This window comes from Vibrio sp. A11 (assembly GCF_013048705.1).
In the GTDB taxonomy this organism is placed as follows: Bacteria; Pseudomonadota; Gammaproteobacteria; order Enterobacterales; family Vibrionaceae; genus Vibrio; species Vibrio metschnikovii.
Window position 1 is genome coordinate 1 of record NZ_VHSI01000006.1, and the last position, 115,343, is coordinate 115,343.

A 115,343-nucleotide genomic window follows, 5' to 3' on the forward strand; every position below is an offset into this window, starting at 1 on the left:
TGCATGCGCTTTACGCCCAGTAATTCCGATTAACGCTCGCACCCTCCGTATTACCGCGGCTGCTGGCACGGAGTTAGCCGGTGCTTCTTCTGTCGCTAACGTCAAAGAATACCGCTATTAACGATACCCCCTTCCTCACGACTGAAAGTACTTTACAACCCGAAGGCCTTCTTCATACACGCGGCATGGCTGCATCAGGCTTGCGCCCATTGTGCAATATTCCCCACTGCTGCCTCCCGTAGGAGTCTGGACCGTGTCTCAGTTCCAGTGTGGCTGATCATCCTCTCAGACCAGCTAGGGATCGTCGCCTTGGTGAGCCATTACCTCACCAACTAGCTAATCCCACCTGGGCATATCCTGACGCGAGAGGCCCGAAGGTCCCCCTCTTTGGCCCGTAGGCATCATGCGGTATTAGCCATCGTTTCCAATGGTTATCCCCCACATCAGGGCAATTTCCCAGGCATTACTCACCCGTCCGCCGCTCGTCAGCAAAGAAAGCAAGCTTTCTTCCTGTTACCGCTCGACTTGCATGTGTTAGGCCTGCCGCCAGCGTTCAATCTGAGCCATGATCAAACTCTTCAATTTAAGTTCTTTTTGGCTCAATGAATACTGACTCTAAATTACCTAGCTCCTATAAATAGAAGCGTAATTCAAAGCTATTATCGTTCCAACAGAACGATAATGAATTGACTGTGCCGATAGTGCTAAAAGCCCTATCAATTTGGTCACTCAGTTCATTGAAACCGAAGTGCTTATTGCTAAGCATTTTGATTATCATCAACGAGTGCCCACACAGATTGATTGGTTTAAATTGTTAAAGAGCTGGCTTGCGAATCTCTCGTTGAGCTTCGAAGCGGAGGTGAATTCTAACGAGTTAATTTGAAGAGTCAAACACTTTTTCAAATTTTCTTTTTTAGAAGCTTTCCCTCAACTAACACTGCCTGAAGCCTTGCGGCGTCTGCCGTGTCAGTGAGGGCGCATTATAGGGATAAAATTCAGGTTGGCAATAGTAAAAACAAGAAAAAAGCACACAAGTGAATCAAGCGCTCAATAAACCATCAAAAAACTGAATTCACCCGATTTATTGACTGATTTCGACCTTGGACAATAAACAAAGAAGGCTATGCCACGGGCATAGCCTTCATAAAAAAGAGTTACTGATGAGCGACGATATCCCCCTCTTTAACATCAAGATAGATTGGTGTACCAGGAATAAATTGCCCTGATAATATCGATTTTGCTAATGGATTCTCTATTGTTTGCTGAATAGCACGTTTTAACGGTCTTGCACCATATACTGGATCAAATCCAATGTGGGCAACAAGATCTAACGCGTCATCGCTAACAATTAATCCATAATCTTTATCCGCTAAACGTTGACGTAAACGCTCTAACTGAATAAAGGCAATAGATTTAATCTGCTCTTGAGCTAATGGGTGGAACACCACACTTTCATCAATCCGGTTTAAAAACTCGGGACGAAAATGTTTGCTCACGACCTCCATAACTTGCTCTTTCATAGTCTGATAATCCAAATGAGCAAAGTTTTCTTGGATGCGTGATGACCCCAAATTCGAGGTCATGATCACTACCGTATTACGAAAATCAACGGTTCGACCTTGACCATCGGTTAATCGACCATCATCGAGCACTTGTAATAAAATATTGAACACATCAGGATGCGCTTTCTCAACCTCGTCCAACAACAATACGGAATAGGGTTTACGCCGTACCGCTTCAGTCAAGTATCCGCCCTCTTCATAACCCACATAACCAGGAGGCGCACCAACAAGACGAGCTACTGAATGTTTTTCCATAAATTCAGACATGTCGATACGCACCATGGCATCTTCACTATCGAACATGAAATTAGCCAGCGTTTTACAAAGCTCAGTTTTCCCTACACCCGTTGGACCTAAGAATAAAAAAGAACCTATTGGGCGATTAGGATCCGATAATCCAGCTCGACTACGACGAATAGCATCAGCAACCACCTCAACCGCCTCCGACTGCCCGATGACACGTTGATGTAAAAACGTTTCCATCTGCAACAGCTTCTCTTTTTCGGCTTCCAGCATTTTCGCAACAGGAATCCCCGTCTGTTTTGACAATACTTCAGCAATTTCTTCATCGGTAACTTTATTGCGTAACAAGGTCATCTCTTGCATTTCAGCTTGAGTCGCTAAATCTAGCTGTTTTTCTAGTTCAGGAATCCGTCCATATTGCAACTCAGACATGCGGTTTAAATCACCAGCTCGTCTTGCCACTTCTAAATCTAAACGCGCTTGTTCTAATGCTGATTTAATGTGTTGCGTTCCCGATAACGCTGCTTTTTCTGTGTTCCAAATTTCTTCTAATTCTGAATACTCGCGCTCTTTTTCTTTTAACTCATCATTAATAATGCCCAGACGTTTTTCGCTCGCATCATCGTGTTCATTACTTAATGCTTGCTGTTCAATCTTCAATTGGATAATTTTTCGTTCCAATTTATCAAGCACTTCCGGTTTTGAATCCATTTGGATACGAATACTCGAAGCGGCTTCATCGATTAAATCGATCGCTTTATCTGGCAATTGACGATCGGAGATATAACGATGCGATAATGTTGCCGCAGCAACAATCGCAGGATCGGTAATCTCAACATGATGATGCAATTCATAGCGCTCTTTTAACCCTCGTAGGATCGCCACCGTATCTTCAACGCTCGGTTCATCCACTAAAACTTTTTGGAAGCGACGCTCCAATGCAGGATCTTTTTCGATATACTGGCGATATTCATCGAGTGTTGTCGCGCCAACGCAATGCAATTCTCCACGCGCCAAGGCCGGTTTGAGCATATTCCCGGCATCCATCGACCCTTCACCTTTACCGGCGCCGACCATGGTATGTAATTCATCAATAAATAAGATGACATTACCTTCTTCTTTTGCCAGCTCGTTCAGCACCGATTTTAAACGCTCTTCAAATTCACCGCGATATTTAGCTCCTGCGACTAAAGCGCCCATATCGAGAGAAAGTACCCGTCGGCCGCGTAGCCCTTCTGGCACTTCATTATTAATAATTCGCTGTGCTAAACCTTCGACAATGGCGGTTTTACCCACACCAGGTTCACCGATGATCACTGGGTTATTTTTCGTACGCCGTTGCAATACTTGAATGGTACGGCGAATTTCATCGTCACGGCCTATCACAGGGTCTAATTTGCCTTGCTCAGCTCGTTCAGTCAGATCAATCGTGAATTTTTCTAAAGCTTGACGCAGTTCTTCGGCATTAGGATCATTAACTTTTTGCCCACCACGGATGGTTTCAATCGCTGCAGAGAGCTTTTTCTCACTCAATCCAACCTCTTTTAATAATTGACCAAGAGGTCCTTTATCTTCGATTGCCGCTAGCAAAAATATTTCAGAGGAGATGTACGCATCTTGGCGTTTTTGTGCCACTTTATCACAGAGATTAAATAACGTACCCAACGCACCAGATAGCTGAACATCACCACCAATCCCACTCACTTTAGGGAGCCTGTCGAGCATCTCGCCTAGTTTTGAGCGTAGCTGTGCCACGTCAATATTCAACATGGTTAACAACGGACGAATAGGACTACCATTTTGATCGAGCAGTGCCACCATTAAATGAACTGGCTCGATATACTGATGATCACGACCTAGAGCCAAAGACTGCGCATCAGAAATGGCTATTTGAAATTTACTGGTAAATCTATCAAGACGCATAACCACCTTCCTAATCTCATTCAAGAGAAACTAATCACATAGAGAACATGGTTACGCAAAGAAGATATTTCAAGTCAAAGGGGATAACTTTATGAGCAGAAAATGCGCTATATAAGGCTATAGAACAAAGGACAAACTTAAAGTGGACTAACCAGCGATAGCTTATTAGGTAACAGAAAAGAAGGTTAGCCATACAGAGTCAGATTTTAATCACGAAACCGTGCTATTTTGTCTGACTATTCTATCCAGATGAAGCAAGCCTGTCGGCCAGTTACGCCATCGCGTCGGTACGAATAAAATTGCTGATCATGTTGATAAGTACATAAATCACTTTTAACCACCTGATCAATACCAATTTTTGCTAAACGTAATTGTGCAAGTTGAGCGATATCGGCCAACCATTTGCCGCAATTGGATGTTGCTGAAAAAGCCCTTTGCGCATGACTATCATAATCGCAAAAAACCTGCCTGACTTCATCACCAACCTCAAAGGCTTGAGGACCAATCGCAGGACCAAGCCAGATTAAAACATCATCAGAAAACTTGTCTAAAGCCTGCTCAACAATCCCTCCGGCTAATCCTCGCCAACCCGCATGAACCGCGGCAACTCGAGTACCTTGCATATTGGTAATCAATATTGGTAAACAATCAGCTGTCATGGCTGAACAGACGACACGCGGAGTTGATGTAACAATACCATCAGCATCCAGCACTTTATAACTAGGCTGGCTGACTTCAATCACTCGAGTGGAATGTGTTTGATTAAGCCAGATAGGCGGGGATGGCATCCGACAGTATTGTTGCAACCAGTCGCGATTTTTTGCCACTATCGACGGATCATCCCCAACATGCATGCCAACATTCAAACCATCGTAAGGCGGAAGAGAAAATCCACCATGACGGGTTGAACAAAACGCTTTCACATTGTTAGGCGCTGGCCAGTTAGGAATGATCACCGACATGGTTTAATACTCTTGCGAATAGTTCAGTTTAGCATCTTCACGTAACGCTTCTGTCATAATAACCATATCATCGGGCACTGGAGCATGAAACTCAAGCTCCTCGCCAGTGATCGGGTGTTCAAACTTTAACATTACGGCATGCAGTGCTTGTCTATCAAAAGCTCTAATCATTTCCGTGAGCTCAGGGGTTGCTCCTTTAGGAATACGCGCCCGACCACCATAAGCACTGTCACCTAACAACGGATGTTGCAGATAAGCCATGTGTACTCGAATTTGGTGAGTTCGCCCGGTTTCTAAACGCAAGCGAATCCGGGTATGTTCACGAAAATGTTCTGCGACACGATAATGCGTAACCGCAGGTTTACCCATTTGATTCACCGCCATTAAAGTACGCTTTGTTGAGTGACGACCGATTGGTTTATCAATCATGCCACCCGCGGTCATTTTACCGATCGCAATCGCTTCATATTCACGGGTAATATTGCGTTTTTGCAAATCTCTTACCAAACGTGTTTGTGCTGGGACTGTCTTCGCGACCACCATTAAACCCGTCGTATCTTTATCAAGACGGTGCACAATCCCTGCACGTGGAACTTCTGCAATTGGTGGATAATGAAAGAGTAAAGCATTTAATACGGTACGATCTGGCGTTCCCGCCCCAGGATGAACGACAAAATCTCTGGGTTTATTGATCACCAGAATATCGTCATCTTCATAAACGATATTAAGTGGAATATCTTGCGCTTCCCAGCGTTGTTCATCTTCTAGCTCGGCCAGAACGGTAATGCTCTCTCCTCCCATCACTTTGGTACGAGGCTTAGTGACCACCGTTCCATTGACTGTAATTTTGCCATCTAACAACCACTCTTTAAGACGAGAGCGGGAAAAATCGACAAATAATTCTGCTACCGCTTGGTCTAAACGCTGACCAAGCTGGCTTTCTTTTACTGTTTGAGTTAATTCAATCTGCTGAGCCATATCGAACTTTTTTAAAAACCGTGAGACTAATAGCCACGAGTGTGGAAAAATATGTTTTCATTGTATCTGTTACTGATCGGAAAGTAACGAAACGATTTACGGAGCAAGCTCGCTCCAAGTTTAGAAGCTTTATTGCAAGGAACCTAACCCTGACATGAAATACCAAACTTTATCAGGCTTACTCGCATTATCTTTATTAGTTGGCTGTTCAAGTAAAGAAGAGATTGTCCCTGACGTTCCACCCGCAGAGTTGTACAGTGATGCTCAAACTTCATTGCAAAGCGGTAATTGGTTAACCGCCATCGATAAGTTAGAAGCACTAGACTCTCGCTACCCCTTCGGAGCGTATTCAGAGCAGGTTCAGTTGGACTTGATCTACGCTTACTATAAAAATGATGATCTCGCTTTAGGGCTTGCGACCATTGAACGTTTTATTCGACTCAATCCCACTCATGAAAAAATGGATTGGGTTCTGTACATGCGCGGCTTAACTCATATGGCCCAAGATCGAAACTTTATGCACGATCTATTCAATATTGACCGTAGTGATCGCGACCCAGAACCAGTAAAAGCTGCTTTCGCAGATTTTAAACGTCTACTTGAACGTTACCCAAACAGTTTATACGCTAATGATGCACAACAGCGCATGATTGCTTTGAAAAATCGTTTAGCTGAATATGACTTAGCGACGGCTGATTTTTATTTACGCCGTGAGGCTTGGATCGCCGCGATTAATCGAACTCAAGAGCTACAGAAAACCTATCCGGGTACTGAAGCCGCACGCAAATCCTTATCTATTCAGCTAAAAGCTTATCAGCAACTAGGCTTGACTGATGCGGCCGAGCGAACCAAACAGCTAATGCAACTGAACGCTCGTCCTTAAGCTTACATTCAGCATCATGATTCCCCCTCGTTTCTATAACTAAACGACTGAGTTATGGGTAAGCGAAAAATCAATGCCCCCACTTGCATTAATCAATAATGCAAGTGGGGGAAATCGTTGACTCAAGTGGATAAGCAGAAAAGGGTGAAATCGTAATAAAGCGAAGCATTAAGGAAGGTATATGACATTTTTTTAGGCCGTAACAAAGCACTAAAATAGGCGTAATATTTAGTGATTCCACTCATCAATCTAGCGCTTTCTTTGATAATAACAAGTCTTTTTATCCACTATTCCTACCACTCTTTGCGAAAGATCACGTTTGCTTTCAAGCGTATCAACACCCAACAAAAAAGAGATCTTGATCACATTATTTTATCCAGAAACCTGTAATCTGAAGTTAACCCATAAGGGATGCAACAGAGGAAAAACACTATGCAAATGAACATCACTGGCAAAAACATTGAAATCACCTCTGCAATCCGTAGCTACATTGAGAGTAAGTTTAAAAAGCTCGAAAAATGGCAAGTCGATATCACCGGTTGCCAAGCAAGCTTTAGTGAACAACCCAATAAGCAGAAAAAATTTGAAGCGACGGTCACTATCCCGAAAGGTCAACTAGTCGCTTCTGCAATTCACGAGGATCTCTATGCCGCGATTAATGAAGTTGAACAAAAATTAGAGCGACAGCTCAATAAATTGCGCCATAAACCCGATGCTCGTCGTACCGAGAAACCTGAAATTGTAGAAGTCGAAGAATAATCTTCCCCTGTTATCCATTTAGCGCCTTAGGGCGCTATTTTTTTGCTTGACGCTGTTTACTGGCTTGCTTATTGTGTCCATTCAATCGCTAAGGTAGCAATAACCGATGTTAACCTCTCATTTTCTGTTTGTTTTTAACTTCTTTTTTCTCCAATAATCTTGGAGGCTTGCTCGTTTAAAGAAAATAAGTCAAAAACGAACAGACAGAAAGCCTCCCATCGGGAGGCTTTTTTATAAGGATTTAGTTATGACCAGCCCAAAACTGTCACTAGAAGAGATTCGTGACCGATTAAACACCATTGATAATCAATTACTTAGACTACTTTCCGAACGTCGCCAACTGAGTATCGAGGTCGCCAAGAGTAAAGTACAAACCTCAAAGCCCGTACGCGATCCCGTTCGCGAGCAGCAACTATTGGTCAAGTTAATTCAAGTCGGTAAACAGGATTATCAATTAGACGCCCAATACATTACCAAACTGTTTCATACGATTATTGAAGACTCCGTATTACTGCAGCAAGCTTATTTACAAAACCTAGCCAATCCACAAAACCGCAAGCCATTGGCTAGAGTTGCTTTTCTCGGTGCGAAAGGCTCTTACTCACATCTTGCGACCCGAGAATATTTCAGCCGTAAAAATACTGAGCTTATCGAACTCAATTGCGAACAATTTAGAGACATTACCAAAACCGTTGAATCTGGCCATGCAGATTATGGTGTTTTACCAATTGAAAACACCAGTTCAGGCTCGATTAATGAAGTGTATGACTTACTTCAACATACCACCCTATATATCGTCGGCGAGATCACTCAACCGATAGAACACTGCTTAGTTGCCACACAAGATATCCGCTTAGAAGCGTTGAAAATTCTCTATTCACACCCACAGCCACACCAACAATGCAGTGAGTTTTTAAGTCGCTTGCAAGGGGTCAAACTGGAAACCTGTGCTAGCACTGCCGATGCGATGAAAAAAGTACAACAACTGCAACGTGATGATGTTGCAGCAATCGGCAATGCAGCAAGTGGCAAATTGTATGGCTTACAATCGATTCAAACCAATATCGCTAACCAAACAGAAAACCATACTCGGTTTATTGTTGTGGCCCGTAAACCAATTGAAGTCTCAACTCAAATTCCAGCAAAAACTACCCTGATCATGTCAACGGCACAAGAAGCTGGCTCATTAGTCGCCACCCTATTAGTGCTCCAACGTTATGGTATTAATATGACCAAACTGGAATCCAGACCTATCATGGGTAATCCGTGGGAAGAAATGTTCTATGTCGACTTGCAAGCTCATCTGGATTCAGAAGAGATGCAAAAAGCACTTAGTGAACTAACTAAACTAACCAAACATTTAAAGGTACTTGGCTGTTATCCTATTGAGAATATTAAACCCACTCAGGTTAAGTTAATCCCAGCGTAAAAAACTGCTGATGGTGCAATCTCTAACAATGTTGAGTGATTGCTAAGTAGGAAGCTCGTCAGTCACCATTAATATAGATAACCATAGTGATTGAAACGAACGTAGCTATACCCAAACGACTTGGAGTTGCAGGTAGGCGGCAAGTAAGTAAATCCCGATGAGCATAGGCAAACTATGTGATTGGGGAGCCAACACCGCTGCTGCTTCAAGTCGGAAGGGGATAACACCGCAACAATTCAACTAGCAACAACATATTGACTAGGAAATAAAGAGAATCTCAACATGTCATCAAATCAAGCCATTATCCATATCATCGTCGCTTCACTGAATCCTGCCAAAATTAACGCCGTTAAAAGCGCTTTTGAGCAATTATTTCCTAATCATACATTGCAATTACAGGGCGTGACGGTTGATAGCGGTGTTGCTGCTCAACCAATGAGCGATGAAGAGACCAAACAAGGCGCACTTAATCGAGTGCACCATGCAGAGCAAGCTTATCCAGGAGCCGATTTTTATGTGGGATTAGAAGCAGGCATTGAGCAGGGGATGACATTTGCCTGGATGATCGTCAAATCAGGCGAACAATATGGCGAGTCTCGTTCTGCCAGCCTCATGCTACCTCCCGCCATTAACCAACGTTTACACGCCAACAATGAACTTGGTGAGATTATGGATGAAGTATTTGGTACCGATAACATCAAACAAAAAGGAGGAGCGATCAGTTTACTTACTCAACATCATTTAACTCGTAGCTCAGTTTACCATCAGGCTCTTATTTTAGCCTTAGTACCATTTTTGCATCCCGAGCTATTTATGCCTTTAGATTTAGATAAAGCACCGAAAAAATAGTCACCACTTACACGACTCAAGCAAACAGGTGCGAATTTAACCTATCGAAATAAAACGCTTTTTCCTTTTAACTTACCGCAATATCATTCATATCACAGCAAATCATACAATAAGCTATTTGAGTAGCAACGATGCCAAAGCTTCACGCTCAGTTAATGAGCGTGATTTTAACTCATTAGAGCCACGAGTAATGGTTGCGACCCCCACTCCCAGTAATTGACTCATTTGCCGTTGAGATAACTCCCCTTTCAATAACTCACAGAGAATATTGATTCGTGCAACTAAAGCCTCTCGTTCATCAGGCGTCATTAACATGGTCAGTAGCATCTCATGTTGATCGAGTGATGCAGCTTGTTGCACCAAGGTTAATAATTCGCTCCAGTCACTGTAATCCGGTTGTGTTGACATGGTTGTACTCGTTAAGTGATACATGCTCCGTATTGTAGAACAGACTGCGAGGGAATCAATACATAGTCTGCAACTCATTGTCGGTTAAAAATGGGCCATTTACTCCCATCACATCGCGATAGTAAGTTTCAAACATCAACACGTTTTGGATATAGCCTCTGGTTTCGCGAAACGGAATCGCCTCAATAAACGCATAAGCATCTAACTGCCCTTGAGTCTGTTCTCGCCAGCGATCGACTCGGCTGGGGCCAGCATTGTAAGCAGCAAAAGCCAAAATACGATTGTTATTGTATCTCGCCAATAAATCATTCAGATAATGACTGCCAATTTCGATATTTTTACCGACTTGGAAAAGCTCATCTTCATGTTGATAACTTAAGCGATATTTTTGCGCGGTATAACGAGCCGTTGTCGGCATGACCTGCATAATGCCCCGAGCACCAACAGGAGAACGCGCTTCAATATCCATCGCACTTTCTTGCCTCGCCAACGACATCAAGGTAATCGGATCAATACCATGTTTCTCTCCATAAAAATTGAACCACCATTGATGGGCGAGAGGAAAACGTAACTGAGTGTTATCCCATAAATTGGCCGATATCGTCGCGCGGACCGTTAAATGATACCAATGTTGTGTGGCAGCATAGACCGCGAGCATCTCTTTGCTGGGTTGTTCCACTCGCTGCAATAGCCAATTCCATTCGCTCTTCGCTGCGGCGATTTTATCGCGCTCAATCAACTCACCGATGCGAATGAGCTCTGTTTGATAAGGTTTAATCAACTCGCGATTTAAAGAGAGCGTCGAACTTGGGTATTGAATAGATTGTTGTAATGCTTCTGCTGCAGCAACACTATAAAAATTACGTAACCCGAGTAAGCTACGCATTCTTTTCAGTCCCTGTTCCGCTTGTCCTGCTTGTAATTCACTGCGTGCTAACCAATATTGCCAACGCGTTGAAGTTTTATCTTCTGCGGGTAATTGCTCTATCCACTTAGCTATTCCCTGCCAATCCATACTGCGCAACGCTAAACGTATTCGAGTTTCAATTAAGTGGGTATTATCACTGCCCATAATCATACTATCGCGCCATTGTTGAAGCTCAGGTGGTTCGACACTCATCATACGTAAAGCGATATATTGCCCAGTCCGAGCACGCAACGAATCCGACCAATCTAGCTGTTTATCAACTAATATCCATAACCGTTGGGCTTGAATCGCATCGGCTCTCGCTGCTTTTTCTAACGCCAGCTCCACCTGACGATACAACAGGGTTTTATCGCGATACTGGGTAATAAAACTCACTACCGTTTCAGGTTTGTCGTACAAGCCGATCATTGCCAACGCTTCTGCATGTGTCGGTTTGCCATCCAGCTTACTGGCTAAATGACGCATTAATGACCGATTTCGCCCTTCAAAAGCCAATAGCATACGTTGTAAAACTAGACTATCCGTCAAGCCACCTTGCTGCTCCCACACCGTGAAGAGCGGATCGCAAGCCGAAGAAACACTTGCGCCACTTTGCCACAGCGCTTTAGCGCCAACGAAGGCTTCGTTGTAACGCCCAGTTTTTAACTTGGCATGATAATAGTGACAGCGATACGTTTCTCCATTGGGTTCATTCGGTGAAAACTTCAACATCTCCGCCCACTTTCCCTGACTCGCTAAAGCATCAAAATAAGGTGCACTGATCCGATTTGAAAAAGGAAATGTTTTATGACTATCGATAAAATTACGCACCACAATCGGAGATTTATCACCTAAATCAATCAAAAAGCTCCGATAGTCGAGATATGGTGTTAATGGATAATCGGCTATCTGTTTGCGCGCTTTTTTGAAACGTGTGACATCTTTATTATCTAACCATTGGTGTGCTTGTTCATACAATTCACGTTGCGCTTCTAAGTCTAAGGTTTTGCTAACCCCTAAGTGACTAAAACTCATTGCACCGATCAAAACGCAGCCGAGCAGCATTGATGAACTGTGCTTATGCCGTTTCAATAAAACCCGATACCCCATTGCGATGATCCCTTCTATTTCCCTTTCCCAATTCACATTATTACGCAGATTCTTCAGCGAAATGTAAAGGTGTAAGATGTAAACTTGAAGTCAATAGTAATAAAAACCTTAATCCACTTGTTGCATTTAAATTTCTTACACATTGTGTGGTTCATTTCCCCAGTCAGAAACCGTCAACCAAGCAAAATAACTGTCTGACGAGTAACAAAAGGATTAGCTTTGATATAGAATAATGGCTTTGTTCTGTTTGAAAGATTAGGAATGATCGGCAATGGCTGAATACGTCTATACCATGTCGCGGGTGAGCAAAGTTGTGCCTCCTAAGCGTCAAATCCTCAAAGATATTTCGTTAAGCTTTTTCCCTGGTGCTAAAATCGGCGTGCTTGGCCTCAATGGCTCAGGTAAATCGACACTCCTACGCATTATGGCAGGGATTGATCAAGATTTTGATGGCGAAGCTCGTCCGCAACCCGGCTTAAATGTGGGATACCTTCCCCAAGAGCCTGTCTTGGACGAAAATAAGACGGTGCGTGAAGTGGTTGAAGAAGCGGTTGCTGATGTGGCCCATGCACTCAAGCGACTCGATGAAGTCTACGCCGCTTATGCTGAACCGGACGCAGACTTCGACGCCCTAGCCAAAGAGCAAGGCGAGTTAGAATCGCTGATCCAAGCCAAAGATGGTCATAATTTAGAAGCCGCTCTCGAGCGTGCCGCCGACGCTTTACGTCTGCCTGAATGGGATGCCAAAATCGCCACTCTATCAGGTGGTGAACGCCGCCGAGTAGCGATTTGTCGTTTACTGCTTGAAAAGCCCGATATGCTACTGCTCGATGAGCCCACCAACCACTTAGATGCTGAATCTGTGGCTTGGCTTGAGCACTTCTTGGTTGATTATAGCGGTACTGTGGTGGCGATTACCCACGACCGTTACTTCCTCGATAATGCTGCAGGTTGGATTTTAGAACTGGACCGTGGTGAAGGTATTCCATGGCAAGGTAACTACACGTCTTGGCTAGAACAAAAAGATGAACGTTTGAAACAAGAAAAAGCCGGGGAAAGTGCCCGTCAAAAAACCATCGAAAAAGAGCTAGAATGGGTTCGTCAAAATCCAAAAGGTCGTCAAGCTAAATCTAAAGCGCGGATGGCTCGCTTTGAAGAGATGACCACCGGCCAATACCAAAAACGTAACGAAACCAATGAATTGTTCATCCCACCTGGTGAGCGTCTTGGTGATAAAGTGCTGGAAGTCAACAACCTAACCAAATCGTTTGGTGATCGCGTACTGATTGATAATCTGTCATTCAGCATGCCGAAAGGCGCGATCGTTGGTATTGTCGGTGCTAACGGCGCCGGTAAATCAACCTTATTTAAAATGCTTAGTGGCGCTGAGCAGCCCGATTCAGGAACCATTGAGTTAGGTGAAACGGTTAAATTAGCTTCGGTCGATCAGTTCCGTGACAGCATGGATGACAAGAAAACGGTCTTCCAAGAGATCTCTGAAGGCGCGGATATCATTAAGATCAATAACTTTGAAATTCCAGCGCGAGCGTACTGCTCTCGCTTCAACTTTAAAGGTAATGATCAGCAAAAAATCATTGGTGAGCTATCTGGGGGGGAGCGTAACCGCGTCCATCTAGCCAAGCTGCTTAAAGCGGGAGGCAACGTCCTACTGCTCGATGAACCAACCAACGACTTAGATGTTGAAACCCTACGCGCACTCGAAGAAGCCTTATTGGAATTCCCAGGCTGTGCGATGGTGATTTCGCACGACCGTTGGTTCCTTGACCGTATTGCCACTCATATCCTTGATTATCGGGATGAGGGACAAGTGAACTTCTATGAAGGTAACTATACCGAATATATGGAATGGCTAAAGCGCACGCTTGGCGCTCAAGCGGCTGAGCCACATCGTATTAAGTACAAACGGATCAGCAAATAATCCGTTGCCCAGATTAAAGCTACCTTCGGGTAGCTTTTTTTGCTCTGCGCAAAACCTTATTTCGTGCGCCAAATTCGAGTTAAGGCACCTGCACTCTGCTATGCTTAATGCGTACTCATTACGCAATTGTAGGACTTATGATCGAACGTCGACAGTTTTCACGCATCCTTTACCAAGCGCCAGCAATGTTACAGCAAGGTGATATACAGCTCACGACTTGTATCCACGATCTCTCTTTACGAGGTTTACTCTTGTGGGCCGTCGATGAACCCAATTTAGATAGCGATCAGTTAGTAGACGTGGCGTTTACCCTGCCGGAAAGCGAGATCACGATTCGTTTAAGCGGACAATTGGTGCGGCAAAATGAGCGTATTCTGCATATCAAGATAGTTCATATTGATTTAGAGAGTATCGCCCATTTAAAACGCCTAGTAGAACTCAATATCGGTGATGACGAGCTTTTACACCGCGATTTAGAACATTTAGTGACTGAGGCTCCATAACGTTTATCAACGTTGCCAAGCATCGCTGGCGTGTTTAAGTAAGTGCTGACTCTCTTGCATAAACTGCTGAGAATAGTCGCCAAACCAATCGCTCACTTGGTTAAATTGGCTAACAAAACCTAGTTTATCCCCTTGTTTAAGCAAGCCGACCGCTTGTTCCAAACTATCCTGAAAACGGCCAATCATCTCAATATTCTCTTGCGAAGATAAAATAATATCCGCGTATAAATTTGGGTCTTGCCCAAACAAACGCCCGACCATCGCCAATTCGAGACGGTAAATCGGTGAGCTTAATTTAAGCAACTGTTCAATATTAGGATTAACTTTACTTAAATGCAGACCGTAAACAAATGAAGTGAAGTGACGTAATGCTTGAATTAAGGTCATACCTTGATCGTGCTCTTGGGCATCAATGGCACATAAACTCGCTCCCCAAATCGCAAATTGGTCCAGCAGCCATTGATACTGCTCCACTCCTCGGCCATCACAATACACGATGACTTGCTTTGCTAAGCTTGGGACATCAGGTCCGAACATCGGGTGTAAACCAACCACAGGGCCAGAATGAACCTTCAACATGGCCGCCAACGGCTTCGATTTAATTGACGTTAAATCACATAAAATACAATCGGAAGGGAGTTGATTGAGTTTCTCAATCACACCGACAGTCAAATCTATCGGTACTGTCACCACCACTAAACCTGCATCATGTAAGAGTTCATCGGCGCGATGCCAATCTTGGCTACCCAGTACTTTGACCTGATAACCGGATAAATCAAACATGCGAGCAAACAGGCGACCGAGTTGACCATGACCACCGATGATCACCACTGAGCGTAATTCAGGCTTTAAACATTTAAAACCTGAGTCTTTCTCACTGGCGTAAGACTCACGCATGGTTCGGCGTAAAATATCTTCGATTAATTGTGGTGGCACACCTTGTGCTTCAGCTTCAGTACGGCGCGACGCCAGCATACTCGCTTCTCGTTCTGGAACATAAATCGGCAATCCGTAACGGCTTTTGACCTCTCCGACTTGCTCAACTAATGCTAAACGGCGAGCCAGTAAATCAATCATCTGTTTATCCAATGCGTCGATTTGTTCCCGTAATGCATTCAACTCTTCAGCCATCGTTGTTCCTTTATCTACGATTTACAGCGGTCTGCTAAAAAAGGCACCAGCGCCTGGTGAGCATGACGCAATAATTGTTCTGTCGTTTGCCAATCAATACATGCATCCGTGATTGAAACGCCGTATTGCATTTGCGATTTAGGTAGCTCCGCTGATTGATTTCCTTCGTTTAAGTGACTTTCAATCATCACACCGATGATCGAGCGGTTTCCTTCGCGAATTTGATGAATCACATCTTCGGCCACCAATGGCTGGCGACGATAATCTTTACGTGAGTTGGCATGACTGCAATCGACCATCAATGCCGCGTCCAATCCAAAACCGGTTAATTGTTGTTCACACTCAGCGACCGAAACGGAATCGTAATTGGTTTGTTTGCCGCCACGTAAAATCACATGGCCATTCATATTACCTTGTGTAGTTAAAAGAGCCACTTGCCCTTCACGATTAATGCCCATAAAACGGTGGCTTGATGACGCGGCTTGCATCGCGTTAATCGCCGTCGATAAGCTACCATCGGTACCATTTTTAAAGCCAATCGGCATAGAAAGACCACTGGCCATCTCACGGTGAGTTTGTGATTCCGTCGTTCGAGCGCCAATCGCTGCCCAGCTGAAAGTATCGGCTAAATATTGCGGACTGATCGGATCAAGCGCCTCTGTCGCAAGTGGCATGCCCATCTCCGCTAAATCTACCAATAATTGACGGCCAACATGTAAGCCATGCTCAATATCAAACGATCCATCAAGATGCGGGTCATTAATCAGACCTTTCCAGCCAACCGTGGTACGTGGTTTCTCAAAGTAAACTCGCATCACAATATACAGTTGATCGCTCAGTTCAGCCGCCAATGCCTGCAGTCGTTTAGCATACTCTTTTGCGGCTTGAATATCATGAATAGAACAAGGGCCACAAACCACCAATAAACGGTGATCACGTTTATGGATAATATCCGCGATGGTTTGCCGAGATTGTCGAATCGACAGTCTGGCTTTTTCACTTAATGGCAGTTTAGCTTTTAATGCATCAGGGGTAATCAATACCTGTTCATCAACGATATTAATGTCACTTAAATCACTTTTCTTCATTGCTACACCTGTAATCTTTAATTTACACCAAAATGTATTTGGCGACCAAAACTCAACTAAACACAAAATAACAGGCTAAAAAAACATTGCAAGTGTAAATTTAAAAAAACAATTTGTGTAAACTAAAGATTACATGCCAGGTGCAACATAGCATTGAAAAAGTAATTCATTCAACCAATGTATTTTATTGCCTTCAAGTTACTTAAAATAGCGGCTTTGACTCTTTATGACTAGGCGCAAACATCGATGGAACTGATCCTCTCCCTACTACAGCAAATGTGTGTCTACTTAGTCTTGGCTTATATGCTGAGTAAAACCCCAATTTTTCTGCCATTACTCAACATTTCAGGTCATTTTAGTCATAAAATGACCGTTTATGTGCTGTTTTCATTGTTTTGTATTATGGGCACCTACTTCGGATTGCACATTGATGATGCGATAGCCAACACGCGAGCCATTGGCGCGGTTATGGGCGGGTTATTTGGTGGTCCTTTGGTCGGTTTTGCTGTCGGGTTAACAGGAGGTCTGCACCGTTATTCTCTTGGTGGGTTTACCGATCTTGCTTGCGCTATTTCGACCACTGCAGAAGGGCTGATTGGCGGCATCTTTCATGCTTATTTACTTAAACGAGGCAAACGCCATTTACTGTTTAGCCCTAGTGTGGTGTTTGGCATTACCTTCGTCGCTGAAATTGTGCAGATGGTTTTGATCTTACTGATTGCTAAGCCGTTTAGTGAGGCTTATCACCTCGTATCTGCGATTGCGGCGCCGATGATCATTGCCAACTCAGTAGGGGCGGCATTGTTTATGAGTATTTTACAAGATAGGAAAACCATTTTTGATGAGTATTCGGCGACTTTTTCACGCCGAGCATTAAACATCGCCGAACGTTCGGTTGGCATTTTAGCGGCAGGTTTTACCCCTGAAAATGCCCATAAAATTGCTCGTATTGTTTATGAACAAACCAATGTGGGTGCCGTTTCAATTACCGATTGCGACAAGATCCTCGCTTTTGTCGGCGTTGGCGATGATCACCATCGACCGAATACCGTGATATCTTCACAAAGCACTTTAGACGCCATAAATCGTAATGCGATCATTTATCTTGATGGTAAAGAGCATCCCTATCAATGCTCATTATCGGCAAACTGTAAATTGGGTTCCGCATTGATTATTCCACTACGAGCAGGAGATCGAGTGATCGGGACCATCAAGTTGTACGAACCAAAACGGAAATTATTTTCAACCATTAATGTCTCAATGGGCCAAGGTATTGCTCAACTACTCTCAAGCCAAATTCTGTATGGTGAATATCAAGCGAAACAAATTCTTCTCTCACGAGCTGAAATCAAATTACTGCAAGCTCAAGTCAACCCACATTTTTTATTCAATGCACTCAATACGATTAGCGCCGTGATCCGACGTGATCCAGCTAAAGCACGCGATCTTATTCAGCATCTTTCGCAATTTTTCCGCAGTAATCTCAAGCAAAATGTTGAAACGGTCACCTTGCAAGATGAGCTCGCACACGTGAATGCCTATTTAACCATTGAAAAAGCACGTTTTAGCGATCGTTTAGAAGTTGAGATTACGATCGATGAGCCACTATTAACTCGTCAATTACCGAGCTTTACTTTGCAGCCCTTAGTGGAGAATGCGATTAAACATGGAGTATCTAATCTGCTCGAAGGCGGTAAAATACGCATCTATAATCTCGCCGAGCCTGCCGGTCAGCGCATAGTGGTTGAAGATAATGCGGGGAGTTATCAAACGCCACAACACGATCACGATGGTTTAGGAATGCACATTGTCGATAAACGTTTAATCCATCAGTTTGGTCACTCAGCAACGCTTAAAATTGACGTTGAGCCAAACCATTGCACGCGAATGAGTTTTCTCATTCCTGAACAACAACGAGGAGCTTAAGGGATGGTAACGTTATCAGCTTTAGTGATTGATGATGAGTGTTTGGCCCGAGAGGAACTCATTGAATTACTCAATGAAAATGGCAACATGCGGGTAATTGGTGAAGCGAATAATGCGATTGAGGGGCTGAAAAAAATCAATCAGTTTAAGCCGGATGTGGTGTTTTTGGATATTCAAATGCCACAAATTACTGGGACTGAACTGCTCGCGATGCTCGATCCTGACACCATGCCCAAGGTGGTATTTGTGACTGCCTATGACCAATACGCACTGCAAGCCTTTGAAGATAACGCCTTTGATTATTTACTCAAACCGGTCGATCCGACGCGACTTGAAAAAACCATCCAACGTCTACAACGTAGCGTAGCGAAAACGCCGGATTACTCGATTCTCGCCCCCAGTCAGCTTGATCAAGTACCGTGTATTGGCCTCAATCGGATCATGATCATCCCAACGGGAGAGGTCGAATTTGCTTGTAGTGATATCGCTGGAGTGCACGTGCAAACCGCGCAGCAGCGAGCCAGTAGTCAACTGACGTTAAAAGTCCTAGAAGAAAAAACGCCTCTGCTACGTTGTCATCGTCAATATCTGATCAATCTTAAAGCCATCAAAGAGATCAAATTATTAGACAACGGTCTTGCAGAGATCATCACCCGTTCAGGCTACATCGTCCCAGTAAGCCGCCGTTTTTTAAAAGAACTCAAAGAGAAATTGGGGTTTTATTAGCCCCAATTTATTGATGAGAGAATCCTATTGCCACGCTAGAGTTAAGCGGAAGCCTCAACCAAACGGCGCATTGCCAAAGACGCTTGCTGCCATTCTGATGAGGACTGTAGTTGACGATAAGTAAAACTCTGCTTTTTCAATAAGGATAACGCTTGTGGTACTTCACTGATCGGCAGATTATCCAGCACCTCAACCGCCGACTCGCGTCGATTACACATCAAAATCATGTCGCATCCCGCCGCTAAAGACTGCTGTGCACGTTGTGCTGGGCCGCCCATTACTGCCGCCCCTTCCATACTCAAATCATCAGAAAAGACAATCCCTTGAAAACCGAGCTGTTGACGCAGTACTTGTTTTAACCAATAAGCCGAGCCACTGGCCGGTTGTGGATCATAATGAGGATAAATCACATGGGCAGGCATCATCGCATCCAAAAGACCTTGCTCGATATGAGCGTTGAAAATGGCCATATCATCAGCAATCGAGTCACGTTCATCAAATGGCGTTTCGAGATGTGAGTCTGCCAGCACCGCTCCATGCCCAGGAAAATGCTTCCCTGTGGTAGCCATACCCGCAGCTTTCATACCGCGCAGGTAAGCTCCGCTATAGGTCAGAACACTCTGTACATCATCACCAAAAGCTCGGTTACCAATTGCCCGACAATCAAAACCTTTATCCAATACTGGGGCGAAACTGAGATCAATATCATGAGCAATCAGTTCAGCAGCCATTAACCAACCACCACGATACGCCAACGCTTCACCATCAGTCGATTGCGCGTAACGCTGCGCAGCAGGAATAGGACTAAAACCGTCACGAAAACGCTGTACTCGTCCCCCTTCTTGATCAACGCCAATCAATATTGGCCGTTTAGCTGCTTGACGAATAGCGTGATTGAGGGCAACTAACTGTTGGCTATCATGGTAATTACGAGCAAACAGTATCACGCCTCCCACGGTAGGATGTGCGAGAATTTCACGATCTTCCGCCGTCAATTCATAACCGGCGACATCAAGCCATAACGGTCCCATGTTGGCTCCTTATTCAATGAGAAAGTTGAGAGTATTATCGACGTCATGCTCGTGTCGTTAGCGTGATACGAGCAATAAAAATGCAAATTAGCATAGCGAGTAAAGTTATTCAGGTAGTTTTTCAATTACAATGTCGTTTATCTTATCAATCACTTGGCAAATCGTATAACGATCGGAGTCGCTTGTGGATAATCCTGAACTGTATATTGGCATCATGTCTGGCACCAGTATGGATGGCGTCGACAGTGCATTAGTCTCCCTCACTGGCAATACCATCAAACTATTAGCACACGATAGTTTACTGATGCCAGAATCTATCAAGCAGCGCTTGTTAAATATTTGCTTAGGCCAGCCCACCAACTTACACGAGATTGGTCAGTTGGATCATCAACTGGGTCACCTATACGCACACGCAGTAGAACAATTACTGGCGCGCAGTGGTTATCGCCCTGAGCAAATCACAGCGATTGGTAATCATGGGCAAACCGTCTTTCATCAACCTACGGGAGAAACACCATTTACCATTCAGTTGGGCGATGCGAACATTCTTGCCACCCGTACAGGGATCACCACTGTAGCCGATTTTCGACGTAAAGATATCGCACTGGGCGGCCAAGGAGCTCCGCTGGTCCCGGCTTTTCACCAAACCATTTTTAATGCCACCGATTCAACTCTCGTCGTTCTTAACATTGGTGGCATTGCCAATATCTCAGTACTCACCACTGATAAGCGTGTCATCGGCTATGATACGGGACCGGGAAATGTGCTGATGGATTATTGGTGCGCGCAGCACACTGGTCGAGCTTATGACGAAGATGGTCAATGGGCTCGACAAGGTAAGCTTGATTTACCCCTCTTGCAGCGATTAAAACAAGATACTTACTTTTCGCAACCAGCACCCAAAAGTACTGGGAGGGAATGGTTTAATCTCGCTTGGCTTGAAAACAAGTTAGCAGGATTAACCGTAAACCAGCAAGATGTTCAACGTACGTTATGCGAACTCACCGCACAAACCATTAGTGAACAAGTTAATCAGTATGCCCAAGGAGTCGCACCGCAGTTATTAGTCTGCGGTGGAGGGGCACAAAATCCCTTGCTAATGGAACGCTTACAAGCCAATTTACCCACTTGGTTGGTTGCTCCCACTCAAGCGAAAGGCGTCGATGGTGATTATATGGAAGCCATGGCTTTTGCTTGGTTAGCCCAGCGACGGATCCATGATTTACCAAGCAACTTACCGGAGGTCACCGGCGCTAAACGAAGCACTTCGTTAGGCGTTATTTACTTACCTTAAACAAACGAACATGGCAGAACATCAGCGGTTGTATTCTCGCCAACCGCGCTGCCATTCCATGCGAAACTTATGGGCTTGCTCGGTCCCCTCGCACACGCCTTCGTAATATTGCCCACTGAGCCCCATCTGATAGGCAAAGTTAGGGTTACAATATTCTTGAACACCGTCTAAATAACCACGCTCATAATCAGCATGCTTGGCATTACCTAATTGAGATAGCGTTTGATAAGAGCGTTGTAAATTTCCAGCAATGCCATCGTTATAACCGATTTGATACCAATCTCCTTTCGCGGCGAGTTGATCATCGCTAGCGGCACAACCGAGCATTGCTAATAACCATAAAGCCATTACCCATCTTTTCATAAGTCACCTATCCACTGTTGTTAACCATTGTAACGTTTTATTAAAAACCACTTACCAAGCTTAAATGCCGCTTAATAAATTATACGACCACTGATAACAAAACGCCGTGCTAGTCACGAATTGTTCATTTAGTCTTCTACCGATTTTACCCCTACACATCCTACACCTAAGCCACTCAACGAAAAGTGAGCTAGGTATAATACAACCTGATAAAGGATACTGACTATGTTGTGGTTTCTCACCTGTGTTGCCGCGCTGATTGGTGGTTATTTTCTCTACGGTTTAGCTGTTGAAAAAATCTTTGGCATCAATGAACAACGCAAAACCCCCGCGCACACCAAAACCGATGGTGTCGATTATGTACCGATGTCGACACCTAAAGTCTACTTAGTCCAGTTGCTTAATATTGCTGGTGTGGGCCCTATTTTTGGTCCAATTATGGGTGCACTTTATGGTCCAGCGGCAATGCTGTGGATTGTCGTCGGCTGTATTTTTGCTGGTGCGGTTCACGATTATTTCTCCGGCATGCTATCGATTCGTAACGGTGGTGCATCGGTACCGGCGATCACCGGACGTTACTTAGGCAATGGCGCCAAACATTTTATGAACATTTTTGCCATTGTTCTACTACTGCTGGTCGGTGTCGTCTTCGTCTCAGCGCCAGCTGGCATGATAACCAACCTTATCAACTCACAAACCCATTTCACCGTCACCATGACCAGCATGGTGGTGATCATTTTTGCTTACTACATTATCGCCACCATTGTCCCAGTGGATAAAATTATTGGCCGTTTTTATCCACTGTTTGGCGCGCTGCTGATTTTTATGTCAGTGGGGCTAATGAGCGCTATCGCTTGGTCGAGCGATCATCAAGTGCTTGGTGGCTTTGAGATGCGAGATATGTTCAGTAATCTCAACCCTAATGATATGCCACTTTGGCCTGCATTGTTTATTACTATCGCTTGCGGTGCTATCTCAGGTTTTCATGCCACGCAATCGCCGCTCATGGCACGCTGTATGGAAAATGAAAAAAATGGTCGCTTCGTGTTCTTTGGCGCGATGATCGGGGAAGGGATCATTGCTCTGATTTGGTGTACGATTGCCCTGTCTTTCTTCGGTTCACTCGATTCACTTTCAGCGGCGGTAGCAAATGGGGGGCCAGGCAATGTCGTTTATAGTGCTTCCTTTGGTTTGCTTGGCGTATTTGGTGGAATACTGGCTTTTCTCGGCGTGGTAATTTTACCGATCACCTCTGGTGATACGGCGTTTCGTTCGAGCCGTTTGATTCTTGCCGAATATTTTAATATGGAGCAAAAAACGCTGCGCAATCGACTCATGATGGCGCTACCACTGTTTATTCTGGGTGGGATTTTAACCCAAGTCGACTTTGCGATTATCTGGCGTTACTTTGGTTTCGCTAACCAATTGACCGCGGTAATGATGTTATGGACCGCATCCGCTTATCTACTGCGTCACAATAAGTTGCATTGGATCACGACCGTCCCAGCCCTGTTTATGACCACGGTTTGTGTGACCTTTATCCTCAGTAATAGTGCGCTGGGCTTTGGCTTAGCCATGACGCTCTCGACCATTATTGGAATAAGCACGTCATTAATCGCGATGGTCTATGTGATGCGTATTTCCAAAGGCAAAGGCGATATCGATTTGGCTGAACAGCAAGAGATTGAGAAGAACTCGGTCGAAACCGCTTAGCAAAATACGTCATCGTTAAGCTACTCGTATTAAGATAGGCGTAAAAAAGGGGCTAAATACATTAGCCCCTTTTTAGCCTGTGACGGTTAAGCCAACAGGCTCATTAAATCGGTTATCAATTAATCTGCTTAATTTGTAACTCTTTAGGTACTTCGAAAAACATATTTTCTTCTCGGCCTAATACCTCTTCAACGTCTGTGGCTCCAAAATCTTTGATTTGCTGTAAAATGTTATTAACCAGCGCTTCAGGAGCAGAAGCACCCGCCGTTACCCCGATCATAGTGACATCATTAAACCAATCTGGTGAGATATCCTCAATACAATCAATCAAATAGCTAGGCGTGCCTAATTTTTCTGCCAGTTCTTTTAACCGAGTTGAGTTGGACGAATTTTTCGATCCGACAACGACCATCACGTCCACTTGCTCGGCCAAAATACGCACCGCGTCTTGGCGATTTTGTGTCGCGTAGCAGATATCATCTTTACGCGGCCCTTGGATCTCAGGGAAAACCTCACGCAGCTTTTCAATCACATCAGCCGTTTCATCCACGGATAGGGTGGTTTGACTGACATAATGTAAATGAGTTGGATCTTTTACTTGAGTTTTTAAAGCATCGACATCTTCCGGCTTTTCCACCAAATACATCTTGCCTTTTTGACTGGCGTATTGCCCCATCGTGCCTTCCACTTCAGGGTGCCCCGCATGACCAATCAAAACCACTTCCATATGGCGACGACTCGCACGTGCCACTTCCATATGAACTTTAGTGACCAAAGGACAAGTGGCATCAAACACCGTCAAAGATCGAGCTTTAGCTTCTTGACGAACCGCTTGGGAAACACCATGTGCAGAGAAAATGACGATACTATCGTCAGGAACCTCACTGAGCTCTTCAACAAAAACAGCACCACGCTGTTTTAGTCCTTCAACCACGAAACGGTTATGGACCACTTCATGGCGTACATAGATCGGCGGCTGATACAGCTCTAATGCACGTTCAACAATGCTGATCGCGCGATCAACGCCAGCGCAAAAACCGCGTGGGTTAGCTAACAATATTTTCATGTTATGGCTCATGGATTCAAATCGGGCTAGTGTAAAGTAAATTAATCAACGGAGACAATTTCGACATCGAAAATAACCTCTTGGCCAGCAAGAGGATGATTAAAATCAACGGTCACTGAGTCGCCAGCGATTGCGGTAATAATACCAGGAATTTCCATCCCATCAGGACCACTAAATGCCATAATAGTCCCAACATCGACGTCACTGTCACCGACAAATTTACCACGATCCATATAATGGATATGATCAGGATTTGGCAATCCAAAAGCATCTTCAGCAGCCAGCTCAATCACTTTCTTTTCTCCCGCTTGCATACCATGCAAGTGACGTTCAAAATTATCACTGAGACTACCATCCCCCATGATCAATTTGGCAGGTTTTCCCATATTATGGGTACTATCCGCTACCGATCCATCCTTGAGTTTAATAGTAAAATGTAACGTCACAGCAGAATTATCAGTAATGATACTCACGTTATTAGGCTTCCTTAAAATAGTCAATCGCCTCTCTGGAGCGACTTATTATGAACAATGACAGAGATGACGGCCTTCATGCTCATCGCTGTACATCTCGACGCAGAGTGATAAACACGTTAGCGTTGTTGCAATACTCCCGACACGTTCTAACAAAAAGCGCCGACCGAATCAACGGACGACGCTTAAGGTTATTCAATGACGATAGACTTAAAACCGTTATTTCTTATTGCGAAAGCCATCTAAAATAACCATCGCAGCCCCAATACAGATCGCGCTATCCGCTAAATTAAAGGCTGGCCAGTGGTAAGTTTTCCAATAAAAATCGAGATAATCGACCACAAAACCGTGCACGACGCGGTCAAAAACATTACCAACCGCACCACCAATGATCAATGCATAAGCAATGTTATTCCATTTCTCTGTCGCGGGTAAACGGCGCATCCAATACACCAATAACGCTGTGACAGCAAAAGCAATGGCCGTAAATAGCCAACGCTGCCATCCCGCCTGTTCACTGAGAAAACTGAATGCTGCGCCGTAGTTATGAACATACAATAAATTAAAAAATGGCAGTACTTCTATCCGATTATGCCATCCATAACCCATGTTGTTCATGACGACCGATTTAATCCCGATGTCAGCCAGAAAAATCAGCAGCGCTAGCCACAGCCAACGCACACCGGATTGTTTTAACGTTAATGCCTGTTGAGTCATAGATAACCTTGGTAATGAAAGAAACCAATACGATTACGCGAACTGACGTTGTTCACCATCGCCATCAATGTTAGACACGCAACGACCACAAATGGTTTCATGGCCAGCAATCGTACCCACATCATCGGTATGGTGCCAACAGCGCTCGCATTTCTCGGCGTCTACTTTACTCACCTCAACCCATAGACCATTAATCTCAGTGGCTTGGGCCAGCGCACTTTTTTCACTCAACGATTTGACTTCAGCTTTAGACGTTAACAAAACAAAACGTAACTCGTTATGCAGTCGCTTAAGCTTAACGGCCAGTGCATCATCGACAAACAAAGTCACCTGTGCTTGTAACGAACCACCAATCACTTTTTCATTTCGAGCATTTTCGAGTAGCTTATTCACCGCACCACGAACGTGTTGGATATCATTCCAAAATGCGTTGTTAAACGTTTCACTTTCGTCTAAACCAACCAGACCTTGGTACCATTCGCTGGTAAAGACAAATTGACCGCGTGCTTGACCGTCAGCTTGCTTGGCTGGCATCGCGTGCCAAATCTCATCGGCGGTGAATGACATAATCGGTGCCATCCAACGTACTAACGCTTCCACGATGTAATACAAGGCCGTTTGGCAACTACGCTGCGCATGACTACCGCGTTTTGCCGTGTATTGACGATCTTTGATCACATCTAAATAGAATGAACCCATTTCAATTGAACAGAAATGCATTAGACGCTGTACGACCGCATGGGTGTTGTATTCATCATACGCTTTGATGATCTCTTGCTGCGCAGCCAATGCACGACCGACAGCCCAACGATCCAATGCCACCATTTCCTCAACAGGGATCATATCCGTCGCAGGATTAAAGCCATTAAGGTTAGCGAGGAAGAAACGAGCCGTATTACGAATTCGGCGATAAGCATCGGCGCTGCGTTTTAAGATTTCATCAGACACCGCCACTTCACCAGTATAATCGGTTGAAGCGACCCACAAACGTAAGATATCAGCACCTAATTTATTGGTGACATCTTTCGGCGCAACCACGTTACCAATCGATTTAGACATTTTACGTCCTTGACCATCCACCACAAATCCATGGGTTAACACCTCTTTATAAGGTGCTTTACCTTTCATTGCGACCGATGAGATCAATGACGATTGGAACCAACCGCGATGCTGATCCGAACCTTCAAGGTACATGTCAGCTTGTGCTCCGTTAAACTCAGGACGAGTATCAACAACCGCATAATGAGTTACGCCTGAATCGAACCAAACATCCAATGTATCCAGTACTTTTTCATACTGTTCAGCGTCAGCACCCAAGAGCTCAGCAGTATCGACATCCCACCACGCTTGAATGCCTTTTTGCTCAACCAACTGTGCAACTTTCTCAATCAAAGCAGGCGAGTTAGGATGTAATTCTGCCGTCTCTTTATGCACAAATAGAGCAATCGGAACGCCCCAAGTACGCTGACGAGAAATACACCACTCAGGACGGCCTTCAATCATGCCTTCAATACGGCTTTGACCCCAATCTGGCATCCATTTTACGCCTTTGATTTCACTTAAGGCTTGTTCACGAAGACCCGCTTGATCCATCGAGATAAACCATTGAGGCGTCGCACGGAAAATGATCGGCGTTTTATGACGCCAGCAATGTGGATAGCTGTGCTCATAAGCATGGTGATGCAACAACGCACCTTTTTCTTTCAATACTTCAACCACCGCATCGTTGGCTTTAAAGACATGTTGTCCTGCAAACAGTTCGGTATCTGAAAGATAAACCCCATTTGAACCGACAGGGTTGGCAACTTCAAGACCGTATTTTTGACCAACGGCAAAGTCTTCTTGACCGTGTCCTGGCGCAGTATGCACCACACCCGTCCCCGATTCGGTCGTCACATGATCGCCCAAAATGGCGGGCACCGTAAAATCATAGAATGGATGGTTAAATTGAGTCAGCTCAAGCTCTGCGCCGGTAGCAAAGCCTAGATTATGGAAATGCTCAATACCAGCGCGATCGATGACTTGCTTTGCCAATTCAGAGGCAACAATGATTCGCTCTGGTTTTTCACCTTCAACTTGGATAAGAACATATTCTAAATCATTGCGTAAACAAACCGCGCGGTTAGCAGGCAGTGTCCATGGCGTGGTCGTCCAAATCACAATCGAAACCGGCCCATGACCTTGATGGCCCTCTGATAAGCCAAATTTTGCTAGTAAACTGGCTTCATCAGTAGCACGAAAACGGACATCAATCGACGGCGATACTTTGTTCTTATACTCAACTTCTGCTTCAGCCAACGCCGAGCCACAATCGGTACACCAGTGAACCGGTTTAAAGCCCTTAAGCAGATGGCCATTATCGGCAATTTTACCTAACGCGCGGATAATGTTCGCTTCAGTGGCAAAATCCATTGTCCGGTAAGGTTTATCCCATTCACCAAGAATGCCTAACCGTTTAAAGCTCTCTTTTTGTCCTTCAACTTGCCCCGCCGCATAGTCACGACATTTTTCGCGAAACTCTGCCGCCGTCACTTTTTGACCCGGTTTACCGACTTTTTTCTCAACCATTAATTCAATCGGTAAGCCATGACAATCCCACCCAGGGATATAGGGCGCATCAAAACCTGATAACGTTTTGGATTTAATAATAATGTCTTTAAGAATCTTATTGAGTGCGTGACCAATATGAATGTCGCCGTTGGCATAAGGAGGGCCATCGTGCAGGACGAAAGATTTTTTGCCTTGTTTCGCTTGACGGATTGCTCCGTACAGATCTTCTTTGTACCAACGTGCTAGCATTTCTGGCTCACGTTTAGCCAGATCGCCACGCATTGGAAACCCTGTTTCAGGTAAGTTCAGGGTATCTTTATATTCACTCATCGATTCTTAATTCCGTTGTATTGGGCGACGTTAGACATTATACGAATCGGTGGAATCAACCGATTCGCTGTAAAGCTGCTGCAGCCACACCCTTGCTGCCTCAGCATCCAATTCAATTTGTTGTTTCAGTGCATCAAAAGATGCAAATTTTTGCTCATCACGCAACTTGTGCAATAAAGCCACTTCAAGTTGCTTACCATATAGATTGCCTTGAAAGTCAAAAAGATGCACTTCAAGTTGTTGCCGAACACCATTGACTGTCGGACGTTGACCAATATTCGCGACGCCGCCCAAAGGCAATGTCGAAAGACCATAGACCTCAACCACGTAAACACCAGAAACCGGTGATACGCATCGTTTAAGAGGAATATTTGCCGTTGGAAAACCAATCGTTCGCCCCAGTTTACGACCGTGCGAAACACGACCACTGATACTGTAGGCTCTGCCTAACATCGTATCGGCCGTTGCAAGTTGATCGCTGGCCAATGCTTCTCTGATTAAGGTACTACTGACACGTGACTGCTGAACACAAAAACTTTGTGTACTGACAACCTCGAAACCGTATTGCTCACCGGCTTGACGTAGCATCGCAAAATCACCTTTGCGACCTTGTCCAAAACAGAAATCATCACCAACAACCAGAAACTTAACACCCAATTGCCCGACCAACAAGTCACGGATAAAAGCCTGCGCTTCTAAATTAGCAAAACGGTGGTTAAAATTAACGCACAGTAAGCGATCAATGCCTAATTTCCCTAACTGAACAAACTTATCTCTTAAACGAGTAAGCCTTGCGGGAGCTTTCGATGTTAAAAACAGCTCCATGGGCTGCGGTTCAAAAGTCATCACCACGGAAGGCAAATTCAGCTGTTTGGCTCGCTGAGAAACTTGGCTTAATACTTGTTGATGACCAAGATGCACACCATCAAAGTTACCGATAGTTAGCACACAACCATGATGATGAGGCTTGATATTATGAATACCGCGGATCAATTCCATTGGGATAAACTTAAAACCTATTATTCTTAATGGTACCGACACCCGATCGCAAAACAGACTGGCACAAGTGAATCTCAACCATCATTAACGGTAAGAAACACACACCACCAGCACGATTAGAACTGACGATCAGCAGGGCATCTCTAATATGGATGTAAAACCGACGGATTATACCTTAATTGTCATTAATCTGTCGCCGCTTTTAAATCTTTTAAACGTATCCCTAACAATAAGGCCGTTAACAAATAGGCGACCGCTCCGAGTACAATCAACCCACATAAAGTCAAAGCTCGTTCAGTTAAACCCCACTTGAGCCAATCGGCCATGGAATCCAACTGCCAATAAATCGCCATGACCATCACAGCACCAGCAATAACTAAACGAGCAATAAATGCTAGCGTTTGGGTGGTCACTTTATACACGCCTTGCTGATGCAATCCACGATAAAGTAGGGCCATATTAATGAATGCCGATAAGGCCGTCGCTGCCGCTAAACCAACATAACCAAAAGGCCAAGCAAAAATCGCATTAAAAATAATATTACTTAGCATAGCTATAATGCCATAACGAACCGGGGTTTTAATGTCTTGTCGTGAGTAATAACCTGGCGCTAAGACTTTAATTAACATAAAGTTTAATAAGCCTGCAGAATAAGCAAACAAAGACAGTGACGCCTGTTGAACATCATGAGCAGAAAACTCACCACGCATAAAAAGCACCATCAACATCGGTTTGGCTAACACCATTAATCCGAGCATCGCCGGAATGCCCAATAAGATGACCATTCTGACTCCCCAATCCATGGTCTGCGCAAAACCGTCTTGATGAGCATCGACATGCTTACGGGATAAAGCGGGTAAAATCACGGTTGCAATAGCGATTCCGAACAAACCAAGCGGAAACTCAAGTAACCGATCGGAATAATAAAGCCAACTGATCGACCCCGTTTGTAAGAAACTGGCAATAAAAGAGTCAAATAGCAGGTTAATTTGGCTAACAGAGACCCCAAAAAGTGCCGGGATCATCAATGTGCGAATTTTAACCACACCGGGATCTTTCCAAGCCCATTTCGGCCTAACTAACATACCTGCTTGGATCAAAAATGGCAGTTGGAATAGAAATTGGACTAAACCGCCCAAAAACACACCTATTGCCAAACCGATTTCTGGTTTAGCGAGATTAGGCGAAATATACCAAGCAGATAAAATCATCATTACATTAAGAAATACCGGCGTAAAAGACGAGACGGCAAATTTTCCTAACGTGTTTAGTACCGCCCCAGAAAGCGCGACAAAGGTAATAAACCATAAATAAGGGAACGTGATTTTAAGTAATAAGCTGGCCAACTCAAACTTTTCGGCAGCCGGACCTCCCGATAACCAATCTAAAAACCAGCCAGCGCCGAATAGCGCCGTTACAACACCGGAAAACAGCACACCGATTAAAGTCACGATCGTCACTAACAAACCAAGAGTACCAGAGACTTTGGCAATCAACTCTCGTGTTTTCTGTTTGTCCCCCGCTGCATGATATTCCGTTAAGACAGGAACAAAAGCTTGCGAGAAAGCGCCCTCAGCAAATAGACGGCGTAAAAAGTTGGGGATACGATTAGCAAAGAAAAACACATCGGCACTCGCTCCCGCTCCCATTAAATTGGCCACGACAATATCCCGCACCAGTCCCAACACTCGGGAAATAAAGGTCATAGTACTGACAACAATACCAGACTTGAGTAAGCGTTTACTCACAGTAACCTCGAAGAAAAAACCTGAATATAAATACAAAGAATGAGTAGAGCGCATAAACCGCCCTTCTCGCCAACTTACCTGAACAATCACGCTCCCAAGTGAGGGTAACCACTGGATGAAGGATAATATCGCGTAATCTTAAATAAGAATGTCAGGATGAGATCAGATAAGTATTAGCATTGCCCAAAAAATACTGTTAGAATCCACGCCATCTTAACCGTGAAAGCCTTGTGATACCAAACTTGTTTGGTTTAGACGGGTTTTTGCACAAATCATTTGACATTTAAGTGCAAATAAGGGATATTTCCGGCCCTTAAATTGTCACCGAACTAAAGTTTTTGGGAGTTAGACCCTTGGCAAATAACAAATCTGCTAAGAAGCGCGCTATCCAATCTGAAAAACGTCGTCAGCACAATGCTAGCCGTCGTTCAATGATGCGCACTTATATGAAGAAAACAGTTGCTGCAATTGCTGCTGGCGACAAAGAAGCTGCAACTGCTGCGTTTGCTGTAGTTACACCAATCCTTGACCGCATGGCGACTAAAGGCCTTATTCATAAGAATAAAGCAGCTCGTCATAAGTCTCGTTTCTCTGCTGCGATTAAAGCTCTATAATAGAACTTGATATCCATCAGTGATAAAAAAACCGGCTAAGGCCGGTTTTTTATTTATCTAACAACTTTGATTTTTCACTCTGTTGATCATAACAAGATTTTTTGTCATGAGGGCATCGTTTTTCATTTCCATTCAATCAAAGTTGGGGAACATCCTGTCAGTGAGCGCAATATAAACCATGTAAAAGCTCAATCATTGCTTTTACTTCATTACTACTCAAGGTATAAAATACCGTTTGCGCCTCTTTGCGCGTCTCAACTAAGCCATCCCGTCTTAGCCAAGCTAGGTGTTGTGACAACGCAGACTGACTCAACTCTAACTTGCTGCATAACTCACCAACGGAAAGTTCTTGATTGTGCAACAAGCAAAGAATTTGTAGCCGCCTCTCATTGGCCATGGCTTTTAATAACACCACTGCCTGAGCGGAGTTTTGTTCCATTTGTTCTAGGTTCATGAGCAAGCCCCTTTAAAAATAACAACTTAAACAAACTGACCTTAACGTGCTATCCGACACAGTAAAAGTGAAGCCATTCAGCGTACGCTCAACAACTTATTATTTTGACGATGAGTTATAACTCTTAAGAGACAAATAACACTGCAGTTCGTTTAAATATATCAGCGCATCCAAGATCAGAACGAACCTGCTATGGATTGACCAATCTGACAGATAGTAATCTATTTGTTAACAATAATATACACCAAAACAAATCGAAAAAGCCCTGCACCACGAATTGAGACAAGCGTTCCATTCAAGCGTGATTATTCAAAAAAATGACTAAAATCAGCATCACAGACACTCTTCACTGCGGGGTGCTGGATCATTCTTTCCGCAAAAATCACGTAGTATTCTTCTTTAATTTCTTCTAAACGACTCAGTAAATGTAAAGAACCTTCCTGTTCCATCTCTGAACGTAATAAAAGCGGAGCCATAAAAATCACATCTGGATGATACAAAGCAAACGCCTTCATTAAAGCCGCATCATCAAATTCTCCCAGAATATTCGGCTGCATACCTTGACGATCAAACCACTGCCTCACTTTACGTCCCATCGCCGTACGCCCTCCGGGAAGCAACAATTTACGCTGAGTGAGTACTGCAGGATATTGGCCATGCTCTACCGCACCACTGGAGAAAAACCCCATGTGGCTTTCACCTAATTTTTTGCTGAATAAACCAGGGCTCTGACTCGAATCAACCGGACAATCGGAAAGGATCATATCCAATTTATGCTGAGATAATTGTTCCAGCAGTAACTCATGGGTCGATTCGAAACAACGCAAATGAATCCGATTGTCTTCCGGCACAGTACTCATCAAAATTTTACTGACTAAACGTTTAGAAAGCGCATCTGCAACCCCTACATCGAAGAGCACATTGGAGCGCTGACTATAATTAACAATATCAAGCATCTCATAGCTGAGCCCAAACATCCGGTCAGCGTATTTAAACACCAACTGCCCTAACTCGGTTGGCTCTATACTGCGACCATTACGCTTAGTTAACTTCCCCGCTAACCTATCCTCTAGCGCTTTTATTTGCCCCGTTACAGTTTGGGGAGTAAGAAAAAGTGCATCAGCCGCTTTAGTAACCGAGCCTTGCTTACAGACCATCCAAAAATAGTAGAGATGATTATAATTAAGATGTGACATGGCATACTCAATCAATATATGGTCCGTCTGTTATAACAAACTCAGTCCTCACCAGCAAACACTTCGGTTTAACCGAAACATTTACTAAAACATTCTTTATTTTAACGAATCAAAAAAAACAAACCGTCATCATTCAGACATAAAAAACATCATTTTCTCGACGAAAACACATCCAGATACAAATTCAAAAACTCAATAATATTATCTAGTTAATAAAGAAATAAGACCTTTAACCCCATCGTTTTAACCAAGCGCTGACTTAACCCCTCCTTTGTAATATTACTGAAATATTTGTCATCTAACATCGCGGACAGATTCAACAACAGACCTCAAACAATCATCAGGTCAATGGAGAACCCCATGATAAACCAAGCGACATCCACAGCGGTGCCAAGCTTAGCAATGACACGTTGGCTACGCTGGATTAACTTGGCACTGATGCTCTATCTATTGTTACTCGCCGTAGCAATGGTAGGCAGTGGATTTAAATGGTCAACGGGAGAGCATGCCAAAGCGCTCTTTGCCTTTGCCGCTCACCCTATCGCCGGTTTAATGATTGGCTTAGTCGCCACAGCCTTAATTCAATCATCCAGCACCGTCACCTCAATTATTGTCGGTTTAGTCGCGGGAGGGTTACCCGTTGAGATTGCTATTCCGATGGTCATGGGAGCCAATATTGGTACAACCGTCACCAACACACTGGTTAGCTTAGGCCATGTTCACTGTAAGCATGAGTTTAAACGAGCATTTGCTAGCGCAACCATTCATGATTTTTTCAATTTGCTCGCCGTACTTATTTTCTTACCTTTAGAGATGATGTTTGGGATTTTCGAAAAAATCTCTTATTGGCTAGTATCTCCTCTTATGTCAACGGGTGATATGAGCGTCAAAGGCCTCGATTTTATTGGCCCAGTGACTAAACCTATCGTTAATGGGCTGCAAGACCAGCTTAGCGTATTCGGTAATGTCTGGGGCGGGGTTAGCATGATTGTACTCGGGATCAGCATTATTTTTGTCGCGATACTGATGATGGGTAAATTAATGAAAAAACTGATGGTCGGCCCCGCTCGCGATATTTTGAAAAGTGCAATAGGTAAAGGCCCTTTACATGGTATCGCTTCAGGTACGGTGGTTACGGTTTTAGTCCAATCATCCACCACCACCACTACCTTGATCGTGCCTTTGGTTGGCTCAGGGGTGTTAAAAGTTCGTGATGTTTATCCTTTCACCCTTGGGGCTAATATTGGAACCTGTATTACCGCTCTTCTAGCCGCAACCGCAGTCTCAGGTGAATTTGCGGTCTTTGCATTGCAAATTGCTCTGGTGCATTTGGTGTTTAATATCACTGCAACACTCTTAATCTTTGGCATTCCATTTTTACGTGAGCTTCCACTGAAAGGGGCAGATTGGATTTCAGATCGTGCGGTAAAGAATAAAGCTTCAGTTGCACTCTATTTATTCATGGTCTTTGTTCTTCTTCCTGGATCAGTTCTCACACTGACAACCTAATCCTTAGCACAATCGGCTACGCCAAAATAACAAAGCCGCCAAAGCATAGTGCTTGGCGGCTTTGACGTTATTGTTCATCGACTCATGTTTTAATCAACGGTTCACCAAAACTCATCACGCTTATCTTTAGTGATTGTCTTTCTCGGCGTTGGCTCTTATCTCACGCTACACATAGATAAGAACCCACCACTAGACTGAAAAAGGATATTGAATCGGATCATGATGCTGATAATCAGTCACCGAGAAATCATCAAGGGTTACCCATGTTTCTAAATCTTCCAGTGAACGAATCTCTGGATTAATGTGGAACTTGGCTGCCGGTAATGGGTGGCGCTTTAATTGAACATCACGCATTAATTCCAGTTGGTCTTCATAGATGTGCGCGTTAACAATTTTATGGTAAGCCAAGCCCGGTTTTTTACCGGTAATCTGTGCCATAACTGCCAAAAAAACATACACTTGAACCATGTTAAAGTTTAAACCTAACGGCACATCACAAGAACGCTGAGTACTATTAAGGTACAAGGTATCGCCCAATAACGAGAAATGATGGCTATACATACACGGCCGTAAACAGCCCATGTGAAACTCACCCGGATTGTAAAAATTGAGAATTTCCCCTCTATCGTCAATACCGTGAGTTAAATCATCAACAATTTTTTTCAGTTGATCAATATGACCACCATCAGGCTTAGCCCATGCACGTCCTTGAACTCCGTAAACTCGCCCCATATCATCTTCACCTTTACGATAAGGATTGGCGAGCCAAGCCGCGTTCATATTCGCATTCGCATCCCATGTTTTGGTGCCTAGCTGACGAAAATCTGCGGCACTGTCATAACCACGGATATAACCAAGCAATTCGGCAACCGCTGATTTCCAAAAACTCTTTCGTGTCGTGACTAAGGGAAACTGATTATTTGCGACATCGTAAGTGAGATCGGCATTAATCACGGTCAGACAGCGCTTACCGGTTCGTTCGTTCTCAACCCAGATACCTTGATCAACAATTCTCTGGCAAAGGTCTAAATACTGCTTCACTTTACAACCTTACTTTTTTGCGGGCTATCTTGATACATTTGGCGTTGATACGCCCATACCATTAATATCATTCCGAAGATAATCATCGGCGTAGATAGAATTTGTCCCATGGAGATCACATCACCAAACAAACCGAGTTGCACATCCGGTTCGCGAACAAACTCGACAAGGAAACGGAATGTACCATATCCGATCAAAAATAGCCCAGAAACGGCACCTAGAGGACGCGGCTTTTTGATAAACCAATTTAAAATGAAAAACAGTACGATGCCTTCTAAAACCAGTTCATAAAGTTGTGATGGGTGGCGTGGTAATGGCCCACCATTAGGGAAGACAAATGCCCAAGGAACATCGGTCACTCGTCCCCACAGTTCAGAGTTCATGAAGTTACCTAATCTACCCATGCCTAAACCAAATGGTACTAAAGGGGCGACAAAATCAGCAACACCAAAAAAAGTACGTTGCTGACGACGAGCGTACCAGAACATCGCGGTTATCACACCGAGCAAACCACCGTGAAAAGACATTCCACCGGTCCATACTTTAAAAAGGTACAAGGGATCAGCTAAGAAAAGTTCAAAGTTATAGAAAAGAACATAACCAACTCGTCCTCCAATCACGACCCCTAAAAAGCCAGCAAAAAGCAAATCTGAAACCTGCTCACGCGTCCAACCGCTGCCTGGCTTATCGGCTCGGCGATTAGCTAACCACATCGCAAATAAGAAGCCAAATAAATACATCATTCCGTACCAGCGCACAGAAAGTGGACCGATAGAAAACAACACCGGATCAATATTAGGAAAAGTAAGATAGCCTTGAGACATAAAGTAACGTTCTCTGTCTTAGATAAAAAGTTATTGCAACAACATCGTTATTGCTACGAGCATCAGGAAAAAAGCAAAAAAACGTTTTAACGTGACTGTCGGTAATCGTGACGCTAATTTTGCTCCGATCCGAGTAGTCAAGATTGAGGTGGAGGCAATCGCGAATAATGCAGGAAGATACACATAACCTAAGCTGTACTCAGGTAAGTTTTCGACTCGATAACCATGCAAAATAAAACCTAACATCCCTGAAATGGCAATCACCAAACCACACACCGCCGATGAACCCACTGCTTTGCGCATCTCAACGCCGTGGTGATTGAGGAAAGGCACCGTCAATGATCCGCCGCCAATTCCCGCTAACGTAGAAATAATCCCGATCCCATTCCCTGATAATAACGTCACTATTGCTCCCGGCATCGGCCGTGTTGAACGGGCTTGCATCGAAGAACGCACCATCTGCAGCGCGAGAGCTAAAACGATAACACCAAATACTTTAGGTAGATAATGGCTCGGTATCCACTCGGCAACCACTGAGCCTAAAAAACCACCAGTAAGCACGCCCGGTAGTAACCATTTAACAACAAATAAATCGATATTACCCAGTTTAAGATGATTCAGCGCTGAAGAAATCGAGGTGATGATGATCGTCGCTAAAGAGGTCGCAAGCGCAATATGCATGACGATCTCTGGGCTAATGCCCATTTTCGGTAACAAAAACAATAAGGCAGGAACCACCAACAAGCCGCCACCAATGCCCAATAAACCCGCTAACAATCCGACAACCGAACCTAATAGGATCAGCAAAAGAATATACTCAATACCCACAGTTGTGTCCTATTTCTCTATTTTTTACCAGCCCGCACAAATCCAGCGAAGCCTTTCGTTTCAAAATGATCGAGCATCATATTATAAATGTCATGACCGTACGATTGCATCAAGGCTTTGTCCGCCAATAACTGTAATTCACGTCTTGCCGAATGGCGAACCAAATACTTTACTTTAGCTACATTCGACGCATTCATACTCAACGTGGAGTAGCCTAAACCGATGAGTAATAAAGCACCAAAGGGATCTCCCGCTAGCTCACCACAGACACAGACCGGTAAAGAATACTGCTGACAGGTTTGCGAAATTTGTTTCAATGCCATAATCACTGCAGGATGCATTGAATCATAGACATCCGAAACGTGGGTATTGTTCCTATCAACCGCTAAAAGATACTGCGTTAAATCGTTGGTTCCTACTGAAATAAAATCAACTTTCTTAGCGATCAATGGCAATAGATAGAGCATGGAAGGCACTTCAAGCATAATACCGATTTTAGGTCTGACAATGCTGGCATCGACTTTGATCGATTCTTGATAGGCTTGCTCGATAAATCGCCTCGCGTCATCAAGCTCTTTTACGCCAGAAATCATCGGCAACAAAATACGCAAATTATCATGGCCACTACTGGCTCGCAGCATGGCTCGTAATTGAATTAAGAAAATGTCTGGATGATCCAGCGTAAAACGAATACCACGCCAGCCTAAAAAGGGATTATCTTCATCAATGGGTAAATAAGGGAGCGGTTTATCACCACCAATATCTAAGGTCCGCATCACGACTGGCTGCTCGGGGTAACCTTCAAGCACCGCTCGATATTGCTGAATTTGCTCTTCTTCAGAAGGTAAACGCTGTTGGAGTAAAAAAGAAATTTCGGTACGGTAGAGCCCGATGCCATCAATGCCTTGGTTAATGGCAATATTCGTATCTGCGCTTAAGCCGGCGTTTAACAGTAACTCAATCTGCACACCATCTTCGGTTAATGCGGGCTCTAAAATTGCCTCATTGACCATTTGTGCCAATTGTCGCTCTTCGTAAGCCAAAGCACGATATTCAGCAAGAATAGGCTTACTAGGGGAAATATATAATTTACCACTGTAGCCATCAACAATGCCTTTTTTGCCATTCACTTGCTTTAAGTTCAGTGACACACCCATCACTGCAGGAATACCTAATGCACGGGATAAAATGGCAGCATGTGAATTGGCCGCCCCCTCTAAAGAGACCACGGCCAATAACTTATCTTTTGGTAACCCCGCCAGTATCGATGCGGTAAGCTCTCGTACCACTAAGATAATCGGTTTATCTAACTGCTGCTGTTCATGTTCTGTATTGTAAAGAAAATAGAGTAACCGCTGCCCCAGTTCACGTATGTCTTGTGAACGCTCACGCAAATAAGCATCGGACATACGAGCAAAGCGGTTGGAATAGCTTTCGACAACTTGGCGCACCGCCCAGTCAGCGCGATCACCTTTCAGAACTTGCGCTTTCAGATCATTACGCAACATCGGATCATTGAGTAAGTGGGTAAATAAATCGAAAATCGCCAGCGCTTCTTTATTGATATCGTTATCAAGCTTTTTACGTAACTTACGAAAATCATTCAACGCATTTTCAATTGCCCGCGTTAACCAAGCTTGTTCTCTCTCTTTATCTAAGGTTGAGGCGGGAGAGACGTCTGTTAACTGCGGTTGAGAGTCATCCCACCATAACTCACCAATCGCGACTCCCGTTGAAGCAGCGATGCCACTGACAGACTGTTGTTTCTTAGATAACAGCCAGTGTCCTTGCGTTTGTGAGTGGGCAATGATCACCGCTAACTGAGCCGCCAGCGTCACCAAGAAAGAGACTTCCATCTCGCTAAACAGACGGGGCGATTTTTGCTGTACCACCAAAACTCCCAACACTTGTTTACGATAAATGATGGGCGTACCAAGAAAAGAGTGATAAACCTCCTCTCCCAGTTGTTTAAAATATTTAAAATTAGGATGTTGTGACGCTTTAGCAAGGTTAATCGGCTCAGCGGTGCGTTTGACTAAACCCACTAAGCCTTCATCAAAGCCAATATGAATTTTATCGCCTTTGAATTTTAACCCTTGCGTCGCCATTAACTCGAGGCGAGACATCTCTTCATTTGCTAAGTAGACCGTACAACACTCGGTGCTCATCGCTGTGCACGTCTGTTTAACAAAAATATCCAATGCTTGATAAACATCTTCGACTTTTGATACTTGTTCAACAATATCCCTTAGCTGAGAGAGCATGTTATCCCCTACGGTTTTTTCGTTTACCTTTTATTTTACGTTCCTTAAACGGCATGGCTAAAGAGACAAACTCTTTCATTGCTCGCCGATAAACATCACGCTTAAAAGACACAACTTGCCTAACTGGATACCAATAGCTTACCCAGCGCCAACCATCAAATTCAGGGGTACTACCGCGTTGCATGTTGATTTTTGATTCATCACATTCCAGACGCAGTAAGAACCATTTCTGTTTTTGTCCAATACAGACAGGTTGAGAGTCCCATCGCACTAAGCGTTTTGGTAATTTGTATCTTAACCAATGACGACTAGTGGCAATGACTTTGACATCTTTCTTCGTTAAACCAACCTCTTCGTAAAGCTCCCTAAACATTGCTTGTTCGGGAGATTCACCCTCATCAATTCCCCCTTGAGGAAACTGCCATGAGTGTTGTCCATATCGTTTCGCCCAGAATACCTGACCATGGTTGTTACAAATCACAATACCTACATTGAGTCGGTAACCATCGCCATCGATCACTGGCAAACCTCTCATAAAATCTTAATGATGTTGATTTTTCCACATATCCCCAGCAGGAGCAAACGAACTCGTGTGATTCAGGCGAGATTTATTAACGATCAAGAGAAAACTGCATAACTTTCACTCACTCATATAGTTACCAACAACAGAATGAGAGACAGAGCACATTTATTCACGTTTTCTGTGAATAACCATGTGAAGAAAACGAAGAGCTAGGAAAGAAATGCTACATTTAATCCTATCATTAAACCGACAACAAAAAATAAAACGAGAAATAACCCTTAAAAAACAAAAAGATGAAAATAATCAAAATATAATACTTAGAATATCGAGGGAAAGATCAAACGTATAACTACGCCGCTCAAAGATCCATCAAATGTGTGGTTATCCACACTTGAATGAATTTATCAGCCTAACATTGGTTTTTCATCGCTCATATCGCTAGTGAAAACCCTGTTTATTCATACATGAATTAGATAAACCCTAACTATCGACGATTATTTAGGTTCGGTTGTGGATAACTTTTAATGATGATCTTTTCATCACTTCATCGTAAAGAGTCTATTACTCCCAGAAAGGAGTTTTTGTTACACTAGGGCTTTTACTTCAGTGCCTTTCCTATGCCATTAGAACCTAAAAGTGAACAAGAGCTTCTTTATCGAGCACAACACATTGCAGGACTGAGTTTTGCAGAACTTGCTGAGCATGCGCGGATTCCCGTTCCTGCGGATCTAAAAAAAGATAAAGGTTGGGTGGGTCAACTATTAGAGTGGCATTTAGGCGCAAGTGCTGGCAGTAAACCGCAACAAGACTTTGCCGATTTAGGTATCGAGCTAAAAAGCATTCCGATTGGTTATACTGGTAAGCCTCTTGAAACCACCTTTGTGTGCGTCGCACCGTTAACGGGTGTCCAAGGACTGACATGGGAAAATAGTCATGTCCGGCAAAAATTGTCGCGGGTGTTATGGATCCCTGTTCAAGGAGAGCGAGAGATCCCGTTAGCGGAACGTCGAGTAGGATCGCCTTTGATTTGGAGCCCTTCAGCTACAGAAGAAGCACAATTAAAAGCCGATTGGGAAGAATTGATGGAATTTATTGTACTCGGTAGAATTGCTGATATTACCGCAAGACATGGTGAAGTATTACAACTTAGGCCGAAAGCCGCTAATAGCCGAGCATTAACCGAAGCCTATGGCGCCAATGGTCGCCCTATCCGAACGTTGCCACGTGGTTTTTATCTGCGTACTCAATTTACCGCGCAAATACTCCAACAGCATTATCTGTATTAAGCCATGCTCACCAAACTGTCAACGGGTGATCCCTTCTCTTCTACGTTTAAGGTGAAACCCGTTTAAGGTGAAACGGACAGTGACTTTACCCTGTCCCTTGGATTATAGTGGAATCAATCTATTCAGTTTCTATCTCCCGAAATCCTGAGCGTTTACGACAAACGAGGACTTTCCGTCCCTACGGTTTTACGAAGCGCCGACTAGAGGTAAGGGAGCTTAACGGTAACAAGGAAGTACAATGCAATATACAAAATTACCGCATTCAACATTAGAAATAAGCAAAATTTGCTTAGGTACCATGACGTTTGGTGAACAAAATGATCAAGCACAGGCCTTTCAGCAACTGGATTACGCTCTTGAACGTGGCGTCAACTTTATCGACACGGCTGAGATGTATCCTGTCCCACCCAGCGCAAAAACCCAAGGCCTAACCGAAGAGTACATCGGTCGCTGGTTAGAGAAATCTTCGAAACGCGAAAAAGTCGTTCTCGCCACCAAAGTGGCAGGCCCGCGTAGTGTCAGTTATATTCGCGATAAAATGGCTCTGGATCATCGTAATATTCATCAAGCGATCGACGATAGTTTACGTCGCTTAAAAACCGATTATGTCGATCTCTACCAATTGCACTGGCCGCAACGTCAAACCAATACCTTTGGTCTCCTCAATTACCCTTATCCGGAGACTCAAGAAGAGATCACCTTGATCGAAACCTTAGAAGCAATGAACGATTTGGTTCGGATGGGAAAAGTGCGTTATATCGGCGTTTCAAATGAAACTCCTTGGGGATTAATGACGTATCTTCGTCTGGCGGAGAAACACGATTTACCACGCATGGTCTCGATCCAAAACCCTTACAACTTACTGAATCGTAGTTTTGAAGTCGGGCTTTCAGAGATAAGCCACCACGAAGGCGTTAAGTTACTCGCTTACTCTCCATTGGCGTTTGGTGCCTTGAGTGGTAAATATTTACATGGTGCACGCCCTAGCGGTGCACGCTGCTCTTTATACGAACGTTTTCAGCGTTATTTCACACCACAAGGGATAGCCGCGACACAAGCGTATGTCGATTTAGCGCATGAGTTTGATTTGGATCCCGCACAGATGGCGCTGGCTTTTGTTAATCAAAGACCATTTGTCGCTGCTAATATCATTGGGGCAACGACGCTTGAGCAATTAAAAGCCAATATTGATAGCGTAGAGGTTGTGCTGAGCGAAGAGCTGCTTGGTAAGATCAATCAGATTGCGATTCAATACTCAAATCCCTGCCCATAAAGGCGATACGGCACCGTTAGGTTCTTTTTCAGTAGCCTAACGGCTGAGGTGAATAGCACTAAAAAATCGAGTCAGAGAGCAAGCCATGCTTATTCAAGAGACGATACATGGTCGCTCTGGATATGGCCAACTCTCTTGCTGCATGAGTGATTTGCCCTCGATGAGACTCTAACGCTTGCACTAATGCCTCTCGCTCTGAACGCTCTTTAATACTTTTTAACGTCCTTTTACTTTCACGTTTAGGTAGGTCAAGCTGCGTTTCATCAAGCATGATCGAATCAGACATTAATACCATTCGCTTAATTTGATTCATTAACTCACGTACGTTACCCGGCCAATCATATCGCTCCATACTTTGTAGCGCCTGTTCAGAAAAGCTGCGGGCTTGCGCGTTGTACTCTTTAGAGTACTCCTTTAAAAAATGGCCAGCAAACAGTGCAATATCACTTGCTCGCTCTCGCAAGCTAGGCACATTAATCCGCAGTACATTGATGTAATGATAAAGCTCTTCATTAAAATCACCATCAATCAAGGCTTTTTCAATATCAGTCGTATGGGTGGCTAGAATTCTGACATCCACCGCCTTTGCACCAATTGACGCCGGTAAGGTCCCTTGTTGGAAAAAATGCAATAAGTTGAGCTGTTGTCGTTTCGGTAGGGCCAGGATGTCATTGAGTAATAGTGTCCCCTGATGAGCTTTCGCTAATAAAGGGGGGATTGAATCGGGATGTCCAATACCAAATAACTCGGCTTCAAGTTGATGCTCGGGTATCGCTCGGCAATTAACACTGACAAAAGGTTGATGAGCGCGAGACGAGGTATTATGAATGGCTCTGGCGACCCTTTCTTTACCGACTCCATTTTCGCCGGAGATAAGAATACTGACATCCGTTGGCGCGATGCGTTTAATTTGATCGCGTAGCCGTTTAATTGGCAGTGATTCCCCCAATAAGTCCATTTGGTTATTAATACCGTAGTTCGGCCATACTTTTTTTTCTAATTGCAACATACCCAATTGATGGCCAATGGTGCTCAGTAATTGAGCATCAGGGATTGGCGCGGTAAAAAAATCGATACAGAAATTGACGATAAACTGGCAAATCGTATCAGAGCTGAGTTGAGACTCACGAATGAATGCCAACCAACGAACCTGCTTATGGCTACTCACCAAATTAGCGATGCCATTTAAGCTAAATTCATCATGGCTAAGATCAACAATACCAATGCATGGCCCAGTATTCGTAAATTGTTGGTCTGCTTTACGCAAATCAGCACATTGCATGCAACGCCATCCGGCCTTTTCTAAAACGGTTAACCACGGTTCGTAGCTGCCCCCAACGACAATCAGCGAACCGGGAACACAATCCATCCGAAATTGAGTGCCCATCAACAGGTTTCCTTATGAGTATTATTGTTATACAGCGCTGAATTGATTGATACCCATACAGCTTGGAGATACAGTCGGCAACCAAAACGGGCTTGGTCCACCTCTCAATACCACTAACGATGACAAAAAGCCCCGCTTAACCAATCGGATTAGCGCACCAATTGGCCAAAAAGCAAAGATCGTTTTCGCTACCTTAGCGGTACTCTAAAATAGAATCTATCTCACGAGTAAGACTATAGGAAATATCACCCATAAACGAAGGGGGAATGACGGTTTTTTTGATCGCACGGCCTTTATTACACCAATCCATTACTCGTTAATCCCATCGTCAATGCATCTTCCCCAGTATCAAGCATAAAAAAACCGCCTCGTGGGCGGTTTTCAAATCATCATCAACCATTACTGCTGTGGACGCATCGCTGGGAATAAAATAACGTCACGAATCGTATGCGTATTGGTCAATAGCATCACTAAACGGTCAATACCAATTCCTTGACCTGCCGTCGGCGGCAAACCATGCTCAAGCGCAGTAATATAATCTGCGTCGTAGAACATCGCTTCATCATCACCAGACTCTTTCGCTTCAACTTGTGATTTAAAGCGTGCATCTTGATCTTCAGCATCATTCAGTTCTGAGAAGCCGTTTGCCACTTCACGACCGCCAATGAAAAACTCAAAGCGATCAGTAAAGAATGGATTATCATCACTACGACGAGCCAATGGTGAGATATCTGCTGGATAGCCAGTAATGAATGTCGGCTGCATCAGTTTCGGCTCTGCGGTTTCACCAAAAATCTCTTCAAGAAGCTGGCCGCAAGTCCAGAAAGGTTCGACATCAACATGAACCGATTTGGCAATCGACACCATAAGATCACGATTTTGCAGATCATCTTCGGTTAATGCTTGAATTTGCGCATGCTGAGGATTGTAGTGCTTGATGGCTTCAAACATGCTCATGCGAGCGTATTTACCACCAAATTCCACGGTTTCATCACCATAAGGCATCGACGTTGAGCCGAGGACTTCAAGCGCAACCGTACTCAGTAGTTCTTCAGTGAAATCCATCAAATCTTTATAATCTGCATACGCCATATAGAATTCCATCATGGTGAATTCTGGGTTATGACGCGGCGACAAACCTTCGTTACGGAAGTTGCGGTTGATTTCAAAAACGCGATCAAAGCCACCGACAACCAAACGTTTTAAGTAAAGCTCTGGCGCAATACGTAAATACATCGGCATATCAAGCGCGTTATGATGGGTGATAAATGGACGTGCACTGGCACCACCAGGGATGACATGCATCATCGGGGTTTCGACTTCCATAAACTGTTTTGAAGTCATGAAATTACGAATCGCTGACATCACTTTAGAGCGGATGACAAACGCTTGACGAGAATCTTCATTGACTATCAAATCAACGTAACGTTGACGATAACGCATCTCTTGATCGGTTAAACCATGGAACTTTTCAGGTAATGGACGCAGCGCTTTAGTGAGCAGTTCATACTGCTCAATATTCACGTAAAGATCGCCTTTACCAGACTTATGCAAAGCGCCTTTTACACCAATAATGTCACCAATATCAAGTCCTTGATATTTTTCTTTTAGCTCAGCTTGTACCGTTTTATCAGCATAAGCTTGAATACGACCAGACGTCTCTTGAATCACTAAAAAAGGACCACGCTTAGCCATCACTCGACCCGCGATGGAAACAACATGATTGAGTGCTTCCAGTTCTTCTTTGCTCTTCTCACCGAACTCTGCTTGTAGATCACCCGCTAAGCTATCACGACGAAAGTCATTCGGGTGACCGTTCGCCTTACAACTTTTACGGATGTGCTCTAACTTACTACGACGCTCTGCAATTAGTTTGTTTTCTTCTTGCGCGATTTGCTCTTGATTCGTTTCGTTTTGAACAGCATCAGTCATTTTGCATGTACCTTGTTTTGTCGGTAAAAAGCTTACAGACCTGATTTCAGGCTAGCTTCAATAAATTTATCTAAATCACCATCGAGAACCGCTTGTGTATTACGGTTCTCAACTCCAGTACGCAAGTCTTTGATCCGTGAATCATCTAATACGTAAGAGCGAATTTGGCTTCCCCAACCAATGTCCGATTTAGCATCTTCATTGGCTTGTTTTTCAGCATTTTGTTTTTGTAATTCCAACTCAAACAATTTGGCGCGTAGTTGCTTCATCGCTTGGTCTTTGTTTTTATGCTGAGAACGATCATTTTGGCACTGCACCACGGTATTGGTCGGAACGTGGGTAATACGCACCGCCGATTCTGTGGTGTTAACGTGCTGACCACCAGCCCCCGATGCACGATATACGTCAATACGTAAATCTGCAGGGTTAATATCTACGGCAATATTTTCGTCAATTTCTGGGTAAACAAATGCTGAAGCAAAAGAAGTATGACGACGGCCGCCAGAATCAAACGGGGATTTACGAACTAAACGATGCACTCCCGTTTCGGTTCTTAGCCAGCCATAAGCGTAGTCCCCGATAATACGCACAGTCGCCGATTTAAGTCCAGCAACATCACCCTCGGAAACTTCAATCACTTCGGTTTTAAAGCCTTTATCATCCGCCCAACGCAAATACATCCGCAACAGCATTGACGTCCAGTCTTGAGCTTCTGTACCACCAGAACCAGCTTGCAAATCAATGTAGCAATGCGCAGCATCGTGATCACCAGAAAACATGCGCCGAAACTCTAATTGCGCGAGTTTCGCTTCAAGCTCTTCGAGTTCAGGCAAAACTTCATCAAACGTTTCTTGATCCTGAGCTTCAATCGCCAGTTCAAGTAAACCTTCGACATCATCAACCCCCTGTTCAAGCTGGTTAATGGTTTCCACTACCGCTTGTAACGAAGATCGCTCTTTGCCTAACGCTTGTGCGCGCTCAGGTTCATTCCAGACATTGGGTTGTTCAAGTTCAGCATTGACTTCTTCTAGACGCTCTTGCTTAGCGTCATAGTCAAAGATACCCCCTGAGGATCGATGTGCGCTGTGACACGTCCTGGATACGGGTTTTAATCGGATTGATTTCAAACATAGTTATTTTGACTTTATGAATAGAATTTAACCGCAGAATTCTACTGAAAAATGTGACGAAGATACAGGAAAAGTTGTCTAGAAAAAAGGCGGAGTCAACGACTCCGCCGAGGGGAAAGTTTGATTTTAGCGACAATCCGCCATTAACCATCACTCGGATGAATGGCGGTAAAGCGCTTTTGGTACCTAGAGGAGAGACTCCTCATTAATACGCCCAATCAACAGTGCCACTAAGCGACATCATTAGAAGATTGTTCTACCACTGAGCGAGCCATAAAGAACATGCATATTAGCGCCGCTAAAGACGGTAAAACCCAACCCATACCAACATCAAACAGTGGCAACATGTCGAACATTGACATATCAAGCCCGACAACCTGAGCAGCATCAATTAAAGCAAACAAGAACGCAACCAAGGTCACGACTCGAAATGCCACTTTAGGATTCGGCATTTTGTGGCGCACAAAGGCGAGAACCACCAGAGCTATCGCGACAGGATAAAGCGCAACCAAGACTGGAATCGATAAAGCAATCAGCTGAGATAAACCAACATTAGCAACCACTGCACAAGCAACGCCATTAATCACTACCCAAGCGCGGTATGGAAGAGGCGTCAAGGAGCAGAAATAGTCAGAACATGCAGAAATAAGACCAATCGCCGTCGTTAAACAGGCTAAAAGCACGATCGTGGATAAGACTAATTGACCATAAGGACCAAATAAAGCTTGGACATATTGGCTCAATATAAAGCCACCATTGTCCGCCCCACCCGCGATGGCTGAGCTGGTTGCGCCAAGATAAAACAGAGAAATGTACACCGAAGCAAGACCAAAGGCAGCAATAAAGGCTGAACTGATGAGGTATTTCGTCGTCGCTCGCTGCTCGGTGATGCCCTTACTACGCAAGGCATCAACAATTAACATCCCAAACATCAAGGCTGCTAAGGTATCCATGGTGTTGTAACCTTCCAAGAAACCTTTAGTGAAAGGCTGAGTAGCATAAGGCCCGGTGGCCGGCATCCAATCGCCTTGAGGGTCTAGGAATACGCCAATCGCCAACACCACAAGACCGATAAATAAGGCCGGTGTCAACACTTTACCGATCAAATCAATTAAACGCCCTTGCGACCAAGAGAAAAACATCGCCACCAAAAAGAAAAGGATCGAAAAAATAGTCAGGTGAGCTTGGGAGCTATCAGCAAAGAGCGGACTAACGGCCATTTCATAAGCAACGAGCCCGGTTCGTGGCGCAGCAAAAGCCGGACCAATAATAATGAAGATCAATACAGCAATCAGTGTCGCCACTTTGGCGGGGAGATCTTTAGTGAGGTGATTCCAACTGCCTCCAGCGATCGCCACCGCAATGATCGTCACTAAAGGCAGTCCTACCGCCGTCAATAAAAAGCCACTCATGGCGGGCATCAAGTTTATCCCAGCTTGTTGACCCGCTAATGGTGGAAAGATAATGTTGCCTGCGCCTAAAAAGAAGGCAAATAGCATAAAGCCTAATGCGGCAATATCTGTTAATTTTAACGTCTGTTTCACAGATAACCCTTATATTACGTATTTAATGAATGTTGTGTGTGCATCTTTAGACAGTACAAGCCATCTAATTTTTAGTGAAGGCGAATAATGAACAACCTATCCGCATTTCGCAATAGCTAAGGGAAAAACACTACATTAATTTATATCGAAGGTTCAATAGCAGTTGAATACACTAACTTTAAAAACATTAACGGAATGATATTTCAATTACCACCCCAAACGTTCCGGTGTTGACCAGCATAAAACACCAAACAAAAAACCAACAGTAGCTTAACTTTCTAAAAACAAATCCATAGCGATATTTAATGAATACTGATTTACCGATAACCAAAGGCTTTCATTTTAAGCAATTTACCATTGAAACAGGACACAGTGGGATGCCCGTCAGTACTGATGGCGTACTCTTGGGAGCTTGGGCTTTCAGCCGACCACCCGATCGTTTACTGGATATCGGTTGTGGTACTGGCTTATTAAGCTTGATGTGTGCGCAACGCTTTACCAATAGCCAAATTTGCGCTGTCGATATTGACCAACAAGCATTTTTAGCCGCTTCAAATAATATTCGTCGCTCAGTATGGTCGTCACGCATTGAAGTGAGGCATGGTGATATTACCACCTTGCGTTTTACTCAGTCGTTTGATGCCATCATCTGTAACCCGCCCTATTTTAATAGCGGGCAACCCGCTCAACAGCAAACGCGAGCGATCGCACGCCACACAGAAACACTGTCTCACCAACAATTACTAGACTGTTTCGCACAACATTTATCCGTGCAAGGTACCGCCAGCTTGATTTTACCTCAGCAAGAAGGGCAAGTTTTTATTGATCAAGCGCAGCAACAAGGTTGGTATTTAACTCGACTCTGTCAAGTTAGGACCACACCACACAAACCGATTCAACGGCTATTATTTGAACTGAGCCGAATTCATCAACCATTACAAGCGAGCGAGCTGATCATTCGTGAATCCAATGACTATAGTGAAGCATTTATTCAGCTTACCCGTGCTTTTTATCTTAAGATGGTGTAATTAAAGATGTGATCTAGACGAGGATCCAACTATAATGTGCGCCCTCTATTTTAGACTATTCAGCCCGAGCCTTGCGGAGTAAATAAACTGTGACTAAAACCTTTGCTGACCTAGAACTGGATGACAATCTCCTTGATGCGATTAAAGAATTAGGCTTCGAACGCCCAACTCAAGTGCAAGAGGAGGCGATTCCCCACGCCCTGGACGGTAGAGATATTCTTGCCTCTGCTCCGACAGGCACCGGAAAAACGGCAGCGTTTGTGATTCCAGCTCTGCAATATTTACAAGATTTTCCACGTAAGAAACCGGGACCAGCGCGCATGCTGATCCTAACCCCAACACGTGAATTAGCGATGCAGATCACTGAGCAAGCTCGTCAGCTCGCCAAACATACTCGGCTGAATATCTTCACCATCACTGGTGGTGTGCAATATCAAGAACACGCCGATATTTTAGCGACCACACAAGATATTGTGGTGGCTACACCGGGGCGTCTGCTTGAATACATTAACGCTGAGCGCTTTGATTGCCGAGCGATTGAGTGGTTGATTCTTGATGAAGCAGACCGCATGCTGGACATGGGCTTTGGTCCTGTGGTCGACCGTTTAGCCGCCGAATGCCGCTGGCGTAAACAAACCTTGCTCTTTTCCGCGACCTTAGAAGGCCGTGGTGTTGAAGGGTTTACCGCGGATCTCCTGAATAATCCAGCAGAAATTACCGCAGAGCCGCCTCGTCGTGAACGAAAAAAAATCGCACAGTGGTATCATCGTGCTGACAGCATGAAGCATAAACTCGAGCTATTGAAAGTGATTCTTACCCAGCAAGCTGAGCGTTCAATCGTGTTTATCAAAACTCGTGAACGTTTAGCAGAACTACGCGGAGAGTTAGAGCGGGCTCAAATCCCTTGCGCTTGGATCCAAGGTGAAATGCCACAAGATCGACGTAATAATGCCATCAGTCGTTTTCGTGAAGGCGATATCAATATCCTACTTGCGACCGATGTTGCTGCGCGAGGCATTGATATTCCCGATGTCAGCCACGTGATTAACTTTGATATGCCACGCAGTGCAGACGTCTATCTCCACCGTATTGGTCGAACTGCTCGAGCCGGTAAAAAAGGCAATGCGATCTCTTTAGTCGAAGCGCATGATCAAATGATGATGGATCGTGTCGCTCGCTATGTAAAAGAAGAGATTAAAGAACGCTTTATTGATGGATTACGCCCAACACATAAAAAATCAGTGTTTAAGAAAAAGAAAAAAGACGAGAGTAAAAAGAAAGTTGCCGCCAAAAGCGTAAAGAAAAAAACCAAGAAAAAGAAATAAGCCCAATAAAAAAAGCCGATGAACAATCCATCGGCTTTTTTATTACTCATCCGTTAACGATGCCGCTAGTGTTCACGTGTCGCTCGGAAAATAATCTCCGGAGCACGTTCTTGCGCTAAGTTAAGGTTAACCATGGTTGGAGCGATATACGCTAAGTTATCACCGCCATCCAGAGCTAAATTACTTTGGTTTTTACGCTTAAACTCTTCGAGCTTCTTCGCGTCAGCACACTCAACCCAACGCGCGGTTGCCACATTGACGCCTTCGTAAATCGCTTCCACATTGTATTCTGATTTCAAACGTGCCACGACCACGTCAAACTGCAGTACCCCCACCGCACCAACGATCAAATCGTTATTTTGCAGTGGACGGAAAACTTGCACGGCTCCCTCTTCAGAGAGTTGCACTAGCCCTTTCAGTAGCTGTTTTTGTTTAAGAGGATCGCGCAGACGAATGCGACGGAACAGCTCTGGAGCAAAGTTAGGGATCCCAGAAAATTTCAACGATTCACCTTGGGTAAATGTATCGCCAATTTGAATCGTACCGTGGTTATGCAAACCAATGATATCTCCAGCGAAAGCTTCTTCGGCACGTGAGCGGTCACCAGCCATAAAGGTCACCGCATCAGATATACTGACTTGCTTACCAAGGCGAACATGATTCATCTTCATGCCCTGTTTGTACGTCCCAGAAACAATACGCATAAAAGCAATACGATCTCGGTGTTTAGGATCCATATTGGCTTGAATTTTAAACACAAAACCGGAGAACTTCTCTTCCGTCGCTTCAACCACACGCTCATTTGCTTGACGAGCCAAAGGCGCAGGAGCCCACTCGGTTAGCCCATCGAGCATATGATCAACACCAAAGTTACCGAGTGCAGTACCAAAAAATACCGGCGTCAGCGCACCTTGCATAAACAGCTCAAGATCAAACTCGTGAGAGGCACCCAACACCAACTCTAACTCTTCACGTAATTGATTGGCTAAATCAGTCCCAATTTGAGTATCTAACTCCGGGTTATTTAGCCCTTTGATCACTCGTTGCTCTTGGATAGTATGTCCCTGTCCAGAAGAGTATAAAATGGTTTCATCACGATGGATGTGGTATACCCCTTTAAACGCCTTACCACAACCAATCGGCCATGTGATCGGTGCACAAGCAATGTTTAACTCATCTTCGACCTCATCGAGCAGCTCCATCGGATCTCGAATTTCGCGGTCCAATTTATTCATAAAGGTAATAATTGGCGTATCGCGCAGACGAGTAACTTCCATCAACTTACGCGTTCGATCCTCAACCCCTTTTGCCGCATCGATCACCATCAGACATGAATCGACCGCGGTTAATGTCCGATAGGTATCCTCCGAGAAATCTTCGTGTCCGGGAGTATCAAGGAGATTAACCAACGCATTTTGATAAGGGAACTGCATTACCGATGTGGTGACAGAAATGCCGCGCTCTTTCTCCATCTCCATCCAGTCAGATTTAGCATGCTGTGCAGAACCACGGCCTTTTACTGTACCTGCGGTTTGAATAGCGCGTCCAAATAATAAGACTTTTTCGGTAATGGTAGTTTTACCCGCATCGGGGTGCGAAATAATAGCAAAGGTTCGGCGCTTTGAGACTTCGCCGATAAAAGGAGTCGTTGACATGCAAGGTATCTTCTTTTTCGGCCGACAGCTAACTCAATGCGAGGTGTCGACCTTATGGTTCAAATTATCGGATATTCTCGCTGATCTTAAGGCTTGGAGCAACTAAAGGCGTATCGCATTATTTAATCAGAAAAGTTAATTTATCTATCATTATGAACTATAAATACTAAACACCTAAAAATAGATTCAACGCTGATGACATTAAAGCCTATCAACTCCCTTGCGTTTCGACAAGCGAACACCGTATTTTGGGTCTCCGTGTTGGTTGGCCTGTGCTTTAGCATGTACCATACTTTGGTCGATTTGCATCATGAACAAAAACGAGTTGAAGAGTATTATCAATTCAAACTCGTGCAAAATTACACCAATGCCAGCCAAGCGGCTTACCACCTTAATCATCTATTGGCAGAGCAAGTGGTCTCTTCTTTAATGACGGATCCTGCCATCATTAACGCAGCAGTGATTGATGATTTTGGTGATGTACTGGCTAAGCAGCAACGACCTATCAGTCATCACTCATTAATGATAAACGGTTTGGTGAGTTACCTTACACCTGAAAGTCCAGTTTTTGTCAGTGAATTACATCAACCCGATTCACAGATTGTGGTCGGCAAACTGACTTTTATGATTGATGGCAATAGCATTGCTCATGCGTTTATCGCCAAAACCACCCGAGTGATTCTGTTTGACTTACTGCGTAATACGTTATTAACGGTTATTTTACTGGCCTTTTTTTATCGCAAACTCTCGCGTCCTATCACCAGCTTAATTGACTGGGTACGTTCATTACCTACGGCTCAATCACCCATCCCCACCAATTTACTACGCCCCAAAGATGAATTAAGCGAGCTTGCCTCTAGCTTTCATTCTTTATGGCAAGACAAAGAAAAAGCGCAAGCCAAACTAAACTATTTAGCCTACTACGACGGCTTAACTGGATTAGCTAACCGAGGACTATTGCTGCAAACACTGACTCAAGCGATTGAATACGCACATCAACGCCAGCAAACGGGTGCGCTTTTTTACTTAGATTTAGACCGCTTTAAAACCATTAATGATTCTTTAGGACACACGATTGGTGACACCTTAATTCAATCCATTGCCCACCGTTTACAAGCTTGGGCAAACCATAGTTATACTGCCGCTAGAGTCGGTGGTGATGAATTTGCAATCATTATTCCTAGTTTACCTTATCAACAAATTTCCAGTATCGCTCAGCAGTTACTGGCTTTGTTGGCTAATCCTCACTCGATCGATGGCCACCAGCTGTATTGTACTGCCAGTATTGGCATTGCCACCTTCCCTTCTGAAGGGGTCACCAGTTTGGATGTGTTTCGACAAGCGGATACCGCCCTTTACCGTGCAAAAACCTGTGGGCGAAATAAATATTTATTTTATGAACCCGAAATGCAGGCGCAAGTAGAGACGTTTCTTGATATAGAGAAGGGGCTTCATGAAGCTTTGCAATTCCATCAATTAGAGCTTTATTACCAACCACAAGTGAATGAGCAGCATCAATTGATCGGCGTCGAAGCGTTAATCCGTTGGCATCATCCAGAAAAAGGGTTACTTCCTCCCGGTATTTTTATGCCGGTCGCCGAAGAGACCGGACAGATTTTACCGATTGGCCGCTGGATCATCGAGCAAGCTTGTTATCAACTCTCTCAATGGCAAAAACGTGGCGTGCTTCCTGAACATTTTCGCCGTCTAGCGATCAATATTAGCCCTCTTCAATTTTCACAGGCTTCTTTTGTAGAGCATATCGTCGCAACTTTGCAGCAAAGCGGGATCAGTGGTGATTATATTGAGTTAGAAATCACTGAAGGCTTACTGTTAGAGAATATCGATGAAGCCATTCAAAAAATTGCTCAACTAAAAAGTCAGTCGCTGCATCTGGCGATTGATGATTTTGGCACGGGGTATTCATCGCTACGCTACTTAAAAGATCTTGCGGTTGACGTATTAAAAATCGATCGTTCTTTTGTTACCCAATTACACTTAGATCCTAGCGCACAGGCGATTGTCGATACTATTTTATTGATTGCCAAACGTCTTGATTTGCAAGTGATTGCCGAGGGCGTTGAAGATAAGTTCGAGCTAGAAGCACTAAAAACCATGGGTTGCACACAGTTTCAAGGTTATTTGTTTGATAAGCCGTTGACCTGTCAAGAACTTGAGCAACGATTTACTCACCATTGTTACTCAAAAACGTCTTAGCGATGAATAAAAAGAGCGCGATACCCACAACGCTGAAGTATTAGTGAATGAAGAAATCAAAGGAAGAAATAACTCATGATGATCGCATCTTCTTTGCCATGCTCGGTCGGGTAATAATTAAAACGTCGATCAATCTCGTTAAAACCTGCATCTTGATACAACTGAAAAGCGCGTTGGTTACTCGCTCGCACTTCTAACCAAGCACTTTGTGCTTGCAAGCGCTCACCTTGCTGAATAAAGTCTTCAATCAATTGCTTACCGTAACCTTTACCCTGCTCACTTGGCGCAATCGCTAAGTTAAGTAAGGTAATTTCACCGACAACATGCTGCGCATAATAGTACCCCAATAGCTGATCGTTAAGTAACATAGCTCGATGGCATGCGCCACGGCTAGCTAAATCATTAATCATGCTCTGTGACCAAGGGTGAGAATGAGCCTGTTGTTCTATCGACCAAACTTGGCGTAAATGTTCAACAGAAAGGGGAACAAAATGGATACTCATTATTTATTGCGCTCCGTAGGCACAGATTTGTTGCCATAAATCTCGTCGATAATGCGTGTTGCCTTCAACTTCGCTTAACGCTGGCGTGTGTAATGCATTTGCCGTTGTGACGGCACTTGCTTGACAATCGACATACCATATCCATTGCAGATCATTGAGTTCCAATTGACAGAGTTGCTGAGGATAGACATGTCTGGCTTGTGATAAATTGAGATTAAAACTGTTTAATACTCGTTCCAACCAAACCAATTGTGAACCGGAAGGCAAAAGCGAGCTAACCAGTAATAATCGGCACTGTTTATCGAGAGACTCTATCGGGGGGGAGTAGCCAGCCAATCGCTGTGGATGAATAAGCTGCCACTCTTGAATACCCATCGCTTGTAAATAATGTTGCTGCTCAAACATAGTGTTCTACTTCACGAAATTTATCTGCATATGCTAACAAATATCGACCATCAAGCCTATAGCGGAAGTATTGAGAGCTATTCTGTTACTTATCTAAATGCTTAAAGGCATCGGTAAATTCAGGGCAATATTCAATGATACCTTGACGATCAATGAAGGCATCCTCCCATAAAGCGACCACTTGAAAAGCAGAGGCAAGCTCAGGCCATGGACAAGAAAAACCATGAGTCTGTGCTTCTTTAAACCCAAACCGTTGATAGTAATTAGGATCTCCTAACACCACACAAGCAGGATAACCAAGCTCACCGAGTGAACTTAACCCTTCATTCACCAGCAATGCACCGATGCCTTGCTGGCGATATTCTTTCGCCACGGCTAATGGTGCTAATCCTTGCCAGTTGAGATCCTCACCATTGAGTGTCACTGGACTAAACAGAGCGTAGCCGACAATCTCCCCTTGCTCGTCACAAGCCACTAATGACAGCGTTCGACGTCCATTCTCACGTAGTGATGTCACCAAATTAGCTTCACTATTGGTAGCGAATACCGCGCTTAATAATCGCTCAACAGCGAGAATATCCGCAGGAGCTTCAGTTCGAATAAGCATTCATTACCTCATTTTGTGTGTTTGGCATCTGCATGCCTTTATGCACAAAATCAGCCAACTGGTGAAGCAAAATTTGCAATACTGGAGGTAATTGTTCAAGATCCACACTATCCATCAAGTTTTTGACAGCCAATCCTAATTCGGTATCTCCTTCAATCGACAAACGTCTTTGGAAGAACAAGGTATCAGGATCCTCTTTACGACCAGCAATTAAAATAAAATCATTCAAATACCCACTAAAACTGACATCTTCTTGGCAAGGGCGATCGGCCACAATTAACTGCGGATGTTGATAGCTAATAAACCAACGTAATGCGAGATCATGTATTTCGATTTTAAGCCATTTTCCCTCAAGAAACTCAAAATCGCCATCAGCGAGTGCTTCTTGAAACACTAACTTCAGCCCTTCTAACAAGGCTGTTTTTTGTACTCGATGAGGCAATAAATGGACTGGAGATCGCAAAATTGATGGGGCGTTTTGTACGAGTTGACGACGAATCTTGTTTATCACGCGTATTATCCATTACCTTAAGAGACTGAACGCCCATCATAATGGATGTTAAGGTCACAATACCTGTTATGCATCAAAAAATGGTTATCGATTAAGATGAGCAATGACGCTTTCCAGCCTATCAAATCAAGGTTATAGTTGATGGGTTTCTGATGAGTAATTCTTACCGTGAATAGTACATACTGTATAGCATTGGTCATATTTTGATGGCCGCTCAAGATTTATCCTATTGGTTTGGCCATCTTGCCGATTCTAGTCCGGCGTTTATGGCTATTTTAGATAACCAACATCACTATGTTTTAATCAATGAGCATTATGCCGAACTAACCGGTTTAACTTGCTTTGAATTGATTGGTATGAATGATAGCGATACGTTCGGAGACGCTTTCTATCAGCAAGTAAAACCTTATTATATCAATGCCTTTGCTGGACAGGCACAAGAACTGACATTAACTCTCAATCATCCATCATGTAGCACGAGTCAATGGCACATCAATATTACACCACTGATTCAGACGCCTCACCACCCTGATTATATTATTGTTCATGCCTTAGAGACCTCAGAACAACACAGGCTCTTACATTCACTGCAAGAATCTGAACTTAAGTTCAGCGCACTCAGTGCACTCCTTAATGAAGGGGTTTTCTTAATTGAAGATGATTGTATATTGGCCGCGAATCCTTCTGCAGCGCGCTTACTTGGCTTCGATGAAACACAGGATTTGTTGGGAGAAACGCTTTCATCATTATTTAGCGATGAAAGCAGCCAAAGTGGTTTTAATCACACCTTAGTTCAACAGTTGCTGATCAATCCTATCCACTGTTTCACACATGCTGATTACGGCCCTCCTAAAAGAGTCCAGTTAAGCGCGGTCAGAACGCCACTGTTCGGTAGTCATGTACAGCTGGTGGTTATGGAAGATAAATCGACGATGGCCCCTCTTTCATCGTCTTATCCGGCCGATGAAGGGTATGTGGATTCGTTAAGTGGCGTCTATACGCGCGCTGGTTTTATCAAACGCCTTGATCATCTTATTGAACAACATACGCCGTTGATCATGCTCTATCTCGACATTGATAACTTTAAAAATATTAATGATTCATTAGGACACCATATCGGCGATAACGTCATTAAAGAAGTGGCAATTCGTCTAAAACGCCTACTTCCGGCGCAAGCGATACTCGGTCATCTGGGTGGGGATGAATTTGCGCTTATTTTACCTTACCCAGAGCATCGCCACAGCGGTGAGATTCTCGCTGAACGGATCATCAACTTAATTAATCAACCTTTTGATTTGCATCACTTTAGCAAACGATTGGCCTGCTCTATTGGCAGCGTGGTTTACCCCGGTGATGGCCACAATGCTCGCGTTCTACTACAAAATGCCGATACTGCCATGTATGAAGCCAAAGAGCGTGGCCGTAACCGCTTAGTGCAGTTTGATAATCAAATGAACAAAGAAGCGCGCATGCGCTTGTGGCTGGAAATTGAGCTGCAAAAAGCCTTGCAACAAAATGGTTTGGAAGTCTGGTATCAACCCAAAGTCAACGCTCGTGATTTTAGTATTAATGGTGCTGAGGCATTGGTACGCTGGAAGCATCCGATTGAAGGGTACATCAGTCCTGGGGCTTTTATTCCGGTCGCAGAAAAAGCCGGGTTAATCGAACATTTGGGCCGAGTGGTGATCCGTGAAGTGTTTACTACCGTCAAGCGTTGGGAGCAGCAAAACCTACTGCCAGGCAATGTCGCGATCAATATCTCGCCTGAACAATTTGCCAACCCACAGTTGATCGATTATCTGACTAAGTTACTTCGCCAAACACAGTTAAATCCTCGTTATATTACCTTTGAATTAACCGAAAGCGCGATCATGAGTGGTAGTGAACATACTCTGCAAATGCTGAATGCGATAAAAAAATTAGGCTTTAGCTTATCGATTGACGATTTTGGAACTGGCTATTCATCGCTAGCGTATTTAGCCCGTTTCCCGATCGACGAATTAAAAATTGATCGATCGTTTATCAGCGATATGGATAACTTACCCAAACAGATCACGGTGATCGAAAGCATTATTAAACTGGGTCAATCCCTTAATCTAACCGTGGTAGCAGAAGGCGTTGAAACTCAACAACAGGCGATACTGTTATCTAACCTTCATTGCCATACGATCCAAGGTTTTCATTTTTATCGTCCCCAACCTAAAGAAGAGGTTGAAGTACTTTTTTCCCAGCATCGCCGTAGCCACTAAAGCACTCCGTCCGGCTACTCTCGTCACCATTGATGATCAATAATCCGAGAATTTTCTTCCCTTTGAATCACTTAAAATAGCCATTGATTGAGTGAAACCTGCCTTATATCAATTCCCTAACACAGAATAATTCCTACACTAACGCACATTTATCAAAAAACAGTAATGAGCAATGGAACTACTCTGCCCAGCGGGTAATTTACCCGCCCTAAAAACCGCCGTTGATTGTGGCGCAGACGCGGTCTATCTCGGATTTAAAGATGAGACCAATGCCCGGCACTTCGCAGGACTCAATTTCAGTGGTAACAAACTCGATAAAGCGATCCAATATGCCCATGACCGACATAAAAAAGTTCATGTCGCTTTAAACACTTTCGCTCATCCAGAGGGATTTCAGCGTTGGACGCAAGCCGTCGATAATGCAGCAAACTCTGGTGTTGATGCTTTGATCATCGCTGATATTGCCTTACTCGATTACGCGACACAACATTACCCGGATATGGAGCTGCACCTTTCGGTACAAGCTTCAGCGACGAATGTCAAAGCAATTGAGTACTACCAACAACAGTTTAATATTAAGCGAGTTGTGCTGCCTCGAGTACTCTCCATTCATCAAGTAAAACAACTGTCTCGGACAATCCCTTCCGGTGTAGAGCTAGAAGTTTTCGCTTTTGGCAGTTTATGCATTATGTCCGAAGGTCGTTGTTATCTGTCTTCTTACCTAACCGGCGAGTCTCCCAATACGGTTGGCGCTTGCTCACCAGCCAAATATGTTCGCTGGCAAGAAACCGCTAATGGGCTTGAATCTCGCTTAAATAATGTTCTTATCGACCGCTATACGCATGGTGAAAATGCGGGCTACCCGACCCTGTGTAAAGGACGCTTTATCAGTGATATCGCCGGTCAATCTAAGCATTATCATGCACTTGAAGAGCCCACCAGTTTAAATACCTTGTCTATGTTACCTGAATTGTTTGCGGCTAACGTTGCCTCGGTCAAAATTGAAGGACGACAGCGCAGCCCTGCTTACGTTGAACAAGTGACGAAAACTTGGCGTGCAGCCATTGATAGCTATCTTGCTGCACCAGAGCGCTACCAAGTTCGAACGGAATGGGATAACTGCTTAGCGAATGTGTCGGAAGGAAGACAAACCACACTCGGTGCATACCATCGACAGTGGCAATGATAGGATAGAAAATCATGAAATACGCTTTAGGCCCATTACTGTATTTTTGGCCCAAAACAGACGTCGAATCGTTTTATCAACACGCTCTGTCTAGCTCAGCGGATATCGTTTATTTAGGCGAAACCGTCTGTTCGAAACGTCGCGAAATGAAAGCGGGCGATTGGTTTGATATTGCCAAGCAGCTCGCGGCAGCAGGAAAAGAAGTCGTCCTCTCGACCATGGCGCTCTTAGAAGCGCCCAGTGAAATCAATCTGATGAAGAAGTACATTGATAATGGTGAGTTTACTATTGAAGCGAATGACGTGGCAGCGATTCAGCTTGCTTATCAACAAGGCGTCCCGTTTGTCGTTGGTCCTGCTATCAATTGTTATAACGCTTATGTGCTCAAACGGTTTCTACAACAAGGTATGATTCGCTGGTGTATGCCCGTCGAGTTATCGCGTGAATGGTTAATCAATGTGTTGAATCAGTGTGATGATTTGAATATTCGTGGCAAATTTACCACCGAGGTGTTTGCGCATGGTTATTTACCACTCGCCTATTCGGCCCGTTGTTTCACCGCGCGCGCAGAAAACCTAGCCAAAGACGAGTGTCAAACCTGTTGTATTCGCTATCCGACCGGTATTCAGGTCACCAGTCAGGAGGGGCAAGCCGTCTTTAACCTCAATGGCATTCAAACTCAATCTGGCTATTGCTATAACTTAATCAATGAGCAAGCGGGCATGCAAGGATTCGTCGATGTCGTTCGTCTTAGTCCATTAGGGCAGGAGACTTTTTCACTTATCGATGCGTTTAAAGCCAATCAAAACGCCGAGCATCCTCAACGGTTAGACAACCATCAATGCAATGGTTATTGGCATCAATTACCAGGATTAGACGTTCATTATCAATAGTTCTCTGACGCCCAACTCATAAAAATTGGCTTGGGCGTCAATCGACTCACTTATTGCGCCACTCGCGCTTTGGCTAAATGAGCTTCTCGTAAATCATGATACATACGGCCTAATTCAATAAAGGCATAACGATGCTCAACATACTCATAGACATTAAAAGCAATCGCTAATTTATACAGCGAAATAGCCTGTGCAAAGTTATCTTCCATTTGATAACGTTTACCAAGATAGAAGTACGCCTCGGTGAGCTGCTGTGCCAATAAGGTATTATCACGGGTGGTGCTTAATAGCGCTTTAAACACCTGATCTTGTGGAATCTCATCCAGCATCACGCCAACTAATACCCAGCCCCACTGTTCATCATGATCTTGATAGCGGTTCAATAAATCGTGCTTCGCTTGCTGTGGATTGACATCCGATTGAATAATGTAGAGCCACAAAGCGCGAAAAGGGTCGCTCGGGTCTTGCTGATAATGAGCTTGAATATCTTGTAACGCGAGCTCTGGACGGTCACCATAATACAGGGCGATAGCGCGGTTTCTAAGGGCATATTCGTTGCTTGGATCAAGTTCTAAAGTAGAGTCAAATGCTTCATAGGCAGCATCAAATTCACCTGCTTCGGTATAATAAACCCCAAGCAAATTAAAAATATCTGGCTGAGCCGGGTTTAAGGCCAATGACTGAGTAAAGTCTAATCGTGCTAGATCTCGCAGTCCGAGATTATCGTAGCCATTGCCACGTTCAAAAAACATTTTTGCTCGCAGTTCATCGTTCAAATCGGTACGCTGCAATAATTGGCTTAAACGAGCAATCTGCACTTCCTGCTGAATCGTGGATTGCAAGGGAATCGCCATCGGTGGATAAACCCAGTGCGTTGCTTGAGAACCACCTTTTACGGCGCATCCAGCCAATAACAAAATCATGACACTTACTAGAGCGCTTTGAAACCATTTCACAAATCAGTACTCCTGTGGTTCCCCTAATCAATAAAAAAGGGAGCGAATAGGCTCCCTTTATAACATGCTTTATCACGAAAAAGCGAAAACTGTTATTTCACTTCTGTCGTTAAGCGATTATTCTGCCGCAGGTGCAGTGTTTTCTGCACTGGCTTCTTCTGCTGGTTTCTCTACCGCTTCTTTCATGCTCAAACGAACACGACCTTGACGGTCTATCTCCAACACTTTTACTTGTACTTCTTGGCCTTCTGCAAGGACGTCTGACACTTTTTCAATACGCTTATCTGCGATTTGTGAAATATGTACTAGGCCATCTTTACCAGGAAGAATCGTTACAAAGGCACCAAAATCAGCAAGACGAGCAACTTTACCCGTATAAATCTTACCGACTTCGACTTCCGCGGTAATTTGCAGAATACGACGAATCGCTTCTTGCGCTTGATCACCGTCAGTGGCAGCAATTTTGATCGTACCGTCATCTTCGATTTCAATCGTCGTGCCCGTTTCTTCGGTCAACATACGAATCACTGCACCGCCTTTACCAATCACATCTTTGATCTTTTCAGAGCTGATCTTCATGGTATGGATACGAGGCGCAAATTCTGAAATATCATCACGGGCACCAGCAATTGCTTGATCCATAACTGAAAGAATGTGCAAACGAGCACCTTTCGCTTGGTTCAGAGCAATCTGCATGATCTCTTTAGTGATACCTTCGATCTTGATATCCATCTGTAGTGCAGTCACACCATTTGAGGTACCTGCCACTTTAAAGTCCATATCACCAAGATGATCTTCATCACCTAAAATGTCAGAAAGAACAACGAAATTCTCGTCTTCTTTGACTAGGCCCATTGCGATACCAGCAACAGAAGCCTTAATAGGCACGCCAGCATCCATAAGAGCCAAAGATGAACCACATACTGAGGCCATTGATGATGAACCGTTTGATTCAGTGATCTCAGAAACAACACGTACCGTGTACGGGAATTCATCCGCAGAAGGCATTACCGCTGCGATACCGCGCTTAGCCAAACGACCATGACCAATTTCACGACGCTTAGGTGAACCAACAAAACCTGTCTCACCAACACAGTAAGGAGGGAAGTTGTAATGCAGCATGAAGTAATCTTTACGCTCACCCGTTAACTCATCGATAATTTGAGCATCACGCTGAGTGCCTAGTGTCGCCGTGACTAATGCTTGCGTTTCACCACGAGTGAACAAAGAACTACCATGAGTACGTGGTAATACACCCGTACGTACATCCAAGGCACGGATCATGTCTTTTTCACGACCATCAATACGTTTTTCACCCGCAATGATGCGACCACGAACCACTTGTTTTTCAAGTGCGCCTAGCAGCTTCTTAATTTTCATTACATCTTGCGAATCATCTTCAGCCAAGATCGCCGCAATGACATCGGCTTTGATCGCCGCGACTTTCTCGTAACGCGCCATTTTTTCGATGATTTGGTACGCTTCGGTTAGACGAACTTCAGCTAGCTGAGCAATTTTCTCTTTTAATGCGGTATTTTCTTGTGGTGCAACCCAATCCCAAGATGGCGTAGCTACTTCAGCTGCGAATTCATTGATGGCATTAATGACCACTTGTTGTTGATCGTGACCATAAACGACCGCGGCTAGCATCTCTTCTTCGCTAAGGATGTCGGCTTCTGACTCAACCATCAACACCGCGCCTTCCGTACCTGCAACAACAAGGTCAAGACGTGATTGATCCAACTCTTTCGGGCTTGGGTTAAGTACCAATTGACCATTGATATGACCAACACGAGCAGCACCAATTGGACCATTAAATGGCATGCCAGAAATCGCTAACGCAGCAGAGGTACCAATCATGGTAACGATATCTGGTTGAACATTTGGGTTAACCGATACTACCGTGGCAATCACTTGTACTTCGTTAGTAAAAGCATCATGGAACAGAGGGCGAATAGGACGGTCGATAAGACGAGCGATTAACGTTTCACTTTCTGAAGGACGACCTTCACGCTTAAAGAAACCGCCAGGAATTTTACCCGCAGCGTAGGTACGCTCTTGGTAGTTAACCGTTAATGGGAAGAAATCTTGTCCTTCTACGGCGTCTTTTTTACCAACCACAGAAACAAAAACGGCGGTATCATCCATCGTCGCCATCACAGCGGCTGTCGCTTGGCGAGCCATTACACCGGTTTCTAACGTCACGGTATGATTACCGTATTGGAAAGTTTTCACTACTGGTTTTTCGAACATTAAGTTTTTCCTTTTCTAGGTGAGACCTAGATAAATTGAACAAGACTCAAAGCACTACCAATCGCGACTAGTAAAAAAAGACTCGCTGATCCTAATCTGTTTTTAATAGCCGCGACCTGCTGGTCGACTGGGGTGACTGTAATGCGATGAGAAATAATCGTGCCAACCATCAAAGTTGGACGGGATGTAGTATAAACTACTTAGCTAGGGATATGCCAAATTTAGATAACAAAAAAAGGGGCATTAGCCCCTTTTTTAAACAAACTGTACTATGCAGCCACTGATTAGCGACGTAGGCCTAGACGTTTGATAAGGTCTTGGTAGCGTCCTAGATCTTTACCTTTTAGGTAGTCTAGAAGTTTACGACGACTTGAAACCATACGTAGCAGACCACGACGGCTGTGATGATCGCCTTTGTGCGTTTTGAAGTGACCTTGTAAGTGGTTGATAGAAGCAGTCAGTAGTGCTACTTGTACTTCTGGTGAACCAGTATCGCCTTCGGCACGTGCGTATTCAGCAACGATTGCTGCTTTAGTTTCTGCATTCAGAGACATTATTCTCTCCTAAAGAGTTAAGTTTATTATTGTGCCAGCCAATCTCTGATTCAGCCGACACGCGAGCGCGAATTATAGGGAATAACGCGCAGACACACAAGCGCAAACTCGCTTAGCCTGAGCGGATTATTGTGGATAAACCACTAAACGTTTCGGAGCGACTTTTCCATCTTGATCAATTTGCCCTACGCCAAGAAAACGTCGTTGTTCGCCTTCAGTCATTCTAACCAGACCTTCGGTGGGGGCTCCGAAAACTTGCACCGCTTGTCCATGTTGAACCATATGGGCAAGTTCAGCAATCAGGTTAACCTCTGGCAAATCTTGTACAGCCGTATCCATTGGCAGTAGCAATTCATCCAATCGCTGATACTTCTCACTCTCTTCGCCCTGTACTTCTTCAACCAAGGCATTCAATTGCTCTAAGGTCACCATGCTTTGATACGGGTAATTGGCGACTCCAATACGGCGCAACATGGTGACATGAGCACCACAACCGAGCATCTCGCCTAAATCATCAACAATCGTTCGAATGTAAGTCCCTTTAGAACAGTGGACTTCCATCTCTACTTCATCGCCTTCAAAACGGTGTAAGGTGATCTCATAGACATTGATTTTTCGAGCTTCACGGGCCACTTCAATCCCTTGACGCGCATACTCATAAAGTGGCTTACCTTGATGTTTTAAGGCAGAAAACATCGAAGGAACTTGCCAGGTTTGCCCCTGAAAAGAAGCAATATGAGTCAGTAGTGTTTCACGCTGTACATTGACCGGACGAGTTTCTACTACTTGACCATCAGAATCTGAGGTATCAGTGCGCTGACCTAGTTTAGCAATCACACGATAACGCTTATCAGAATCGAGTAAAAACTGAGAAAACTTGGTCGCCTCCCCTAAACAAATCGGTAACATCCCCGTCGCTAATGGATCAAGCGCACCGGTGTGTCCTGCTTTTTCAGCAAAATAGAGGCGTTTCACTTTCTGTAGTATATCGTTCGATGAGATGCCCGTGGTTTTATCGAGTAGTAAGACGCCGTTAATTGCACGGCCTTTACGACGTCGTGCCATTACTCTTCGTCCTCTCGACCTGCATCTTGTTGACGACGTTTATCTTGATTGACCACTTCAGTGACTAAGTTAGACATCCGCATCCCTTCGACAAGAGTATTGTCATAGTGGAAACGAATTTCTGGTGTTAGACGTAAGCGAATTCGCTTACCAAGCATCATACGAATGTGCACTTCGTGCTCACGCAGCGCTTTAATACAAGACTCTGGTGTTTGCTCTCCGATACAAAGAAAGGTCACAAACACTTTCGCATACGCTAAGTCTCGTGAGACTTCCACATCGGATATGGTAACCATTCCTAAACGTGAATCACGAACTTCACGCTGTAAAATCATCGCTAATTCTTTTTGTAATTGCTGAGCCACTCGCTGAGTTCGGCTAAATTCTTTTGGCATATTTTTTCTCACTAATAGAAAGAATGGGGGGATGGTTTCCCAGCCCCCCATGGTGTATTCAACAACCTAACATTACCGTAAATGCAATTTTAGTTGCTAGTCGATGGTACGCTGGATCTCAACGATTTCAAAGACTTCGATCTGGTCACCAACGCGTACGTCGTTATAGTTTTTAACGCCGATACCACATTCGTAACCATTCTTAACTTCAGCTACATCATCTTTAAAACGACGTAGTGATTCAAGCTCGCCTTCATAAATAACCACGTTATCACGTAGAACACGGATTGGACTGTTACGCTTAATAGTACCTTCCGTTACCATACAGCCAGCAATCGCACCCAGTTTTGGTGATTTGAAGACATCACGTACTTGAGCAAGACCAATGATCTCTTGCTTAAATTCAGGGGCAAGCATACCGCTCATCGCTTGCTTCACTTCATCGATCAATTGGTAAATGATCGAGTAGTAACGCAGATCGATATTTTCATCTTCAATCGTACGACGAGCAGAGGCATCGGCACGCACGTTAAAACCAACCACGATAGCGTTAGATGCTGCCGCTAATACCGCATCCGTTTCCGTAATACCGCCAACACCAGAACCGACAATGTTCACTTTAACTTCATCAGTTGATAGTTTTTTCAGTGATTCAGCAATCGCTTCTACAGAACCTTGTACGTCGGCTTTCAGTACCACGTTCAACTCAGCAACATCACCGGCCGCCATATTTGAGAACATGTTCTCAAGTTTAGACTTCTGTTGACGAGCAAGTTTAACATCACGGAATTTACCTTGACGATAGTTAGCCACTTCACGAGCTTTACGCTCATCACGAACCACGGTTGCTTCATCACCAGCAGAAGGAACGCCAGATAAACCGAGGATCTCAACTGGAATTGATGGGCCAGCATGCTCAATCTCGTTACCCACTTCATCACGCATCGCACGTACACGGCCATATTCCTGACCACATAAAACGATGTCGCCTTTATTCAAGGTACCCGATTGAACCAACACAGTCGCGACTGGGCCACGGCCTTTATCTAAGCGAGATTCAATCACCACGCCTGACGCCATACCTTCTTTAACGGCTTTCAACTCAAGCACTTCTGCTTGTAGAAGAATCGCTTCAAGTAAGCCATCAATATTGGTGCCTTGCTTAGCAGAGATATGGACGAACATGTTTTCGCCGCCCCACTCTTCAGGCATGATATCGTACTGAGCAAGCTCATTTTTCACGTTATCTGGATTAGCCGCTTCTTTATCGATTTTGTTGACCGCAACGATAAGAGGAACCCCTGCTGCTTTCGCATGCTGAATCGCTTCTACCGTTTGAGGCATTACGCCATCATCTGCAGCAACAACCAACACAACGATATCCGTTGCTTGAGCACCACGAGCACGCATTGAAGTAAACGCAGCGTGTCCCGGAGTATCAAGGAAGGTAATCATACCATTAGGCGTTTCTACATGGTAAGCACCGATATGCTGGGTAATACCACCCGCTTCGGCATCAGCCACGTGAGTACGACGAATATAGTCAAGCGTTGACGTTTTACCATGGTCAACGTGGCCCATAATCGTTACGACAGGAGCACGAGAAACCAGTTCAAACTTATTATCACGATCAGAAAGAATGGCTTCTTCTAGCTCATTTTCTTTACGCAAAATAACTTTATGTCCCATCTCTTCTGCCACTAATTGAGCCGTTTCTTGGTCAATCACTTGGTTGATGGTAGCCATAGCGCCCATTTTCATCATCACTTTGATGACTTCGGTGGCTTTTACCGACATCTTATTGGCTAGCTCAGAAATTACGATGGTTTCACCAATCACAACGTCTGATTTAGCAACAACGGCGCTCTTATCGAAGCCATGTTGCATTGATGTAGGTTTGTTAATTCGACCTTTACGTCCCGCTTTACCGCCACGAGTACGTGAACCACGCTCTTGTTTATCATCACGTGAGGATAATTTGGTCTTTTTCAATTTGGCTGCACGACGAGCGCCTTCTTCACGACGGTCTGCTTCATCTTCCGCCTCACGTGCATGAGTTGAGGTGGTTAGATGGTAATCTGTATCTTCTTGCATATTGCCTTTTTTCTCTTCTTCAGCAGACCAGCGATCTTTATTTTTTTCGGCCAACTCGCGTGCTATCTCTAGCTGACGCTGACTTTCCTCTTCAATTTTACGCTGAGCCTCTTCTTCTTGGCGGCGTTTTAATTGTTCGGCCTCTTTTCGTGCTGCTTCTTGCTTTGATTTATCTTGTGCAGAACGCTCACGTTTTGCTTGATTGACTTCAACCGGTACATCACGTTGAGCTTCTTCGGCTTCACGCTTCGCCTTCTCTTCTGCTTCACGCTGAGCTTTCTCTTGCGCTTCACGTGCAGCCTTTTCTTCAGCCTCACGTTTCAATGCTGCTTCGGCTTCACGTTTGGCTTTTTCTTCTGCTTCACGTTGCGCTGCTTCTTCAGCTTCACGTTTAGCATCATCTTCAATTACACTGCGCTTAACATACGTCCGTTTTTTGCGCACTTCAACCTGAACATTCTTACTTTTACCACCACCGGCATTCACACTCAGTGTGCTGCGGGTTTTACGCTGGAGGGTTAAACGAGTCGGCTCAGAACCTTCACCATGTTCTTTACGCAAATGAGTAAGAAGTTTTTGTTTCTCTTCTTCACTTACATGATCTGAACCCGCTTTTTCCATACCTGCATCAGCAAGCTGTTCTAATAAGCGGTCAACTGGCGTACCAATTTCTTCACTCAGTGCTTTAACTGTAAGTTGTGTCATGCCGCTTCCTCCCCTGCTGAAACTATGCGTCTTCGCCAAACCAACAAATATTGCGAGCCGCCATAATTAATTCGCCCGCACGCTCTTCGGTTAGGCCTTCAATACCTTCAAGATCGTCGATGCCTTGGTCAGCGAGATCTTCCAGAGTTGCTACTCCTTTCGCTGCCAATTTAAATGCCATATCACGCTCTAAACCAGCTAAACCAAGCAGATCATCTGCTGGCTCAAGCCCTTCAAATGACTCTTCTTGCGTTAGGGCAATCGTCGTTAATGCCTCTTTGGCACGAGCGCGTATTTCTTCGATGATCTCTTCATTCAGACCATCGATTTCAAGCAACTCGCTTACTGGAACATAAGCTATCTCTTCTAACGTAGAGAAGCCTTCTTCTACTAACATCTCGGCAAAATCTTGCTCAATATCGAGGTACTTCATAAATTTCTCGATAGAGGCGGTTGATTCTTCTTGATGTTTTTTCTGTAAATCTGCAACCGTCATCACGTTCAGTTCCCAACCAGTAAGTTGAGAGGCTAAGCGGACGTTTTGACCATTGCGACCAATCGCTTGAGCTAAATTATCGGCTTCAACAGCAATATCCATTGAGTGGGCGTCTTCATCAACAATGATCGAAGCAACATCAGCAGGAGCCATCGCATTGATAACGAACTGCGCAGGGTTATCATCCCACAGCACGATATCGATACGCTCACCACCAAGCTCACTAGATACCGCTTGTACACGTGCACCACGCATACCTACGCAAGCACCGACAGGGTCGATGCGCTTATCGTTACTTTTCACCGCGATTTTAGCGCGAGAACCAGGATCACGTGCCGCGCCTTTTAGCTCGATCATCTCTTCGCCAATTTCTGGAACTTCAACACGGAAGAGTTCAGCAAGCATTTCCGGTTTAGAGCGCGTAATAAACAGTTGGAAACCACGAGCTTCAGGTGCTACTTTAAAGAGCAAACCACGCACTCGGTCACCTGAGCGGAAGTTTTCACGTGGTAATTGGTCTTCACGTAGAATTACCGCTTCCGCGTTATTACCCAAATCAACAATCACGCTATCGCGGTTAACTTTCTTAACCACGCCAGTGACAAGCTCACCTTCGTTATCGATAAACTGTTCAACAATTTGCGCACGTTCGGCTTCACGTACTTTCTGTACGATCACTTGCTTAGCAGTTTGAGTGGTAATGCGATCAAAAGTCACTGACTCAATTTGATCTTCAATGTAATCACCCAACTGAACCGTTTCATCATCATAATTCGCCGCATCAAACGAGATCTCTTTGGTTGGATGCTCAACGTTTTCAACCACTAACCAACGACGGAAAGTTTCAAACTCACCCGTTTTACGGTCGATAGCAACACGAACCTCAATTTCCATTTCGTGTTTTTTCTTGGTCGACGTAGCCAAAGCTGTCTCTAACGCTTCAAAAATACGTTCACGAGGTACCGCTTTCTCATTAGAAACCGCCTCAACGACCGCTAAAATTTCTTTACTCATTGTTATAGCCTCTTAAGCTCTATTCTCTAGGAGAACTAAAATTTAGGGATCAGGTTAGCTTTGGCAATATTACTTAGGGCGAAATATTCTTCTTGCCCATCAGCAATAACGGTGACCGTTTCGCCTTCAACCGCATGGATAATACCTTTCCATTTACGGCGATTAGCAACAGCCATTTTTAAGACAATGCTGACCTCGTGACCTATAAACTGCTCGTAATGTGCTGCTTTAAAGAGTGGTCTTTCCAAACCAGGCGAGGATACTTCTAAGTTGTAAGCGACCGTGATCGGGTCTTCAACGTCCAGTACCGCACTGACTTGGTGACTAACTTCAGCACAAGCATCAACGGTGATGCCATTTTCATGATCAATATAGATACGTAGTGTTGAATGTTCACCAGCACGCACAAATTCTAATCCAACTAATTCATAACCTGTTGCCGCTACTGGCGCTTCAAGCATTTCAGTAAGTTGTCTTTCTAAACCAGTCATTTAAACCACTCCAGAAACAAAAAAAGGGCATAGAGCCCAATTTAAATTCCAAGCAAGCACCTGAAATTTTCATGATGAAATTCAGATAACAAAAAACCCCGAAAGTCGGGGTTTTTTGTTGCTGGACCCTGATAAATTGAGAAATTATTCTCAACTGCAGTGAGGTTAACACTGCCAAACTTGCATCAATTTACCACTTAGGTAAATGGTTGCGGGGGCCGGATTTGAACCGACGACCTTCGGGTTATGAGCCCGACGAGCTACCAAGCTGCTCCACCCCGCGTCCGACTTGTAAGCAATTATACGCGCTACAAGGTGATTTACAAGTTTGTAAATAATGGTGCCGAGAGAGGGACTCGAACCCTCACACCATAGGCGCTAGCACCTCATGCTAGTGTGTCTACCAATTTCACCATCTCGGCATAACCTGACTTATCTTTTGATAAGTTTAGCGAGGAATCTCATCGCCTTTAGGGGCTGGAATATCACTCACTGAGTTATCAGCTTGCTCGACCACATGACCTTGTAACGGGTCAACCCATTGTGATTCGGTTTTGTGTGTAGACATATTACCTAACACCAAGCTAATAACAAAAAATGCGGTTGCAAAAACTGCAGTCATTCGGGTTAAAAAGTTACCTGAGCCACCAGCACCAAACACTGTGTTTGAAGCACCGGCACCGAATGAGGCTCCCATATCTGCGCCTTTACCTTGTTGAATCAACACTAGGCCGATAATACCAACCGCTGCCAACAGGTAAATCACAAGTAGAACTGTAAACATTGCTTCCACCTATGTTCCAAATTGTTGAGCCAGCGCCGTTCAATCATGCGACTTAAACAAGGCTAGCGACCTCCTCATCGAGGGCGGACGCAATACTAACGAATGCCCGTTTCGCTGACAAGAGGTATTTAGCAAAAAAGTCTTTTTTATCAATCAAACGGTCAAAAAAGGCTCAACAATCGGTATTGATAACGCTATTCTCTCTATTTATTAACATTGGTCGCCATTAAAAAATAGAGAAAAAGACGCTAAAAACTTAGCAATTGGCTTTGACCGCCGCCGCAATCTCTAACGCTGATGCTTGTACTAACTGGGCATCTTCGCCCTCTACCATCACTCGAATAAGTGGCTCGGTGCCCGACGCACGTAACAGTACCCGTCCTTTATCACCGAGCTGAGATTCAACCTGCTTTACCGCCGCCAATACCGCTGTCGATTCAAGAGGTTTGGTTTGCCCACTAAAGCGAACATTTTCTAACACTTGTGGATAGAGAGTCATACCTTGCGATAATTCATATAAAGACAAATTACTGTCAATAACCGAGGCTAATACTTGTAACGCGGCAACAATGGCATCTCCAGTCGTGACTTTGTCGAGTAAAATCACATGCCCTGAATTTTCAGCACCAATTTTCCACCCTTTTTCGAGCAGTTTTTCCATTACATAGCGATCACCGACCGCTGCGCGGACAAATGGAATACCTAGCTGCTTTAAGCCATTTTCCATGCCTAAATTCGTCATCAGGGTGCCAACCACCCCACCTTTCAGCTCACCTCGGCGCAGAGCATCACGAGCAATGATATAAGCTATCTGATCGCCATCGATTTTATGCCCCAAATGATCAACCATGATGATTCGATCACCATCACCATCAAAAGCCAGCCCTAAATCGGCTTGCTCAGCCACCACTTTCTGTTGCAAGGCACGAACATCGGTCGCACCCACCTGATCGTTGATGTTTAAACCATTCGGCTCAGTGCCGATGGAGACTACTTCTGCACCTAGCTCTTTAAAAACATTAGGGGCGATATGGTAGGTTGCCCCATGAGCGCAATCGACCACGATTTTTAAACCAGATAGACTAAGTGTGGAAGGAAAAGTACTTTTGCAAAATTCGATATAACGGCCAGCAGCATCGACCAAACGAGTCGCTTTACCCAACTCAGCCGATTCAACACATTCAATCGGTTTATCTAATTCAGCCTCGATAGCCAATTCCAGTTCATCGGGTAATTTAGTCCCAGCAGAAGAGAAGAATTTGATGCCATTGTCATAATAAGGGTTATGCGATGCAGAAATCACAATCCCCGCTTCGGCGCGAAAAGTTTGGGTAAGATAAGCAACGGCAGGCGTCGGCATTGGCCCAGTGAAAATCGCTTTTAACCCGGCAGCAGCTAGACCAGCTTCTAATGCAGACTCCAGCATATAACCTGAAATTCGCGTGTCTTTACCGATAATCACTTTTTTGGTGCCTTGCTGAGCCAACACGCGCCCCGCAGCCCAACCAAGTTTTAAAACAAAATCAGGCGTGATTGGATACTCACCAACTCGGCCTCGAATACCATCGGTGCCAAAATAACGTCTAGTGTTAGACATAATACTTCCTTAATGTTTATGACGCTGCATCATTTGTATGATCGTCAATGCTTCTACGGTTTGTTCAACATCATGTACGCGAAGAATCTGCGCACCTTTTAAAGCCGCTAATGTTGCGCTCGTCACGCTCGCCACCATGCATTGTGCCGGCTTTTTACCTAATGGTTTAAACAACATTGATTTACGAGACATTCCAGCCAGTAAAGGCAAACCAAAATGGTGAAATACCTCTAAGTTCGCTAACAGATGATAATTGTGTTCCAGTGATTTACCAAAACCAAATCCAGGATCCAGAATAATATTCTGGCGTAGGATCCCCGCTTTCTCACATGCGGCAATACGCTCGACTAAAAATTCATCCACCTCTTTTAAAATATCATCATATTCAGGAGCGATTTGCATCGTTCTTGGCTGGCCTTTCATATGCATAATACACACTGGCACTTGGGCATCGGCGGCGGCTTGCAAAGCCCCCGGCTCTTGTAACGCTCGTACATCATTAATTAAATCAGCGCCCGCTTGTACCGCCTGACGCATAACTTCCGCTTTACTGGTATCAATCGATATCCAAATTTCAGGATAATGATCGCGGATAGCCTGAATAACCGGGATCACTCGTCCAAGCTCTTCGGCGAGCGATACCTCTGGCGCCCCCGGACGTGTCGATTCACCACCGATATCAATAATGCTGACTCCGGCATCAATCATCTGTTTGGCTCGTAAAAGTGCACGCTGTACAGTGGTGTATTGACCACCGTCAGAAAAAGAGTCTGGGGTCGTATTCAGTATTCCCATCACTTGAGGCTGGTCAAGCTGAAGCTGTTTGGTTGTGGTTTGAATTTTCATAAGCCTCTGAATATAGAATGGATTAACAAAGAATACGTTACCCCTATCACTCACTAAGCTCAAGAGTTATAGCAAATCGATAAATAACTTATTCACCGAAATGGCAATCCAAAACGTGTTCACCAGTAAGTAAAAAACCCCGAACAAGTCGGGGTTTGATTATCAGATAAAACGTTAATCTTTATCTTTGTGTTCTGAAGCTGGTGGAGTTTCCACATCAGATTCTGCAGAAGCGGTAGACTCTGGCTCAACATTATCTTGAGTGGCTCTAGCGGCCTGATCGGCCCAACCAGCAGGTTCACGAATCTCCGATTTACGAGCCATCAAATCATCAATCTGTCCTGCATCGATGGTTTCATATTTCATCAGTGCATCTTTCATCGCGTGCATGATATCCATGTTTTTCTCAAGGATCTCACGGGCACGATCATAGTTACGGTCAATGATCTTACGAACTTCATCATCAATCAGCTTGGCAGTATCTTCAGAAACATGCTTAGTTTGTGTCACACTACGACCTAAGAATACTTCACCTTCATCTTCTGCATAGAGAAGAGGACCGAGTTTCTCTGAAAAACCCCATTGAGTGACCATCTTGCGAGCAATCGCTGTGGCTCGCTCAATGTCATTCGAAGCTCCAGTAGAAACGTTATCAGCACCATAAATCAGCTCTTCAGCAAGACGGCCGCCATAAAGACTGGATATCATCGATTCTAGATGTTGCTTAGACATGCTGACACGATCTTGTTCTGGTAAGTACATAGTCACACCCAACGCTCTTCCGCGAGGGATAATAGAAACTTTGTACACCGGATCATGTTCAGGGACTAAACGCCCAACAATCGCGTGGCCAGCCTCGTGATAAGCCGTTGATGCTTTCGTCTCTTCAGACATCACCATTGAGCGGCGCTCTGCACCCATCATGATTTTGTCTTTAGCCAGTTCAAACTCAACCATAGACACATTGCGTTTATTACCACGAGCCGCAAATAGTGCCGCTTCATTGACGAGGTTGGCTAAATCTGCCCCCGAGAAGCCCGGTGTACCACGAGCAATCAACGACGGTTGCACATCATTCGCTAATGGGACTTTACGCATGTGAACTTTTAAGATTTGCTCACGACCACGAACATCAGGTAAACCAACGACAACTTGGCGGTCGAAACGGCCTGGACGTAATAATGCAGGGTCCAATACATCAGGACGGTTAGTCGCGGCAATAACGATAACGCCTTCGTTACCTTCAAAACCGTCCATCTCAACCAACATTTGGTTTAAGGTTTGTTCACGTTCATCGTGACCACCGCCGACACCAGCACCACGCTGACGACCGACCGCATCAATTTCATCGATAAAAATGATACAAGGCGAGGCTTTTTTGGCTTGCTCAAACATGTCGCGCACGCGCGACGCACCAACACCGACAAACATTTCAACGAAGTCAGAACCAGAGATAGTGAAAAAAGGCACCTTGGCTTCACCAGCAATTGCTTTAGCCAGCAAGGTTTTACCCGTACCAGGGGGACCAACCATCAACACACCCGTTGGGATTTTACCACCCAACTTCTGGAATCGACTAGGATCGCGCAGATAATCAACCAATTCTTTGACGTCTTCTTTCGCTTCATCACAGCCAGCAACGTCAGTAAAATTCGTTTTAATCTGCTCTTCACTCATCATCCGAGCTTTACTTTTGCCGAAGGACATGGCGCCTTTGCCACCGCCGCCCTGCATTTGACGCATAAAGAAAATCCACACCCCAATCAGCAATATCATTGGGAACCAAGAGATAAAGATGGTTCCAAGCAGACTTTGTTCTTCTGGTGGTGTTCCTTGTACTCTTACGTTTTGATTAATCAGATCATCAAGCAGCTTTTGATCATATACCGGCATGTAAGTAACAAATCGACTGTTACTACCACGGCGAGTAAAGGTAATTTCGCTGTTCTTGAATTGAGCTTCCTGAATTTGGCCTTGACCAACTTCTTGTACGAATGTGGTGTAGTCCACTGTTCTTCCGCTGCTGTCACCAGGGCCAAAGCTCTGGAAAACCGACATCAGCACAACGGCGATAACCAGCCATAGTATTAGATTTTTTGCCATGTCACTCAAGGTGCAAGCCTCGCGATAACTAGTTGTAATTAAAGGTAGGGTACTACAGTTTGTAGGCTGTAGCTATAGTGTTAACTCTCACCGATAAAGGCAAATAGTTAACCTTTGTAACCAGTGGCAACAACATAAACCTCTCGAGAGCGTGCTCTTGAAGAATCTGGTTTACGAATTTTGACCGCCTTGAACATACTACGTACCTCTTGGACATAATGATCAAAACCTTCGCCCTGGAACACTTTGACCACAAAACTACCATTAGGGATAAGAACTTGTCGACACATATCTAATGCTAATTCGACCAGATACATCGCTCTTGGTTGATCCACTGAATTATTTCCGGCCATATTAGGGGCCATATCAGACATCACCACATCAACCATATCTGGTTGAATACGTTCGATTAATGCAGCCAGAACGCTCTCTTCTCGGAAGTCACCTTGTAAAAAAGAGACACCGGCAATCGAATCCATCGGCAAAATGTCACAAGCAATGACCTGTCCTGTATCGCCAACAATACTAGCCGCATATTGTGACCAGCCACCGGGCGCAGCCCCTAAATCAACGACAGTCATACCAGTACGCAGTAACTTATCCTTACTTTGGATCTCTTTTAGCTTAAAAATCGCACGTGAACGATAACCTTTCTTTTTTGCTTCATGAACATAGATGTCATCAAAATGCTCTTTCAACCAACGAGAAGAACTCGCGGAATGTTTCTGTTTACTCATTCGATACCTAACTAAGGTGCTTCTATTCGAGAAAGTCTTGTAGAAAATATAGTCTTCCTGAGTAGATGGCGCTAAAATGGTGGTTTTCAACCCTAATATTAATAAATTTGGTCGCGTAATGAATCTAAGCAACAAACAAAAGCAGCACCTGAAAGGATTGGCTCACCACTTAAACCCAGTAGTATTGATGGGTGCCAATGGCCTCACCGAAGCTGTTTTGGCAGAAATCGAAATTGCGCTTAACTATCATGAACTCATTAAAGTCAAGGTAGTATCAGAAGACCGTGAAACGAAACTATTGATTGTTGATGCGATCGTTCGTGAAACGGGTGCAGAAAAAGTCCAAGTCATTGGTAAAACCTTGGTCCTTTACCGCCCATCTGAGCAGCGTAAAATCGAATTACCCCGCAAATAAATTGCTCCGTTCGCTAAGTATGCGAGCCTCGCTACTTAAGCTTATAAAAAGGTCGCCTTGGGCGACCTTTTTATTGTTGTTTCTGTTAAACACTCGGTACACACTACGAAACACCTCTCGACGGTTAATCTCAATAGTGCCTCAGCTCGATTTACAGATAATCAACCTTGTCTATTTCAAAGACTTTATCACCGCCTGGGGTCGAGATGGTGACTTCATCACCTTCCATTTTACCAATTAACCCACGAGCAATCGGTGAACTGACTGAAATACGTCCTGCTTTGATTTCCGCTTCATCATCACCCACGATTTGATAACGCTTCTCTTCATCAGTATCGACATCAATCAAGCTCACTGTCGAACCAAAAATCACTTTTCCTGTGTTTTCTATCTTTGCGATATCAATCACTTGAGCTACCGATAATTTATATTCGATATCGCGAATCTGAGCTTCGCAGATCCCTTGCTCTTCTCGAGCGGCATGATATTCGGCATTCTCTTTTAAATCACCTAATTCACGAGCTTCAGCGATCGCTTGAGTGATTTTTGGACGCAGCTTAAGTAGTCGCTCAAGTTCATCACGCAGCAATTTTTCACCGCGTACGGTCATTGGAACTTTTTCCATATTATTACCTCTATGCCAAAATTATCTTTGGACAATACAAAACTACCCAACCCGATAAGGGGGTCAGGTAGTCATTTTTGAATGCATGATTCTCAGTGTAAACAAACATGGCGACGAAATCATCCAAATTCAATCATTGCGATCAGAAATTGAGATTGAGCACGATGAGGTAAATTTAATGTGATCCATCCCACACACTCACCTGTCGAAAAAACATTCAAAATGACTAAAAAAATCTAAATAACCCACTTAGAAACAACGGTCAGACCAGCGGACAGAAACCTAAAAAGCAAATTAAAATCAAAGGTTTGATATTTTTTACATCGCAATAAAACACTGTTCATAACTGAAATTTATATCATTTTACTAACGGATAATGGAACTTTGCAGTTACAAAGGTAGACACGAATAGGTCGAATGTTCCACCTGAGGGTCACTTCTTTAGAGGTTGCACGAGTGGGGACATTGGTTGTTCGTTGCACATATCAATGATTTGAACCATCGCTTTCAAACTTTGTTATGTCGCCGATAACAATTTATGGACAGTAAATTAGGACTTAATAAAATGAACAAAACTCTGATTGCTCTAGCAGTTTCAGCTGCTGCAATGACCGCTGGTGTTAATGCTGGTGAAATTTACAACCAAGATGGAACTTCGCTTGCGCTAGGTGGCCGCGCTGAAGCACGTCTATCTCTAAAAGATGGTAAAGCAGAAGATGCTTCACGTGTACGTATCAATGTATTAGGTAAAACTCAAATCAATGACAGCCTGTATGGCCTTGGCTTCTACGAAGGTGAATTCACTACAGCCGATAAAGGCGGAGATGTTGATAGTAACAGCAACAGCCTAACTAACCGTTACGCTTTTGCTGGTATCGGCGGTGATTTTGGTCTAGTGACTTACGGTAAAAATGACGGCGCACTAGGTGTGATCACTGACTTTACCGATATCATGGCTTACCATGGTAACAAAGCGGCTTATAAACTGACCGTTGCTGACCGTGCTGACAACATGCTGACTTACGCAGGTCAATTTGATGATCTTGCAGTAAAAGCGAGCTACCGTTTTGCTGACCGTGTAGAAGGGGTAAATTTTGGTGACAATAACCAAGATGGTTACTCACTCTCTGCAATTTATGCATTTGCTGACACTGGCTTTGCTGTTGGTGCTGGTTACGCCGATCAAGACAAAGCTGATCAGTGGATGCTAGCCGCCTCTTACGCGATCAACGATTTGTACTTTGCTGGTACTTATGTTGATGGCCAAGATAAGAGTGGTGCAGATAAAGAAGACTTTACTGGTTATGAGCTAGCCGCTAAATACACTATGCAACAAACTGTATTTACGACTTCTTACAACTACTTAAAATCTAAAGAAGCAGGCGTTAAAGAAGACTTAGCTGACAGCATTGCTATCGATGCAACTTACTTCTTCAAGCCTAACTTCCGTTCTTACATCTCATACAACTTTAACCTGCTAGATTCAGATAAAGTAGGTAAGATGAAAGCTGAAGATGAGCTAGCTCTCGGTCTACGTTACGACTTCTAAGTCGTCTTAATTACGCATCATCATGCTTAATTAACACTCCAAACGCCTGCGCACTAGCAGGCGTTTTATTCTCTGGTTATACTTGCCTTCCTGTTTGATTGATTGTCGATTGTTTATGCATTGTCTATGGCGCCGTCTTTCCTCTATTTTTATGTTGTCTTACCTGTTTATCGTGCTCCCCGTTTGGGCCGATTTTGAGCAAGCAAAAGCACAACTGCCAACGGGCACTCGCAGCGGTTTAGTCAGCCAACTACTCAATGAACAGCAAACCGTTAACCAATACACCGATGGGTATTTCCCGCCTGCCAGCACCTTAAAAATCATTACGGCCTTGGCGAGCCAACTCGAACTCGGTGAGCAATTTCGTTTTACCACCGAGTTACGTGCTGATAACAATCAGCTGGCCTTGATTTTTTCTGGCGACCCAACTTTGACTACCGCCAACTTACGTCAATTATTCAGTCAATATCGCTCTAAACACGGTCGCAAGATTAGCGGAGATATCTGGCTCGACATCAGTCAATTCAGTGGTTATCAACGAGCAGTAGGCTGGCCTTGGGATAGTCTTGGCGTGTGTTATAGCGCTCCGGTCAGCGCGGTTAATCTTGATGGCAACTGTATTCAAGCGTCGATTTATACCCAAGATAACGGTTCTACTCGAGTTTATGTTCCCCCTCATTACCCGGTTCATGTCAGTAGTGAGGCTAAAACGGTCTCTCAAGCTCTGCAGCAAAGCTTACATTGTGATTTAGAGTTAATCGCCACGCCTAACAATCACTATCAACTATCAGGCTGTTTAGCGGAACGTGAGCAACCACTACCGCTTCGCTTTGCCGTACAAAATCCTGAACTCTACGCTCAACGCGTCATTCATCAACTGCTACGACAACTTGGCATCCATTTAGAAGGCGATATAAAAATCGGTCAGCCTCCAGAAATACAGACTATGGCGAGTATTGCGATACATCGCTCGGCAGCACTGCCTGAACTGCTCAAAATCATGCTGCAAGACTCGGATAACTTGATTGCTGACTCTCTCACCAAAACCTTAGGCCAGCACTTTTTCTTGCAGCCCGGAAACTTTGCTAATGGCACTGAAGCCATGAAACAAATTATCTTTGCCAACACCGGAATTGACTTGCAAGATGCTCAGTTAGTCGATGGTTCTGGGTTATCACGTAATAATCGCTTACGCCTAGAGTCGATGCGTCAGATCCTTGCCTATTTGGCTGCTCACGATCAGCAATTATCGTTATTGAACTTGCTACCAACAGCCGGAGAGAGTGGAACTTTACTCTATCGTCGTAGTATGCGTCATAGTAGCGTACGAGGTCAGCTTATCGCCAAAAGTGGCTCGTTATACGGCACACATAACATGGCGGGTTTTGTTATCAATGAGCAAGGTAAACCACTAAGCCTATTTATTCAGTACGTGACGGATTATTTCCCATCCACTGCCAATGCTCACTTACCGATAGAACCACCCATTACCCAATTTGAGCTACGTTTCTATCAAGATGTGATTAACATGGCTCACGACCAATAAACAAAAAGCGCCTAACGGCGCTTTTTGTTTATTGGTTTTTATTTCTTGGGGATAAGCTTGTCACTTTACCACATCACGGTTTAACTACCCTCGGTAGAGCATTACAAATCATGACTCAATGGTTACTCGTGCGAACTTACGTTTACCAACTTGATAGACATAAGTTCCGACCGCTGGAATGCACTTCGCATCATCGAGCTTTTCACCGTCTTGCTTAGCCGCGCCTTGTTTCACCATACGCATCGCATCCGAAGTTGAGCCCACCAGCCCAGCCTCTTTGAGTAAGTTAGCAATCGCGATTCCTTGAGCAAAGGTAAACTCTGGCATTTCATCAGGTAGAGCACCTTTTTGAAAACGATTAATGAATTCTTGTTCTGCCGCATCAGCGTCCGCTTGTGAATGGAAACGAGCGATGATCTCTTTAGCCAGTAGAATTTTAACGTCTCTTGGGTTAGCACCGTTTGCCACATCGGCTTTAAATTGCTCGACTTCCGCTAAAGGACGGAAAGACAACAATTCATAATAACTCCACATCAAATCGTCAGAGATTGACATGATCTTACCAAACATTTCGCTTGGCGCTTCGCTTACCCCAATATAGTTGTGCGCGGACTTAGACATTTTCTTTTCGCCATCTAAGCCAACCAGTAGTGGCATCATCAATACTACTTGAGGCTTCTGACCATGTGATTTTTGCAGCTCTCGTCCCATCAGCAAATTAAACTTCTGATCCGTGCCCCCTAATTCAACATCGGTTTCCATCGCAACGGAATCATAACCTTGCAGTAAAGGGTACATAAACTCATGAATGGCAATCGGTTGACCGCCTGTGTAGCGCTTTTTAAAATCATCCCGTTCCAACATTCGCGCTACAGTTTGGTTAGCGGCAAGTCGGATCATCCCTTCAGCACCGAGCTCAGACAGCCATTCAGAGTTAAACTGAATTTTCGTTTTTGCCGGATCAAGGATCTTAAACACTTGCTGCTTATAAGTCTCCGCGTTACGTAGAACATCTTCGCGCGTCAACGGCGGACGAGTGGTATTTTTACCGGTTGGGTCACCGACCATTCCCGTAAAGTCACCAATCAAGAAAGTAACATCATGGCCTAAATCTTGGAAAGTGCGCAGCTTGTTTAAGATCACCGTATGACCTAAATGAATATCTGGTGCCGTTGGATCTGCCCCAAGCTTAATCCGCAAAGGACGACCTTCTTTCAGTTTTGCGATTAATTCCTCTTCTGGAATTAACTCTTCAACACCACGCTTAATCTCAGCTAACGCCGCTTCAATACTCGCCATTCTTGTTCACTCCCACAGATTTGGCAAAAATTTAATAGTTTGACATCTTACTTGAATAGCGATGCCTTTTGAAACCAGTTAGACTAACCAAATAACGATTTTATTCACGAATGATTGAACGAACACGAGTATGCTAGCGATTTTTGCTCGTCTTCCCTGGGTGCATCAGGCATGTATTGCCTTTTTTAGTGCGGTGATTGTTATCGCGTTATTTTTCCTCCCGGATCAGGAAGCATTAAGAAACCACCCAGAGCGACTCCAAATTGGTCGTCACTATCCTTTGACTATTGACCGGGAAGCATTAGCTCCAGGTAGTACGGTATTGCCTTCCGCTTTACTCCGCTGGGAAACGCATAAAGTGAATTCGGGAGAAAGTGCAGCACTTCTTTTTCAACGTCTTGGCCTCTCCGCTCGCTTATTGCATGAATTAACGTCCAGTGATCCACAAATCAACCAGCAATTGAGTCGTTTACGTCCCGGTGATGAGTTGCAATTTGGGTTTGATGACAATAACCAATTGATTCAACTTAAACGGCGTATTACGCCTTATGAAACTTTTGATATCACGCGCACCGATTCTGGTTTTTCTGCTCGGTTTGATAAGAAAGAGGTTTTTTATCAATACAATTACGCTCAAGCGGAAATCACCTCAAACTTTTGGAATGCGGCAAGAGGAGCGGGCTTAACAGCTAACCAAATTATGGAATTAGCGGGCATTTTTGGTTGGGATATCGATTTTGCGTTAGATATTCGCTCAGGAGATCATTTTCGCTTACTGTTTGAAGAGAAAATAGTCGAAGGTGAAGTCGTGGGGCGAGGGCGAATCATCGCCACTCAATTTACTAACCAAGGCACAACCTTTACGGCCATTTTGGATGATCATACTGGGCAGTATTACGATGAAACTGGCCGAGCAATGAAAAAAGCGTTTCTACGTGCACCGCTGGATTTTCGGCGCGTATCATCAAACTTCAACCCTCGCCGCCTTCATCCAGTTACAGGCCAACTAAGGGCACATCGAGGTACAGACTACGTTGCGCCTGTAGGCACCCCAATTTGGGCCGCTGGTGACGGCGTGGTTGAACGCTCTAGCTATAACCAATTTAATGGTCATTATGTCTTTATTCGCCACAGTAATACCTATTTAACCAAATACCTCCACCTAACTCGACGCACAGTGAAGACCGGAGAGCGGGTTCGGCAAGGTCAAGTGATTGGTACATTAGGTGGAACCGGACGAGTCACAGGCCCTCATTTACACTACGAATTTCTGGTTAATGGCGTTCATAAAGATCCACGCACCGTCGATCTTCCTCAATCAAAATCCTTGACCGGACAAGCAAAAGCAACATTTTTAGCTAATGCTAAAATTCGCCTTGATACCTTATCGCGTTATGGGCAATTACTCTACGCAACTCCTTAACCCTACAAAAAAGCCCTTATTGATATCATAAGGGCTTTTTAATCTGGATGGTTCTCTAACACAGATAGATTTTAAACGCTAAATGACGCCCCACAACCACAGGTCGTTGTCGCATTAGGGTTATTAATGAAAAAGCGCGAGCCGTCTAACCCATCGATATAATCCACCACACCGCCAATCAAATACTGTAAACTCATTGGGTCAACCACTAAAGTAACGCCACTATTTTCGATGGTGGTATCCCCCTCGTTAACACTTTCGTCAAACGTAAAACCATATTGAAAACCGCTACAGCCGCCACCAGTAATATAAACACGCAATTTCAACTGGGGATTTTCTTCTTCTTCAATTAATGTGCGTACTCGCGTTGCAGCGGCATCAGAAAAAGTTAAGGGTACATTGACTTCGCTCACGACGACCTCTCTCATTGGTGTCAATACTCATTACTTGTTGATGAGCATGTTTATTTTTTCTAATCTGATGATTATCTAATACCTGACTGTTTCGTTCAAGTATTAGCCGAACAATCTCACCACTCCAGTCATTCCTCTTCCACCAAATCGTAGGCATTCAGGGAAAAAACGATAAGCATCTATCGCCGTGCAAGAGTAATGATTTTTATCAGCAATGCCACCATTTTGCACTGAGTAGACCGATAAATGTTATAAATTGAGGGAAAAGATTTCGTCTCATCACTGAGCAGCGTACAATGCTCCACGCAATGAATCTTAGGGTAGATTAATCTTTCAACGTCAACGTTTATTCGATAGAGCGATCAAAAAACGAAGCGTTGCCGCTGGATGATAAGCCGTTTTATTCCCATGAATATAGCGAGATTGAGCGACACAAATACCGCCAACGCAGCCATAGTTTGCCGTGGGCAAAGTATAAACTGGCTGATATCGCGACGAGAGGATTACGCTTTATCATCGCTTTTAGGGTAAACATATCCTCAGCGACAAAGGTCTACATGCCCTAACCAATATTAAGAGGAATTCTCAATGACCAAATCAGAAGATCTGTATCAAAAGGCGCAAATCAAAATCCCAGGCGGCGTTAATTCTCCGGTGCGCGCTTTTAGCGGTGTAGGTGGCTCACCCATTTTTATCGACCGTGCTGATGGCGCACTGATTTTTGATGCCGATGGTAAAGCCTACATTGATTATGTTGGCTCATGGGGCCCAATGATCCTTGGTCATAATCATACCGTGATCCGCGATGCCGTGATCCATGCCGCTCAGCGAGGTCTCAGCTTTGGCGCGCCGACGGAAATGGAAATCACTATGGCAGAATTGGTCTCTGAACTGGTCCCTTCCATGGAACAGTTGCGCATGGTCAGTTCTGGCACAGAAGCAACCATGAGTGCCATTCGTTTAGCTCGCGGTTATACCGGACGGGATAAAATCCTAAAGTTCGAAGGCTGTTACCACGGCCATGCCGATAGCCTATTAGTCAAAGCCGGTTCAGGAGCCTTAACCCTCGGCCAACCGAGCTCACCAGGCGTTCCCGCTGATTTCGCTAAACACACACTCACTGCCCGCTTTAATGATTTACAATCCGTACGTGAGCTGTTCGCGGCGCATCCTGGTGAAATTGCCTGTATTATCGTTGAGCCAGTCGCGGGGAATATGAACTGCATTCCTCCAGTAGCTGGCTTCCATGAAGGTTTACGTGAAATCTGTGATCAAGAAGGCGCGTTATTGATTTTTGATGAAGTAATGACTGGCTTTCGCGTTGCCCTTGGAGGAGCACAAGCTCACTACAATATCCACCCCGACTTAACCACTTTAGGTAAAGTGATTGGCGGAGGAATGCCTGTGGGAGCTTTTGGTGGTCGTAAAGAAATCATGCAATACATTGCTCCAACAGGCCCCGTCTATCAAGCAGGTACGCTTTCAGGCAATCCGATTGCCATGGCAGCGGGTTACGCTTGTCTGTCGCTATTAAGACAAGAAGGTAATGAGAAAAATTTAGCCGCTAAAACCAAACAACTGGCCGATGGCTTTAAACAGCTCGCCGATAAGCACGCTATTCCATTGGTCGTTAATCAGGTCGGTGGCATGTTCGGCTTCTTCTTTACCGACCAACCCAGCGTAACCTGCTACGAAGAGGTAGCAAAATGCGATATTGAACGTTTCAAACGCTTCTTCCACTTAATGTTAGGATACGGTGTTTATCTTGCGCCATCAGCATTTGAAGCTTGCTTTACCTCTTTAGCCCACGGTAGCCGAGAAATAGAAGCTACTTTAGAAGCCGCTGACCGCAGCTTCGCTCAGTTAGCTCAAGAAGGGTAATTAACATATATCGGATTTAACTTATTGAACTGAGGGGTATTGATTTTTCGCCATGCCATTGATTGCGAATATTCAACACCCCTACTATGTAGGCAGAAAACCCACAACGTCTACTGCCATTAGTGCCAAAAAAACATCACTAATATGGCAAGTGAAGCAAGCAAAATCATCGTCCAAGGTATACGTTGAACCCATGAGGTTTTCGTCGCGCAGCAAGATTTCTTTTCACAACAACCCATTTTTATCTCTCCCATTGCCCAAATACGCAATCCAAGCCATTATAGACAGTGTCACAACGAAATCGAAACTCACTCTATGTCATTTATCTGTTTGTGACGATGGTGTTAGTAAATAGATAATGGTTCTAATGATTCTTTCCATCGCTCACTGATATCCGACATCCTGACATAGAAAATCAACCAGTAGAAAGGGGCCACTAGCGTGTCCGATAAAACTAGACTTACCGTCAACCATTGGGTCTTGATTGGCGCATTATGCATCGCCGTATTCAGCTGTTATCAACTGATTGAACCTTATAGTAATGCGATCATGATGGCATTTATTCTATCGCTATTGATTTTCCCGATTCATCAACGCTTAGAATATCGTCTAGCTCAGAAAAAAAATCTTACTGCCCTACTCTCGTGTATTATTTTGACGTTTATTATTGTGATACCGTCGATATTGGTTTTTTCAGCCATCGTCCAACAAGGTGCTCGCTTTGCACAAACGCTCTATCATTGGGGGAATGAAGGTGGCATTCAAACGGCGCTTAGTCACCCTTTGATCATTAAAACACTTACGTTTACCAACCAATATCTCCCCTTTCATGAAGTAACACCTCAGCAAATCGCCCAAAAAACCGCTCAATTCGCCACTTCTTTCGGCAGCAGTCTGGTGGCCATTAGCGCCAAAATCGTTGGTGATGTCACGCATTTAGTCATGAACTTTTTCTTAATGCTGTTTGTGCTGTTTTTCCTGCTCCGCGATCACGATAAGATCATTAATGTACTGCGACACATCTTGCCGTTATCCCGTAGCCAAGAAGACAAATTACTGCATGAAATCCAGCAGGTATCGAAATCCGCTATCATGGGGTCATTTCTTACTGCCATAGCCCAAGGCGTAGCGGGCGGATTTGCAATGTGGATCGTTGGCTTACCCGGACTGTTTTGGGGGACCATGATGGGCTTCGCCTCTTTTATTCCTTTAATTGGCACCGCCTTAATTTGGATCCCAGCTACTCTCTATTTGTTTATTATTGGTGATACCGCTTGGGCATTGTTCTTATTAATCTGGAGTATTGCCATTGTTGGTTCGATTGATAACTTATTGCGTCCCCTGCTGATGCAAGGCAGCGCAGGCATGAATACCTTAATGATCTTCTTCTCACTATTGGGAGGGATCCAGCTCTTTGGTTTGATAGGACTTATCTACGGACCACTGATTTTTGCGATTACTATTGTCCTGTTTAACCTCTATGAAGAAGAATTTGCGAGCTTTTTAAATCAAAAAGACCGCCGCTAAAGCGCTTCAAGCCAAGCGCTGATTATGCGAAAATTGCGCTCTTTGCCGTTCACCACGAGTTTTTTATGTCACATTACACAGCCCCAAGTCAGATCACGCAGCGTCAATTCGCTTATTTCGCAGGCAAAAAAGTCTTGGTTGCCGGGGAGGTGGAAGATAGCTTTCCCATCGAGTTAAGCAAACACTGCGACGCAGTGACCGTTTTTACTACCCACTATGGCTATTATCGTCAATTACAGACCTCTTCTGCCGTGAAAAGTTATTTTGGCGCAGAGTTGACTGCCGACATTACGGCTGACTTGTTGCTGATTTATTGGCCAAAAGCAAAACTGGAAGCGCAATTTTTACTCGCCATGTTGTTGGCTAAACTGCCTGCACAGTGTGAAGTCATCGTCGTGGGAGAAAACCGCTCAGGAATAAAAGCCGTCGAAAAACTGTTTGCCCCTTATGGCACGATAAAAAAATACGATTCTGCTCGTCGTTGCTCATTCTATTGGGGACAATGTACACAACCTGTTGCTGCTTTTGATTTAGAAGATTGGTTTAAATCTTATACCGTTCATTACCAGCAACACACACTGACTATCCGCAGCCTACCAGGCGTATTTAGCCACGGTGAATTCGATTTAGGCAGTCAACTTCTGCTTGATAGCTTGCCCTCCCTGCAAGGCAAAGTACTTGATTTTGGTTGCGGTGCTGGCGTTTTGGGCTGTGTGATGAGTATACTTAATCCAGAGATTCAACTCGAAATGTGTGATATCAGCGCCCTCGCAATTCACTCCAGCCAAGCGACATTAGCGGCGAATGGCCTAACGGGACGAGTCTTTGCTTCCGATGTTTATTCAGATACTGACCAAGATTATCAATCGATTGTCACTAATCCACCCTTTCATTCAGGGCTAGACACCAGCTATCGAGCAACGGAAACCTTATTACAGCAAGCCCCCAATCATTTGACCGCGTCTGGTCAACTGTTTGTCGTTGCTAATAATTTCCTCAAATACCCACCATTAATAGAACAAGCATTCGGTAATTGTGTGACGCTAAATAAGACGGGTAAATTCTCAATTTATCACGCCCAAAAATAAGCTTACCGTCCGTAAATTGCCGTTTTTAACGACAATTTACGGAAGTAACATCAAAAAATTGCGCCCACCGACACGGTTTACTGTCAACTTACTTGTCAAAGTAAAAAAACACGTTAATTTCGTTATTTCATACACGTCACTTTATTCAATTTTCTCACTAAGGCTTTGTTGACTGTGAGCACTATGACAAATAACCCTTTGTTTAGATTTAAGTTTCATCGACAACATAAATTTAAACGTCTACAAAACACTCTGATGTTAGCGTTTCTGGCAGTCAGCCTCACTCCGCTAACGGTAACAGCCTTGTTCTTTCTTCATTCACACAGTAAAGACTTACAAGAACAAAGTACCTCACATCTCATTTCTGTACGAGATACCAAGCAGCAACAAATTATCGATTATCTCAGCGCCAAAGAGTCTGAAGTGATGGGATTTGTTCGTTCAGAACTTGCCTATGCCAGCGGTGGACGTTTTTACGGTTTGGTTAATGCCTTTCAACGATTAGGGGAAAATATTGAGCAAGCGCGTCTGCACGCTCAACAACGCTATATCCCCGGTTCTGGCGATCAAATCAGAACCTCTATTTTACCTAAATCAAGTAGTTACGCAGGTAGTGAACGTTATCGTCTACTGCACAAACGTTACCATGCAAGTTATCTAGAGCTACTGAAACGGTCTGACTTTGACGATATTCTGATCGTCGATCTACAGGGTAATGTGGTCTATTCAATTTTCAAGCATGCGTATTATGGCACGAATCTACTCAGCGATAATCCGCAGAACTCACCTCTCGGACGAACCTTCCAACAACTGGAACAGCAAGTGACTGAGCAACGTAAGGTCAATGAAGACTATACCCCTGTCATTGTGTCTGATTTTGCTGAATACAATGGACGCCAATATGCTTGGATGGGCGCCCCAATTATTCAACAAGGCTATCTTCACAGTTATGCCATGTTCCGTCTGCCGAATAATGGCATCACCAAATTAATTGCCGATCATAATCAAGACTCAGCCAAAAGGACGTTATTGGTTGGCCAAGATCACCGTTCTCGCACGCTGGCTTATCAACAAGCCGATGTGGATACCAGCAGTGAAGTGATTCAGTTGGCACTCAATGGCTCGCGCTCGGTCACAACCTATGAGAATACGCTCGGTGAAAAACAGATTGCCGCTTATGCGCCGATTCATTTGCAAAATCTCAATTGGGCTTTAGTTGTCGAACTCCCTGAAAAAGAAGCCTTTGCCCGAGTAAGACAACTGGAAAAATTATTTATTTTCGCGATGTTAACGGCGATCATCTTAGTAGTCATCGCTTCTCACTATCTCTCTAACTTTATTACTCTCCCTTTACTCAAACTCACTTGGGCAGCAGAACGCGTCTCCGCCGGTGATTTGGATCAACCGATCATTCATACTCAACGGCGTGATGAAATTGGCCGTTTGGCAGTTAGTTTTGAAAGAATGCAACGCTCGATCCGTGAAAAAATCCAACTGATCAAATCACAAAATATTGAGTTAGAAGATAATATCCAGCTGATTCGTAAACAAAATGATGAACTGCAATTAGCCAACAAACTTAAAGATGAGTTTTTAGCGACCACATCACATGAGCTACGTACTCCATTACACGGCATGATAGGCATTGCTGAAGCTTTGACTTCCGGTGCGAATGGGCCAATCAGCGCAGCCCACCGCTATCAACTCGACATTATTATCAGTAGCGGTCAACGTCTTGCCAATCTTGTTGATGATTTACTCGATTATCACAAGATGCGTTATGGTCATCTCGATATCGAAACTCAAGCCGTTAATCTCTCCAATGCGACCAGAATGGTACTTGAGCTGTCTCACCATTTACTGGGAAAAAAAACGCTACGAATTATTAACCAAATTGCCGATCAGCCATTATGGGTATCGGCTGATGCTCAGCGACTTGAACAGGTACTGTATAACCTGATTGGTAATGCGATTAAATATACCTCTGAAGGAAAAATTGTTATTTCAGCTACCCCAATGGAGCATCAAGTTAGAGTCCAAGTGGTCGATACTGGACAAGGCATTCCTGCTGAGCAATTAGAACATATTTTTGAACCGCTCATTCAAGCCGGGCACGATAGCAGCCGTTATCGTCAAGGTGCTGGTTTAGGATTGACGATTAGCCGCCAATTAATTGAATTAATGCAAGGCTCCTTGTACGTCAGTAGCCAGCCGATGGTCGGCACCACCTTTAGTTTTACGCTGCCACTCGCGACTTCACAACAAATCGCTCAAGCGCAGCGCAGTCAAATTGCTCATTTTCAAGCACCGGAATTATCCTCGATTGACGATCTCACTCAACCGCAACAACCAGAAAACCCACAAGGTCCTCTACTGCTGATTGCCGATGATGAGCCGGTTAACCTGCGTGTATTAGACAGTTTTTTACGTCTAGAGGGCTATCGTGTCCGAACAGCACTTGATGGCCATGAGGTTATCGAAGCGATTGCCAAAGAGAAACCTGAACTGTTACTGCTCGATGTGATGATGCCCGGCATGAGTGGTTATCAGGTCTGTGAGCAATTAAGAGAGCAGTACGATCATGCGCAACTACCCATTATAATGCTAACCGCATTAACCCAAAGTGATGATCGGATCAGAGGCTTTGCCGCTGGCGCCAATGACTATTTATCAAAACCTTTTAATAAACAAGAACTCGCCGCTCGAATTAAAGCTCACTTAAGCGCCAGTAAAGCAGAGCAACGCCGTATTGAAAATGCTCAACTTCAAAAAGAGCTCAAACAACGAGCGATGGTCGAAGCCAGTTTACTCGAAACTCAAGGCCGACTATTAGAGCAACTGGATTCAGCGCCAGAAGCGATTTTGTGTTTACGAGAAGACAATAAAATCCGCTTTGCCAATGAGGCGGCCTGTAAGCTATTTAAACGCAGCCAAGATCAACTCAAACGCTCTAACGCCGAAGAGTTGATTGCCCCTAAATATTTACTGGTTGAGCAAGAGCATTATTGCGGGAACATCGATATTTATATCGATGATGTCAGACAACACCTCTCCGCTGATGTGCTTCGCTTACCGGAAGGAAGCAGTTTTAAAACGATGTACATTTTTAATGTCGGTGGAAATCTTAACGCCAATCGTATCCATCAACTGGAAACCGCCGTCGACGCGTTATCAAGCTATGCTTTTGCTGGTGATAAAGACAAACTTCAGCAGTTAAAAGAGCTAGGAGGTGAATTTACTCGCATCGCAGAAAAAGTGGCCGGAGAAACCCCATCAAAACAGGCGTTAATGCGCGCCGTGTTGGTTGATGCGATGACGAGCGCTCTCGACTACTGGGAAAAAGTCACAGGACAAAGTAAGTTTACTTTTGCTGAACAAAGTGGATTATGGCGCGTCTATTTAGATCGTAGTACTTTGCAAACTCGAACGTTGGATAAGTACTTACGTATTGAAACGCTACCCAAAACGCCTCGCTGGCGCACGGTGCTGAACTCTCTTGACTACATATTGGAACACTGTCAGGAGCAAGGCCCAGAGCGAACCTACATCGAAGTACAACGAGATAAATTACAGCAATTGTTAACGAGCGAGTAAGCGCTACTGCACTGGCTAATATTTGATGTCTCAACAATCACGGCCCTTTATCAAACAAGCCTATTTAAATAGGCTTGTTTGAATTCTCAACCACTCATTGGTATCTACAGTATGATGACCGCAATCCCCCGACTAATGGCCACCAACTCAATCATCATCAAGCTAACGTTCGTTGATTTTCTTATCAAAACAACCCTCTGATTTATCTCTCTATACCTATAATTTTTCCGTTAAATCGGCAACCAATTCAGTGTTGCACCTTGTTTAACTGGCTAATAAGTCAAGTTTGCGAAGATAATCACAACAATTTGCCAGATTTAATTTATGAAGTGAAATTTCTATTTTTAACACCAGTGAGCAAGGTCTCAGTAAATAAAAAAACCAGATGATGCTATATATATAAAGGTAATGAAAGATAGTAACCACTTACAAATTGGCGGCATGATTGACTCATTTGCGAAGTGAATCACTGTTTACTATTTCAACACTCATGAGGCAATTAGATTCATTTTAACAAAACTGACGTCAAGTAAGAGTATTTTGACGTTTTTAACGGGAATTAGAATTGATAATTTTCCTTGTAAGGTGTTTCCTTACCTCTGTCAACGACCTACAGGCCACTCATGCCATTGAGCTTTGACTTAATGAACATCATGAGGTGGGTCATTGCCGAGTGTTAATCCGATGATGACATTCAAACCCTATTCATATCCGTATGTGAAATGAAAGCAAATAGTAAGGAACAGCTATGCTTGCCAATATAAAAAAAACTGCCCTAGCCGCTGCCGTAATTACTGCAGCCGCAACCGTGTCAACTCCAGCGTTTGCACGCAGTGAGTTGACCATCGTACCCGATTTTTACCCAACCATGGTGCGCAACTTTAACCCTTACCTTGCCACGAATTTAAGAACAACCACTGACTTCATTTATGAACCATTGGTCATTTTTAATGAAATGCACGGTAATACTCCCGTTATGCGTTTAGCCGAAAACTTCTCCATGTCTGACGATTTAATGAGTGTCACTTTCGATATTCGTAAAGGCGTCAAATGGTCAGATGGTAAGGGCTTTAGCGCGAACGACGTCATCTTCTCATTCAATCTAGTGAAAGAAAAACCTGAACTAGATCAACGCGGTATCAATAAGTGGGTCACCAGCGTTGAGAAGATTAATGACTACAAAGTGCGTTTTCGTTTGAGTGAAGCTAACTCCAACGTTCCTTATGAAATTGCTCAAGTACCGATTGTTGCTCAACATATCTGGAAAGATGTCAAAGAGCCAACGACATTCACTAACCAAAACCCGGTTGGTACTGGTCCATTTACCGAAATTGATACCTTTACTCCACAACTTTACATCCAGTGCCGCAACCCGAATTACTGGGACGCAGCAAGCTTAAAAGTCGATTGTTTACGCGTGCCACAAATTGCCAATAACGACCAATTATTGGGACAAATTATTAACTCTGAGCTTGACTGGACATCCTCATTTGTTCCCGATATCGATCGTACTTACGCGGCGGCCAATCCAAATCACCACTACTGGTATCCAGCGGCAGGAACACAAGCGTTTATGATTAACTTCAAAAACGCCGATCCTGCGAAAAAAGAAGCACTGACTAACGTTGATTTCCGTCGCGCCTTCTCAATGGCACTGGATCGTCAAACCATCATTGATATCGCCTTCTATGGTGGTGGTACGGTCAATGATTTTGCTTCTGGTCTTGGCTACGCGTTTGAAGCATGGTCAGATAAAGCGGTACACGATAAGTATAAAGGCTTCAATACCTACAATGTCGAAGGTGCCAAAGCGCTACTCGCCAAAGCTGGCTTTAAAGATATTAATGGTAATGGTTTTGTCGAAACACCATCAGGTAAAACCTTTGAGTTGTTAATTCAATCGCCTAATGGCTGGACCGATTTTAATAACACCGTTCAGCTAGCCGTTGAACAGTTACAAGAAGTGGGCATTAGAGCTCGAGCACGTACGCCTGAGTTTGCAGTTTATAACCAAGCCATGCTCGAAGGTAACTACGATGTCGCTTATACCAACTACTTCCATGGTGCCGATCCTTACACTTATTGGAATAGTGGTTATAACTCAGCGCTACAGTCTGGTGATGGAATGCCGCGTTTTGCCATGCATTTCTTCAAAAATGAAGAGCTTGACCGTCTTCTAAATAGCTTCTACAAAACCGCAGACCGTAATGAACAGCTAGCCATTGCTCACAAGATCCAAAAGATCATCGCTGAAAATCAAGTCACCGCTCCTGTTTTGTCTGGTGCTTGGATGTACCAATATAACACCACGCGCTTTACTGGCTGGTGGAACGAAGAAAATCCAAAAGGCCGTCCAAGTATTTGGGCTGGTATCCCAGAGCGTTTACTACATGTACTGGATTTAAAACCCGTTAAGTAAACGTTGATTGCTGCGGCGCATTCGTTGCGCCGCTCTTGAAAATCCCCTCTCTTATTAATGATAAGTATGGCGCGTGTCGTCAGGGGATTTCTCGCTCTCAACTTTCTGTGAGCGACCTGAATAATATAACCAAACGGCTTGGAGTTGCAGCTAGCCAACATTACCGCAACTTCAAATAGCACGGGGTTATCAGGATGACTGGGTGAGTAAGGGGTAAGTTATGGGATATTTTTTAAGACGTTTGTCATTTTATTTTGCGGCGTTGCTGGTTGCAGCAACCCTCAATTTTATTATACCGCGAGCCATGCCCGGAGATCCGGTGACCATGATGTTCGCACACGCAACCGCACAAGTGACACCAGAACGAATTGAAGCCATGAGACAACTGCTTGGCTTTGTTGATGGACCGATTTGGGTTCAATATTTTACTTATATGAAAAGCATCCTCAGTTGGGAACTCGGGACATCGATCAAATTCTATCCATTAAGTGTTAATGAGCTTTTAGCGGGTGCTTTTGGTTGGTCACTATTCCTTGCTGGCACAGCGGTGATTATTTCATTTTCGATTGGCTCTATCCTCGGCATCTTTGCTGCTTGGAAACGAGGCAGTTACTACGACTCTTTTGTGACCCCTGGGATGCTGGTGATTCAAGCGGTTCCCCAAGTGGTTATTGCCATGCTCGCCATGTACACCTTTGCTATCGGCTTAAGATGGTTTCCAACTGGTTACGCTTACACACCAGGTACCATTCCAGATTGGACAAGCTGGGCTTTTATTAAAAACGTAGGATTTCACGCTGTACTGCCTTTGCTTTGTGCCTCAATCGTGCAAATAGGTGGCTTCTTAGTCAACATGCGCAACAACATGATTAACTTGTTGGCTGAAGATTACATCACGATGGCGAAAGGCAAAGGACTCAGTGAAAACCGAGTCGTTTTTAACTACGCCGCTCGTAATGCACTATTACCCAGCGTCACCGCTCTTTCAATGTCACTCGGCATGGCGATAGGTGGTCAATTAATTATTGAGATTATCTTCAACTACCCCGGCCTTGGTACGGTTTTGTTCAACGCGATCACCGCGCGAGATTACCAGGTTTTGCAAGGCCAATTGATCATCATGACGCTCTTTATGCTGTTCTTTAACTTACTCGCCGACATGCTTTATGTTGTGCTCGACCCGCGTTTACGCCGGGGAGGTAAATAATTATGCAAGCACTCGTGAAACTTCTTCGGGGTAATAGAATGGCAATGCTCGGAGTGATCATTCTTAGCCTGTTCTTACTGATGGCCGTTTTTGCGCCGTTAATTACTCAACATGCACCCGATAAACGGACGGGAAATCCACATGAATACCCAAGCTTTATCGTCAAAGCCGCAAAAGCTAATCCAGACGGTTGGATAGCGACTAATCTGGGCAACGATCGTCGAACTTTGGCGATGTCCAAAAAAGAGAACCATGTGCTCGGCACTACCCGTATGGGACGAGATGTGTGGGCTCAAGTGGCCTATGGAGCAAGAGTATCACTGGCGGTTGGTTTTGGCGCTGGAATCACCGTATGCTTTTTAGCGACCATTATTGGCGTCTCAGCGGGTTACTTTGGTGGAAAAATCGATGATTTTCTTACCGCTGCGATGAACATCATGTTGGTAATTCCCCAATATCCCTTACTGTTTGTGGTCGCCGCCTTCATTGGTCAAGCTGGGCCACTGACCATCGCACTGATAATCGGTTGTACCTCCTGGGCTTGGGGCGCTCGAGTCGTGCGAGCACAAACCATGGCACTGCGTGAAAAAGAGTTTGTCAAAGCCGCAGAAGTGCTTGGTGAGTCTTCTTGGCGGATCATTTTTGTCGAAATTCTTCCTAACCTGATTTCGATTGTTGGGGCAAGTTTTATCGGCTCGGTGATGTACGCGATTATGATGGAAGCCACCATCTCCTTTCTCGGTTTAGGCGATCCAAACACCATCAGCTGGGGCATCATGCTCTATAACGTACAAACCTCCTCCTCGATGTTAATTGGCGCGTGGTGGGAACTGTTAGCTCCTTGCCTTTCTTTAACCTTATTGGTGACTGGCTTAGCGTTGCTTAACTTTGCGGTTGATGAGATAGCAAACCCACAATTGCGTTCTCACAAAGGCATGAAACGTTGGAAGAAGCTTGCCAAGCAAGAACAGAAAGAGCGTAAACCAGCCATGCAACCTCAACAAGCCATTTGGAGCGGAGACAAATAATCATGACCCAACCTATTATCTCAATCCGCAACCTCTGTGTTGATTATATTACCGATGCGGGCGATGTTCGCGCTTGTAATAATGTCAGCTTTGATATTGCGCCAAAAGAAATCTTTGGCCTCGCTGGCGAATCTGGTTGTGGTAAATCGACCGTCGCTTTCTCGTTAATGCGTTTACATAAGCCGCCCGCATTTATTACTGGGGGAGAAGTCATCTTCAACGGCGAAAATATTTTGCAATACAGTGAAGAACGTATGCAGTCCTTTCGCTGGAGCCAAATGTCGATGGTCTTCCAAAGTGCGATGAATGCGCTCAATCCAGTATTAACCATGGAAGAGCAGTTTTGTGATGTGATCATGCGTCATACCAATATGAGCCGCTCACAAGCGAAACGGCGTGCTGAAGGCTTATTAGAGATTGTCGATATTCATCCTAGCCGTCTCAATGACTATCCGCATCAATTCTCCGGAGGGATGCGTCAACGGCTAGTAATTGCGATTGCTTTAGCCCTTAATCCGAAAATGATCATTATGGATGAACCCACTACTGCATTGGATGTGGTCGTCCAACGAGAGATCTTGCAAAAGATCTATGCGTTAAAAGAGGAATTTGGCTTTGCCATTTTGTTCATCACTCACGATCTGTCTTTGATGGTCGAATTCTCAGACCGGATTGGGATTATGTACTCTGGTGAACTGATTGAGGTGGCTCCTTCTAAACAAATTTTAGAGACCCCTTATCACCCTTATACCAAAGGACTAGGCAGCTCGTTCCCACCCTTAACCGGACCGAAAAATAAACTCACAGGAATCCCTGGCAATCCACTGAACTTATTGGAAATTCCCCATGGTTGCCGTTTTCAAGCTCGCTGCGATCGCGTTCATGAAGCCTGCAGCAAAGTGCCCACTGAGTTGCGTCTAATTGAACAAGGACGCTTCTCGAATTGCCATCTCTATGGTGAGCCGATTGCTCAGCGAAAAGCATGAGTATTGAGGTAGGCAAACAACTGAATTTCTGGAGATAACAATGAGTAATGTATTAGGCCAACTGTTGGTGGAAGGTAAAAATCTCGTCAAGGATTTTCCACTAAATAGCAATAGTCTTAAACAACCGATGATGCGCGCTATCAATGACGTATCATTTAAAATGTACAAAAGTCGTGGCTTATCAGTCGTGGGAGAATCTGGTTCAGGGAAATCAACCACGGCCAAAATGATCGCCAAGATGTATGCCCCTAGTTCAGGAACGATTGAATACAAAGGCAGAGATATTCTTAACATTAAATCACGTTCAGATTTAATGCACTACCGTGAGGGTGTGCAGATGGTATGGCAAGATCCCTTTGGATCGCTCAATCCAACCCATACTATTTTTCATCACATCGCTCGTCCGCTACTGATCCATAAAAAAGTCACACCGGGGAATAAAAAAGAGCTGCAAGAGCGAGTGTATGATTTGCTTGAGCAGGTTGGTTTGATTCCGCCGAAAGAGACCGCTGAAAAATACCCTCATCAGCTCTCTGGTGGACAGCGACAACGCATCAACTTAGCTCGTAATATCGCCGTTGGCGCAGAAGTGGTACTCGCTGATGAACCAACCTCGATGCTCGATGTGTCGATTCGTGCTGGGGTCTTGAACTTAATGCAAGAGATGAAGTTTGAAAAACAGATGTCTCTACTCTACATCACCCATGATATCGCCACCGCCCGTTATATTGCCGAAGATCTCGCCGTGATGTATGTCGGTCATATGGTTGAATGGGGAGACACCGATGAGATCATTCACGATCCACAGCATCCTTATACCCAGTTGCTCGTCTCTGCGGTTCCCGATCCTAAAAAGTCGATTCATGAAAAACTCAAAGGCAATAAAGGTGAAATTCCACTCTGGACACCCGACTCCGTTGGCTGTCCCTTTGCTGGGCGATGCCTGCACGCCAGCGAGCGCTGCCGAGAAAAACTGCCCGAGGTAACCCAGCTATCAGAAAACCATTTTGTGCGCTGTTATTTATTTGAACATTAATACTAGCCTTATCGTTGGCTCGCGACTTTGGGGTCACGATAAGGAAATGTCGAATCGCTATCTGCAAACAACTTGGAGCGTCAAGTAGCAAGGAGATAAATAACTATTGAATCATCAACATAACAACGATTTTGCGTGATTAACGGAGAGAGGAATGCAATTACTCATTAACCACATTGGTTATGAAGCGTTGGGACCTAAACAGGCCGTATTATTGACCTATCAATCGGCTTTTTACGTTGAAGAAGCCCGCTTGGTATGTGCGCATACACATCAAACTATGGCTCGTATTGCGATTGAATTTGGTGGCCAAGTCGATGGTTGGCATCAGGGGCATTTTCATCGTCTCGATTTTTCGGCCATCACGCAAATTGGTCAATTCTATCTTTGTGTCGATAACGCACGCTCAGCCACTTTTACTATTCAATCTGGGCTACTGATGCAGCGTACCTTTTCGGATGTACTGCATTATTTTAAATCACAACGCTGTGCTGGCGTATTCGATAGACAAGATAAGCAAGTACCACTGCTGGGCACTTCACTCACTGCCGATGTGCACGGCGGTTGGTACGATGCTTCTGGTGACGTCAGTAAATACTTCAGTCACCTTTCTTACGCTAACTATTTGAACCCACAACAAACACCTATGGTGGTATGGAATATGCTCAAAGGGTTAGCGCTTTTAAACCATCACTCGGGTTTTGCTGATTTCTCTCGCATTCGTCTCATGGAAGAGGCGTTGTTTGGTGCTGATTTTCTCGTTCGTATGCAAAACGCCGAGGGTTTTTTTTATGTCACAGTATTTGACAAGTGGAGTAAAGATCCCAAACAACGCGAAATTTGTAGCTATGCCACTCAACAAGGGCGCAAATCTACCGATTATCAAGCTGGCTTTCGTCAAGGTGCAGGAGTGGCGATTGCCGCGCTAGCGGCGGCTGCTCGCTTATCCGAGCACGGCGAGTTTACTCAGCAGCAATACCTAGAAGCAGCACAGCGAGGTTATCAACATTTGCTAACGGCCAATCTCGCTTATCTAGATGATCAGCAAGAAAATATCATTGATGAATATTGCGCCCTATTAGCCAGTTGTGAGCTCTATCAAAGTACTCAGCAAGCCGACTATTTACTCGAAGCTCGCCAATGGGCTCAGCGTTTATCTGCTCGACAAATGAGTGATGAACAGCATAACCATTTTTGGTCAGCCAATCAGGACGGTTCGCGCCCTTATTATCATGGGGTTGAAGCTGGTTTGCCTGTGATTGCACTGTGTGAATATCTGGCAATTGAGCCTGAACTGACCCAGCGCGAAGTTGTGCAGCAGGTGGTGACTCAAGCCTGTCAATTTGAACTGACCATTAGCTCGCAAGTACACAATCCTTTCGGTTACCCACGACAATACGTATGTGACACTAAAGGCCTAAAACGCAGCGCTTTTTTCATGGCTCACGACAACGAAACTGGTTACTGGTGGCAAGGAGAAAATGCTCGGCTCGCTTCATTAGCCAGTATGGCTTACTTAGTACAGCCTTATCTTACCGATAACCGCCTGAGTCAGTCATTACTTGCACTAGCCCACAATTCACTGAATTGGATCTTAGGGCTTAATCCTTATGACCTCTGCATGCTCGATGGTCATGGCCATCATAATCCCGATTATTTACCAGATTTGGGCTTTTTTAATGCCAAAGGCGGGATCTGCAATGGGATTACCGCAGGATTTGATGATGAGCAAGATATCGCTTTTAACCCTGAACCACAAAAAGACGATTTGCTACAAAACTGGCGCTGGGCAGAGCAGTGGATGCCTCATGCCGCTTGGTATTTGTTAGCAATGACCACTCAGTTTGCTCACTTTACCTCCGTAGGAGAATAACCATGAGTCCGCATTTAACTCACTTGCTCAACGTCAATGGCAGTAAGGATAGAGTATGAATTATCGAATGGATTTTGCTGTGCTGAGCGAGCAAGCTAGCCATTGCCGTTTTGGCTTAACCTTGCATAATCTAAGCGATCAGCCCCTGACTGACTGGCGCTTACACTTTGTGATTGAGCGTTATATTGACCCCAATTCCCTCACTCAAGGTCAGCTACAGCAAACAGGGAGCTTTTGCACCATCGAGCCTAATTGCCAGATTTTAACTGCCAATAGTCACTTTTACTGTGAATTTAGCATAAAAACCGCACCATTCCACTTTTATACCGACGGTATTAAAGAGGCTTTTATCGAATGGTCAAGTGCCAATACTATTCATCGCCAAACCGTTACCGTCACGCCCATCGCTCTGCTGTCTAGCCATAAACGGCGCAGTGTTGTCGAGGCGGTTGAGTGCGCAGAGCTGTGTTTAATTCCCTACCCTAATCATCTGCAGCGATTCGAGGGCAAGCTCTCTTTACCTCGCCAAAGTGGATTCGCAATACAAACGGAAAAAGCTCATCACGCCAGTCAGTGGTTTCAACAGCAGCTGATGGCGTTATACGCATTCCCTATTGAGGAGCAAGCGGAAGCCGCGCCGATCCTTTATTGTCTTAAACCAACACTTGATGCACAAAGTTATCAATTGGAGATCGACCAACAAACCATTCGCGTCTTCGCCAATAGCGAAACCGGCTTTATGTATGCCAGCGCTACGCTATTACAGCTCGCTCAACACAATGATCCGGTTGTCGATTTTCCCTGCCTAACCATTAGTGATGCTCCGCGCTTTGACTACCGAGGCATGATGCTCGATTGCGCACGACATTTTCACTCTTTAGAAACGGTTAAACGCTTAATCAATCAACTGGCCTACTACAAATTCAATACTTTTCATTGGCATTTAACCGATGACGAAGGCTGGCGGATTGAAATTAAATCGCTGCCGCAACTAACGGACATTGGCGCATGGCGCGGTGTTGATGAGGAACTAGAGCCCCAGTACAGCACGCTCACGGAACGTCATGGGGGATTTTATCGTCAATACGAAATCAAAGAGGTGATTGCCTATGCCGCTGAGCGTGGGATCACGGTCATCCCAGAAATCGATATTCCCGGTCACAGCCGCGCGGCCATCAAGTCACTCCCTGAGTGGTTAATCGATAGAGAAGACAAGTCAGCTTATCGCAGTATTCAATATTATACCGATAACGTGCTCTCTCCCGCTCTGCCCGGCACCTATCAGTTTATTGATCGGGTTTTAGAAGAAGTCGCTGCCCTGTTTCCAAGCCCATGGGTTCACATCGGTGGCGATGAAGTCCCTGAGGGTGTCTGGCTCAATAGCCCTAAGTGCCAAGCCTTAATGGCAGAGCATGGTTATACCAGTAGCCATGAATTACAAGGTCATCTGCTGCGTTATGCCGAGCAAAAACTTAAGTCACTGGGTAAACGCATGGTCGGATGGGAAGAGGCGCACCATGGCAATAAAGTCAGTAAAGATACCGTGATCTACTCTTGGCTGTCGGAAAAAGCCGCTTTGCACTGCGCCAAGCAAGGCTTTGATGTGATCTTACAACCGGGACAATTTACCTACTTAGACATCGTACAAGATTACGCGCCAGAAGAACCCGGTGTTGATTGGGCCGGAGTGACACCGCTAGAACGCGCTTATGGCTATGAGCCATTAGCTGAGGTCGCCGATAACGATCCGCTGCGTAAACGTATCCTCGGTATTCAATGCGCCCTATGGTGCGAACGAATCAATAACCCATCACGTCTCGATTATATGATTTATCCACGCTTAACCGCTCTCGCCGAAGCTGGCTGGACCGAAAAACAGCATCGTGATTGGTCCGGTTATTTGACACGTTTAAAAGGTCATCTGCCGCTACTTGAGCAGCAAGGTATTGACTATCGCCATCCATGGCAAGCAAAGCAGCAGAACTAAATCCACTTAACTCTTTATTTTTTATCTGCCCCATTGAGCAGTGTTTGAAAAGGAAAACATCATGAAATACGGCTATTTCGATAATGAAAATCGCGAATACGTCATTACTCGCCCCGATGCTCCGGCCCCGTGGACCAACTATCTTGGCACAGAAAAATTCTGCAGCGTGATTTCACATAACGCTGGCGGATACGCTTTCTATCATTCTCCTGAGTACAATCGTGTCACTAAGTTTCGACCGAACTTTACTCAAGATCGTCCCGGTCATTATGTTTATTTACGTGATGATACCAGTGGTGATTTTTGGTCTATTTCTTGGCAGCCGGTGGCGAAAAGCCTTGCCCAAGCCAACTATGAAGTTCGCCATGGTCTGTCTTACTCAATTTTTAAATGCGAATACCAAGGTATCGTCGCCAGCAAAACGCTGTTTGTACCCAAAGGAGAAGATGCTGAACTGTGGGATATGGTGATTGAAAACACGTCCAATGAGACGCGGACCATCAGTGCTTTCAACTATGTTGAATTTTCCTTTAGCCATATTAAATCTGATAACCAAAACCATCAGATGTCACTTTATTCTGCTGGTACTAAATATAAAGAAGGGGTGATTGAATACGATCTGTATTACAACACTGATGATTTCTTAGGTTTTTATTATCTCACCGCGACCTTCGATGCCGATAGCTATGACGGTCAACGTGACCAATTCCTCGGCATGTACCGTGATGAAGCCAACCCAATTGCGGTAGAGCAAGGTCGATGCTCAAACAGCGCACAAACTTGCTATAACCATTGTGGTGCGCTGCATAAGCAGTTTGTCCTCCAACCCGGAGAAAAAGTCCGTTTTGCTGTGGTATTAGGGGTCGGTAAAGGTAACGGTGCAAGACTACGTGAAAAATATCAAGATCCACAACAGGTTGATCAAGCATTGGCAGCGATAAAAGCCCATTGGGATGAACGCTGCGCCAAGTTCCAAGTCAAATCCCCTAATCCAGGCTTGGATACCATGATTAACACTTGGACGCTCTACCAAGCGGAAACCTGCGTAGTCTGGTCACGCTTTGCCTCTTTCATCGAAGTGGGTGGCCGTACTGGGCTTGGTTATCGTGATACCGCTCAAGATGCCATCTCGGTGCCTCATACTAACCCTGAAATGACCCGTAAACGCTTAGTTGATCTGCTGCGTGGTCAAGTGCAAGCGGGCTACGGTTTACACCTTTTTGATCCAGACTGGTTTGATCCAGAAAAAGCCAATGTCAAACCATCAAAATCGCCAACCGTCGTTCCAACGCCTTCTGATGACGATAAGATCCACGGCATCAAAGACACCTGCTCTGACGATCACCTATGGATCGTGCCGACCATCTTAAATTACGTGAAAGAGACTGGCGATATGGCCTTTATCGATCAAGTGATTCCTTATGCCGATGGCGGTGATGCCACCGTGTACCAGCATATGATGGCTGCGCTCGATTTCTCCGCCGAATACGTGGGTCAAACCGGAATTTGTAAAGGTCTACGCGCCGACTGGAACGACTGTCTGAATCTTGGCGGTGGTGAATCGGCGATGGTGTCTTTCCTTCACTTCTGGGCACTAGAAGCATTCCTCGAACTGTCTCGATTCCGTCACGATGAAGCGGCCACCGATAAATACCAAGCCATGGCTAACGGGGTGCGCGCCGCGTGTGAAACCCATTTATGGGATGAACAAGGTCAATGGTACATTCGCGGCCTGACTAAAGATGGCGATAAGATTGGCACTTTTGACCAAGTGGAAGGCAAAGTGCATCTGGAATCCAATTCACTGGCTGTGCTGTCTGGTGCGGTGAGCCACGAACGTGGCATCAAAGCCATGGATGCAGTGTATGAGTACCTCTTCTCTCAATATGGCTTGCATCTCAATGCGCCATCCTTTGCGACCCCAAATGATGATATTGGTTTTGTGACTCGTGTTTACCAAGGGGTAAAAGAAAATGGCGCGATTTTCTCTCACCCTAACCCTTGGGCATGGGTGGCTGAAGCAAAACTCGGCCGTGGCGATCGAGCGATGGAATTGTACGATGCGCTCAATCCTTATAATCAAAACGATCATATCGAAACTCGTATCGCTGAGCCCTACTCCTATGTGCAGTTCATCATGGGTCGCGATCATAAGGATCATGGTCGAGCCAACCATCCTTGGCTGACTGGTACTTCTGGTTGGGCTTACTACGCCACCACAAACTTTATATTGGGGATTCGCACTGGCTTTGAGGGCTTAGATGTCGATCCTTGCATCCCAACCTCATGGCCTGGTTTTGAAGTCACCCGTCAATGGCGCGATGCGACCTATCAGATCAAGGTGGAAAACCCTGATCACGTTTCTAAAGGTGTGAAATCGATCACTTTGAACGGTCAAGCGATTGAAGGGGCGATTCCGGTGCAAACAGCAGGCTCAGTCAATCAAGTCATCGTCACAATGGGCTAAACAGCTTGGGGCGCATTTTTGCGCCCCTCTAAGGAGAGAAGCATGATTCAATTTGGTACCGGAGGCTGGCGAGCCTTTATTGGTGAAGAGTTTACCAAAGACAATGTACGCATCGTCGCACAAGCGCTAGCCAACATCATTCAGCAAGAACAAGTGGCAGAGCAAGGCTTTGTGATTGGCTATGATCGCCGCTTTTTATCCGATAAGGCCGGGCGCTGGTTTGCAGAAGTCCTTGCGGGCAATGGCATCGTGGTCAGTTTTATTAATAAATTTGTCCCCACGCCGGTGGTGATGTTTCAAGCAAAAGTTATGGACTGCGCTTACTCGGCCTGCATTACCGCCTCACATAATCCTGCCGATTATAATGGCATTAAAGTGTTTATCCGCGGTGGACGTGACGCTGATGAAATTATTACGAAAAAAATTGAACAACAGACAGCAAGGTTGACGCTTAGCGACATTCGATCGCTCGATTTTGAGCAAGCTATCGCGGAACAACTTATCATCAACATTAATCCAATGAATGATTTTGTCGATTCGATCATTAACTTGATTGATATTGACGCGATCCGTAAAGCAAATTTACGGGTATTGATCGATCCTATGTTTGGCGTGGCGAAAAATGCACTACAAACCGTCCTGATCAATGGCCGCTGTGATGTTGATGTGATCAACGATGGGAAAAATCCTGATTTTGGTGGATTAATGCCATCGCCCAGTGCCGCTACCTTATATCGCCTGCAACACCTAGTGAAAAATGAAGGTTATGACATTGGCATTGGCACCGATGGCGATGCGGATCGACTGGGGATTATTGATGAAAAAGGCCATTTTATTCATCCCAACGAAGTGCTAATGCTGCTTTACTATTACCTACTGGAATATAAAGGCTGGAAAGGTTCGGTAGTACGTAATATTGCCACTACGCATCTATTGGATAAAATTGCCGCGGATCATGGCGAGCAATGCTTTGAAGTTCCGGTTGGCTTTAAGCATATTTCTTCACAAATGGAAGCGGCTGATGCTTTGATTGGCGGTGAAAGTTCAGGGGGCTTGACCATTCGCGGGCATATCAAAGGTAAAGACGGCGTCTTTGCTTCTAGCTTATTGGTTGAAATGCTCAGTGTCACTGGCAAAAAACTCTCTGAATTATTGCAAGAGATCTATGGCCGCTATGGTTATGCTTACACCGCCGAAGGGGATTGTAAATTTAGTCAGCAGCAAAAGGCCTCTCTATACAATAAGCTGTATGTTGAAAAACAGCTGCCAGACTTTGACGATGAGATAGAAAAAGTCAGCTATGAAGATGGAGCGAAAGTCTATTTTTCCAACGGCGGCTGGATCATTGCCCGTTTTTCCGGCACGGAACCTTTACTGAGAATCTTTGCCGAGATGGCAGATAAGCCCACCGCAGAACGATTAGTCGATCAAATGAAAGCGTTTTTACAACTTTAATCCCGATTAAAGTTCAGTAGGCTCACTAGGGTCTGCCTTGTATAAAGAAGCCACAAACTGCTGCAAAAATCAGCTCGAAAGATAAACAAACCCTAGGGGTACAATATCGAAGTGAAAGTCATCGTACTTTCACTTCTTCCAATACTCGAATAAAGCGGCCAACCTAGCGTCTTTATCTTCCTATCTTTTGATAAAGCTCAGGCCGCTTCCCCCCCCTGCCTTATCATACAATTTGTTACAATTACTCAACTCTTGATTTTATTGTTTTCTTTCAAGGCATTAAATCACATTATTGATTTTTGAGATTTTCCACCATGACTAGCTATTGACCCAAAGAGTGCGATTAATAATAATTATCAAACTTATTTATACAATGGCATCGATAACGCTTAATGCCAGTGCAGTAAGTAAAGCCAAATACCGTCGATCGTCCTACTCATTGAGATAAAAGGTTTATTCATGCAAAAGAAGTTGCTCTCAACTGTCGCTTTAGTCAGTAGTTTCATCACCGCCCCATTACTCCACGCTCAAGACATCACGCTTTATTCAGGCCGTGGTGAAACGCTTGTTAAACCGATCATCGAACAATTTGAAAAGCAGAGTGGCATTAAAGTTAACGTACGTTATGGTGATACCGCTCAACTTGCGGTGTTATTGCAAGAAGAAGGCGCTCGCTCACCAGCTGATGTGTATTGGGGACAAGATGCAGGTGCGATGGGAGCACTGGCTAACGCAGGTCTCTTAGCCACGCTACCAGAAGCGGTTTACAAACAGCTACCTGAGATTTATACCAGTAAAACAGGTCAATGGGTTGCCGCCAGTGGCCGCTCACGCGTGATCGCTTATTCGACTGAACGCGCTTCTGCGGAAGATATTCCAGCCTCTGTGTTTGATTTAACGTCAGAAAAATACAAAGGCCGTTTTGGTCTTGCACCAACCAACGGTGGCTTCCAGTCATTCGTTACCGCAATGCGTGTTGAGCATGGTGACGAGAAAACCTTGGCGTGGTTAAAGGCGATGAAAGCCAACCAACCGAAAATTTATCGTAATAACACCACTCAAGTACAAGCCATTGGCGATGGCGAAATTGATTTTGCGTTGGTCAATAACTACTATTTACCACGCTTTGTTGCCGCCAATGCGAACTTCCCAGCCAAGCAGACTTACTTTGCCGAAGGTGATATTGGTAACTTAGTTAATGTCGCGGGTGTTGCCGTGTTAAAAAGCAGTAAAAAGCAGCCTCAAGCGATTCAATTTATTGAGTACATGCTTTCTCCTGCCGCTCAGCAATACTTCACCTCAGTAGTTGGTGAATACCCAGTCACTCAGGGCATCATTCCTAACCCTGTGTTGGGTGAGCTAGATACACTATTGCAAGCAGCACCCAGTATTGACCTCGATCAACTGGCTGATTTACAAGGTACCTTAAAACTGTTGCGTGACGCAGGTTTGCTATAAGTTTTACGATAATTTCGTACCTTATTCATTACCCTTAATGGTAATATCTCGACCACAAAGCCAGTGCGCAAGCATTGGCTTTGCTATTTAATCATAATTTATAGTATGCAACTTGGCCCTATAATTTGGCCTTGATCAGACTATCTCCGTCTCAGCGTTATCACGCTCAATCAAGAGATAGTAATAATTAGCAAACTCCACCAAGGACACTGAATACAGGTAGTAACTCCTATGAGTGTTTCATCACAACCAGACTTTTCAATACGAGCGATTGGTCAACGTCCTCCGTTTTATTTACTGCTCAGTGCTGGTGTTATCTCGCTATTGATGATCATTCCGCTGTTTTACTTGGTTCTGCGTGCATCACAAGCTGATTATGATCAGCTGATTGAATTGGTGTTTCGAGCGCGCAATTGGCAACTTTTGCTCAATACATTATCTCTGACCTTTGGCGTGTTAGCCGTTTGTACCTTTTTAGCACTGCCCATGGCTTGGTTAGTTACCCGTACCTCGATAGCAGGAAAACAGCTGTTAACCATTCTCGCGATTGTTCCCCTTGCGATACCCGGTTACGTGATGGCTTATGCTCTACTCGGTATCGGCGGCAATATGGGCGCATTAGCTCACCTATTTGATATTCGAATCAGCAATATCTCCGGCTATTGGGGGGCGGTGTGGGCGCTGGCGCTTTATACCTACCCATATATTTTTTTGAATCTACGCGCCGCACTCTTAGGTCTAGACAGTAGCTTAGAAGAGAGCGCCTACAGCCTTGGTTATTCTCGATTCGCCACCTTTCGTTTTGTGATGCTGCCACATTTATTACCAGCGCTCCTCGCTGGCTACATGGTGGTGGCTCTTTATGTGCTCGGCGATTTTGGCGCCGTAGCCTTAATGCGCTATGAAGCGTTTAGTTTTGCGATTTTTAATCAGTATTCAGGGGCATTTGATCGGATTTACGCCGCTTGGCTATCACTGATGTTACTGGCTCTAGCGGGCAGTTTTTTATTAATTGAATACTCATTGTTAAAACGGAAACGCCTCTCCAGTGTCGGTAGTGGTGTTACTCGTCATGCAAAACCGTTCGCCTTAGGGGCTTGGACTCCTGCAGCCTGGTTCTATGTCACTGTTGTGTTTTCCGCCTCCATCGGTTTGCCTTTAACCATGCTCGGTTACTGGATGATCGTCATACCACCGGATATCAGTTTGCTCATGCAAGTCCCTTTCACTTTTGCACGCTCTGCCTTTGCCGCCGCACCCGCCGCGTTATTGGCGGCTTTGATGGCGCTGCCACTGTGTTATTTAGTGACTCGCTATCCATCGCCATTAACACGCACCATGGAACGCAGTGCTTACATTGGTTATGCACTGCCTCCTTTAACGCTGGCTTTAGCCATGGTGTTTTTTGCTCTGCATAGTGCATTTTTCTTATACCAGACCTTAGCATTGCTGATCCTGACTTGGAGTCTAGCCACTCTTGCCTTAGCGATGGGCCCTATTCGCAGCGCGCTCATCCAAACCCGTCAAAATACCGAAGAAGCGGCGCAGTCCTTAGGTTACAGTTCAAGCGCTAGTTTTTTTTATGTGGTTCTGCCTCGCTTAAGACGCGGTATTTTAGCGTCCATCGCTTTGGTGTTTCTATTCTGCATGAAAGAACTGCCGATCACTTTCTTACTCGCTCCTACGGGGTATCACACCTTAGCGGTGACTGTGTTTTCACGAACTTCGGAAGGATTGATGGCAGAGGCCGCCCCCTTTGCGACGGCGATTGTTTTATTTTCTAGTTTATCGATCGGTTTAATCTTAAATCGTGAAAAGATCAAAGGGACCCAATGAGTTCATACAACCTTGTTATTGACGCTATGCAAGATACCTTAGCGACTGAAAAATCGCCTCATTGCCAATACCAAATTCAAGCGCAGCAATTAAGTAAATGGTTTACCGATAGCGATCAACCTGCAGTCAGCGATGTCTCTTTTCAACTGCAAGCCGGTGAAATTTTGGCTTTATTAGGTCCCAGCGGCTGCGGAAAAACCACTACATTACGCATGCTGGCTGGATTTGAGCAACCTAACTCAGGGCAGATTGCCCTTCATGGCCAAGAGGTCACTCAACGACCCGCTCAAGAACGTAATATCGGCATCGTCTTTCAAGATTATGCGCTGTTTCCGCACATGACGGTGGAACAAAACATTATGTTTGCCATGCGTACGACGCCCAAAAATCAACGTGCAGAAAAAGCGATCCCTTGGTTAGAGTTAATGGGACTAAGCCATTTATGTCATCGTTATCCCAACGAGTTATCCGGTGGACAGCAACAACGTGTAGCGCTTGCTCGTACCTTAGCCGCTGAGCCCGACTTAGTGCTGCTTGATGAACCGTTTAGTAACCTTGATGCGGCACTGCGTGAAGCCACGCGTAATGAAATGCGTCAATTATTTAAGCGCTCAGGAACAACGGTGATTTTAGTGACTCATGATCAAGCGGAAGCACTGTGCTTCGCCGATAAAATTGGCGTGATGCAACAAGGTAAATTGGTGCAAATCGGTACGCCACAACAGGTCTATCAGCAACCGATCAATGCGTTTGTTGCTCAATTCTTAGGTCATACTAATTTAATCACCGGTCAAGTTGATGGCGATCAGGTACAGACTCGCTTAGGCAATATCACGCTTCCCGGATTGTCTGAACCCAGTGTTACTCTCTCTATTCGACCAGAAGATATTCAACTGAGCAGCCAGCTAAACGAGCAGCAGACACAAGCGACGGTGATCAGCCGTGAATTTCGTGGCCATGATTACTTTTATACCCTACAACTCGATGAACTGAATTTATCAGTTATCACTAACCGTCACGCTGAATTTGCCGTAGGTCAAACGGTCGCGATTACCAACATCGCTTACGCTTGCCGTTTACTGGCATAAAAAATCCCCTTACTGAGCCTTCAGTAAGGGGATGATTAACGATTCAATATCGCTATTTTAGAGTGACAAATTCAGGGTAAGCATCAACGCCGCAGTCATGAATGTCCATGCCTTGCATTTCTTCTTCTTCAGTGACTCGAATACCAATCGTCGCTTTGAGAATCGCCCACACCACTAAGCTAGCCGTAAACACCCAAGCAAAAATCACCGCAGCACCGAATAACTGAGCCGTTAATGTCGCCTCAGGGTTACTTAAAGGCACCACCAGCAAACCAAACAAACCACACACACCGTGTACTGAGATGGCACCGACTGGATCATCAATTTTGAGTTTATCCAAACCGACAATACTGAACACCACAATCACTCCAGCCACTGCGCCAATCGCCACCGAATAGAGAGGCGATGGTGACAGAGGATCGGCGGTGATCGCCACTAAACCCGCTAATGCACCATTAAGGATCATCGTCAGATCAGCTTTACCCCAAGTAGTTTTGCATACCAGTAGCGCTGCAATCGCTCCCGCTGCCGCTGCCGCATTAGTGTTTAAGAACACTTGCGCTACTGAGGTGGCATTCTCAAAATCGGAGATCATTAATTGTGAGCCACCGTTAAAGCCAAACCAACCAAACCATAGAATAAAAGTACCTAAGGTTGCTAACGGCATGTTTGAACCAGGGATCGGGAAGATTTGGCCATTTTTACCATATTTACCTTTACGAGCACCGAGCAAGAGCACACCCGCTAAAGCCGCAGAGGCTCCCGCCATATGCACAATTCCTGAACCAGCAAAATCACTGTATCCTGCCGCATCCAAAAAGCCGCCGCCCCATGTCCAGTAACCTGAAACCGGGTAGATAAATGCGGTCAATACTAGTGCAAAAATCAAAAATGCCCACAGCTTCATTCGCTCAGCCACGGCGCCAGAGACCACTGACATCGCGGTAGCCACAAACACCACTTGGAAAAAGAAATCCGCTTGCAAAGCAAAATCAGCACCTTCTTCTTGGCTACCAATCAAGCCACCTAAGGAAGGAAATAAACCACCTTCAACATTATCAACATACATAATGTGATAGCCGACGATCAAAAAAGTGGTACAAGCTATCGCGTATAAAACAAAGTTTTTGGTTAAAATTTCGGTGGTGTTCTTAGAGCGAACTAAACCCGCTTCTAACATGGCAAATCCAGCCGCCATCCACATCACTAATGCGCCAGAAATTAATAAAAAGAACGTATCCAGTGCATAGCGCAGCTCAGTTACTGTCAGTGACAATTCCATAGTCATATTCTCCAATCCATTGAATGTTAAAGCGCTTCACTGTCGGTTTCGCCAGTACGAATGCGAACCGCGTGGCTTAAGTCATAAACAAAAATCTTGCCATCACCGATTTTCCCGGTGTGCGCCGCTTTAATGATCGCCTCAAGAACGCGATCAACATTATCAGCTTGAGTGGCAATTTCTAATTTCACCTTGGGTAAAAAATCCACTTGGTATTCAGCACCGCGGTACAACTCAGTGTGCCCTTTTTGGCGTCCAAAACCTTTAACTTCAGTCACCGTCATCCCTTCAATGCCAACATCCGCTAAAGCCTCACGTACATCATCGAGCTTAAAAGGTTTAATTATCGCGTTAATCAGTTTCATCGTATCCTCTCAATCGCAGTCATCCATTTCCTACTCATACAATCCAAGGTACGTGCCAACTTTTTAACGTATTGTTTATAAAGATTATTTACTTAAAGTTAGCGCTTAAAAAATGCAAAACGCACCATAAAGGTGCGTAAATTCCCACTATTGAAGCAACCGCTTCACGTTTCACTGATGTTGTGCAATGTATTGTCAGCCTCGACCTAACCGAGCGAAGTCGGCCGATAGCGAATAAATTCACACCACTGATCAATCATCAAGATAAAATCATCCAAACCACAGCTCGCTGTGCTTTCACAATCATAAAAATCAAAGTCACTCTCGACGTCTAACTCATCCTCATGAGACAACACATTGGCTTGCACAGTCACTTCATCGGCTAGGATCATCAAGCTAATTTCACGCCCTTCTAATACTTGCTCTTGGTTCGGCGCTTGCTGGGCTTGATGAATGGCTTGTAACACTTGATCGACTTTTTGACGGTCATGGCTGATCTCTTCTTGCAACCAGCGACCAATGATTTCATGGCCCATTGAAAATGCGCAGTAATAACTGCCATCGAGGGTATTTTTTTTAAATTCGTAGTCCATCAGGTTCTCTGCCATTGATGCTTGGGGATAAATAGAATCTTGTTATTATCAATGATTATCGACACTAAAGAAACTCAACTGTCTCCTTGCTCAGCGATGGTTTACTCTAATTAACGGCCTCAGCCCCATAAGGTGTAATAATGAAAATTGTCATTGCTCCTGATTCATACAAAGAAAGCCTAACCGCGATGGAAGTGGCTACCGCGATTGAAAATGGATTTAAACAAGTATTCCCTAACGCCCAATACCTAAAATTACCCATGGCCGATGGTGGAGAAGGCACGGTTCAATCCCTAATTGACGCGACCGGTGGATCCATTTTTATGGCTACAGTCACCGCCCCTTTAGGTGAACAGATTGAGGGTTTCTACGGATTAATGGGCGATGGTAAAACCGCCGTGATAGAAATGGCAGCCGCATCTGGTTTGCACCTTGTCGCGCCAGAGCTGCGCAACCCAATGAAAACCACCAGCTATGGCACAGGTGAGTTGATCAAATCTGCGCTCGATCACGGAGTGGAACGGATCATCATAGGGATTGGTGGCAGCGCGACTAACGATGGCGGTTTAGGCATGGCGCAAGCATTAGGGGTTAAAATGCTCGATGCACAAGGCGATGAGCTAGGCTTTGGTGGTGAAGAATTGGCTAAGCTGGCTCGCATTGATACCTCTGCTATCGACCCACGCTTAGCCAAGATCGCGCTACAAGTGGCTTGCGATGTGAATAATCCTTTATGCGGTAAACAAGGGGCAACGCAGATATTTGGCCCACAAAAAGGCGCAACGCCGGAGATGGTTGCGCAGCTTGATGCCAATCTTG

91 protein-coding genes, 2 tRNA genes, 1 rRNA gene and 1 other annotated feature (1 of these 95 running past the window's edge) are annotated in these 115,343 nt (G+C 44.6%); of the genes, 41 read left to right on the plus strand and 53 right to left on the minus strand.

From position 1 onward, the window contains the following. The 4 genes from FKQ60_RS07800 to rluD form a co-directional block, all read right to left on the minus strand. Nucleotides 1-585: ribosomal RNA gene (locus FKQ60_RS07800) — 16S ribosomal RNA — on the minus strand; the annotation flags it as partial. Between the two features lie 569 nt (nucleotides 586-1,154). Then, nucleotides 1,155-3,728 (minus strand): ATP-dependent chaperone ClpB, encoded by a 2,574-nt coding sequence (gene clpB / locus FKQ60_RS07805; protein WP_158138824.1) that lies wholly within the window; start codon nucleotides 3,726-3,728, stop codon nucleotides 1,155-1,157. Nucleotides 3,729-3,964: 236 nt separating this feature from the next. After that, nucleotides 3,965-4,690, minus strand: a complete 726-nt coding sequence (gene pgeF / locus FKQ60_RS07810) for a peptidoglycan editing factor PgeF (protein WP_158138825.1) — start codon at nucleotides 4,688-4,690, stop codon at nucleotides 3,965-3,967. 3 nt (nucleotides 4,691-4,693) lie between these two features. Further along, the gene (gene rluD / locus FKQ60_RS07815) at nucleotides 4,694-5,668 is read right to left on the minus strand and encodes a 23S rRNA pseudouridine(1911/1915/1917) synthase RluD (protein WP_154170295.1); all 975 of its coding nucleotides are present in this window, start codon (nucleotides 5,666-5,668) and stop codon (nucleotides 4,694-4,696) included. 154 nt (nucleotides 5,669-5,822) lie between these two features. On the opposite strand from rluD, the gene FKQ60_RS07820 reads away from it, so the two are divergent. The 4 genes from FKQ60_RS07820 (at nucleotide 5,823) to yjjX (ending at nucleotide 9,588) form a co-directional block, all read left to right on the plus strand. Next, nucleotides 5,823-6,551 (plus strand): outer membrane protein assembly factor BamD, encoded by a 729-nt coding sequence (locus tag FKQ60_RS07820; protein ID WP_154170293.1) that lies wholly within the window; start codon nucleotides 5,823-5,825, stop codon nucleotides 6,549-6,551. 432 nt (nucleotides 6,552-6,983) lie between these two features. Then, entirely contained in the window at nucleotides 6,984-7,310 is a 327-nt protein-coding gene (gene raiA, locus FKQ60_RS07825) for a ribosome-associated translation inhibitor RaiA (RefSeq protein WP_004394106.1), read from the plus strand. Nucleotides 7,311-7,421: 111 nt separating this feature from the next. Further along, nucleotides 7,422-7,546: a sequence feature (Phe leader region), on the plus strand. Between the two features lie 11 nt (nucleotides 7,547-7,557). Beyond that, on the plus strand, nucleotides 7,558-8,739 hold the full coding sequence (gene pheA, locus FKQ60_RS07830; protein WP_170906276.1) for a prephenate dehydratase: 1,182 nt from the start codon (nucleotides 7,558-7,560) through the stop codon (nucleotides 8,737-8,739). 282 nt (nucleotides 8,740-9,021) lie between these two features. After that, nucleotides 9,022-9,588 carry an inosine/xanthosine triphosphatase gene (yjjX, locus tag FKQ60_RS07835; protein ID WP_158144742.1) on the plus strand — a complete coding sequence of 189 codons (567 nt, stop codon included), beginning with the start codon at nucleotides 9,022-9,024 and terminating at the stop codon, nucleotides 9,586-9,588. A gap of 114 nt (nucleotides 9,589-9,702) precedes the next feature. Here the strand turns inward: yjjX and trpR are convergent, their stop codons facing one another. Both trpR and FKQ60_RS07845 read right to left on the minus strand, forming a co-directional pair. Further along, nucleotides 9,703-9,996 carry a trp operon repressor gene (gene trpR, locus FKQ60_RS07840; RefSeq protein ID WP_212752405.1) on the minus strand — a complete coding sequence of 98 codons (294 nt, stop codon included), beginning with the start codon at nucleotides 9,994-9,996 and terminating at the stop codon, nucleotides 9,703-9,705. A 55-nt stretch (nucleotides 9,997-10,051) separates the two neighbouring features. Further along, nucleotides 10,052-11,968: a transglycosylase SLT domain-containing protein gene (locus FKQ60_RS07845; protein ID WP_249374282.1), complete on the minus strand. Its 1,917-nt coding sequence runs from the start codon at nucleotides 11,966-11,968 to the stop codon at nucleotides 10,052-10,054. Nucleotides 11,969-12,284: 316 nt separating this feature from the next. Between FKQ60_RS07845 and ettA the strand changes: the two genes are divergently transcribed. Together ettA and FKQ60_RS07855 are read left to right on the plus strand one after the other, a co-directional pair. Beyond that, complete coding sequence (ettA, locus tag FKQ60_RS07850; protein ID WP_158144741.1) at nucleotides 12,285-13,952, plus strand: energy-dependent translational throttle protein EttA; 1,668 nt, start codon at nucleotides 12,285-12,287, stop codon at nucleotides 13,950-13,952. Between the two features lie 137 nt (nucleotides 13,953-14,089). Further along, entirely contained in the window at nucleotides 14,090-14,455 is a 366-nt protein-coding gene (locus FKQ60_RS07855; RefSeq protein WP_040903853.1) for a PilZ domain-containing protein, read from the plus strand. A gap of 6 nt (nucleotides 14,456-14,461) precedes the next feature. Here FKQ60_RS07855 and tyrA read toward each other — a convergent pair whose 3' ends face one another. Beyond that, complete coding sequence (gene tyrA / locus FKQ60_RS07860) at nucleotides 14,462-15,586, minus strand: bifunctional chorismate mutase/prephenate dehydrogenase (RefSeq protein ID WP_158138829.1); 1,125 nt, start codon at nucleotides 15,584-15,586, stop codon at nucleotides 14,462-14,464. 14 nt (nucleotides 15,587-15,600) lie between these two features. Beyond that, nucleotides 15,601-16,674: a 3-deoxy-7-phosphoheptulonate synthase gene (locus FKQ60_RS07865; RefSeq protein ID WP_004394115.1), complete on the minus strand. Its 1,074-nt coding sequence runs from the start codon at nucleotides 16,672-16,674 to the stop codon at nucleotides 15,601-15,603. Nucleotides 16,675-16,920: 246 nt separating this feature from the next. Between FKQ60_RS07865 and FKQ60_RS07870 the strand changes: the two genes are divergently transcribed. Both FKQ60_RS07870 and btsR read left to right on the plus strand, forming a co-directional pair. Then, on the plus strand, nucleotides 16,921-18,600 hold the full coding sequence (locus FKQ60_RS07870; protein ID WP_170906277.1) for a sensor histidine kinase: 1,680 nt from the start codon (nucleotides 16,921-16,923) through the stop codon (nucleotides 18,598-18,600). A 3-nt stretch (nucleotides 18,601-18,603) separates the two neighbouring features. After that, nucleotides 18,604-19,326 carry a two-component system response regulator BtsR gene (gene btsR / locus FKQ60_RS07875; RefSeq protein ID WP_170906278.1) on the plus strand — a complete coding sequence of 241 codons (723 nt, stop codon included), beginning with the start codon at nucleotides 18,604-18,606 and terminating at the stop codon, nucleotides 19,324-19,326. Between the two features lie 41 nt (nucleotides 19,327-19,367). Here btsR and nagZ read toward each other — a convergent pair whose 3' ends face one another. Beyond that, the gene (nagZ, locus tag FKQ60_RS07880; protein WP_158138833.1) at nucleotides 19,368-20,357 is read right to left on the minus strand and encodes a beta-N-acetylhexosaminidase; all 990 of its coding nucleotides are present in this window, start codon (nucleotides 20,355-20,357) and stop codon (nucleotides 19,368-19,370) included. A 184-nt stretch (nucleotides 20,358-20,541) separates the two neighbouring features. Between nagZ and FKQ60_RS07885 the strand changes: the two genes are divergently transcribed. Beyond that, entirely contained in the window at nucleotides 20,542-21,651 is a 1,110-nt protein-coding gene (locus tag FKQ60_RS07885) for an anhydro-N-acetylmuramic acid kinase (protein WP_170906279.1), read from the plus strand. A gap of 21 nt (nucleotides 21,652-21,672) precedes the next feature. On the opposite strand, the gene FKQ60_RS07890 is transcribed toward FKQ60_RS07885, so the two are convergent. Then, on the minus strand, nucleotides 21,673-22,014 hold the full coding sequence (locus tag FKQ60_RS07890) for a DUF2799 domain-containing protein (RefSeq protein ID WP_170906280.1): 342 nt from the start codon (nucleotides 22,012-22,014) through the stop codon (nucleotides 21,673-21,675). 225 nt (nucleotides 22,015-22,239) lie between these two features. On the opposite strand from FKQ60_RS07890, the gene FKQ60_RS07895 reads away from it, so the two are divergent. After that, the gene (locus FKQ60_RS07895) at nucleotides 22,240-23,727 is read left to right on the plus strand and encodes a carbon starvation protein A (RefSeq protein WP_158138835.1); all 1,488 of its coding nucleotides are present in this window, start codon (nucleotides 22,240-22,242) and stop codon (nucleotides 23,725-23,727) included. 115 nt (nucleotides 23,728-23,842) lie between these two features. Here the strand turns inward: FKQ60_RS07895 and ispH are convergent, their stop codons facing one another. From ispH to murJ, 6 genes are all read right to left on the minus strand, one after another. Then, complete coding sequence (gene ispH, locus FKQ60_RS07900) at nucleotides 23,843-24,805, minus strand: 4-hydroxy-3-methylbut-2-enyl diphosphate reductase (protein ID WP_170906281.1); 963 nt, start codon at nucleotides 24,803-24,805, stop codon at nucleotides 23,843-23,845. A gap of 29 nt (nucleotides 24,806-24,834) precedes the next feature. Beyond that, on the minus strand, nucleotides 24,835-25,266 hold the full coding sequence (gene fkpB / locus FKQ60_RS07905) for an FKBP-type peptidyl-prolyl cis-trans isomerase (protein ID WP_040903775.1): 432 nt from the start codon (nucleotides 25,264-25,266) through the stop codon (nucleotides 24,835-24,837). A 219-nt stretch (nucleotides 25,267-25,485) separates the two neighbouring features. Beyond that, complete coding sequence (gene lspA, locus FKQ60_RS07910) at nucleotides 25,486-25,983, minus strand: signal peptidase II (RefSeq protein WP_158138837.1); 498 nt, start codon at nucleotides 25,981-25,983, stop codon at nucleotides 25,486-25,488. A 33-nt stretch (nucleotides 25,984-26,016) separates the two neighbouring features. After that, a complete protein-coding gene (ileS, locus tag FKQ60_RS07915; protein WP_170906282.1) occupies nucleotides 26,017-28,863 on the minus strand; it encodes an isoleucine--tRNA ligase in 2,847 nt (948 codons plus the stop codon). Nucleotides 28,864-28,893: 30 nt separating this feature from the next. Continuing rightward, a complete protein-coding gene (ribF, locus tag FKQ60_RS07920) occupies nucleotides 28,894-29,862 on the minus strand; it encodes a bifunctional riboflavin kinase/FAD synthetase (protein ID WP_040903781.1) in 969 nt (322 codons plus the stop codon). Between the two features lie 185 nt (nucleotides 29,863-30,047). Then, on the minus strand, nucleotides 30,048-31,610 hold the full coding sequence (murJ, locus tag FKQ60_RS07925; RefSeq protein WP_161438578.1) for a murein biosynthesis integral membrane protein MurJ: 1,563 nt from the start codon (nucleotides 31,608-31,610) through the stop codon (nucleotides 30,048-30,050). A 353-nt stretch (nucleotides 31,611-31,963) separates the two neighbouring features. Here murJ and rpsT point away from each other — a divergent pair, with 353 nt between their 5' ends. Beyond that, nucleotides 31,964-32,224 (plus strand): 30S ribosomal protein S20, encoded by a 261-nt coding sequence (rpsT, locus tag FKQ60_RS07930; protein ID WP_004394128.1) that lies wholly within the window; start codon nucleotides 31,964-31,966, stop codon nucleotides 32,222-32,224. A 157-nt stretch (nucleotides 32,225-32,381) separates the two neighbouring features. Here rpsT and FKQ60_RS07935 read toward each other — a convergent pair whose 3' ends face one another. Together FKQ60_RS07935 and nhaR are read right to left on the minus strand one after the other, a co-directional pair. Continuing rightward, nucleotides 32,382-32,678, minus strand: a complete 297-nt coding sequence (locus FKQ60_RS07935) for a metalloregulator ArsR/SmtB family transcription factor (protein ID WP_158138840.1) — start codon at nucleotides 32,676-32,678, stop codon at nucleotides 32,382-32,384. A gap of 305 nt (nucleotides 32,679-32,983) precedes the next feature. Then, nucleotides 32,984-33,874 carry a transcriptional activator NhaR gene (gene nhaR, locus FKQ60_RS07940; protein ID WP_154170268.1) on the minus strand — a complete coding sequence of 297 codons (891 nt, stop codon included), beginning with the start codon at nucleotides 33,872-33,874 and terminating at the stop codon, nucleotides 32,984-32,986. 360 nt (nucleotides 33,875-34,234) lie between these two features. Between nhaR and FKQ60_RS07945 the strand changes: the two genes are divergently transcribed. Next, nucleotides 34,235-35,383: a Na/Pi symporter gene (locus FKQ60_RS07945; RefSeq protein WP_158138841.1), complete on the plus strand. Its 1,149-nt coding sequence runs from the start codon at nucleotides 34,235-34,237 to the stop codon at nucleotides 35,381-35,383. 189 nt (nucleotides 35,384-35,572) lie between these two features. Here the strand turns inward: FKQ60_RS07945 and FKQ60_RS07950 are convergent, their stop codons facing one another. From FKQ60_RS07950 to rppH, 5 genes are read right to left on the minus strand one after another with little or no spacing between them, the layout of a single operon-like run. Continuing rightward, nucleotides 35,573-36,424 (minus strand): thymidylate synthase, encoded by an 852-nt coding sequence (locus FKQ60_RS07950; protein WP_158144733.1) that lies wholly within the window; start codon nucleotides 36,422-36,424, stop codon nucleotides 35,573-35,575. Further along, nucleotides 36,421-37,248: a prolipoprotein diacylglyceryl transferase gene (lgt, locus tag FKQ60_RS07955; protein WP_004394132.1), complete on the minus strand. Its 828-nt coding sequence runs from the start codon at nucleotides 37,246-37,248 to the stop codon at nucleotides 36,421-36,423. The genes FKQ60_RS07950 and lgt overlap by 4 nt, the downstream gene beginning before the upstream one ends. 30 nt (nucleotides 37,249-37,278) lie before the next feature. After that, complete coding sequence (locus tag FKQ60_RS07960) at nucleotides 37,279-38,076, minus strand: sulfite exporter TauE/SafE family protein (protein WP_154170262.1); 798 nt, start codon at nucleotides 38,074-38,076, stop codon at nucleotides 37,279-37,281. Between the two features lie 17 nt (nucleotides 38,077-38,093). Further along, entirely contained in the window at nucleotides 38,094-40,340 is a 2,247-nt protein-coding gene (gene ptsP, locus FKQ60_RS07965; protein ID WP_158138843.1) for a phosphoenolpyruvate--protein phosphotransferase, read from the minus strand. A gap of 1 nt (nucleotide 40,341) precedes the next feature. After that, nucleotides 40,342-40,860 (minus strand): RNA pyrophosphohydrolase, encoded by a 519-nt coding sequence (gene rppH, locus FKQ60_RS07970; protein ID WP_040903856.1) that lies wholly within the window; start codon nucleotides 40,858-40,860, stop codon nucleotides 40,342-40,344. A gap of 620 nt (nucleotides 40,861-41,480) precedes the next feature. Between rppH and mutH the strand changes: the two genes are divergently transcribed. Beyond that, on the plus strand, nucleotides 41,481-42,149 hold the full coding sequence (gene mutH / locus FKQ60_RS07975; RefSeq protein ID WP_154170258.1) for a DNA mismatch repair endonuclease MutH: 669 nt from the start codon (nucleotides 41,481-41,483) through the stop codon (nucleotides 42,147-42,149). Between the two features lie 238 nt (nucleotides 42,150-42,387). Then, a complete protein-coding gene (locus FKQ60_RS07980) occupies nucleotides 42,388-43,422 on the plus strand; it encodes an NADP(H)-dependent aldo-keto reductase (protein WP_154170256.1) in 1,035 nt (344 codons plus the stop codon). Nucleotides 43,423-43,480: 58 nt separating this feature from the next. Here the strand turns inward: FKQ60_RS07980 and vpsR are convergent, their stop codons facing one another. From vpsR to brnQ, 4 genes are all read right to left on the minus strand, one after another. Then, the gene (gene vpsR, locus FKQ60_RS07985; protein ID WP_158144731.1) at nucleotides 43,481-44,809 is read right to left on the minus strand and encodes a cyclic-di-GMP-binding transcriptional regulator VpsR; all 1,329 of its coding nucleotides are present in this window, start codon (nucleotides 44,807-44,809) and stop codon (nucleotides 43,481-43,483) included. A gap of 399 nt (nucleotides 44,810-45,208) precedes the next feature. After that, nucleotides 45,209-46,741: a lysine--tRNA ligase gene (gene lysS / locus FKQ60_RS07990; protein WP_004394138.1), complete on the minus strand. Its 1,533-nt coding sequence runs from the start codon at nucleotides 46,739-46,741 to the stop codon at nucleotides 45,209-45,211. A gap of 32 nt (nucleotides 46,742-46,773) precedes the next feature. After that, nucleotides 46,774-47,872, minus strand: a protein-coding gene (prfB, locus tag FKQ60_RS07995; RefSeq protein ID WP_115152517.1) for a peptide chain release factor 2 whose coding sequence is annotated in 2 segments (ribosomal slippage) — nucleotides 46,774-47,796 and nucleotides 47,798-47,872 — 1,098 coding nt in all. Because the reading frame shifts where the segments join, the coding sequence is not laid out codon by codon here. Nucleotides 47,873-48,101: 229 nt separating this feature from the next. Then, nucleotides 48,102-49,415 (minus strand): branched-chain amino acid transport system II carrier protein, encoded by a 1,314-nt coding sequence (brnQ, locus tag FKQ60_RS08000; protein ID WP_170906283.1) that lies wholly within the window; start codon nucleotides 49,413-49,415, stop codon nucleotides 48,102-48,104. Nucleotides 49,416-49,720: 305 nt separating this feature from the next. On the opposite strand from brnQ, the gene FKQ60_RS08005 reads away from it, so the two are divergent. Together FKQ60_RS08005 and srmB are read left to right on the plus strand one after the other, a co-directional pair. Beyond that, nucleotides 49,721-50,443: a methyltransferase gene (locus tag FKQ60_RS08005; protein ID WP_154170252.1), complete on the plus strand. Its 723-nt coding sequence runs from the start codon at nucleotides 49,721-49,723 to the stop codon at nucleotides 50,441-50,443. A gap of 89 nt (nucleotides 50,444-50,532) precedes the next feature. After that, nucleotides 50,533-51,768, plus strand: a complete 1,236-nt coding sequence (srmB, locus tag FKQ60_RS08010; RefSeq protein WP_004394142.1) for an ATP-dependent RNA helicase SrmB — start codon at nucleotides 50,533-50,535, stop codon at nucleotides 51,766-51,768. Between the two features lie 65 nt (nucleotides 51,769-51,833). Here srmB and prfC read toward each other — a convergent pair whose 3' ends face one another. Then, on the minus strand, nucleotides 51,834-53,423 hold the full coding sequence (prfC, locus tag FKQ60_RS08015; protein ID WP_154170250.1) for a peptide chain release factor 3: 1,590 nt from the start codon (nucleotides 53,421-53,423) through the stop codon (nucleotides 51,834-51,836). A 192-nt stretch (nucleotides 53,424-53,615) separates the two neighbouring features. On the opposite strand from prfC, the gene FKQ60_RS08020 reads away from it, so the two are divergent. Further along, nucleotides 53,616-55,640, plus strand: a complete 2,025-nt coding sequence (locus FKQ60_RS08020; protein ID WP_170906311.1) for an EAL domain-containing protein — start codon at nucleotides 53,616-53,618, stop codon at nucleotides 55,638-55,640. A gap of 56 nt (nucleotides 55,641-55,696) precedes the next feature. On the opposite strand, the gene rimI is transcribed toward FKQ60_RS08020, so the two are convergent. From rimI to FKQ60_RS08040, 4 genes are all read right to left on the minus strand, one after another. Beyond that, entirely contained in the window at nucleotides 55,697-56,143 is a 447-nt protein-coding gene (gene rimI, locus FKQ60_RS08025; protein WP_040903786.1) for a ribosomal protein S18-alanine N-acetyltransferase, read from the minus strand. Between the two features lie 3 nt (nucleotides 56,144-56,146). Next, nucleotides 56,147-56,548, minus strand: coding sequence for a DNA polymerase III subunit psi (locus tag FKQ60_RS08030; protein ID WP_040903788.1), 402 nt, complete (start codon nucleotides 56,546-56,548; stop codon nucleotides 56,147-56,149). An 85-nt stretch (nucleotides 56,549-56,633) separates the two neighbouring features. Continuing rightward, nucleotides 56,634-57,155, minus strand: a complete 522-nt coding sequence (locus FKQ60_RS08035; protein ID WP_170904714.1) for an N-acetyltransferase — start codon at nucleotides 57,153-57,155, stop codon at nucleotides 56,634-56,636. Beyond that, nucleotides 57,139-57,666, minus strand: a complete 528-nt coding sequence (locus tag FKQ60_RS08040; protein ID WP_040903790.1) for an SCP2 domain-containing protein — start codon at nucleotides 57,664-57,666, stop codon at nucleotides 57,139-57,141. Before FKQ60_RS08040 ends, FKQ60_RS08035 begins: the two co-directional genes overlap by 17 nt. Before the next feature lie 206 nt (nucleotides 57,667-57,872). Between FKQ60_RS08040 and FKQ60_RS08045 the strand changes: the two genes are divergently transcribed. The 3 genes from FKQ60_RS08045 (at nucleotide 57,873) to FKQ60_RS08055 (ending at nucleotide 61,994) form a co-directional block, all read left to right on the plus strand. After that, nucleotides 57,873-59,915, plus strand: coding sequence for a bifunctional diguanylate cyclase/phosphodiesterase (locus tag FKQ60_RS08045; protein WP_154170242.1), 2,043 nt, complete (start codon nucleotides 57,873-57,875; stop codon nucleotides 59,913-59,915). A 172-nt stretch (nucleotides 59,916-60,087) separates the two neighbouring features. Continuing rightward, nucleotides 60,088-61,101, plus strand: a complete 1,014-nt coding sequence (locus FKQ60_RS08050; protein WP_004394149.1) for a peptidase U32 family protein — start codon at nucleotides 60,088-60,090, stop codon at nucleotides 61,099-61,101. 14 nt (nucleotides 61,102-61,115) lie between these two features. After that, nucleotides 61,116-61,994 carry a U32 family peptidase gene (locus tag FKQ60_RS08055; RefSeq protein WP_004394150.1) on the plus strand — a complete coding sequence of 293 codons (879 nt, stop codon included), beginning with the start codon at nucleotides 61,116-61,118 and terminating at the stop codon, nucleotides 61,992-61,994. A gap of 50 nt (nucleotides 61,995-62,044) precedes the next feature. Here the strand turns inward: FKQ60_RS08055 and nlpI are convergent, their stop codons facing one another. From nlpI to rlmE, 15 genes are all read right to left on the minus strand, one after another. Then, nucleotides 62,045-62,950 (minus strand): lipoprotein NlpI, encoded by a 906-nt coding sequence (nlpI, locus tag FKQ60_RS08060; protein WP_154170240.1) that lies wholly within the window; start codon nucleotides 62,948-62,950, stop codon nucleotides 62,045-62,047. 117 nt (nucleotides 62,951-63,067) lie between these two features. Beyond that, the gene (gene pnp / locus FKQ60_RS08065; RefSeq protein ID WP_004394153.1) at nucleotides 63,068-65,203 is read right to left on the minus strand and encodes a polyribonucleotide nucleotidyltransferase; all 2,136 of its coding nucleotides are present in this window, start codon (nucleotides 65,201-65,203) and stop codon (nucleotides 63,068-63,070) included. 284 nt (nucleotides 65,204-65,487) lie between these two features. Further along, nucleotides 65,488-65,757 carry a 30S ribosomal protein S15 gene (rpsO, locus tag FKQ60_RS08070; protein WP_004394154.1) on the minus strand — a complete coding sequence of 90 codons (270 nt, stop codon included), beginning with the start codon at nucleotides 65,755-65,757 and terminating at the stop codon, nucleotides 65,488-65,490. A gap of 126 nt (nucleotides 65,758-65,883) precedes the next feature. Then, on the minus strand, nucleotides 65,884-66,822 hold the full coding sequence (truB, locus tag FKQ60_RS08075) for a tRNA pseudouridine(55) synthase TruB (RefSeq protein WP_004394155.1): 939 nt from the start codon (nucleotides 66,820-66,822) through the stop codon (nucleotides 65,884-65,886). Beyond that, nucleotides 66,822-67,217 carry a 30S ribosome-binding factor RbfA gene (gene rbfA / locus FKQ60_RS08080; RefSeq protein ID WP_004394156.1) on the minus strand — a complete coding sequence of 132 codons (396 nt, stop codon included), beginning with the start codon at nucleotides 67,215-67,217 and terminating at the stop codon, nucleotides 66,822-66,824. The genes truB and rbfA overlap by 1 nt, the downstream gene beginning before the upstream one ends. A 96-nt stretch (nucleotides 67,218-67,313) precedes the next feature. Continuing rightward, on the minus strand, nucleotides 67,314-70,016 hold the full coding sequence (infB, locus tag FKQ60_RS08085) for a translation initiation factor IF-2 (protein ID WP_004394157.1): 2,703 nt from the start codon (nucleotides 70,014-70,016) through the stop codon (nucleotides 67,314-67,316). Nucleotides 70,017-70,038: 22 nt separating this feature from the next. Beyond that, nucleotides 70,039-71,526: a transcription termination factor NusA gene (gene nusA / locus FKQ60_RS08090; RefSeq protein WP_004394160.1), complete on the minus strand. Its 1,488-nt coding sequence runs from the start codon at nucleotides 71,524-71,526 to the stop codon at nucleotides 70,039-70,041. A 35-nt stretch (nucleotides 71,527-71,561) separates the two neighbouring features. Next, entirely contained in the window at nucleotides 71,562-72,017 is a 456-nt protein-coding gene (gene rimP, locus FKQ60_RS08095; RefSeq protein ID WP_004394162.1) for a ribosome maturation factor RimP, read from the minus strand. Between the two features lie 206 nt (nucleotides 72,018-72,223). After that, nucleotides 72,224-72,300: transfer RNA gene (locus tag FKQ60_RS08100), tRNA-Met, on the minus strand. Nucleotides 72,301-72,355: 55 nt separating this feature from the next. After that, a tRNA-Leu gene (locus tag FKQ60_RS08105) sits at nucleotides 72,356-72,439 on the minus strand. Nucleotides 72,440-72,465: 26 nt separating this feature from the next. Continuing rightward, a complete protein-coding gene (gene secG / locus FKQ60_RS08110) occupies nucleotides 72,466-72,801 on the minus strand; it encodes a preprotein translocase subunit SecG (RefSeq protein ID WP_040903793.1) in 336 nt (111 codons plus the stop codon). A gap of 256 nt (nucleotides 72,802-73,057) precedes the next feature. Next, entirely contained in the window at nucleotides 73,058-74,398 is a 1,341-nt protein-coding gene (gene glmM / locus FKQ60_RS08115; protein ID WP_154170238.1) for a phosphoglucosamine mutase, read from the minus strand. Between the two features lie 9 nt (nucleotides 74,399-74,407). Next, nucleotides 74,408-75,244 (minus strand): dihydropteroate synthase, encoded by an 837-nt coding sequence (gene folP / locus FKQ60_RS08120; RefSeq protein WP_154170236.1) that lies wholly within the window; start codon nucleotides 75,242-75,244, stop codon nucleotides 74,408-74,410. A 174-nt stretch (nucleotides 75,245-75,418) separates the two neighbouring features. Beyond that, the gene (ftsH, locus tag FKQ60_RS08125) at nucleotides 75,419-77,356 is read right to left on the minus strand and encodes an ATP-dependent zinc metalloprotease FtsH (protein WP_115152520.1); all 1,938 of its coding nucleotides are present in this window, start codon (nucleotides 77,354-77,356) and stop codon (nucleotides 75,419-75,421) included. Nucleotides 77,357-77,454: 98 nt separating this feature from the next. Continuing rightward, nucleotides 77,455-78,084, minus strand: a complete 630-nt coding sequence (gene rlmE, locus FKQ60_RS08130; protein ID WP_004394171.1) for a 23S rRNA (uridine(2552)-2'-O)-methyltransferase RlmE — start codon at nucleotides 78,082-78,084, stop codon at nucleotides 77,455-77,457. A gap of 118 nt (nucleotides 78,085-78,202) precedes the next feature. Between rlmE and yhbY the strand changes: the two genes are divergently transcribed. Beyond that, nucleotides 78,203-78,499, plus strand: coding sequence for a ribosome assembly RNA-binding protein YhbY (gene yhbY / locus FKQ60_RS08135; RefSeq protein ID WP_040903858.1), 297 nt, complete (start codon nucleotides 78,203-78,205; stop codon nucleotides 78,497-78,499). Nucleotides 78,500-78,650: 151 nt separating this feature from the next. On the opposite strand, the gene greA is transcribed toward yhbY, so the two are convergent. Further along, entirely contained in the window at nucleotides 78,651-79,124 is a 474-nt protein-coding gene (greA, locus tag FKQ60_RS08140; RefSeq protein ID WP_004394173.1) for a transcription elongation factor GreA, read from the minus strand. Between the two features lie 565 nt (nucleotides 79,125-79,689). On the opposite strand from greA, the gene FKQ60_RS08145 reads away from it, so the two are divergent. After that, entirely contained in the window at nucleotides 79,690-80,673 is a 984-nt protein-coding gene (locus FKQ60_RS08145) for a porin (protein WP_170906284.1), read from the plus strand. Nucleotides 80,674-80,788: 115 nt separating this feature from the next. After that, complete coding sequence (gene dacB / locus FKQ60_RS08150) at nucleotides 80,789-82,219, plus strand: serine-type D-Ala-D-Ala carboxypeptidase (protein WP_170906285.1); 1,431 nt, start codon at nucleotides 80,789-80,791, stop codon at nucleotides 82,217-82,219. Nucleotides 82,220-82,327: 108 nt separating this feature from the next. Here dacB and tyrS read toward each other — a convergent pair whose 3' ends face one another. Then, nucleotides 82,328-83,518, minus strand: coding sequence for a tyrosine--tRNA ligase (gene tyrS, locus FKQ60_RS08155; RefSeq protein WP_004394176.1), 1,191 nt, complete (start codon nucleotides 83,516-83,518; stop codon nucleotides 82,328-82,330). A gap of 130 nt (nucleotides 83,519-83,648) precedes the next feature. On the opposite strand from tyrS, the gene FKQ60_RS08160 reads away from it, so the two are divergent. Further along, a complete protein-coding gene (locus FKQ60_RS08160; RefSeq protein WP_158138855.1) occupies nucleotides 83,649-84,941 on the plus strand; it encodes a peptidoglycan DD-metalloendopeptidase family protein in 1,293 nt (430 codons plus the stop codon). Nucleotides 84,942-85,012: 71 nt separating this feature from the next. Here FKQ60_RS08160 and erpA read toward each other — a convergent pair whose 3' ends face one another. Then, nucleotides 85,013-85,354, minus strand: coding sequence for an iron-sulfur cluster insertion protein ErpA (gene erpA, locus FKQ60_RS08165; RefSeq protein WP_170906312.1), 342 nt, complete (start codon nucleotides 85,352-85,354; stop codon nucleotides 85,013-85,015). 588 nt (nucleotides 85,355-85,942) lie between these two features. On the opposite strand from erpA, the gene hemL reads away from it, so the two are divergent. The 16 genes from hemL (at nucleotide 85,943) to FKQ60_RS08245 (ending at nucleotide 112,284) form a co-directional block, all read left to right on the plus strand. After that, the gene (gene hemL / locus FKQ60_RS08170; protein ID WP_154170226.1) at nucleotides 85,943-87,235 is read left to right on the plus strand and encodes a glutamate-1-semialdehyde 2,1-aminomutase; all 1,293 of its coding nucleotides are present in this window, start codon (nucleotides 85,943-85,945) and stop codon (nucleotides 87,233-87,235) included. 441 nt (nucleotides 87,236-87,676) lie between these two features. Beyond that, a complete protein-coding gene (locus FKQ60_RS08175) occupies nucleotides 87,677-88,762 on the plus strand; it encodes an AI-2E family transporter (RefSeq protein ID WP_170906286.1) in 1,086 nt (361 codons plus the stop codon). A 65-nt stretch (nucleotides 88,763-88,827) separates the two neighbouring features. Further along, the gene (gene rsmC / locus FKQ60_RS08180) at nucleotides 88,828-89,850 is read left to right on the plus strand and encodes a 16S rRNA (guanine(1207)-N(2))-methyltransferase RsmC (RefSeq protein WP_170906287.1); all 1,023 of its coding nucleotides are present in this window, start codon (nucleotides 88,828-88,830) and stop codon (nucleotides 89,848-89,850) included. Nucleotides 89,851-90,105: 255 nt separating this feature from the next. Then, the gene (locus tag FKQ60_RS08185) at nucleotides 90,106-93,444 is read left to right on the plus strand and encodes a response regulator (protein ID WP_249374283.1); all 3,339 of its coding nucleotides are present in this window, start codon (nucleotides 90,106-90,108) and stop codon (nucleotides 93,442-93,444) included. Between the two features lie 748 nt (nucleotides 93,445-94,192). Beyond that, on the plus strand, nucleotides 94,193-95,863 hold the full coding sequence (locus tag FKQ60_RS08190; protein ID WP_004394189.1) for an ABC transporter substrate-binding protein: 1,671 nt from the start codon (nucleotides 94,193-94,195) through the stop codon (nucleotides 95,861-95,863). Between the two features lie 220 nt (nucleotides 95,864-96,083). Continuing rightward, nucleotides 96,084-97,070, plus strand: coding sequence for an ABC transporter permease (locus FKQ60_RS08195; RefSeq protein ID WP_004394190.1), 987 nt, complete (start codon nucleotides 96,084-96,086; stop codon nucleotides 97,068-97,070). Nucleotides 97,071-97,072: 2 nt separating this feature from the next. Then, a complete protein-coding gene (locus FKQ60_RS08200) occupies nucleotides 97,073-98,098 on the plus strand; it encodes an ABC transporter permease (protein WP_154170222.1) in 1,026 nt (341 codons plus the stop codon). A 2-nt stretch (nucleotides 98,099-98,100) separates the two neighbouring features. After that, entirely contained in the window at nucleotides 98,101-99,084 is a 984-nt protein-coding gene (locus tag FKQ60_RS08205; protein ID WP_004394193.1) for an ABC transporter ATP-binding protein, read from the plus strand. A gap of 40 nt (nucleotides 99,085-99,124) precedes the next feature. Beyond that, entirely contained in the window at nucleotides 99,125-100,120 is a 996-nt protein-coding gene (locus FKQ60_RS08210) for an ABC transporter ATP-binding protein (protein WP_004394196.1), read from the plus strand. 154 nt (nucleotides 100,121-100,274) lie between these two features. Continuing rightward, nucleotides 100,275-101,993 (plus strand): glycoside hydrolase family 9 protein, encoded by a 1,719-nt coding sequence (locus tag FKQ60_RS08215; RefSeq protein ID WP_154170220.1) that lies wholly within the window; start codon nucleotides 100,275-100,277, stop codon nucleotides 101,991-101,993. A gap of 55 nt (nucleotides 101,994-102,048) precedes the next feature. Continuing rightward, nucleotides 102,049-103,980 (plus strand): family 20 glycosylhydrolase, encoded by a 1,932-nt coding sequence (locus FKQ60_RS08220; RefSeq protein WP_154170218.1) that lies wholly within the window; start codon nucleotides 102,049-102,051, stop codon nucleotides 103,978-103,980. 61 nt (nucleotides 103,981-104,041) lie between these two features. Continuing rightward, nucleotides 104,042-106,447 (plus strand): N,N'-diacetylchitobiose phosphorylase, encoded by a 2,406-nt coding sequence (locus FKQ60_RS08225; protein WP_170906288.1) that lies wholly within the window; start codon nucleotides 104,042-104,044, stop codon nucleotides 106,445-106,447. 42 nt (nucleotides 106,448-106,489) lie between these two features. Continuing rightward, a complete protein-coding gene (locus FKQ60_RS08230; RefSeq protein ID WP_154170214.1) occupies nucleotides 106,490-107,902 on the plus strand; it encodes a phosphoglucomutase/phosphomannomutase family protein in 1,413 nt (470 codons plus the stop codon). Between the two features lie 459 nt (nucleotides 107,903-108,361). Next, nucleotides 108,362-109,360 (plus strand): iron ABC transporter substrate-binding protein, encoded by a 999-nt coding sequence (locus tag FKQ60_RS08235; protein ID WP_154170212.1) that lies wholly within the window; start codon nucleotides 108,362-108,364, stop codon nucleotides 109,358-109,360. Between the two features lie 231 nt (nucleotides 109,361-109,591). Continuing rightward, the gene (locus FKQ60_RS08240; RefSeq protein WP_170904704.1) at nucleotides 109,592-111,196 is read left to right on the plus strand and encodes an iron ABC transporter permease; all 1,605 of its coding nucleotides are present in this window, start codon (nucleotides 109,592-109,594) and stop codon (nucleotides 111,194-111,196) included. After that, nucleotides 111,193-112,284, plus strand: coding sequence for an ABC transporter ATP-binding protein (locus tag FKQ60_RS08245; RefSeq protein WP_154170210.1), 1,092 nt, complete (start codon nucleotides 111,193-111,195; stop codon nucleotides 112,282-112,284). The genes FKQ60_RS08240 and FKQ60_RS08245 overlap by 4 nt, the downstream gene beginning before the upstream one ends. Nucleotides 112,285-112,336: 52 nt before the next feature. Here the strand turns inward: FKQ60_RS08245 and FKQ60_RS08250 are convergent, their stop codons facing one another. From FKQ60_RS08250 to FKQ60_RS08260, 3 genes are all read right to left on the minus strand, one after another. Then, complete coding sequence (locus FKQ60_RS08250; protein ID WP_154170208.1) at nucleotides 112,337-113,566, minus strand: ammonium transporter; 1,230 nt, start codon at nucleotides 113,564-113,566, stop codon at nucleotides 112,337-112,339. 26 nt (nucleotides 113,567-113,592) lie between these two features. After that, nucleotides 113,593-113,931, minus strand: coding sequence for a P-II family nitrogen regulator (glnK, locus tag FKQ60_RS08255; RefSeq protein WP_004394213.1), 339 nt, complete (start codon nucleotides 113,929-113,931; stop codon nucleotides 113,593-113,595). A gap of 206 nt (nucleotides 113,932-114,137) precedes the next feature. After that, entirely contained in the window at nucleotides 114,138-114,524 is a 387-nt protein-coding gene (locus FKQ60_RS08260; protein ID WP_154170206.1) for a YacL family protein, read from the minus strand. Between the two features lie 140 nt (nucleotides 114,525-114,664). On the opposite strand from FKQ60_RS08260, the gene FKQ60_RS08265 reads away from it, so the two are divergent. After that, nucleotides 114,665-115,343 carry the 5' portion of a glycerate kinase gene (locus tag FKQ60_RS08265; protein ID WP_154170204.1) on the plus strand. The gene runs 467 nt beyond the window's last position, so the window shows 679 of its 1,146 coding nt (coding positions 1-679); it begins with the start codon at nucleotides 114,665-114,667; its stop codon lies off the right edge, out of view.

What these genes read in the sequence shown, in the direction of transcription:
- raiA (WP_004394106.1), top strand. Translation starts at nt 6,984, where the DNA reads ATGCAAATGAACATCACTGGCAAAAACATTGAAATCACCTCTGCAATC.
- FKQ60_RS07845 (WP_249374282.1), bottom strand. Translation starts at nt 11,968, where the DNA reads ATGCTGCTCGGCTGCGTTTTGATCGGTGCAATGAGTTTTAGTCACTTA.
- FKQ60_RS08185 (WP_249374283.1), top strand. Translation starts at nt 90,106, where the DNA reads ATGTTAGCGTTTCTGGCAGTCAGCCTCACTCCGCTAACGGTAACAGCC.
- FKQ60_RS08235 (WP_154170212.1), top strand. Translation starts at nt 108,362, where the DNA reads ATGCAAAAGAAGTTGCTCTCAACTGTCGCTTTAGTCAGTAGTTTCATC.
- rsmC (WP_170906287.1), top strand. Translation starts at nt 88,828, where the DNA reads ATGTCACATTACACAGCCCCAAGTCAGATCACGCAGCGTCAATTCGCT.
- FKQ60_RS07870 (WP_170906277.1), top strand. Translation starts at nt 16,921, where the DNA reads ATGGAACTGATCCTCTCCCTACTACAGCAAATGTGTGTCTACTTAGTC.
- FKQ60_RS08005 (WP_154170252.1), top strand. Translation starts at nt 49,721, where the DNA reads ATGAATACTGATTTACCGATAACCAAAGGCTTTCATTTTAAGCAATTT.
- rimI (WP_040903786.1), bottom strand. Translation starts at nt 56,143, where the DNA reads ATGAGTATCCATTTTGTTCCCCTTTCTGTTGAACATTTACGCCAAGTT.
- FKQ60_RS07945 (WP_158138841.1), top strand. Translation starts at nt 34,235, where the DNA reads ATGATAAACCAAGCGACATCCACAGCGGTGCCAAGCTTAGCAATGACA.
- FKQ60_RS08210 (WP_004394196.1), top strand. Translation starts at nt 99,125, where the DNA reads ATGAGTAATGTATTAGGCCAACTGTTGGTGGAAGGTAAAAATCTCGTC.
- lspA (WP_158138837.1), bottom strand. Translation starts at nt 25,983, where the DNA reads ATGACTCAACAGGCATTAACGTTAAAACAATCCGGTGTGCGTTGGCTG.
- FKQ60_RS08050 (WP_004394149.1), top strand. Translation starts at nt 60,088, where the DNA reads ATGGAACTACTCTGCCCAGCGGGTAATTTACCCGCCCTAAAAACCGCC.
- rluD (WP_154170295.1), bottom strand. Translation starts at nt 5,668, where the DNA reads ATGGCTCAGCAGATTGAATTAACTCAAACAGTAAAAGAAAGCCAGCTT.
- rbfA (WP_004394156.1), bottom strand. Translation starts at nt 67,217, where the DNA reads ATGCCAAAAGAATTTAGCCGAACTCAGCGAGTGGCTCAGCAATTACAA.
- ileS (WP_170906282.1), bottom strand. Translation starts at nt 28,863, where the DNA reads ATGAGTGAATATAAAGATACCCTGAACTTACCTGAAACAGGGTTTCCA.
- tyrS (WP_004394176.1), bottom strand. Translation starts at nt 83,518, where the DNA reads ATGGCGAGTATTGAAGCGGCGTTAGCTGAGATTAAGCGTGGTGTTGAA.
- FKQ60_RS07820 (WP_154170293.1), top strand. Translation starts at nt 5,823, where the DNA reads ATGAAATACCAAACTTTATCAGGCTTACTCGCATTATCTTTATTAGTT.
- secG (WP_040903793.1), bottom strand. Translation starts at nt 72,801, where the DNA reads ATGTTTACAGTTCTACTTGTGATTTACCTGTTGGCAGCGGTTGGTATT.
- FKQ60_RS08245 (WP_154170210.1), top strand. Translation starts at nt 111,193, where the DNA reads ATGAGTTCATACAACCTTGTTATTGACGCTATGCAAGATACCTTAGCG.
- folP (WP_154170236.1), bottom strand. Translation starts at nt 75,244, where the DNA reads ATGAAAATTCAAACCACAACCAAACAGCTTCAGCTTGACCAGCCTCAA.
- greA (WP_004394173.1), bottom strand. Translation starts at nt 79,124, where the DNA reads ATGGAAAAAGTTCCAATGACCGTACGCGGTGAAAAATTGCTGCGTGAT.
- nhaR (WP_154170268.1), bottom strand. Translation starts at nt 33,874, where the DNA reads ATGTCACATCTTAATTATAATCATCTCTACTATTTTTGGATGGTCTGT.
- rimP (WP_004394162.1), bottom strand. Translation starts at nt 72,017, where the DNA reads ATGACTGGTTTAGAAAGACAACTTACTGAAATGCTTGAAGCGCCAGTA.
- pgeF (WP_158138825.1), bottom strand. Translation starts at nt 4,690, where the DNA reads ATGTCGGTGATCATTCCTAACTGGCCAGCGCCTAACAATGTGAAAGCG.
- ribF (WP_040903781.1), bottom strand. Translation starts at nt 29,862, where the DNA reads ATGGAATTGATCCGCGGTATTCATAATATCAAGCCTCATCATCATGGT.
- FKQ60_RS08225 (WP_170906288.1), top strand. Translation starts at nt 104,042, where the DNA reads ATGAAATACGGCTATTTCGATAATGAAAATCGCGAATACGTCATTACT.
- infB (WP_004394157.1), bottom strand. Translation starts at nt 70,016, where the DNA reads ATGACACAACTTACAGTTAAAGCACTGAGTGAAGAAATTGGTACGCCA.
- FKQ60_RS08035 (WP_170904714.1), bottom strand. Translation starts at nt 57,155, where the DNA reads ATGCTTATTCGAACTGAAGCTCCTGCGGATATTCTCGCTGTTGAGCGA.
- FKQ60_RS08200 (WP_154170222.1), top strand. Translation starts at nt 97,073, where the DNA reads ATGCAAGCACTCGTGAAACTTCTTCGGGGTAATAGAATGGCAATGCTC.
- FKQ60_RS07980 (WP_154170256.1), top strand. Translation starts at nt 42,388, where the DNA reads ATGCAATATACAAAATTACCGCATTCAACATTAGAAATAAGCAAAATT.
- lysS (WP_004394138.1), bottom strand. Translation starts at nt 46,741, where the DNA reads ATGACTGATGCTGTTCAAAACGAAACGAATCAAGAGCAAATCGCGCAA.
- clpB (WP_158138824.1), bottom strand. Translation starts at nt 3,728, where the DNA reads ATGCGTCTTGATAGATTTACCAGTAAATTTCAAATAGCCATTTCTGAT.
- prfC (WP_154170250.1), bottom strand. Translation starts at nt 53,423, where the DNA reads ATGTCAACGACTCCTTTTATCGGCGAAGTCTCAAAGCGCCGAACCTTT.
- FKQ60_RS08230 (WP_154170214.1), top strand. Translation starts at nt 106,490, where the DNA reads ATGATTCAATTTGGTACCGGAGGCTGGCGAGCCTTTATTGGTGAAGAG.
- mutH (WP_154170258.1), top strand. Translation starts at nt 41,481, where the DNA reads ATGCCATTAGAACCTAAAAGTGAACAAGAGCTTCTTTATCGAGCACAA.
- FKQ60_RS08030 (WP_040903788.1), bottom strand. Translation starts at nt 56,548, where the DNA reads ATGTTTGAGCAGCAACATTATTTACAAGCGATGGGTATTCAAGAGTGG.
- FKQ60_RS08045 (WP_154170242.1), top strand. Translation starts at nt 57,873, where the DNA reads ATGGCCGCTCAAGATTTATCCTATTGGTTTGGCCATCTTGCCGATTCT.
- FKQ60_RS08190 (WP_004394189.1), top strand. Translation starts at nt 94,193, where the DNA reads ATGCTTGCCAATATAAAAAAAACTGCCCTAGCCGCTGCCGTAATTACT.
- ptsP (WP_158138843.1), bottom strand. Translation starts at nt 40,340, where the DNA reads ATGCTCTCTCAGCTAAGGGATATTGTTGAACAAGTATCAAAAGTCGAA.
- FKQ60_RS08250 (WP_154170208.1), bottom strand. Translation starts at nt 113,566, where the DNA reads ATGGAATTGTCACTGACAGTAACTGAGCTGCGCTATGCACTGGATACG.
- truB (WP_004394155.1), bottom strand. Translation starts at nt 66,822, where the DNA reads ATGGCACGACGTCGTAAAGGCCGTGCAATTAACGGCGTCTTACTACTC.
- pheA (WP_170906276.1), top strand. Translation starts at nt 7,558, where the DNA reads ATGACCAGCCCAAAACTGTCACTAGAAGAGATTCGTGACCGATTAAAC.
- FKQ60_RS07935 (WP_158138840.1), bottom strand. Translation starts at nt 32,678, where the DNA reads ATGAACCTAGAACAAATGGAACAAAACTCCGCTCAGGCAGTGGTGTTA.
- FKQ60_RS07855 (WP_040903853.1), top strand. Translation starts at nt 14,090, where the DNA reads ATGATCGAACGTCGACAGTTTTCACGCATCCTTTACCAAGCGCCAGCA.
- FKQ60_RS07890 (WP_170906280.1), bottom strand. Translation starts at nt 22,014, where the DNA reads ATGAAAAGATGGGTAATGGCTTTATGGTTATTAGCAATGCTCGGTTGT.
- tyrA (WP_158138829.1), bottom strand. Translation starts at nt 15,586, where the DNA reads ATGGCTGAAGAGTTGAATGCATTACGGGAACAAATCGACGCATTGGAT.
- FKQ60_RS07895 (WP_158138835.1), top strand. Translation starts at nt 22,240, where the DNA reads ATGTTGTGGTTTCTCACCTGTGTTGCCGCGCTGATTGGTGGTTATTTT.
- btsR (WP_170906278.1), top strand. Translation starts at nt 18,604, where the DNA reads ATGGTAACGTTATCAGCTTTAGTGATTGATGATGAGTGTTTGGCCCGA.
- rpsO (WP_004394154.1), bottom strand. Translation starts at nt 65,757, where the DNA reads ATGTCTCTGAATGCAGAAACTAAAGCAGCAATCGTTGCTGAATACGCA.
- glmM (WP_154170238.1), bottom strand. Translation starts at nt 74,398, where the DNA reads ATGTCTAACACTAGACGTTATTTTGGCACCGATGGTATTCGAGGCCGA.
- hemL (WP_154170226.1), top strand. Translation starts at nt 85,943, where the DNA reads ATGACCAAATCAGAAGATCTGTATCAAAAGGCGCAAATCAAAATCCCA.
- vpsR (WP_158144731.1), bottom strand. Translation starts at nt 44,809, where the DNA reads ATGGGCACTCAATTTCGGATGGATTGTGTTCCCGGTTCGCTGATTGTC.
- FKQ60_RS07865 (WP_004394115.1), bottom strand. Translation starts at nt 16,674, where the DNA reads ATGAAGAAAAGTGATTTAAGTGACATTAATATCGTTGATGAACAGGTA.
- yhbY (WP_040903858.1), top strand. Translation starts at nt 78,203, where the DNA reads ATGAATCTAAGCAACAAACAAAAGCAGCACCTGAAAGGATTGGCTCAC.
- FKQ60_RS08260 (WP_154170206.1), bottom strand. Translation starts at nt 114,524, where the DNA reads ATGGACTACGAATTTAAAAAAAATACCCTCGATGGCAGTTATTACTGC.
- FKQ60_RS08145 (WP_170906284.1), top strand. Translation starts at nt 79,690, where the DNA reads ATGAACAAAACTCTGATTGCTCTAGCAGTTTCAGCTGCTGCAATGACC.
- FKQ60_RS08220 (WP_154170218.1), top strand. Translation starts at nt 102,049, where the DNA reads ATGAATTATCGAATGGATTTTGCTGTGCTGAGCGAGCAAGCTAGCCAT.
- pnp (WP_004394153.1), bottom strand. Translation starts at nt 65,203, where the DNA reads ATGTTCGAAAAACCAGTAGTGAAAACTTTCCAATACGGTAATCATACC.
- ettA (WP_158144741.1), top strand. Translation starts at nt 12,285, where the DNA reads ATGGCTGAATACGTCTATACCATGTCGCGGGTGAGCAAAGTTGTGCCT.
- FKQ60_RS08055 (WP_004394150.1), top strand. Translation starts at nt 61,116, where the DNA reads ATGAAATACGCTTTAGGCCCATTACTGTATTTTTGGCCCAAAACAGAC.
- nusA (WP_004394160.1), bottom strand. Translation starts at nt 71,526, where the DNA reads ATGAGTAAAGAAATTTTAGCGGTCGTTGAGGCGGTTTCTAATGAGAAA.
- dacB (WP_170906285.1), top strand. Translation starts at nt 80,789, where the DNA reads ATGCATTGTCTATGGCGCCGTCTTTCCTCTATTTTTATGTTGTCTTAC.
- glnK (WP_004394213.1), bottom strand. Translation starts at nt 113,931, where the DNA reads ATGAAACTGATTAACGCGATAATTAAACCTTTTAAGCTCGATGATGTA.
- FKQ60_RS08205 (WP_004394193.1), top strand. Translation starts at nt 98,101, where the DNA reads ATGACCCAACCTATTATCTCAATCCGCAACCTCTGTGTTGATTATATT.
- FKQ60_RS08195 (WP_004394190.1), top strand. Translation starts at nt 96,084, where the DNA reads ATGGGATATTTTTTAAGACGTTTGTCATTTTATTTTGCGGCGTTGCTG.
- rlmE (WP_004394171.1), bottom strand. Translation starts at nt 78,084, where the DNA reads ATGAGTAAACAGAAACATTCCGCGAGTTCTTCTCGTTGGTTGAAAGAG.
- yjjX (WP_158144742.1), top strand. Translation starts at nt 9,022, where the DNA reads ATGTCATCAAATCAAGCCATTATCCATATCATCGTCGCTTCACTGAAT.
- FKQ60_RS08240 (WP_170904704.1), top strand. Translation starts at nt 109,592, where the DNA reads ATGAGTGTTTCATCACAACCAGACTTTTCAATACGAGCGATTGGTCAA.
- trpR (WP_212752405.1), bottom strand. Translation starts at nt 9,996, where the DNA reads ATGTCAACACAACCGGATTACAGTGACTGGAGCGAATTATTAACCTTG.
- FKQ60_RS08160 (WP_158138855.1), top strand. Translation starts at nt 83,649, where the DNA reads ATGCTAGCGATTTTTGCTCGTCTTCCCTGGGTGCATCAGGCATGTATT.
- FKQ60_RS08215 (WP_154170220.1), top strand. Translation starts at nt 100,275, where the DNA reads ATGCAATTACTCATTAACCACATTGGTTATGAAGCGTTGGGACCTAAA.
- lgt (WP_004394132.1), bottom strand. Translation starts at nt 37,248, where the DNA reads ATGTCTCAAGGCTATCTTACTTTTCCTAATATTGATCCGGTGTTGTTT.
- ispH (WP_170906281.1), bottom strand. Translation starts at nt 24,805, where the DNA reads ATGAGCCATAACATGAAAATATTGTTAGCTAACCCACGCGGTTTTTGC.
- nagZ (WP_158138833.1), bottom strand. Translation starts at nt 20,357, where the DNA reads ATGGGACCGTTATGGCTTGATGTCGCCGGTTATGAATTGACGGCGGAA.